Below are 85413 nucleotides of genomic sequence, written 5' to 3' on the forward strand. Positions count from 1 at the left end.
AGCGGTTTGCCCAGCCGATCGGCGAGGAACACGGAGGTGGCCGTGGCCTTGTCGGCGAGATAGCCCGTTTCGGCGAGCCGATCGATCACATCCTCGACCGAGGTGAAGATCGGCTCCTGGGGCGTCTCGGGAATGGGGGCCACGTGCAGTCCTTCCTTCGGAAGCGAGCGGAATGCGGACCGCTCGCCCCTCTACTTATACGGGCCGAATCTGGCCCTCGCCCCACACGATCCACTTGGTGGAGGTCAGCTCCGGTAGTGCCATCGGGCCGCGGGCGTGCAGCTTCTGGGTCGAGATGCCGATTTCGGCGCCGAAGCCGAACTGCTCGCCGTCGGTGAACGCGGTGGACGCGTTCACCATCACAGCGGCGGCGTCGACCCGGCTGGTGAATTCGCGGGCCGCGGCGATCTCGCCGGTGACGATGGCTTCGGTGTGCCCGGTGCCCCAGGTGTTGATGTGGTCGATGGCCGCGTCCAGGCCGTCCACCACCTTGAGCGCGATGTCGAGGGTGAGGTACTCCTCGCCCCAGTCCTTGTCGTTCGCCGGCACCAACCCGGGCAGGTCGCCGTGCACGGTGACACCGTGCCGCTCCAGCGCCTCGATCAGCTTCGGCACCGCCGTGGTGGCGATGGCGTCGTCGATGAGGACGGTCTCGGCGGCATTGCAGACGCTCGGCCGGCGGGTCTTGGCGTTGAGCAGGATCTGCTCGGCCATGTCCAGGTCGGCGCCGGCGTGCACGTAGACGTGGCAGTTGCCGGTGCCGGTCTCGATGGTCGGCACCTGCGCGTCCCGGACCACCGCGTTGATCAGGCCCGCGCCACCGCGCGGGATGACCACGTCGACCAGGCCGCGGGCCTGGATCAGGTGGGTGACGCTGGACCGGTCCGCACTGGGCAGCAGCTGCACGGCGTCGGCCGGAAGGCCCTGTGCGACAAGCGCGTCCCGCAGCACGGTGACCAATGCGGCGTTGGAGTGCGCCGCCGAGGACGAGCCGCGCAGCAGCGCCGCGTTGCCGGACTTGAGGGTGAGGCCGAAGGCGTCCACCGTCACGTTCGGCCTGGCCTCGTAGACCATGCCGACGACGCCGAGCGGCACCCGGACCTGCCTGGTCTCCAGCCCGTTGGGCAGCACCGAGCCGCGCACCACGGTCCCGACCGGGTCGGGCAGCCCCGCCACCTGGCGCAGCCCGGAGGCGATGCCGTCGATCCGGGACTTCGTCAACCGCAACCGGTCCAGCAGCGAATCCTCGGTGCCCGCGGATTTCGCCGCCATCAGATCCTCGGCGTTGGCATCGAGGACGGCGTCGGCCGCCGCGAGCAGTGCGTCGGCGGCCGCGTGCAACGCCTCGTTCTTCTGCGCCGTGGTCAGCTGGGCGAGCACCCGCGACGCGACCCGAGCCTTGCGCGCGGCCTCGTGCACCACCTCGCGGACATCCACTTCGGACGCCGTTTCTACCGTCATGGCTACAGCCTACTGACCCGGTCCAGGGCGAATCCCACCGCTCGGCGCGACAGGCCTAGCCTCGACGGCATGGCCGAAAAGACGGACGTTGCCTCGATCGCGGTGCTCGGCAGCATCAACATGGACCTGGTGACGACGACGCGGCGGCGGCCGGTGCCCGGGGAGACGGTGCTCGGGACGGGGTTCGCGATGGTGCCGGGCGGGAAGGGATCGAACCAGGCCATCGCGGCGCAGCGGGCGGGCGGGTCGGTGCGGTTCGTGGGCGCGGTCGGTGACGACGTGTTCGCGGACGAGCTGCGGCGGGCGCTGACGGATGCGGCGGTGAACGTGGATCGGCTGCGGACCGTGGCCGGGCCGAGCGGGGTCGCCGCGATCGTGGTGGACGACGGCGGCGAGAACAGCATCATCGTGGTCGGCGGGGCGAACGCCCGGCTGACCGAGCTGACCGAAGCAGACCTCGCGGTCATCGCCGATGCCGATATCCTCCTGTGCCAGTTGGAGATCCCGGTCGAGACGGTCGCCGCGGCGGCCCGGCACGCCAGGGCGAACGGCACGACGGTGCTGCTCAACCCCTCCCCGGCGCAACCGCTTCCCGCCGAGCTCTGGGCGAATGTCGATGTGGCAGTGGTCAATTCGGGTGAGGCCGAGCAGCTCGGCGCCGAGCTGGACCCGGTGACGCACGTGGTGATCACCCGCGGCGGCGACGGTGCGGTCTACCGCGGGCCGAACAGCGAGATCGCCGAGCCCAGCCCGCACGTCGAGGTCGTCGACACCACCGGCGCGGGCGACACCTTCACCGGCGCGCTCGCCGCGGCCTGGCATCGCGGCCCCGAATGGGCGCTGAACTGGGCGGTCACCGCGGGCGCCCTGGCCACGACCAAACTCGGCGCCAGCACCTCCATCCCCACCGCCGAAGAGATCACGGGGGCGCTCGTCGCCGAATAGCCGAACGACACCCGGCCGGCGAACGGTGATTCGTTCCGGCCGACCTCCGCACAGTCCGCCTCCATACGCGAATCCCCTGGGCGACACCGGGTTCGACCCGGCGGGTTGTTCCCCCGGCCGGACCCGCGGGCTATCGTTGACGTTCATGCCGACCATGCCGGAGCGCATACCGTCCGAGGACGACCACGAGGCACTGATCGGCAGGTTGGACGCCGATATCGTCGCCCTCACCTTCGTCGACAATGCCGGGATCACCAGGGTGAAAACCGTGCCCATGCGCCGGCTCGCGCAGGCCGCCCGGTTCGGCGTCGGGGTCTCGCCCTGCTTCGAAACCTTCGCGTTCGACGACCTGATGACGGTCGGCAAATACCTGGGCGGCCCGGACGGCGACCTGCGGCTGGTCCCGGACCTGTCCATGCTCACCGAACTCGCCTGCCAACCGGGCTGGGCCTGGGCGCCCGCCGACAAATACACCCAGGACGGCACCCCGTTCGTGGCCTGCCAGCGCGGGTTCGCCACGCGTCAGGCCGCAGCGGCCCGCGCGGCAGGGCTGCGGCTGTCCATGGCGTTCGAGACGGAGTGGTCCGTCGGCCAGGACACCGCCGAGTTCACCCCCGCCATCCACGGGCCCGCCTACGGCCTGGTGCGACTCGGGCAGGTCGCCGACTATGCGCGCGAACTCGTCGCGGTGCTGGAGCGGCAGGACATCCTCGTCGAGCAGTTCCATCCCGAGTACGCACCCGGCCAGCTGGAACTGTCCGTGCAGCCCGCCGACCCGGTCGGCGCCGCCGACGACGCGATCCTGGTGCGGCACACCATCCGGCAGGTGAGCACGCAGTACGGCTGGCGCGCCCAGCTCGCCCCCTGTATCGATCCCGCCGGTGCCGGTTCCGGTGCGCACCTGCACTTTTCGGCACTCGACGACGACGGGCCGCTGTTCGCCACGGGCGAGGGCCCCTACGGCATGCGCGCGACCGGCGAGGCCTTCCTCGCCGGAGTACTTCGGGAACTGCCCGCATTGGTCGCGGTCGGCGCGGGCAATCCGGCCAGTTTCCTGCGCCTGGTGCCGTCGCGCTGGGCGGGCGCCTGGCAGTGCTGGGGCCGGGAAACCCGCGAGGCGGCACTGCGTTTCGTCACCGGGGTGCGCGGCACCGAGGAGTGGGCGGCCAACGCTGAAGTCAAATGCTTCGACGCGACCGGGAATCCGTATCTGATCGTGGGCTCGATCATCGCGGCCGGGCTGGCGGGGATCGCCGAGGGACTGCGGCTGCCCGCCGAGATCAACGGCGACCCGGTGGATTTCGATGCCGAGCGCTTGATGATCGCCGGTGTACGACGGTTGCCGACCACTTCCGGCGAAGCCGCCGAGCGTTTGGCCGATTCCGCGGTGCTCGCCGACGCGATGGGCCCCGAACTGCACGACGCCCTGCTCACCGTGCGCCGCGCCGAAGCGGCGCGCTACCGGGACACCAGCCCGGAAGAGCTTGTCGCACTGACCCGTTGGCGGTTCTGACGTGCTGACCGACGGACTCACCCTGACCGATCATCACTGCCACGGCGTGGTACCCGCCGATCTCGATCGTCCCGGTTTCGAACAGTTGCTCAGCGAAGGGCCCACCGGCACCTTCGACTCCTCGATCGGACTCGCCGTGCGCCGCTGGTGCGCACCGGCCCTCGACCTGCCGCCACATGTCGGCGCGGATGCCTACCTGTCCCATCGAGCCGAGCTGGGCTGGCGCGAGACCGCGGTCCGCCTGCTCCGCGCGACCGGGACGACCAGCTGGTTCCTCGACACCGGATACGGCGGCGGCACAGCGGATTTCGGTGCGCTCGCCGACGGCGAGGTGCGCGAGATCGTGCGCATCGAGCAGGTCGCGGAGCAGGTCATCGCCGAGGTCGGCGCGGGCCGGAAGGTCTTCGAGCAGATCGAGTCGCGGCTGCGAGCGCGGGCGCGCGAGGCGGTGGGCCTCAAGACCATCGTGGCCTATCGGTGTGGCCTGGACTTCCCGCTGCGGGATCGGCCGCCGCGCGCGGTCCTGCCCGAACGCCGGCTCGCCGACCCCGATCTGCTCGGCTGGCTGGTCTGTCTCGGTGCGCGGATCGGCGCCGAATACGGTCTGCCGCTGCAGTTCCACACCGGCTTCGGCGATACCGATCTGCGGCTGCACCGGGCGGATCCGTTGCTGCTCACCGACTTTCTGCGCAAGACCGCGGACACCGGCCTGACGGTGATGCTGTTGCACTGCTGGCCGTTCCATCGCAACGCCGCGTATCTGGCGCACGCGTTCGCGCACGTCCGGATGGATGTCGGACTCACCGTGCCGTACGTGGGCCACCGCGCCCAGGCGGTGCTGGCCGAAACGCTGGAGCTGGCACCGTTCCGGTCGCTGTGCTACTCCTCGGACGGCTACGGGCTGCCGGAACTGCACTATCTCGGCGCGCTCTGGTGGCGGCGCGGCCTCGGGCGGCTCCTGGACGAGTGGATCGCCGACGACGTGATCACCACCACCGACGCCGAACACCTCGCCGCGGGCATCGCCCACAGCAACGCCGAAGCGGCGTATCCGAGCACGCCGGCGCGGTGAACCGGCATTTAATCGAGTGCACTGCGCAGACCTGATCCCTACCGTTGAGCAGTAACGACAACGAGAGGATCGAACCGATGTTTCCCGTCGAGCTGCGCGGTACCCGGGCGCAGACGCTGATGTGGGCCGAGGAGCACGCCGTCGAACAGGCGGCGCTGCAACAGCTGCGGAATATCGCCGCGCTGCGCTGGGTCCACGGCGTCCGCGTGATGCCGGACGTGCACCTCGGCAAAGGCGCGACGGTCGGCTCCGTGATCGCGATGAAGGACGCGGTGTCCCCCGCCGCGGTCGGTGTGGACATCGGCTGCGGCATGGAGAGCGTCAAGACCGACCTCACCGCCGCCGACCTGCCCGACGACCTGCGGTCGCTGCGGTCCCGGATCGAGGCGGCGGTGCCGGTGGGCTTCTCCGCACACGACGACGCGGTCAACGTGGCCAAGCTCGGCGCCGAAGTCACCGCGCTGGGTGCGAGCACCGCGACCCTGCGCACGGGCTGGGATCGCTTCTGGGGTTCGTTCGCCGCGCTGGACGACGGCGTGCGGGCACGAGAGGCCAAGGCGCACAAGCAGATGGGCACGCTGGGCGGCGGCAACCACTTCATCGAGGTCTGCCTCGACCAGGACGACGCGGTGTGGATCCTGCTGCATTCGGGCAGCCGCAACATCGGCAAGGAACTCGCCGAGCGGCACATGGCCGTCGCGCGCACGCTGCCGCACAACGTCGACCTGCCCGATCGCGATCTGGCGGTGTTCCTTTCCGGCACACCGGAAATGACGGCCTACCGGCGCGACCTGACCTGGGCGCAGGAATACGCCGCGCGTAATCGTGCGGTGATGCTCGCCCTGGTCTGCCGGGCCGTACGGGACGAATTCGCCGCGCGCGAAGTGCGTTTCGAGCAGCCGATCTCCTGCCACCACAACTATGTGGCGGAGGAACTCATCGACGGCATCCCGATGCTGGTGACCCGTAAGGGCGCGGTGCGGGCCGGCGCGGGCGATCTCGCGCTGATCCCGGGCTCGATGGGTACCCGCTCATATGTGGTGCGCGGCAAGGGAAACCCCGCCTCGTTCCAGTCGGCCTCGCACGGCGCGGGCCGGCGGATGAGCCGCAACGCGGCGAAGAAGCAGTTCACCGTCGCCGACCTGGTCGCGCAGACCGAAGGCGTCGAGTCCCGCAAGGACGCCGGTGTGGTGGACGAGATCCCGGCCGCCTACAAGGACATCGACGAGGTGATCGCCGCACAGCGGGATCTGGTCGACGTCGTCGCGACGCTCCGGCAGGTGCTGTGCGTCAAGGGCTGAGCCGTTGACTCCGGGCCGCGCGCGCCACACCGTGGGCGCGCGGCCCGGATCTACTTGCGCCGCAGGGTGGCCGCGATCCCGGCGCCGATCAGGAACAGACCGGTGATCAGCGCGAAACCGTTCAGCACCCAATTGTGCAGGGCGAGATGGAAATCGTCGGACAGCTCCGGCAGGTTCTCGATCTGCCGGTAGGTGTCCTCCGGGAACAGGATCTGCAGCACGCCGGGGATCAAACCCCACACCAGCCCCGCGATAGCCGTGCCGACCGGCGAGAACGCGGCCAGCGCGGCGACCAGGAACAGCAGCACCGCGCCGCCGATGATCTGGAAGTTCGAACCCCACCGGTCGGCGGCGGTGCCGAGGAGCACCCACTGCCGGGTGTCCAGCGCACCGTGCGCGGCGAGCCCGATCCCGATCGGCGTCACCACCAGTCCGACCACCGACCCGATCAGCGTCCGCCCGAAGCCGCTGCGGGTCTGGAACTGCGTGCCCGGCGGTGACCAGCCCGCGGGTGGCTGATAGTTGCTCGACATGGTTGCCCTCCTGCGGGTCCCCGGCGCCGGGAATCTTCCCAGTCTTATTCTCCCCCGGCGTCTTATTCTCCCCCGGCGTCGGTCACGCCGAGTCGCGAGTGTCGACGCCGTACAGCGCGGCGATGTTCTCGACCACGACGGTGTTGCCGCCCCGCTGTTTCGCCTGATACATCGCGCTGTCCGCGCAGCGGATCAGATCCTGTACCAGCCGGCGGGTGCGGTGGAAGCCGATCACGTCCGCCTCGCCGATCGACAGGCCGAGGCTGGCGGTCACCGAGATCGATCCCATCGGCGCGGCGAGGGCGGCGCGCAACCGCTCCGCGGCGTCCAGCGCGTCGGGCAGCGACAGGCGGGCGACGATCGCGAATTCCTCACCGCCGAGCCGGGACACGATGCTGTCCGCCGGTGCGTGGTGCAGCAACCGTTCCGCGGTCGTCACCAGTACCTTGTCCCCGGCGTGGTGCCCGAAGGTGTCGTTGACGACCTTGAACCGATCCAGGTCGGCCATCAGGACACAGACCGGAACCGGGCCGGGACGGGCGACCACCAGCGAGGAGTGATATTCGAAACCGCGCCTGCTCAGCAGCGTCGTCAGCGGATCGGACAGCATGTCGGTACGCAGCACCCAGTAACAGAACTGCAGGCCCGGCGCCACCACCGTCGCCGCGACCATGCCGAGGATCATGATGGCCGCCGAGGCCGGGTCGCCCTCTCCGAACAGCGGCACGGCGAGCACCACGGCCGAGGCGAGCGACCACGCGGTGTGCACGGCGAGCAGCCGCGGACTGTGGAAAGCGCTGACATAGATGCCGACGATCAGCAACAGCAGCATGCCGACCGAGCGCACCACGTAGCCGGGGCTCAGCAGACAGACCACCGTCACGCACACGTCACCCGCCGCGATGAGGACCAGCGATTCCAGCACGTTCGGCCAGGGCAGGAACCACCAGCGCGCGACCCACACGACCGACAGCGCCGTGATGCACCAGAGCACCGTCCGGCCGAAGAGCGTGTCCGGGCCCGCCGGCGACGTCACGGTGAGCACGCTGATGAACGGCGTTGCCAGGCCGCACAATCCGATCGCGATCTTCACCACCCCGAGCGCGTTGCGGGACTCCAGGGCGTTCACCACCCAGCGATAGTCGACGCCGTCGCGCCACCAGTCCCGCAGCAGTTGGACGTGGTCGGTCAGCGCCGCACCTCGTTTGCTCCGCTCGTTCATTGCCACAAGTCCTCGGCGTCGACGAATCCTCGTATCTCCACGAAAAGCGCACCTGATGCGGTGAATACCGCCACCTGACGCCGGACTCGACCCGGCGACGTCACAGCAATTCAGGCAGTGTAAGGCACACCACGAGTTCACAACCCCGGATATACCGACCGTTTCGAACGGGATTCGGCGCGTCGCCCTTGCCCGTGGTATCAGACGGCGACTGGCGCGCAGGGGACGGGCGGACGCGACGCGCGCCAGGTGTGTCGGTACCGTCGGGCACGATGGAGCGCATGACCACGGCGACCGATGTCCCGGCGATCGACCTCACCGCACCCGACCTGCGCGAGCGCGCGGAAGCCCTGCTGCGCGAGCTGGCCGGGCCGCAGGCCCGGCTACGGGAGGATCAGTGGACCGCGATCGAGGCGCTGGTGGTGCAGCGGCGCCGGGCCCTGGTGGTGCAACGCACCGGCTGGGGCAAGTCGGCGGTGTACTTCATCGCCGCGAAGCTGCTGCGGGGCGCCGGTCGTGGTCCGACGGTGATCGTGTCCCCGCTGCTGGCGCTGATGCGCAACCAGGTGGCGGCGGCCCAGCGGGCGGGAGTGGTTGCCGCGACCATCAATTCGGGCAATATGACCGAATGGGATGAAATACATACCCAGGTCGCGGCGGGCGCGGTCGACGTGCTGCTGGTCAGCCCGGAACGATTGAACAATCCGGACTTCCGCGATCAGGTGCTGCCCAAGCTCGCCGCCGACGCGGGTCTCGTGGTGATCGACGAGGCGCACTGCGTGTCGGACTGGGGCCACGACTTCCGGCCCGATTACCGCCGCATCCGGACCCTCATCGCCGACCTCGGCTCCGAGGTGCCGGTGCTGGCCACCACCGCGACCGCCAACGATCGCGTGGTCACCGACGTGGCGACGCAGATCGGCACCGACACCCTGGTGTTGCGCGGCACGCTGGACCGCGAATCGCTGCACCTGTCGGTGGTGCGCTTCGACGACGCGGTGGAACGCACCGCCTGGCTCAGCGCGCAGCTGCACCGGCTGCCCGGCTCGGGCATCGTCTACACCCTCACCGTCGCCGCCGCGCACGACCTGGCCGACGTGCTGAACTCGCACGGGCACACGGTCGCCGCGTACACCGGCCAGACCGATCCGGCCGAACGCGAAGCGCTGGAAGCGGCGCTGCTGAACAACGAGGTGAAGGCGCTCATCGCCACCTCGGCGCTCGGCATGGGCTTCGACAAGCCCGATCTCGGCTTCGTCGTGCACGTCGGTGCGCCGTCCTCGCCCATCGCCTACTACCAGCAGGTGGGCCGCGCGGGTCGCGGCACCGCCCGGGCCGAGGTGGTGCTGCTGCCCGGGCCGGAGGACGCGCGGATCTGGAGTTACTTTGCCTCCGTGGCGTTTCCGCGCGAGCACATCGTGCGTGCGGTGCTGGACGCGCTCGACACCGACCGCCCGCTGTCCACCGTCGCGCTGGAACCGATGGTGGAGCTGAACCGGTCCCGCCTGGAGATGGTGCTCAAGGTGCTGGACGTGGACGGGGCGGTGCGCCGGGTGCGCGGCGGCTGGCTCAGCACCGGGCAGCCGTGGACCTACGACACCGAACGCTACGAGCGGTTGTCCGCGGCCAGGGAGGTCGAACAGCAGGCGATGATCGACTACCAGTCGACCGCCGAATGCCGGATGGAGTTCCTGCGCCGCCAGCTCGACGACCCCGGATTGCCTGCGGCGCCGTCGGATTCACCCGGCTGCGGACGGTGCGACAACTGCACCGGCACCCGTCCCGACGTCTCGGTGGACGCCGCGGCGGTCGCCGCGACCCGGGCCCGCCTCGATCGGCCCGGACTCGACCTCAGCCCGCGCAAGCAGTGGCCGACGGGCATGGCGAAACTCGGTGTCCCGTTGTCCGGCAAGATCACCGATGGTGCGGAGACCGGCCGGGTGCTGGGCAGGTTGACCGACCTCGGCTGGGGCCAGCGCCTGCGTGCGCTGCTCGACGGACCCGACGACCCGATCCCCGACGCGGTCTTCGACGCCTGTATCGCCGTACTGCGCGACTGGAATTGGGCGACCCGCCCCACGTCCGTCATGGCCCTCGCCGCCCCGCGCTACCCGGTGCTCACCGCGACCCTCGCCGCCCGTCTCGCCGAGGTGGGCCGCCTCGACGATCTGGGCACGCTGCCGACGCGTCCCGACCGTCCCCCGGTCTCCGCCGCCAACTCCGCGCATCGCGTCGCGGGCCTCTACGATTCCTGGGACGTCCCCGACCTAACCGCCGTCGAAGGCCCGATCCTGTTGGTGGACACCCTTTCCGACACCGGCTGGACCCTCACCCTCGCCGCGCACGCCCTGCGCAAGGCGGGCGCGGACGCCGTCCTCCCCTTCGCCCTCGCCTCGGTGACCTAGCGGCAGCACGTCAACCCGCAGCGCCACACGCCGAGCGCCTGTGCCTCGGCCGAGTGCGGCGCTACCGGCCGAGCACTGCGCCACACGTCGAGCGGCCCGCTACAGGCCGAGCGCTGCACCACACGCCGAGCACTGCGCCACACACCGAGCGCTGCGCCACAGGTTGAGCGCTCCGCAGCACGCCGCGCGCTCCGCTACAGGTTGAGCGCTTCGCAACACGCCGCGCGCTGCGCTACAGGTTGAGCGCTCCGCAACACGCCGAGCGCGGCGCTACAGGCTGAGGGTGGCGCGGAGGCGGGCGTCGAGGGATTCGCATTCGGCGGCGGTGAGTTCGCCGAGGTGCTCGGCGAGCCAGGGGCGGTAGGCGCGGTGTAGTTCGAGGGTGTCGGCCCAACCGTGTTCGGTGTGGGTGGCGAGCACGTGGCCGGGGTCGGCCTCGCGGAGCGGGACGACGTGCAGCCAGCGGTACGGAGAGGTGATCACCGCGGAATCGGAGACCAGCACCACCGTCATGCGTCTGGGCAGCGGGGTGCCGTCGCTGAGCGCGGGAGAGTAACGCCAGATCTGTCCGCGCCTCATGCCGCGCCGCGGGCGTCGGCTTCGGCGGCCTCGGTGACGTGCACGTCGTCGTAGGCGGCGGCGCGTTCGGCTTCCTCGTCGACGGCGAGCTTGGCCAGGCTGTCGTGCACGAGCGCGGACCGCAGCGAGGCGTTGATCACCGAGGACAGGCTGCGTTTCTGCTGGTCGGCCGCCTGTTTCGCCCACTCGGCCACCTGCGGGTCCAGCGTCACCGTGACACGCGTCGCCTTGCTCATACTCACATGCATACCAGATCGATGCACTCGGCGCGGGCGCTCGATCGGCTATCGTCGGACCCGTGGCCAGCAAGTCGGCGGCGTCGGCCATCGAATTGGATGTCGGCGACCGCACAGTCCGCATCAGCAACCCGGACCGGGTCTATTTCCCGGAGTCCGGTGCGACGAAGCTCGACCTGGTGCAGTACTACCTGAGCGTCGGTGACGGCATCGTCCGCGCGCTGCGTGATCGGCCGTGCATGCTGCACCGGTTCCCGAAGGGACTGTCCGGGGACAAGGTGCACCAGAAGCGGTTGCCCGCGGGTGCGCCGGACTGGATTCCCACGGTGCGCGTCTTCTTCCCCCGGTACGGCAGGCATGCCGACGAACTGTGCGTGCACGAATTGGCCGATGTCATCTGGGCGGTGCAGATGTCGACCGTGGAGTTCCATCCGTGGAACTCGCGCGCGGCCGATACCGAGAGCCCGGACGAATGGCGCATCGACCTGGATCCGATGCCGGACTGCCCGTGGTCGCGGGTGCAGCGGGTGGCGGGCGTCGTGCACGAGGTGCTCGACGAACTGGGCGCGGTCGGCTGGCCGAAAACCTCCGGCGGCAAGGGTTTACACGTCTACGTGCGGATCGCGCCGCAGTGGGGTTTCCAGGATGTGCGGCGTGCCGCGCTCGCCTTCGCCCGCGAGGTCGAGCGCCGCGCACCCGACGACGTCACCACCACCTGGTGGCGCAAGGACCGCGATCCCGCGATGCTGTTCGTCGACTACAACCAGAACGCCCGCGACCACACCATCGCCGCCGCCTACTCGGTGCGCGGCGTGCCGGCGGGCACCGTCTCCACCCCGGTCCGCTGGGGCGAGATTCCCGATATCGATCCACGGGACTTCACCATGCAGACCGTCCCCGCTCGTTTCGCCGAACTCGGCGATCTGCACGCGGGCATCGATGACGCGGTCTTCGAGATCGACCGGCTGCTCGAGTGGGCCGACCGCGACGAGGTCGACGCCGACCTGGAGCAGGAAACCGACCTCGACCAGGAGTGACCCGAGCCCGTCTGGCCAGCGGTGATAACGTCGCTGGGGCACTGATCGACGGTGCCGCGCGAATCCGTCGCACTGCTTCGAAGGAGGTCCATTTCCGTGCACCGACCGGCAGCAGCGATAGCGATCGGACCCGCCGACCCACCGCCCGCGCTGTTGGCGAAGGCGGTGGTGGAGGCCGGCGCACAGGTGACCGATCCGGCCGAGGCTCGCGGGTTGATCTGGGCGGGCACGCCGGGACAGTTCCCCGACGAGCTGCCCGCCTCGGTCGAATGGGTGCAGCTGCCCGCGGCGGGTGTCGAGCAATGGTTCGACGCGGGCATCATCGCGAACCATCCGAAGGTTCGATTCACTTCCGCCGCAGGCGCTTTCGCGGCCAGCGTGGCCGAGCACGCGCTGATGCTACTGCTCGCCGGAGTGCGTTACCTGCCCGAGCAACTGCGCGCGGCGAGCTGGCGGCAGCAGGACTTCGTCCCGCATATCGGGTCGCTGCGCGGCAAAACCGTCACCATCGTCGGCGCGGGCGGCATCGGCCGCGCGCTGATCCCGATGCTGATCCCGTTGGGCGCGCACGTGATCGCGGTGAACCGCTCCGGCAAGCCGGTCACCGGCCCCGGCATCCCGGACACGATCGAGACGATCTCCACCGATCAGCTCTCCCGGGTGTGGGCGCGCACCGACCACGTGGTCGTCGCCGCGCCGGCCACGCCCGCGACCACCCACCTCATCGACGCCGACGTGCTGGCTCGACTGAAACCGTCGTCGTGGATCGTCAACATCGCTCGCGGCAGCCTGATCGACACCGACGCGCTGGTCACCGCGCTGGCCTCCGGGGCGATCGCCGGCGCCGGGCTCGACGTCACCGATCCGGAACCCCTGCCGGACGGGCATCCGCTCTGGGTACTGCCGAATGCCATTGTCACACCACATGATTCGAATCCGCCGCAATTGCGGCTAGCTGCCTTCGCCGACCATGTCGGCGCGAACGTGCGCCGGTTCGTCGCGGGCGAGGAACTGCTCGCGCCGATCGATCCGGAACGCGGTTACTAGCCCCCGTACGTATGCCGAGTGGCTCGGCATACGTATAGGAGCGCGAAAAGTACTTATCGATGACTGATTCGGGGCACCCCCCTGCGGCCATAACGTAGTTCCTGTCAGCACAGCGACAGCGAAACCGCAGATCACAGCCCCGAAGGAGCTCATCATGGACACCATCGTCGCCCAGTACCTGGAAGCCTGGAACACCACCGACGCCGCAGCGCGCAAGGCCGCAGTGGCCCGGGTGTTCACCGAGACCGCGGGCTACACCGACCCCCTGATGTCGGTCACCGGCCACGACGCCATCGACGCCGGAATCGCCGCCGCGCAAGCACAATTCCCCGGCTGGACGTTCCGGCTGGCCGGTCCGGTGGACGCGCACCACGACCAGGTCCGGTTCACCTGGGAACTCGGCCCGGCCGACGCGGCCGCCGTCGTCGTCGGCTTCGATGTGGCCGTGCTCGAGCAGGGCAAGATCGCCAACGTGTACGGCTTCCTGGACCGCGTCCCCGCGACTGCCTGATCTAAACCCTCTCTCCCCCAAACTGATTCACCGAAGGATGGCACCGCCATGACCACCACCGCCCCGTCCTACCTGTCCTCCGTGCTCGCCCCCGGCCCGAAGCTGCTCCGTCTCTCGCTCCGCTTGGACGCGGTGGTCACCGGCGTCAACGGCCTGGCTTATCTCGCTCTCGCCAAGCCGCTGGAGTCGCTGCTCGGCCTGAACACCGAGATCGGCATCCCGATCGGCGCCTTCCTCACGCTGTACGGTCTCGCGGTGGCGGTCATCGGCACCCGGTCCACGATCAGCACCGGCGCCACCCGCGCCGTGATCGCGGCCAATTCGGCCTGGGTCGTCGTCAGCCTCGCGGCACTGCTCGAAGGCGCCCTGGACCTGAACACGGTCGGCTCGGTGTGGGCGGTCATGCAGGCGGTGACCGTCGGCGGTTTCGCCGCCCTCCAGTACCTGGGTCTGCGCAAAGCGTCCTGAACCAGCCGAAACCGACCGGGGTACCAGCAGACCTGCTGGTACCCCGGTTGTTTTTGCAGGTCAAGGCCACCTGTAAGCAGCCTGCAACAAATGTGCCATTGACAACTGGCACATTCATGGATGATTCTGGGCACATGACAAGGTCAACGAGGACCTCGGTTCCCGGCGTACCCACGGCACCATCCGTGCAGGCGACGCTCGCCGCGACGGCCACCCGCTTCGGCCTGCGGCAGCTCAACTGCGCGGTGCCGATGAACGCGCCGGGAGTCTGGTTCGCCCGCAAGCTCGTCGCCACGTTCATGGCCGTCGGGGGTCCGGTGCCGAACGGTACGCAGGTCACACCGGTACGGGCCGGCGCGGTGCGCGGGGAATGGGTCCGCGCCGCCGGTGTGTCGTTCGGCCCGCGCGCGCTCTACTACCTGCACGGCAGCGCCTACGTGATCTGCTCCGCCCGCACCCACCGCGCGCTCGCCGCGCACCTGTCCCGCAAGACCGGCCTGCCCGTCTTCGTCGTCGACTATCGGCTCGCCCCCGAGCATCGTTTCCCGGCGGCGGCCGACGACGTCGAGGCAGGCTACAACTGGCTGCTCGAACAAGGCTATGCCCCGGAAAACCTTGTGCTCGCCGGTGATTCGGCGGGCGGGCACCTCGCGCTCGACCTGCTCGTGGAGAACGGCCGTCGCGGCATGGCCACCCCGGCCGGTGTCGCGTTGTTCTCGCCTCTACTCGATCTCACCCTCGGTCTCGCCGCCGAACAGGAACGGCAGCAACCGGATCCGCTCATCACCGCCGCGGCGGCGAGCCGGATGCCCGCCATGTACACCCGCGGCCTGCCCGCCGACGCACCACGGGTGCGGCTGAGCATCCCCGACGGCCTCGCATTGCCGCCGATGCTGGTGCAGGTCGGCGGCGCCGAAATGCTGCGCGCCGACGCACGGGCGCTGTGCGCGATGGTGCGCGCCGCGGGCGGCAGCGCCGATCTAGAGGTCTGGCCGGGCCAGATGCACGTCTTCCAGGCGTTGCCGCTGCTGGTGCCCGAGGCCGACCGAGCCCTGACGCGCGCGGCCGACTTCCTGTCCGCCGCACTGGCCTCCCATCCCGTCTCGGAAAAGGTGAGCTGACATGTTCGGACTGGAAAATCTACTGCCCCTTGGTCATCGACCGCGGCGCAGCTACGGCGCGCGAGCGGTGGTGACCGGCGCGGGCAGCGGCATCGGCCGGGCCTTCGCGGTGGAAATCGCCAATCGCGGCGGCCACGTGATCTGCGCCGATATCGACGAGGGGCGGGCCGACGAGACCGTCGCCCTGATCGAGCGCAAGTTCCCCGGCGCCGCGCACGCGTTCCGCTGCGATGTCGCGCAGCGCGAGGACGTGGAAAACCTTGCGCGCTTTGCCGAATCACTGTTCGAGCGTCCGGTCACCCTGGTGATCAACAACGCCGGCGTCGGCATCGGCGGAACCCGGGTCGGCCAGGTCGGATTCGACGACTGGGAATGGGCCCTCGGCATCAATCTGTGGGGCGTGGTGCACGGCTGTGAGGTGTTCACGCCGAAGCTGCGCGCCGCTCGCCGCGGCGGCATCATCAACGTCGCGTCCGCGGCGGCCTTCACCGCCGCGCCCTCGATGGCCGTGTACAACGTGTCGAAGGCGGGCGTGCTCGCGCTGTCGGAAACGATGGCGGCCGAGCTGAGCGGCACCGGCGTCGCACTCACCGTGCTGTGTCCGACGTTCGTGAAAACCAATGTGGCCAAGGACGGCCGGATCACCCAGCAGTCCGCGCGGCTGGCCGACACCTTGATGCGCTGGACCGGGTTTTCCCCCGAGACGGTCGCCCGCAACACCCTCGACGCGCACGATCGCGGACAGCTCTACGTGCTGCCGCAATTGGACGCGCACGTCATCTGGCGGCTCAAGCGCTACTTCCCCGCCCAGTACACCTATGTTCTCGGCCTCCTGGATCGCGTACTGCCCCAGGACAACTCCCCCGCCACCGACCACGCTTCGGTCACCGACAAGACAGGAGTCTGACATGGCCATCGCAATGGACTTCGACGACATGCTCACCAAGATCAAGAACCGGCAGTGGGCGCTGGCCGATATCGACTGGGACGCACCGGGCGCCGAGACGATCTCGCCCGAACTGCACGCCCGGCTCAAGCCGTTCATGGCCGACCTGATGTGGATCGAGAATGTCGGTGCGCGCGGTTTCGCCGCCATGGCGAAGAAGGCGCCCACCGAGACGCTGCGCGAGATCTACCGGTACTTCCACGCCGAGGAGCAGCGTCACGCCAATGCCGAGCTGGCGCTGATGCGGCGCTGGAACATGCTCGAGGGCGACGAGATCCCGCAGCCGAACGTGAACGTCAAGCTGGTGATCGACTTCCTGGACAAGTACGCCGACGACATGTCGCTGTCGTTCCTCGGCACCGTGATCCCGATGCTCGAGGTCGCACTCGACGGCGCGCTGGTCAAGTTCATCATGGACGAGATCGAGGACCCGGTCTGCCAGGAAGCCTTCAAGAAGATCAACAACGACGAATCCCGGCATCTGGCCGTCGATTTCGCGGTGATGGACCTGCTCGGCCACTCCCAGGCCCGCAAGCTGTTCATCGACCTGGTCGGCGGCTGGATGAAGCCCTCGCTGATCATCGGCGTACTGAGCTACGTGCCGCTGCTGAACAAGATGCGCGACAACATCGTCGAGATGGGCGTCGACGAGGAGAAGCTGTACGCCGCGCTGAAGCGCTACGCCAACGTCGGCGAGCGCAGCGAATTCGCGCGCCGACTGCCGATGTACCAGATCGTGAAGATGCACGGCGGCTGGGTGATCGACCGCGGCCACCCATACCACCTGTTCGCCGACGCACTGGTGAAGATCACCGCGCGGGTGCCCAAGGCCCTGCTGCGCCGCGACCCGACCTGGGTCAAGGAAGTCACCTACGAGCCGGCGGCCTGACGGGATGGCTATGACGAACAAGACCCTGGGGACGAACGAGACCCTGGACGTCGCGATCATCGGTGGCGGATTCGCCGGTATCGGTGCCGCGATTCGGTTGAAGCAGAAGGGCATCGACGACTTCGCCATCTTCGAGCGGGGCGAATCCATCGGTGGCACCTGGCGCGACAACACCTATCCCGGTGCGGCGTGCGATATTCCGTCCCGGCTGTACTCCTACAGCTTCGCGCCGAATCCGAACTGGTCGCACACCTATTCGGGCAGCAACGAGATCCTCGGCTACATCGAGACGATGGTGGCGGAGTTCGGGCTCGCGCCGCATCTGCGGTTCGGCCACAACGTGACCGGCATCGTCTTCGACGAAGCGGCCGGGCGGTGGGAGATCTCGATCGAGGGCCGCGCCGACACCGTGCTCGCCCGCACCGTGGTGCTCGCCTCGGGTCCGCTGGCCAACGCCAGCTTCCCGAACATTCGCGGCATCGAAAACTATGCCGGGCACAAGATCCACAGCGCCCGGTGGGATCACGACTACGACTTCACCGGTAAGAAGGTCGCTGTCGTCGGCACCGGAGCCAGTGCGGTGCAGATCATTCCTGAGCTGGTGGACAAGGCCGCCTCGGTCAAGGTCTTCCAGCGCACGCCGGGATGGGTGCTGCCACGGGTGAACCGGCGGACCAACGCGGTCACCAGGGAGCTCTACCGCCGGGTGCCCGCCGCCGAGCAGCTGGCCCGGCAGGCCTGGTTCTACGGGCACGAATCGGTCGCGCTCGGCGTGGTCTGGAACACCCCGCTCACCCGGGTGGTCGAGCTGGTCGGCAAAGCCCAATTACGCAGGCAGGTCAAGGATCCGTGGCTGCGCAGGCAGCTCACGCCGGATTTCCGGGCGGGCTGCAAGCGGTTGCTGATGACCGACGACTACTACCCCGCGCTGCAACGGGACAACTGCAAGCTGATCACCTGGCCCATCGCCACCCTGTCCGAACGCGGTATCCGCACCGCGGAAGGCATTGAGCACCAGGCGGATTGCATCGTCTTCGCGACCGGCTTCGATGTGTCCAAGACCGGCACGCCGATCCCGGTGGTCGGCCGCGACGGACGGGTGCTCGCCGACGAATGGTCGCGCGGCGCCTACGCGTTCAAGAGCGTCGCGGTGTCCGGGTATCCGAACATGTTCCTCACGTTCGGGCCGAACTCCGGGCCGGGCCACAATTCGGCGCTGGTGTACATGGAGGCCCAGATCGACTACCTGGTGCAGGGCATCGACACCATCCTGAAGCAGGATCTGCGCGTCCTCGATGTCCGCAAGGACCGGCAGGACCGCTACAACGAGGGCATGCAGCGCCGCCTCACCGGCACCACCTGGAACTCGGGCTGCAAGAGCTGGTATCTCACCGAGGACGGTTTCAACGCCACGATGTACCCGGGCTTCGCCTCCCAGTACGTCAACCAGCTGCGCACCGTCGACCTCGCCGACTACACGGTGGTGCCGTCGGCCGGTCAGGTGCGCAAGACGCGGATCGCGGCGGTTTCGTAGGTGATCGGTGCCGGAGGCGGGGGCGATAGACTCGGCTCCGGCACCGTGGCGGGCGAGGAGGTGAAGTCGATGGAGTACCGGATCGATGACCTCGCGCGCGCCGCGGGCACCACCACCCGCAACGTGCGCGCTTATCAGGAGCGTGGCCTGCTGCCCCCGCCGATCGGCAAGGACGGCCGGGCCAGCATCTACGACAACTCACACCTGGAGCGATTGCGGCTGATCGACGCGCTGTTGCAGCGCGGGTTCACCACCGCGCACATCGGTGATTTCATCACCAGCTGGGAGACCGGCAAGGACCTCACCGAGGTGCTCGGCCTGCAACACGCCGTGACCGCCTCGTGGTCGAAGGACGAGACGTTCGAGGTGCCCCGGGAGCTGATCGGCACCATTCTCGGCGCCGAGGCCGATGAGCTGGTGGACCGGCTGCGCGAGATGAAGCTGGTACGGCTCGAGGGCGACACCGTGGTGTTCACCGACACGCAGCTGCTCACCTCGTTCGCCGAACTGCACGAGTACGGGCTGGAACTGCGCACCCTCATCGAGATCTACGCCAAGGTGGCCGACCGGATCGATGACATCACCCACATCATGATCACGGCCGCCAAACAGCACATCATCGATGAGCACGGCCCCGGCTGGCTGCCCGACACCAGCAGCGAGATCGCCGACACCACAACGATGTTGAGCAAGATGCGGGAGCTGGCCGTCGCCTCGGTGCACGCCACGCTCGCCCGCTCGCTGGACGTGACCCTGCGCCGGGAACTCGGCGACTACCTGGCCACCGCGGCCGAACGCGAACGCGCCCGCACCGATCCCGCCTAAGTCGCAGTCTGGCAGCGCCAGTTACCGACGATGCATCAATAATTTCAACCAGGCTGCAATTATTGCAGACCTGAAGATATTATTGACGCATGACCGATCAGCGCCTCGTCGCCCTAGCCGACTTGGCTGAGGAACAATGGGGCCTGCTCACCACCGGTCAGGCCACGACCATCAACGTCAGCCCGCTGATGCTCAAGCGCTACGCCGACCGCAATCTCCTCGTCAGACTGCGCCACGGTGTCTACCGACTCTCCGGGGCTCCTGAAACCCCCTTCGAATCCCTGCGCGCCGAATGGCTCGCCCTCGAACCCAAACGCACCGCCGCCGACCGGCTCCACGACCCCGTACCCGTGGGTGTTGTTTCCCACCGTTCGGCCGCGGTTCTGCAAGACCTTGGCGACGTCGACGCCGATATCCATCAATTCACCGTCCCGAAACGGCGCACGACGCGCAGTCCCGATATCGCCTTCCACGTTGCCGCACTCACCCCCGACGACTGGCACCGCATCGACGGACTCCCCGTAACCCGCCCCCTGCGCACTGTCATCGATCTCGCCGCCACCCACATCGACGGTGGACATCTAGCTCGCGTCGTGCGCGACGCCATCCTCACCGGCGACACCAACACCACCCAGGTGGCCGCGAAATTGCGCCCCTACGCCCACCACTACGGCCTGCCCGCGGGCGACGGCACCAGCCTCGTCCGCGACTTCATTCGCCAGGCCGGCATCCCTGCCTCCGCCATCGACATGGCCGCAATCGCCGCCACGTTGCCCGCGCTCGAACTAGGCCAGGTCGATTTCCGCACCACGACAGGCAAACTCGATCTAGACACAATGGTTCCCGTCGTACTGCGCGAAGCAGCGTTGAGCGTTCTGACCTCCACCCCCGAGTGGGCCGAGCTACTCGCCGACGTCCGAAACATCGTCGCCGAAAACCTCGGACTACCACCGAAGCTCATCGAGAAGCCCGGCCACCAGCGCGTCGACCTCGACGAATCCGTCGACGACGCGACTTCCACTGCCATCGACGAGGAGTGATCATCCCGAATCAGCCACGCCGATCAGTATCGGCCTTCCGCATGTCGATCAACGCCAAGGCGAAACAGCTTGCGCGCGCGACTGGCCGGCCAGTCGCGCAAATCCACCGAGAGTTCTACCTGATCCGGTTCCTCGGCCGCGTCTTCGCCGACCCCGACAGTCCCTGGGTACTCAAAGGCGGCAGTGGCCTGCTGGTACGCCTCGCAGACGATGCCCGATTCAGCCGCGATATCGACATTCTGCGCACCGACATCGACGCCGACCGAGCCGTCACCGAACTCCAGCAACTCTGTTCAGCGCCCAGCGAGCTCGATCCGTTCACCTTCGAAGTGCGTCGCGGCAAGAACGACCCTGCCACCACACACAGCGCACAGCTGGACACCAGGGTCTACTACGGTGCTATCGACCTCCATCACTTCCCCATCGACCTCTCGATCAGACAAACCCTGGCTTCTGATATCGACCACGTCGAGCCCGCCACACTCCTCGATCTCGCCGACTTCGGCCACCTGCCACCGTTCCGCTGCCTGTCGCTGGCGGACCAAATCGCCGACAAGATCGCCGCTATGTACGAAGCCCACGGACCCGAGGCAACACCCTCCACCCGCTGGCACGATCTGGTCGACCTACTGCTCATCATCGGCCGATTCCCCGTTGATGCCACCAAAACTCAGCGGGCACTGCAGATTCAACAACAACGACGTGACACGCTGGAGCTGCCCCCAGCCATCACCCGTCCGGGGCCCGCGTGGGAGATCGGCTATCCGAAGGTCGCTGCCGAGACCTCTCTGCCCCCGCGACTGCATCATCTCGACACCGCGCTGAACAGCCTTTCGCGCTTCGCCGACCCGCTCCTCGATCTCACAGTCACTGTAGGCACCTGGAATCCCACCGCGACACGATGGGACACACCGTAACCCAGCGAAATCGGCGGCGGCATTGGTAACTGCTGTCGAACATGCCTACCGCTTCATCACAGACGAAGTGAGATGACCTTGCGCGGCGGGCCGGGAAATGGCCGAAACCAGCGGCTGATGAGTGCTGAAGCGCGCGCTCGGTCCGTACCGTGGTGGCCATGCACGTCGCGCTGTTCACCGACTTCCATCCCGACACCATGGGCGGAATCCAGACCTCGGTGCACGCCCAGCGGCGGGGGCTCGAACGCCTCGGCCATCGCGTCACCCTGTTCTGCGCGCCGCTGCCCGGCGCCGCGGACACCGACCCCGATGTGGTGGTGCTGTCCGCGCTGGGCGGTGTCGTGGTGAACGGGTTCGCGATGGTGCTGCCGACCAGCGCGAACGCCCGCTTGATCGACGCGGTGTTCGCCGAGCGGGGCCCGGTCGACGTCGTGCACACCCAGACCACCTACGGCGTCGCCATCGCCGGGTTGCGAGCCGCCCGCAGGCACGGCCTTCCGGTGGTGCACACCGTGCACAGCCGCGACGACGTGTTCATCCAGCACACCTCCCCCGCCCCCTACCTGGCCGCGCTGACCATGCGCGCGCTGCACGGCCGTTTCGTCACGCACCCCGAGCGGATGCCGCGCAACGACGAATCCCGGGCGGCCAGGCACGCCTGGCACACCATGGTCGGCCAAGCCCAGGCGGCGGATCGAGTGATCGTGCCGACCAACCATTTCGCCGAGCGTCTGCGCGCGCACGGGTTGGCTCGTCCGCTGCAGGTGATCTCCAACGGCATCGATGACGCGCTGCTCGATCGCGCACAGGCCGCCCGCTCGGCCGAAACATCCACTGCCGCAACCGGATCACTGCGGGTGCTGTGGTGTGCCCGGCTGTCCGCCGAGAAGCGGCTGCCGGCGGCGCTGGACGCGGTGGCCGCGGTGCCGAACTGCGAGTTCGACATCTACGGCTCGGGCGATCTCGCGGACCGGGCACGAGCGGTGATCGACGCGCGCGGACTCGGGGCACGGATCCGGTTGCACGGCGCGGTCGGCCAGGCCGAGTGTCTCGCCGCGATGGCAACCCACGACGTATTACTTTTTCCCTCTTCAGGTTTCGACACACAGGGCATGGCCTTGCTGGAGGCCGCGGCGATGCGGCTACCGGTGGTCTACTGCGATCCCGATCTGGCCGAGACCGTGCCCGAAGGCGGCGGGATCCGCACCGGCGATCCGTCGGTGGCCGCGATCGCGGCGACGCTGCGGGAATTGGCCGATGACCCCGATCTGCTGGCGCCGATGCGCAAGATCCTCACCGAGCACACCGAATCCGCGCGTCAGTCCCGGCTGACCGAGTCGATCCTGGAGGTGTATGCCGCTGCCACACAGCAGGTTCCGGATGTGCCCACCGCGCCGGGACGGCTGCCGCTGCTCGGTCACACCGCGATCGCGCTGCGCGACGGACTGCGCTTCGTCACCTCGCTGGCCGAACTCGGGCCGATCGTGCGGATCTATCTGGGCCCACGCCCGGCCTACCTGCTCACCACCCCGGAGCTGGTGCGCGCGGTGGGTTTCGGCGAGGCAGGGCACTTCCATCGCGAAGAGTTGCGCGAGGCGATCGACGAGGTCATCCGCGAGGCGTCCAATGTGCTCAGCGGCACACCGCACGAGCTGCGCCGCCGGTTGATCGCGCCCGCACTGCGGCAACGGCGTCTGAACGAATACGCCTTGGTCGCAGCGGATCTCGCGAATACCTGGTCGGCGTCGCTGCGTCCCGGTCAGCAACTCGAGCTGACCGACGAGGCGCATCGCGTGGTGCTCGACATCATCTCCTCGACCCTGTTCACCGCGGACTTCAGCGCACGAGCCAAATGCGAAGTGCAGCAGAGCATCCCGTGGCTGCTCGGTCAGGTGATCCAGCGGGCCGCACTGCCGCCGCCGGTGCGCCGGATGCGGGCGCTGGCGAACCGCCGCTTCGCGCGCACGGCGCACCGGCTGCGCACCCAGATCGGTGCGGTGGTCGCCGAATACCGCCGTGCCGACCGTGATTTCCACGATGTGCTCTCGGAGTTGGTCCGCCATCGCGACCCGGAGACCGGCGTCCGGCTCTCCGACGAGGAGATCATCGACGAGTTGCTGCTGATGCTCGCCGCCGGCGTCGGCTCGACCGCGTCGATCCTCGGCTGGGTGTGGCACGAGATCATGCGCCAACCCCGGATCGCCGACGAAATACGCCGGGAGCTGGACGATTTCGTGGGCGCCGGGCCGGTCACCGCCGAGCACGTCACGCGACTGCCCTACCTGCGCTCGGTCATCCAGGAGACGCTGCGCTTCTGGGGCCCGTGGGTCAGCACGCAGACCGCGGACGGTCCCGTCACGTTGGGCGACACGATCCTGCCCGACGGCGCGACGGTGGTGTTCAGCCCGTATCTGATCCACCACAATCCGCACTACTACCCCGACCCGGAAACCTTCGACCCCGACCGCTGGTTCCCCGACCGAGTCGAGGAGATCGACAAGAAGGCGATCCTGCCGTTCGGCGTCGGCAACCGGCACTGCCCCGGCAGCAACTTCGCCCTGATGACCATCACCCTGGCCACCGCCGCCCTCTTCGCTCGCTGGCAGCCGGTCCCAGACCCGCTCTACCAGGTCACCGCGTCGAACCGTGATTTCGTGCCCGCACCGTCCCGGATCCCGGCGGTCTTGCATCTCGCTCCGTAACCGATGAGATCCGCGGCGTCGCGCCGTCAGGACAGGTATGGACACCAAGAATCTCGCAGACCTCTACTCGCTGCCCGCGCTGGAATGGTCGAGCGTGCAGGCGAAGCTCGAACAGAACATCCCGCAGGCACCCGACACCGGCGGTCCGAAACGGCACTCCTACTGGCTGACCACCCTCAATCCTGATGGCAGCCCGCACATGACCGCGCTGGGCGCGCTGTGGCTCGACGGCGCGGTCGTGTTCACGACCGGCGCGCGAAGCCGCAAGGGCCGCAACCTCGCTCGGGATCCGCGCTGCGCGGTCAGCCTCTCGCTGCACGACTTCGATCTGGTCATCGAGGGGACGGCGAGTCAGGTCACCGACCCGGCGGTGGTGGCCGAGGTCGCCGCGAAGTACGCCGCGGACGGGTGGCCCGCCGCCCCCGACGCGACCGGGCAGGCGCTCACCGCCGAGTACAGCGCGCCGTCGGCGGGACCGCCGCCGTGGCACGTCTACCGGATCACCGCGCAGTCGGCGACGGCCCTGTCCACGGTGGAACCCGGCGGCGCGACGCGCTGGACGTTCTGAGCGCATCGACCGGCCGCGCCCGGATCGCCCTGCCGAGCGGATGCGGACCACGTACGCTACGTGGGGCGCGTTGTTCACAGCGCACCAGCGCGGAGCTCGGTGAGCACTGGTGCGGCGACGGCGCCGGCACGGGTACCGCGCTCATTCGGCGGTGCCGACCGTCGAGGGGATGGAGCCACCCATGGCACCCGGGCAATCGAGAGTTCCGCCGCAGGTGGTGGTCCGCGCCGTCGAACTCATCCGCTACGGGGTGGCGGTCGCCTATCGCAAGCTGGTACCCGGCCATATCGCGGTGATGGAACTGCTCGCCGCCGGTTGGCTCACCCAGGCGATCCACGCCGCCGCCGAACTCGGCATCGCCGACGCGCTCGCGGACGGCCCGCGCACCGGGGCCGACCTGGCCGAACAGCTCGGAGCCGACGAGGACGGACTGCACCGGCTGCTGCGCCTGCTCATCGCCTACGGCATCTTCACCCGCCGCCGCGACGGCAGGTACGCACTCACGCCGATGGGCAAGGCATTGCGCCGCGACAGTGCCGTTTCGCTGCGCGACGCGGCGTTGTTCTTCGGCTCCGCACTGCACCGCGACCACTGGTCGCATCTGGTCGACGCGGTGCGTACCGGTAAGCCGGTCGGCCAAGCGCTGCACGGCATGTCGTTCTTCGAACACGTACAGGCCAACCGCGAACTCGGCAGGCTCTTCGACAACGCGATGACCAGCATCGGCACCCTCTCGCTCGGGCCGCTGCTCGCCGCCTACGATTTCACCCGCTTCGGCACCGTCGTCGACGTCGGCGGCGGGGAGGGCACGCTCATCGCCGAAATCTTGCGCAGCACACCGGAATCCACCGGCATCCTGTTCGATCTCCCCGAGGTCGCCGAGGCCGCGGCCGACCATCTCGCCGCGCGCGGCGTGGCCGAGCGGTGCACCATCGAGCGCGGCTCGTTCTTCGACACGGTGCCACAGGGCGGCGACGTCTACATTCTCAAGCACATCCTGCACGACTGGCCGGAAGCGGATGCGGGACGCATCTTGCGCGCGGTCCGCGCGGCGATGAAACCCGATGCGCGCCTGGTGATCGTCGAGCTGGTGCTGCCGGAGAACAATCACCCGCACCCGGGCAAGTTCGTGGATCTGGAGATGCTGGTGAACGTCGGCGGGCGCGAGCGCACGGCCGCCGAGTATCGAGAGTTCTTGGCGCGCTATGGGTTCACCTTGCAACGGGTGATCCCGACGGTGTCGCCGGACAATATTCTCGAGGCCGTGCCGAGCTGAATTCGTGCGCCGGGTAGGCCTGCCGGGCGTCTACGCGGCAGTCAACGCACCACCGATCACCGCGGTCACCACCCGGGTGACGGCGGCGGTATCCGGCGGCGGTCCCGTGCGGTCGGCGAACAGCAGGTGCCCCGTGCCGATCAAAGCGGGTGCGAGCGCGTCGATATCGGCATTCTTCGCGATCCGGCCGTGCACGCGTTCGGCGGCGAGGTAATCCGCCAGCATCGCCGTCGCCTCCGACATCAGCGGTAGCCCGGTCGGCCAGCGGTGACGTAGCCTGGCGCGCAACTCGTCCCGGAACGTGACCAGACCGACGATCGCCACCGCGACCGACTCGAATATCGATGTCAGTGCGTCCGAGAGGTTTTCGACCACGGAGCCAGCACCCGCCGACACATACAGTGCAGCCGAGAGTTGTTCCATTTTGGCGACGCGATCCAGCACCAGCTCGGCCAGGAAGTCGTCGAAGTCGGTGAAATGCCGGTGCAGCACGCCTTTCGCGCACCCGGCCTCCGTGGTGACCGCCCGACTGGTCAGCGCGCTCGGCCCGTCCCGGCGCATGATCCGCTCGGCGGCGTCGAACAACTGCGCGCGCACGTCACGCATGGCGACTCCCGTTGGCACCGTGTACATCTCCCTTCATCGCCGAAACCACCCTTGCCGAGTGGGCACTTGCCCATTTACAGTGGGCGCATGCCCACTATACCGTCGGGGCCATCGCCCTCCCCTCAGCTCGAATCCCATCGAGTCCGCGCGATCGCGGAATCATTCGGTATCGATGCCGCGCGCTACGACCGGTGCCGTCCGCGCTATCCCACAGAACTCGTCGCGGCGGTCGTCGACGCCAGTCCAGGACCGCGCGTCCTCGATATCGGCACCGGCACCGGCATCGTCGCACGCCGATTCCAAGCCGCCGGCTGCACGGTCCTCGGCGTCGAACCCGATTCGCGCATGGCCGAATTCGCCCGCCACCGGGGTGCCGAGGTCGAAGTGTCCACCTTCGAGACCTGGGATCCGGCCGGGCGCAACTTCGATGCCGCCGTCGCCGGGCAGACCTGGCACTGGGTCGATCCCGTCGCGGGCGCGCACAAGGCGGCCCAGGCCCTGCGTCCGGGCGGCACCCTCGCCCTGTTCTGGAATGTGCAGCAGCCACCGCCCGAACTGGAACAGGCCCTCGCCGAGGTCTTCCACCGCGTGGTTCCGGAATCCCCGATCGCCCACCTGCCCAAAGTATCCAGCGTCGAGATCTACACGGCGATGTGCGACAAAGCCGCCGACGGCATTCGCGGAACGGCCGCGTTCGACGAGCCGCAACAGCAACGTTTCCAGTGGACCCAGCGCTACACCCGCGACGAATGGTTGGACTACTCCGCCACCACCGGCGCAACGACCCGCCTGGCGCCGGCCGTACTGGACGAGGTGCTCGCCGATCTCGGCGCGGTCATCGACCGCACCGGGGGCGATTTCGTCTGCCGGTACACGACCGTCATGGTCACCGCGACCAGAGCAGACTGATTGCTCGTATTGTTCGCCGACCGGCTGTCCGATCTCCAGCCCCGACATCCCCGCGCCTGGTTACAGTCTCGGAAAACGCGGTCACACCGTGCGACGAGAGGAACCGATGACCACAACCATCACAGACGAACAGATCCAACAGCTGGCCGCCTCCGCGAAGCCCTACAGCGTCGCCATCCTGCACTGGGGCCCGCAACGACACATGGACGGCGCCGCCGCGACCGAACTCGAACACCAGCGCCGCATGGTGACACTGCGCGCCGACGGCATCATCGCCATCCTCTGCCCGGTCGTCTCCGACACCGTGGCGGGCATCGCCATCATGACCGTAGCCCCCGAGGCAGCCGAAGAGATCATGCACGCAGACCCCTGCGTCCAGGCCCAGATGATGCACTGCGAAGTCCACCCCTGCCTCAGCTTCCCCGGCGACACCCTCCCCGCCTGACCGGCTCGTTCGGGCGGTGTCGGCTAGGGATAGCGTGGCGGGGTGACGCAGGAAGACGATGTTGTCGGGCTGGTTCGGGGAGTGTTCGGGGCGCAGTTGGTCGGGGTCTATCGGCACGGGTCGGCGGTGTTGGGTGGGTTGCGGCGGTATAGCGATATCGATGTGTTGGTGGTGAGTACGGACCCGCTGGACCAGGGGCAGCGGCGGGCGCTGTTGGCGGGGTTGCTCGAGTTGTCGGGTGAGGTGGGGGGAGCCCTGCGGCCGGTGGAGTTGACTTCGGTGGTGCAGGGTGCGGTGCGGCCGTGGCGGTATCCGCCGACGAGTGATTTTCAGTATGGGGAATGGTTGCGGGCGGAGTACGAGGGTGGGGAAATACCCTCGGCCACAGTCAGTCCCGATCTGGCGGTGCTGATAACCATGGTGCTGGACGGGGACTCGACGCTGGTGGGGCCGCCGCCCGCCCAGGTGCTCGATCCGGTCCCCAGGGCCGACCTGACGCACGCGATGGTGGCGGGCGTGCCGGAACTGTTCGGCGAACTCGAAACCGATACGCGCAATGTGCTTCTCACTCTCGCCCGGGTGTGGATGACCGTCGCCACCGGTGTGATCGCCGCGAAAGACGAGGCGGCCGAGTGGGTGCTGGATCGGATCGCGCCGGAGCACCGTCCGGTGCTCGCTCATGCGCGAGCCGTGTACCTGGGTGCGGCCGAAGAGGATTGGGCAGGACAGGCGGCACGGATCGAGCGGGCCGCCCTGACATTGCGTACCGGGATCGAGCAGGCCGCCGCGGGAAACCAGAAGTCCTGAGGCCGATTACCTCGGCGTCACGAACGCCCGCGTGGTGATACCGAGGGTTTTGTCGGAGATGCAGGACGCGCGCATCGGCTGGCCGACCGCGGACGGCACCGATTCGGTGCCCGAGTAGGCGCCGAAGATCGGCCCGTCCGGCGTGCTGGGCGTCATCAGCCCGAGACATTCGACCTCGAGCGCGGACGCGCCGGCACCGTCGTGGCACCGCGCGACGGCGTCGGTGATCCCCGGCTCGACGTAGCACGCGGCGGGATCTCCTTGCGCGGACCCCGAGCCCGCGATCAGTAGCCCGGAGACGAGCGTGACCAGGCAGCCGCCTCCACCGATACGCCGCAGCAGGGTCCTCACAGCAATCCTTTCTTCCGCGTTACCTCGCCCGAATCTTCGATCGTCCCTGGTGTTCCCTCAGAACGGCGGCAGACACGACGAGCCGCACCCGCACGAATTCGCTACGGCAGCATCAACGCCTGCGCGACCAAGGTGAGATACAGCGTCAGGATGAACAGCACGGCGGGCCCGAACGGATAGTCGATCCGCGCCGAGCGCAGGAACTTCCACGCGCCGAGCCCGGGCAGCGCCAGCAAAACCACCGGCACCCACGCGATCAGCGACCCGGGGGCCGCGAAATCCCATGGCCGGACCAGCAAGATATCGCCCAGCACCGCGACCACCGCGCACAACTGCATCGCCGCGACACTCCCGTTGGCGCCCAACGCATTCGAATACAGCATCTCGCCAGGGCGACGTTCCCGCGAAGTCTTCCTGGCGAATTCGAATTGCAGGAACGCGCCCGCGAAGATGACCGCGACTGCCGCGGCCTGCCAGTGCGCCCGCACCTCGCCGGTGTCGATGGCCGAGACCACCACGTAGCCGGTGACGAGCAGTTGCACCGGATAGGTGACGATCAGGTTCACCACGATGGCGTCGCGCACCGTGCGGAACGCGCGTTCCAGGCCCCACAGCGCCAGCCCGTAAGCCATTGCCACCGCAATCATCACGGCCGAGCCGACGGACAGCGCGAGACTGCCCGCGATCGCGCCGACCGCGATGACACCCATCGCGATCCGCAATTCCACGGCGCTCACCGCCCCGGTCACCAGGGGCCGGTCCGGATTGTGCACCCGGTCGTACTCGAGGTCCTTCTGCTCGTCGACCATCCGCAGGTACAGCAGCACGAACGCCACGACGACGATCCGGACCACGGTGGCACCGGTCGGTCGCCACGCCGAATCCGGCTGTGTCACCAGCGAAGCCGTGCCTTCCAAGGCCAGCACCCACAGCACGCCGTACAGCAGATAGTGCGGTTTGTACATCACCGCGGTGAACCGCGCTATCCGCGCGACCGAGACCAGTGGGTTGGTCACGCCCACCGATCCCAGCTGGTCAGCTCGGCGGCGGGCGTACGCCTGCCCGGCCGGTCCCGCCCGGGCAGCAGGTGCGCGACCGGCACCATGGCCACCTGGGTGACCTCGTCGTACGGAATCCCCAGCAGCTCCGCGATTTCCCGCTCGTACGCCAGGTGCGCCGTGGTCAGGCAGGACCCCAGCCCACGTTCCCGCAAGGCCAGCATGAAATTCCACACCGCCGGATAGATCGATCCATAGAAGCTCGCCAGCCGCGGCGGCGAGGCGGGTTCGGGCGGACGGCCGAGCGAGCAGACGAACACCAGCGCGGGCACCTCCGCCAGATGATCGGCGAGGTACTGGCCGGACGCGAGATCGCCGAGCTGGTCGGGCCGCGGCGTCCGGCCGGACATGTTGGCGGCGAAGCTTTTGCGGTAGAACTCCCCGATCCGCCGCTTGGTCTCGCCGTCCTGCACGATGAGGAATCGCCACGGTTGCCGATTACTGCCGCTCGGCGCCTGCACCGCGATGTCCAAGCACGCCAGCAGATCTCCCCGATCGACCGGCCGGGACAGATCGAGGCGGCGGCGGGTGGACCGAGTCATGGTGAGCAGTTCGACACCGGTCAACGGTCGGCCTCCGGTTGCTCGACGCCGAAAGCCAGCTCGTCGTCGGCGAATTCGAGATCGATCTCGGCCGCCACGGCACCGGCCTGCCGGATCTCGCAGTGGATCACGGTGCGATCGGCCTGCTGTCCGGTGATCTCCGCGACACATTCCGCGGGCCGATCCAGCTCGACGAACCGTTCGAAAGAGCTTCCGACGCACTCCAATTGCGGGGCCCGGTGCAACACCATCGCCAACGCGGTCTGCCTGCACGCCTCGATCAGCAGACTGCCTGGCACGTGGTCCAGCTCGTGATCGAACAGGAATGGATGTCCCAGGTCCGGGACGAGCGTCGCACGCGCGGTATTGCCGTCCAGCTGCGGCGGTCCGATCACGACGTTGCGCCAATTCTCCCGGCCGACAACGGCGGCGGCGGCACGATCGCCCAGCGCGGACGCCCCGACGTACGGTCCGAGCTCGAGGCTCGTGCGGAAGGCGGAGCGCAGCGCCGCCCACTGTCGTGGCGTCACCCAGGAGAACGACCCGTCCACGGTCATCATCGACTCACCGCCGCAGTCGATTTCGAGCACCATGTCCAGGCCGTGCAGCGTGTCGCCGCGCACGTGCCTGCGCGGCACCCGCACCCGCATGACGAGGTCGGCGGGCGCGGTGCCCACCGTCCATGCCGCGGTGTCCGCGCCGGTGCCGTTGAACGTGCGCACGATGAACCCCATATCGGCGGGGACGCCGTAGAACTCGTGGCTGAGCGCGATCGCGGCCTGCCTGGCCGCCTCCATCACCAGCAGCGGATCGTGGCGCAACCCCAGCGTCCCGGCGTGGTCGCTGTAATACGCGTGCATCCGCGGTAATTGGGCACCGGCCACGAACTCGTGCTCGGCGACGGTGTCCAGCGAGGTGACGAACACCTCGGACACCGCGCACCGATGCGCGAGCTCGCGCGAGATGGTGCGTAGATGGGTTGCCGTTTTCACCGTTTCCACATTTGCCGTCACGGTCGTCCCTCCTGCCAGTCTTCGGCGGATACCGGTCGCAGCGTCTGCTGCTGGGTGCCGGCCCGCATCGGGAGTACATAGGACCCGAGCACGATCACCGACCACGGATCGAGTTCTCGGCCATCGGCCCACGCGGCGTACAGCAGCCGCGCACACTCGTCGTCCGCCTGTGGGTCGAAGTCGTCGGGGGCCGGCGCACCGGCCCGTGCCAGGTCACGCAGGATCTGCTCGGTCGCGTCCGCGCGATCGAAACTACGTGCGGGGACCTGCGTGTAGAGCCCATTGGTGAGCGCGAGCGCCTCGGCCGAGCGATCCTCGCCCGTGCCCGCCTGCGCGATCACCGCCGCCCGCCGCTGCTCGCCCAGGTAGATGGCGAGCTCCCGCAGCACGTCGGCGGGGTCGTCGGGCGAATGCACCAGGTTGAGTAAATAGTTGTGTCTACCGAGGAGGTATCGCAGCTGACCGGCCTCGCGTTTACGCGGATCCGTCGGCCCTTTGGCCTCGGTGAGGCGCACGGAGACGGGCAATGCCCCGTCCTCGCCCCGGACGACGAGCACCAGCACGTCCGAGATGCCGACCAACAGGTCGGCGAGCGTGCGGCGTTCGGGCGAGGCGATGTTCCAGGCGAAGTACCACAGCGCGCGGGCGAGATGCCGGTCCACCGCGACCCGGAACGCGGAGACGACCTGGAAGTCGTTGTCGGCCAGCCATTTCAGGGTGGGCCCGACTGCCCTGGCGACGATCGCGTCGGGCTTGAGCAACAGCAGCGAATGCTCGCGGGCGAACTTCGCGGCGTCCACGCCGAGTCGATCGAGCTGGTCGACCGTCTCCAACAGGTAGGTATCGGCGGCGTAGGCCGTGACCTTCGCCGGCTGCGGCGTCAGCTCGGTGAGCAGTTGTTCCAGCGACGCGCTCATCGGTCCGCCCCGCCGAAGTCGTTGCCCGCCAGCACTTCTTCGATCGAAGGCAGCGGCACGCCCAGGTAACCGGATTCCAGGCAGTAGTCCAACAGCAAGCGCAGATACTCCTTACCACTCGCGGGCGCGGGTTTACCCAGCAGCACTTCGGCATTCGCGGTGGCGAAGCGCAATTTGCGGCGGAAATAGCTGGTGTAGAGCACACCGATGCGCCGGTAGTACTCGCGCTCGATGCCGTCGAGATCGTGCTCGTCGAACGTGCCGGCGGGCACGAAGGTCGCGACCTCGAAGGAGGGGTACTCGGCCAGCACGTCGGAGACCTCACGCAGCGACAGCGCGTCCCGGCCGACGGCGTGGAAGGTGCGCCCGTGCGCGGAGTCGAAATCCAGTACGGCGGCGGCGATCACGTCGGCGACATGATCGACCGGCGCCAGCGCGAGCGTCGCGTCGTACCGGCCGGGCAGCGAGCGCAGCTTGCCTTCGACCATGAGTTTGACGACGGTGTAGAGGTTCTTGTATTCGCGGATCACGCCGGTGCCGCTCGCGCCGGTGACGATGCCCGGCCGCACGATCGCCCAGCGCAGACCCTGCTCCCCCGCGGCCCGCACCAGCTGCTCGGCCCGGAACTTGCTCTCCTCGTAGCCGTTTCCGAACGACTGGCCCGCGTCGAGGTCGTGCTCACCGATGGTGCCGCTGCGTTCGCCGCACACGTAGGCGGTGCTGACGTGGACGAACGGGACGTCCCACGCGCGCGCGAGTTCGATCGCGTTGGCGGTGCCCTGCACGTTCAGCTCGTCGTAATCGGTCGCCGAGGCGTCGAACGCCGTGGTCGCCGCCGAGTGCACGATGATGCCGACGCGGTCGGCCAGATCGGCCCGATCCGGCTCGGCCAGGCCGAATCCCGGCGCCCGGATATCACCGGCGACCGCACGGCCCGCGCCGAGCACGGTGCCGTCGTTGCGGATGATCCGCGAATTGCTGTGCAGCACCGCGGCAACCGGGCGGCTCGCGGCAGACAGCCGGGCGAGGACCTCCGCACCGACCAGTCCCGAGGCGCCGGTGAGCAATACCGTGTCCCGCCCGGTCATGCGCGTCCCTCCGCGGCCAATGTCCCGGTGACCAGCGTGATGACCTCGCCGACGCGGCGCACGCCGACGAGCTGCTCGGGTCGATAACGGGGCAGCTCGAAGGAGCGCTCCAGCACCACGGTCAGCTCCATCAGACGCAGCGAGTCGAAGCCCAGGTCTTCGATCAGCCGCTGACTGTCCTCGGCAGCTGCCTGCGCGTCCGGGGCCATCCGCTGGATCAGCCCACGGACCCGCTCGGCCACAGCGGCGTCGGCCACGGCGGTCATGCCTGCACCTCCTCGTCGCGTAGATGCGGTTGCTGCCCACCGGAGGCCAGCAGGTCGCGGGCCTCGTCCAAGGGCAGTTCGGTGTTCAGATAGCCGGCGATGCGCAGCCAGTCGTAGCCGATCGCCAGCGTGCGACGCCACTGCTCCCGCGAGTCGAAGGAGGCGGGGAAGCCGGTCGCGGCCGGGTCGGCGGCCACCGAACGTACCAGCGTGACGAACTCGTCCAGCACAGCGAGCCCGGCCAGCGTGTCACCGCCGTCCACGAGCTGCGAGAACCGCACCCGCCGGGCCGATTCCAGCCGAGCGAGCAGCTCGTCGCGGCGGGGGGCAGCCGGCGGCAGCAGCCGGGCCAGCGTCGAGGACGGGGCGACGTCGGCGGGCAATGGGTGAATACCGTAGGCGGACAACACCACCCGCACGGCCATCGCGATCATCCGGTGAGCGGCGATCTCGGCGACCGCGCCCTGCGCGTTCCCGAGCGCGCCCGCCAGGTCCTCTCTGGCGTTCTCCAGCACGATGTTCGACCACACCAGGTTCAGCGCGCACTCGGTGAACCGGCGCGCGGGCAGCGGCGAGAGCGTCGCGATCGCCTGCTCGCGTACCGCACCGGTCACGCCGAGCGCGGGCGATATCGCGGACGGCACGGGCGTGTGCGGTCTGACCCGTTTGCAGAGAGCCAAAGCGGGCGTGAGCACTTCGCCACCGCGCCATTGCAGGCCGACGAAACCGAGACGCAGGAACTCGGCCAGGGCCGCGGTGCTGTCGTGCGGTGCGCGGCCGAGGACCGCGGCGATCGAATGCCGGAACACCACCGAGCGCCACGCCCGCGCCGCGTCGTCGGAGAGCACGAAAACCTCACTGCTGTCCCGCATGACGTGCACGCGCGGACCGATATGCCAGGTGGTGACCTCGGGCATCCGGGCGAACAGGATCTGGTCGGGATCATCGACGACGCCGGTCACGCCGAGTTCCCCGGCCAGCGTGTACAACTGGGCCCAGGTCGCGTCCTCGGACAGTTCTTCCGCCGGGGCATCAGGCCGCACGTCCCCGCCGTCGCGGCTGTCTTCACCTGCCCACGCGGCCGGATCGGCGAGAGCACGGTAACGGTCGACGAGTTCCTCGGCACCGATCCGATCCAGCTGGCGCGGCAGCCATTTGGTCTCGACGTAGCTTTCGCCCCGATGCGCTGCCCAGCCCTTCATCGCCTGGAGCAAACCGTCGCGGGCCCACTCGACCGCTTCGTCGCGGGCATGCAGCGCCCACAATGCGACGGCGTACCGCAGCGCATGCCGGGCACGGTCGTGCCACCATTCGGCGAGCAGGGCGGTGAACGCGGCATGCGGGAGCAGTGCCCGCAATTCGCCGACGTCCTGGGTCCCGGCCCGGACCACGGTGGCCCGCAGGAACCGCTGACATCGATTGAGCAGGTCCTCGTCCAGGTCGGGCACGCTGGTGGCGTGCGCGACCTGTTCGAGCTGCCTGCGCAGTTGGGCGGCCGAGCGGGTCCGCACCTCCACCCGGCGGCCATCGATGAACAGCACCGTCGGCAGGGTGGGCAGTTCGTCGTCGCCGGGCGCGAGCACCAGGAAGTCCACATCGGACCCGTCGTTGCCGAAACCCTCGGCCAGCGACCCCTCGAACAGCACCGTCGAATCCCGCGGCACGGCAACGCTGTCCAGCGCCTTGTCCAGCAGCTGGACCGCCCGGTCGAGGGCCATGGTCGGCACCGGCAGGTCCGGGTCGGCTGACGCGCGGACCGTCCCGGCCTCGGCGCCGATCTGTTCTTCGTGGGCGACCGCGTCGGCCAGCGCACCGCCGCGGAACTGCTCCCACATGTGCCTGCGGCGCGGTTTACCACTGGAGGTGCGGCGGATGATGCCGCGCGGGCCGGTGACGATGATGATCGTTTGCGCCGGGCCGAGCTCGCTACGCATGATCTTGCGGGCCTCGGCGATCCAATCGCCCGGCTTCGACTCGGCGAACAGTGCGATGCCCTGGGCACCGGGCTCGGTGATCGCGACCGCGGCCAGCTTGCCCTTGGTGATGCCGGTTTCCTGTGCGACCCGGGATTCGATGTCCTCCATGAACACCGACCGCCCGCGCACCTTCAGGCTCGACCCCATCCGGCCGAGCACGAAAACCTCACCGCGGTGCAGAAATCCCGCGTCGCCGGAATGCAGTGCGCCGTCGAGGATCCGGGTGGACGCGGACTCGGACTCGTCGGAGTAGCCCAGCGCGACCGAATCGCCGAGCACCACCATCTCGCCGAGCGTGCCGTCCGGCAGCGGACGGCCTTCGTCGTCGACCACCGTGACGGTCGATTCGGGGGTCGAGTAGCCGAGGCCGGTGATCCAGCCCGCGCCCTCGACGCGGTGGGCGTCGTCGAGCAGCCGCTCCTCCAGCACGGTGACCGGCTCGCCGAAACGCAGTGTCGGCGTATCGATCCGCAGCGCGGTGATCGGACGATGGCGCGCCGAGGAGGTCACCATCAGCGTCGACTCCGCCAGCCCGTAGGCGAGGGTATAGGCGCTCATCGAAAAGCCTTGCGGTCCGGCGAGGTCGGCGAAGGACTGGAGATCGGCCACCTCCACCGGTTCGGATCCCACGGCCAGCGTGCGCCAACCGGACAGGTCCAGATCGGCGATCTCGGCGGGCGAAACCCGATGTGCCACATAGCCGAGCGCGAACGACGGCGACGGGGAATGCTGGGCGTGCGCCATCGCACGCAACCAGCGGACCGGATCACGGACGAACTGGTCCGGCCGCATCAGATACAGATCGCCCTGATTGGTGACGGTGGTCAGGAACGCACCGACCAGACCCATATCGTGATAGAGCGGCAGCCACGAGACCATCGCCTCGCCCGGCTCCCACTCGACCAGCGCGGAGATCATCGCGATGTTGTTCGCCAGGTTGTGCCAGCTCACCCGCACCCCGCGCGGGGCGGCGGTGGAGCCCGACGTGAACTGCAGCAGCGCGCATTCGTCGGGTTCACCGAATACCCTTTGCCCGGGCGGGCATTCGGGCAGCGCCGAGGCGTTGATCACCAACGGCTCGTCGGTGCGCCCGGCCGCCGTCGCCGCCTGCCGCACGAGCTGCTCGAACTCGACCGAGGTGACCACCAGTCGCGGCCGCGCCTGGGTCAGGATGCCCGCGATATGCGCGATGATCTGCTCGAGATCGCCGAACATCGGCGGCGCGACCGGCGTGAACACCCCGCCACACGCCCAGACCGCGTAGAACGCGGCGACACAGGGAAATCCGGTCGGCATGATCACGCAGGCGCCGTCGCCACTGGTCATGCCGTGCGCCCGCATCAACGCCGCGATCGACCAGGTCGATTCGGCGAGCTCGGCATAGCTGCGGTATTCCCAGCCGTCCGCCTCGTCGGCCAAATGGATTCCGGCCCCTGTCGCGGGTTCGGCTAGCCAATTACGTACGGCGGCAACATCTTTGTCGTCACGCATCGTGGTCATCTCCTTCGGCCAGCACGGTTACGGTGCCATTGGTGCCATCGACCCGGATCCGCATACCGGTCCGTATCACTCTGGTGACGTCTTTGACCTGGACCACCGTGGGCACACCCAGTTCCCGCGCCACGATCGCCACATGGGTGAGCGGGCTGCCGCGCTCGATGACGAGCGCCGCCGCCGAGGGCAGCGCGGCCACCCAACCGGGATCGGTTCGATAGGCCACCAGGATGCCACCCGCGACGTCGCGCGGCTCGTCCACGACCACCGCGGCCCCCGTCACGATGCCCGAGGCCGACGGCGTGCCGGGCAGCACCGTCCCCGCCGTGGCCGCCGGGGTGTCGGTGACCGGCACCCAACCCTGTTGCGCGAGTTCGGCCCGGCCGAACGCCGAACCGACGGTGACGAAGCGATCCGGCGCCACCAAACCGGCGTCCCTGGCGCGCTGCGCCTTCCGGGCGGCGACGAGCTCACGCATCGGGGCGGTATCGGCACCGTCATAACAACCGCGCAACTCCTGCACGGTCAAGTAGAACACGTCGGCGAACTCGTCGATCACACCGCGGCCGGCCAGATCACGACCCATCGCCCGGATCATCCGCTTGACCATGCCGAACGCACGGGTCCGGCAGAACCGCAACCGTTCCCGATGCGCCGCGCAACGAGACACCTTGCCGCGCAATCGTTCATAGATCCGACGGCGGAAACCGCGCAGATGCGCGTCCAGGTACTCCTCGGCTTCGTCGCGGTGCCCGAGCGGCGCGTCCGGCAGGGCGCTGCGCAGCATGACGAACAGGCTCGCCGGATCTTCGCGCAGGTCCGGCGTTTCCAGTTTCAGCTCGTCCAGGCTCCGGTATCCGTACCGATCGATATAGTCATCGACCTTCGCGCGGAAGTCCGGGTGATCGGCCAGTGCGGGGTAGATCTTTTCCGGCGCAGTCGAATTCACCAGCGCGGTCAATTCCGGGTCGACCCGGGCCGCGTCCGCCAGCGCCTTCATCGCGCGAGCCGGTTCCGCGGACTCTACGTCGGCGCCGGGACCGACCACCGCGTACAGGAACCACTCCGGGGCCTTCGGCAGGAACAGCTTGGTGAGCAGGAACATCAAGCCGGTACAGGTCAACAGGATGGCGTCGAGCACCATCAGCGGTCCCCAGCGCTCGACCAGATCGCGGTCCACCCGCCGGTAGGCCGCATAGGCTTCGGCACCGGAGAGCGCGGTGTAGTCGATCGCGTCGTATTCGTCGTAGACGCGGTAGAAGTCCGTCATGAACTGCTCGACCAGCTCGTCGATGCCGAACAGCCGGCGCAGGTAGGTCACCGTGGTCACGGTCCGCGACCGCAGGCGGGCCAGCGGGTTACCGAAGGTGAACGGCCGCAACGTTTTCGCGACATCATCGGGCAGCGGCTCGGCCACGCCCAGCGCGGCCTCGAGCACCTTGCGGTTCAGCGGATAGCCCGGCGCGATGCCGACCATCCGATACCAGTGCAGCAGGTTGTAGTACACCCGGCCGTGAAAGTAGCCGAGCAGCACCGGAGTCCACTGTTCGGTCTGGCGCACCTGCGCGCTCGGCACGCGCAGCGAACGCGCGTAACCGTGGTACACCCGGCCGTAGATATCGGCGGCGGTGGTGTAGGTGAGCGGCGAGGTGATACCGCTGAAACTCTCGATGATGTTGGAGTTGTCCCAGATTCGGCGTGCACCGTCGGGCACCACCTCGCCCGCGCCGCGCAACACCGCGCCGGGTGGCGCACTCGCCAGCGCCGTCGTGATGGGGCGCGCCTGCAGGAACCAGAGGCCCGCACCGTCGATCGCCCATTCCACATCCTGCGGCGCGCCGAACTCGACCTCCAATTTCGCGCCCAGTTCGGCGATCTCGGCGATTTCGGCGGCGGTGAGCGCGGACTGTGCGCGTCGAGCGGGCTCGACCGGATCGATCGTGTAACCCTGATCGACGGTGACCGTGTAGGACTGGTCCTTCTCGCCCAGCACCGTCTCCAGCACCGCGCCCGAACTCTTGTCGAGCACTACGGAGTCGGCGTCCACCGCACCGGACACCAGCCCCTCGCCGAGGCCGTAGACCGCGCTGAGCATCAACTCGTCCCGGGCGCCGCTGATCGGGTTCGCGGTGAACAGGACGCCGCTGGCCCGCGCGGCGACCAGCCGCTGCAGTACCACCGCGACACCGGCGACGGGCGGGCGCTGGTTCGCGAACGCGTAGCGCAGCGACCGCTCCGAGAAGGCCGACGCCCAGCAGTCACGGACCCGGTCCAGCACCGCGTCCAGGCCGTTGACGTTCAGAAATGAATCGAACTGACCCGCGTACGAGTGATCCGGGCCGTCCTCGGCGACCACCGACGAGCGCACCGCAATCGCCCCGCTACCCAGCTGCCGATAAGCCTCGGCGACCAGCTCACCGATATCCGGCGGCAACGGTTTCGCGACGATTTCGGCTCGAAATGTGGCCGCGACGGTGAGTGCGGCATCGAGATCCTCGAGTGAAACGATTGTGTCCGCTGTCTGGGCCAGCGCGCTCTCGGTGAGGAACCGGGCGAAGACGTCGGTACCGAGCACGGTCCAGTCCGGGACTCGAAACCCGCACTGCCCCAGGCTATGCAGGCCCCGCGCTTTGCCGCCGCCGAGCTCGGCGATCGTCGCGGTATCGGTCCATGGTCCAAGCACGTGCACGGATTCCTCCCGTCACCCCTGGGTCAGCGCATCGCAGCAAGACGCTGCGACACGGGCTAGCCGAGCAAAAACAAATAGGGGTTGTTTGGATATATCCGAGAAATCACCGCATTGTTAGCCCACAATCCTAGGTGCTCGGTGCGCCGACCGCACCGCGACCGCTAGGCTACGAGCAGCGTCGGTGGGTTCGGTGAGGATGTGATTCGGGCGGTGAGTTGGACGTTCACTCCGGACGAGTTCGCCCACGTCTGGCGGGAAACCGAGCTCGATCGGCACCCGTATCCGTTGCGGATCCTGGAGACCCCGCGCACCGAAGACGAGGCCGATCGCCTGCGCGCGACCCTCGACGAGCGGCTGCCGCTGCGCGCCGACCCGGACCTGAGCGCCTGTCTGCGCATCCTGGCGGCGCCGCAGACCAGGATCGTGGCCATCGGCGGTGCGCACACGCCGGGCAGCGAGCTGCGGCTGCTCGCCGCGGCTATCTACGACCGCGCTGTACTCGCTCTCCAGGAGCCGGGCTCGAGCCCGGAGTTCGGTGGCCGGGTCCGCCTCACCATCGGGCACAGTGGCAAGCTGGGGGCCCGGATAGCCGGTCTGCTGCCCACCGCCCCGCCGGGACACGAACCCGCCCGCGTCGCGCCCACCGAGGCGGTACGCGACGAGGAAGTGGTGGTCGCCCAGCGTCCCACCGCGCCGCGCATCCGCAAATTGCTGTTGAAGCCGCACTCCGCGGAGGGCCACATTCGGATCGAGTCCCAGCTCGACCAGCCCACACCCGCGCCGGCCGTCCACTACACCTGGATCGACGTCAAAGGCGACGGGCGGTACCTGATCAGGGCGGGCAAGGAGGTCCACATCACGCCCGCCTCGGCCGAGCAGATCGCCGCACAATTGCAGAAACGCATTCAGCCGTGACGCCCGTCGGCCCGGCCGAGCGCCGACCAGTGCTGACCGGATACTCGGCTTCGGGATAGTCTGGGGCGGACCGACCATCTCAGGGGTGTGCGATGACGATCGAGACCAGCCGAGCCGATATCACCCGGTTCAAGCAGGCGGCCCAGGCAGGAACAGTCCAGTTCGATCCGGCTGCGGCGCGGCAATGCGCGGAGATGTACGAGCGGCAGGCCGAACGGCTGAGCTACCTGCAACAGCGCCTCGAATCCGCCGCTGAACTCGGCGGATTCGGCGGATTCGTCTCCGCCCAGCAATTACAGGCCGGCTTCAATCACAAAGCACGAGATGCCGCGGCGTTGCTCGATCACTACATCGAAGCCGCGTACCGGATGAAAGAAGCGTTCTTGATCAGCGGCGGACTGCTCGAAGAAGCCGACGCCGCCAACGCCGCCGCACTGCGCGCCGTCGCCACCCGGGTGCCGCGATGACCGGCGTCGACCCCGACTACATCAGCTCGATGGAGCACTTCGAGTCGATGCGGCACGAAGAGATCTACGCCAAGGCCCAGCAGATCGACGCCGCCGAGGTGCTGCGCGCGTCGGTTGCGTGGCTGGAGGTGGCGGGCACGCTCAGCACCTCGTTCCCGCTCACCCGCACCAGCACCGACCGGGTGATGAATTCGATGGAGTGGCAAGGCGCCGCGGCCGACGCCGCGTTCGCGAGCACCCGCAGCTTCGCCGCGTCGGTGGACGAACTCGCCGCGATCATGGGCCAGGTCGGGGCTCGCCTCGGCGGGGTCGCCGCGGCCGCCGAGGCGGTCAAGATCGCCGTCGCGCCGCCCGGTGGTTCCGGGCCGATCGGAGCCGTCGCCAAACTCCTGGAAGCCGCGCACGTCATCGACGCGCAAATGGCGGAGGAGGCACTGCGCCAAGAAGCAGTGCTGGCCATGAACATGGTGTACAAACCGGCGTACGGCACAGCGGGCAAAGCTGTTCCGGCGCTTCCTGCTCCGCCGCAGCTGCCCGGCATCCAGTCGGCGCCGCCGCCACCGAAACAACGCCAGGCGCCCCAGTACTTCCCACAGGACGAACAGCCGTCGACGCCGCAGGACAGTTACCCGTCCGCGCCGAACGGACAACCGCAGGTGCCGCCGAACGGACAGCCGCAGGCCCCGTCGTCCCCCGAATCGCAAGCGCCGCAACACCCTTCGACGCCGCCGACCACCCAATCGCCCTCCCCCACACCGGCTCCGCCGACAACGCAGGCCCCGCCGACCCAGGACGCGCCGCCCACCACACCGGCGCCACCTCCGACAACACAGCAAGCACCTCCGCCGCCGCCCACCACACAGGCGCCGCCGCCCCCGCCGCCGACGCACGAGCCGCCGGCCCCGCCGACCCGCGACGCCCCGCCACCCGCACCCCCGAGTCAACAAGCGCCGCCACCCCCGCCCCCGGGCACTCTCCCCGACCCAGGCGGCCAACCAGGAGTCACCGGCCCCATCCCCTCGGAAGACGAACAACAACCCCCGTCGACCACCAACCAGCCCGGCGTGGTCCCGTCCCAGAAGTAGACCCAATCCACCTGGGCCGCCACGTATTCCAGCGGCCCAGGTGCCGCCATCGAGTCGGTGCCGACCCGAATCGGCGAGCGCGCGTCCACGGCGGCCCGGTCGAACAGCCTGCCGACGAGCACCACCGCCCCGCAAGAGTGGGAAAATGGAGCGCCTCGAGGCGGACGTAGTCAGCGCGGTTGTGCAGAGCACGGGCGCCGAATGCACGCGGCGGCGCCGATTCTGCGCGTAGTCCCGCGAGCGCGCGGCCCAAGCGACGCAGCCGTCCTTTCCGGCTCTGCCGCATTCTCCGACGGAGACTACAAGCGAGCACAGTGCGCGATGCACGTCTCGGCAAGACCGGCCGGCGGCCGCCACAATCCTTCGACGTTCTCGCACTCCTTCCAGGTAGTCGCACCCATTACGGCCTGCCACAACAGGTGCGACAGCGCAGAGGGGTGCGACGGCGCACGAAGTGCGGGTGGTGGGCGACGGCGCACGAAGTGCGGGTGGTGGGCGACGCGAGTGCCCGACGCCCTTACAGTGCCTTCGGATCGGCCATCATCGGCCTCGGGATCTGCGGCGGCGGGCGGAGACAGCGAGGTCGACTCGCACCCAGATCTTGTGCGCAGCAACGGTTTTCACGTCAGCAGAGCGCACGTCGGGCCGAGCGGGCGGGTCGTGGTACCGGCGCATGCCGGGCAGGACGCCGAACCGCGGGACCCGCGCACGCCGGACCGTGCACCCGAGTCACAGAACCACGCCGCGCGCAGTCACCCGAAACGTTGCACCAGGCCACGCGGAGTGGGATCGGTTCGCGTCGCGGTGCCGGGTGGCTCAGACCTTTACGAGGTCGTCGGCGTGGATTACGGGGCGCTGCATGGTTTCCGGGAGTTCGGCGGTGGAGTGGCCGAGCATGGTGGTGAGTTCGGTGCTGTCGTAGGCGACGACGCCGCGGGCGACGATGCGATCGCCGGTGGTGACGAGGTCGACCACGTCGCCGCCGTAGAAGCGGCCGCGCAGGCCGGTGACGCCCGCGGCCAGGAGGGAGCGGCGGGCCACGACGGCTCGAGCCGCGCCCTCATCGATGAGCAGCGCGCCGCGGCTGTCGGCGGCGTGCCGGACCCAGAACTTGCGGGCGGACAGGCGAACCGGGCGGGCGGCGAACGCGGTACCGACCGTGCCGCTGGTCAACGCGACGTCCGCGGCGGTGGCGGCGGCGAGCAGCACCGGTACACCCGCGTCCGCGGCCAAACGGGCGGCGGACAGCTTGGACGCCATGCCGCCGGTGCCCAGCGCGCCACCGCTGCCCGCGATCACCCCGTCCAGGTCGGCACTGCTGCGCACCTCGGGGATGAAATTCGCGGCACCCTTGCGCGGGTCGCCGTCGTAGAGGCCCTCGACATCGGAGAGCAGGACCAGCGCGTCGGCGCCGACCAGGTGCGCGACGAGCGCCGCGAGCCGGTCGTTGTCGCCGAAACGGATCTCTTCGGTTGCGACGGTGTCGTTTTCGTTCACCACGGCGATCGCGCCGAGCGATCGCAAGCGGTCCAGGGTGCGCTGCGCGTTGCGGTGGTGCTCGCGGCGCGCGAAATCGTCTGCGCTGAGCAGAACCTGACCGACCGTGCGATCGTAACGCGCGAAAGAGGTGCCCCAGGCGTGCGCGAGCGCGAGCTGGCCGACGCTGGCCGCGGCCTGCTTCGTGGCGAGGTCACGCGGCCTGCTGCTGAGCCCGAGCGGTGCGATGCCGGCGCCGATGGCGCCCGAGGACACCACCACCACATCGGATCCCGCGCGCATCCGCGCCTCCACCGCGTCGGCGAGCCGGTCGAGCCGCGCGAGGTCGATCCCGCCGGCCAGACTGGTGAGCGCGGAAGAACCGATCTTCACGACCACCCGCCGCGCCGATGCGATCGCCTGCCGCGCCTCGCTCAGCTCCGAATCCACCTCGGTCACACCCGAATTCCCCGTCATAGCCCTCGAACTCCCTGCGCCACAATCGAATCCACCGACACCGGACCGGTCGCTACTCTTCGTCGTCCTTGACCAGACCGCGGCGCACCCGGGAGGCGTGTTTGCGTTCGGCGGCGCTGATCCGGTTGTCCTGTTCCAGGCGGATATCCGTGCCGCGGCCGGTCGGCACCATGTCGATGCCCGCCGAGATCTGCGGCTCCCACTCGAAGGTCACGTTGCCGATGGTCACCGGGGCTCCCGGCTCCGCACCCTGCTTGACCAGTTCGTCTTCCACGCCGAGGCGGGCGAGCCGGTCGGCGAGGTAGCCGACGGCTTCGTCGTTGTCGAACTGGGTCTGCTTGACCCAGCGTTCCGGCTGCGGGCCGCGCACGATGAAGCCGCCCGGCTCCTCGGGATCGGCGATGACGCTGAATCCGGTCTCGTTGACCGCGATCGGCCGGATCACCGGACGGGCGGGCGCCGCCTTCGGATGCGCCGCCCGATACTGCAGCACCAGATCGGCGAGCGCGAAGGTCAAGGGACGCAGCCCTTCTCGGCTCACGGCCGAGATCTCGAAGACCGGCCAGCCCCGCGCGGTGAACTCCGGGGTGACCATCTCGGCGAGCTCGGCGGCGTCCGGAACGTCGATCTTGTTCAGGATCACCACGCGCGGCCGATCGGCCAGGTCGCCGAGGTCGGCATCGGCGCTGAGCGCCGGTTTGTAGGCAGCGAGTTCGGCTTCGAGCGCGTCCACGTCGGACACCGGATCGCGACCGGGTTCGAGGGTCGCGCAGTCGACGACGTGCGCGAGTACCGCGCACCGTTCCAGATGCCGCAGGAAGTCGAGGCCGAGCCCGCGGCCTTCGCTCGCACCGGGAATCAGGCCGGGCACGTCGGCGACGGTGAAGGTGGTGTCCCCGCTGAGCACGACGCCGAGGTTCGGCACCAGCGTGGTGAACGGGTAGTCCGCGATCTTCGGCTTGGCCGCCGACAGCACGGACACCAGCGAGGACTTCCCCGCCGACGGGAAGCCGACCAGGCCGACATCGGCCACGGACTTCAATTCGAGAACGAGGTCGCATTCCTCGCCGTCCTCGCCGAGCAGCGCGAAGCCGGGGGCTTTGCGCGCCTTCGAGGCGAGTGCGGCGTTGCCGAGACCCCCGCGGCCGCCGCGGGCCGCGATGTAGCGGTTGCCCGCGCCGACGAGGTCCATCAGGACCTTGCCCTCGTTGTCGAGCACCATGGTGCCGTCCGGCACCTTGAGCAGCAGGTCGGTGCCCTGCTTGCCGTCGCGGTTACCACCCTCGCCCGGCTTGCCGTTGCCGGCTTTGGCGTGCGGGTGGAAGTGGAAGTCCAGCAGGGTGTGCACGTTGGAATCGACCTCGAGGATCACGTTCCCGCCGTGGCCGCCGTTGCCGCCGTTGGGCCCGCCGAGCGGCATGAACTTCTCGCGAAGCACCGAAGCGCATCCGTGGCCGCCCTTGCCTGCGCGCACGTGCAGTACGACACGGTCGATGAACTTGGACATGTGGCGATCATCCTCCTTCAGGACTGGTCGTTGGCTGAGGCTGTGCCGGAAACGCACGGGGCCTGCGAAAACACAAAACGGGCCAGGGTTTGCGACCCTGACCCGCTCGGCTGTTGTCTGGAGAGGTAAGGCCTAGGCCTCGACCGGCTCCGCGACGACGATGTTGACGGTCTTGCGTCCACGCTTGGTGCCGAACTCGACGGCGCCCGCCGCGAGGGCGAACAGGGTGTCGTCACCGCCACGGCCGACGTTCACGCCGGGGTGGAAGTGGGTGCCACGCTGACGCACCAGGATCTCGCCCGCGTTGACCTTCTGGCCGCCGAAGCGCTTCACGCCGAGTCGCTGGGCGTTGGAATCGCGACCGTTCCGGGAGCTGGATGCACCCTTCTTGTGTGCCATAGCTGAATCTCCTCGGGATGTCTTACTTGATGCCGGTGACCTTGATGACCGTCAGCGGCTGACGGTGACCCTGACGCTTGTGGTAGCCGGTCTTGTTCTTGAACTTGTGGATGCGGATCTTCGGGCCCTTGGTCTGCTCGACGACCTCCGCGGCCACGGAGACCTTGGCCAGCTTGGCGGCGTCGGTGGTCAGGTCTGCCCCGTCGACGACGAGAACCGGATCCAGGGAGACGGACGTGCCCGGCTTACCCTCGATCTTCTCGACCTTCACCAGGTCACCGACCGCGACCTTGTACTGCTTTCCGCCGGTCTTGACGATCGCGTACGTTGCCATCGGTCGGCTTCCTCCACTCGAATAAGTACAGTCATGTTTCTTCTCGCGGCGCAAGTTCGCGACGCGAGATGTTCTTGGCTGGCTTGCTGCGCGGGGCGTGGTATAACGCCCATCGCCAGGCAGCGACCGACCAAGGTTACCAGAGCACCCCGGCAACGACACAATCCGGCCTCCGGCAGCCCGCGAGCAACTCGGCGGCCAGCAGTTTCGGTCCCAGGCAGCCGGGTCGGCCGCGGTCTACGCGGCGCGGTGTGCCGCGGCGAAACCGCCCTCCGGCAAACGATTCGGCCGGTCGTACCCCGTGGGTGCGACCGGCCGAATCAGGCTGACGGATCAGCTGCTACGACTCTTCCGGCGGCGGCCCCGCGGGACGCCCGACCGCACGCCGCCGCGGCCTGCGCTCCGGCACCACGACCGGGACATCGGCCGTGTAGTCGACGGTGGGTGCGAGCGCGTGCTCCGCGGTCGGCAGCACGAACACCGCGCCGCTGCTGTCCGCGGCGGGCGCGGCCACCGAACGGGCCACCCGACGCCGCCGGGCGGTGCGTGGCGCCGGCTCCGGCACGCCGTTGGTCACCGCATGATTCTCGGCAGCCTTCGGCTCGGCGACCTTCGGCTCAGCAGCCCGCGGCTCAGTGGTCTTCGGCTCAGCGACCTTTGCCTCGGCAGCCTGCGGCTCAGCGATCTTCGGCTCGGAAACCTTCGGCTCGGCAGCGACCGGCTCCGGTGCGACCGGGGCCTGCGTGCGCGTCTCGACCTCGACGACCTCGGCCGGTTCGGTCTCCTCGTCCTGCGCGGGCACGGCGACCACGGCCTCGGTCGTGACCGCCTCGGTCACCTCGTCGGCCGCGATGGCGTGTTCCGGCTCGGCCACGGGGGTCTCGACCGCCGACGCCTGGCCAGCGGAATCGGCTGCGGCCGCAGCGGAACCCGCTTCGGAATCGACCGCGCCCGACTCGGCCGCCTTCGACTCCTCGTGCGCCGCGTCCTCACCGTGGTGCGCCGCCATCGCCAACGCGACCGGATGGGCCCGCTTGACGGCGATGTCCTCCTCCGACTCCGCGGGTGCGGTGCCGTTGGCGGCGGCCGCGGGTGCGGCCGGAGCGGCGCCCTTGTCGCGACCACGACGACGACGCGACCCGCTCTCCCGCGTGCCGCGGCCCGCGCTGTCCTCGCCGGAGGACGGCTCGACGGGGTAAGCGTGCACCAGGATCCCGCGGCCGTGGCAGTGCTCACACGTGGTGGAGAACGCCTCGACCAGGCCGGTGCCCAGCTTCTTCCTGGTCATCTGCACCAGGCCGAGCGAGGTCACCTCGGACACCTGGTGCCGGGTGCGGTCCCGGCCGAGCGCCTCGGTCAGTCTGCGCAGCACCAGGTCCCGGTTCGACTCGAGCACCATGTCGATGAAGTCGACGACGATCATGCCGCCGATATCGCGCAACCGCATCTGGCGCACGATCTCCTCGGCCGCCTCCAGGTTGTTGCGGGTGACCGTCTCTTCCAGGTTGCTGCCGCCGGCGCCGGTGAACTTGCCGGTGTTCACGTCGACCACGGTCATCGCCTCGGTGCGGTCGATCACCAGGGTGCCGCCCGAGGGCAGCCACACCTTGCGATCGAGCGCCTTGGCGAGCTGCTCATCGATGCGATAGGTCTCGAACACGTCGACGCCGTTGTTCTCGTGCCGGGCGACCCGGGCGAGCATCTCCGGTGCGACGGTGCCGATGTACTTCTCGACGGTGCTCCAGGCCCGGTCACCTTCGATGACGAGCTTGGAGAAGTCCTCGTTGAACAGGTCACGGATGACCTTGACCAACAGGTCCGGCTCTTCGTACAGCGTCTTGGGCGCGCCGTCGTTCTTGCCCGCGGCGGCCTTCTCGATGGTGCGCCAGGTGGCCTGCAGGCGTTCGACGTCGCGGGCCAGTTCCTCTTCGGCCACGCCTTCGGACGCGGTGCGGATGATCACGCCCGCGTCGTTGGGCACGATGTCGCGCAGGATCTCCTTGAGCCGCTTGCGCTCGGTGTCGGGCAGTTTGCGGCTGATCCCGGTGGACGTGCCGCCCGGCACGTACACGAGGAAGCGGCCGGCCAGGCTGATCTGCGTGGTCAGCCGGGCGCCCTTGTGCCCGACCGGATCCTTCGAGACCTGCACGAGCACCTGATCGCCGGGCTTGAGCGCCTGCTCGATCTTGCGTTCCTTGCCGCCGAGTCCGGCGGCCTCCCAGTTCACCTCGCCCGCGTACAGCACGCCGTTGCGGCCGCGGCCGATGTCGACGAACGCCGCCTCCATGCTCGGCAGCACGTTCTGCACCTTGCCGAGGTAGACGTTGCCCACCATGGACGCGGACCCGGTGCTGGTGACGAAGTGCTCGACCAGGATGTTGTCCTCGAGCACCGCGACCTGCGTCGCGGTCGGATGGTCCGGGAACGCCTTCTCGCGCACCACCATCACCCGGTCGACCGCCTCGCGGCGGGCCAGGAACTCCGACTCGGTCAGGATCGGCGGGCGGCGGCGACCGGCCTCGCGGCCGTCGCGCCTGCGCTGCCGCTTGGCCTCCAACCGGGTGGAACCGGTGATGCCCTGCACCTCGTCGACCGTGGTGGCGCGGCTGCGGCTCTTGTTCCGCGGTTCGCGCTCGTGCACCACGGTGTTCGGCGGGTCGTCTTCGGTGACGTCGGCAGCATCGCCGGAATCACCGGCGACCTTGCGCCGGCGCCGCCGACGCCGACGGCGGCTGGAACCGTCGCCCGCGTTCTCGTCGTCGTCGGCATCGGCGTTGTCGTCGGCCGTATCGGTCGACTCCGCGGTGTCGGCGTGCTCGGCGGGCTGCTCGTCGTCGGTATCCGACTCGGCCTCGCCGTCGTTGTCGTTCTCGTCGTCGGCGTCGCTGTGCTGTTCGCCCCGACCGCGGCCCCGGCCCCGCCGGCCACGCCGCCTGCGGCGCGGCTGATCGTCGGCATCGGGCTGCTGGTCGGCCGAGTCCTGCTCGTCCTCGACGGTCTCGGGCTCTTCCTCGACCTGCTCGACCACCGGCTCTTCGCGGCGGGTCTCCCGCTCGGTGCGTCGCTTGCGGCGGGCCTGCTCGGCCGCGGCCGCGTCCGGCGGCAGGAACAGCGGCGCCTGCACCACGGCGGCGGACTCGAAGACCACCGGCGCGGCGACGTGCGGCTCTTCCCGGACCGGATGGGTGAACAGCTGGATCGACGGCTGATGCGCGACCTCGCTCGGCCGCTCGGAACCGGCCGCCCCGACGATCGGGTCCGGTGCGGAGAAGACGAGGCCGCCATGGCCGCGACTCGGCGGCGACTCGACGACCTCGGCCTGCTGCTCGACCGGAGCTGCGGCGGCGGGCGCCGAAGGTTCCGCGGCCGGGACCGCCGGGGTTTCCGCGGCCGGGACCGCCGGAGTCTCGGCGACCGGGGTCGCGGTGGGGGTCTCCCCCTCCGGCGGGCCGAGCGCGTCACGGACGGATTCCGCGATCGCCCGGTCGACGTTGGATTGCGCGCTGCGTGCGTCAGCTCCCAGCTCGGTGAGCTTGGCCAGGATGCGCTTGCTCGTTACTCCCAGGCGCTTGGCGAGTGCATGAACTCGGATCCGCTCCGGCAATTGTTCCGCATCCTGTGGTGTTGTTCCCGATGGCTCTTGTTCGGCCACGAAGTCTCCTCGGACCCCCGGGCGCGTCCCTCCCGGTAAGGAGTGACGCGGCCGACGCGGGGGCACTGTCCGTTCGCCTCACGCCGCTCGGCGCAAGGTCATCTGGTCTCGCCCCGCATGTCCGGTTATCACCATGTCGATCGTCGGTTGGGCTAACTGGTCACGCGGCGCCTGGCTGTTGGCTGAACTCCACGGTGTGAGCGCTCATCCAGCGTGCCGACGCGAACAGCGGGCCCGCGCAACCGGGCCTTTTGTCCGTGGCAGCGATGATCGGCATCGAACCGCGGTGTGTCATCCGGTTGCGATCGTCCCGATCATCCGCGTACCTGCGCGAACAGTCGGCATCAACAGCAACCGCTTCCAAGTATCCCACACCACGCGCGACGAGTACGCCGCGGCGCACGGCTTCGCTGCGCTCCCTCACGGCTTCGCTGCGCTGACGCTCAGCTTCGCCGCACGCCGGGGGCGCTGTTGCCCTCGCTGCGCTCGCGCACGTCGGCGGCACTGCCGCCATTGGTGTCGATGGCCCGGCCGCGGCAGTAGCGCGCGACCGGGCGGGGTCGGCAACTGTCGGTTAAATACGGAACTCGGGGAACCAGAGAGCAATCTCTCGTTTGGCGGATTCGGGCGAGTCGGACCCGTGCACCAGGTTCTCCTGGGTCTCCAGGGCGAAGTCGCCACGCACACTGCCGGGCACGGCCTTCTCGACCGGGTCGGTGCCGCCGGCGATCTGCCGGAACGCCGCGATGGCGCGCGGCCCCTCCAGGATGGCCGCGACGACCGGACCGGAGGTGATGAATTCGATCAGGGAGCCGAAGAACGGCTTCTCGGCGTGCTCGGCGTAGTGGCCCTTGGCCAGGTCCTCGGACACGTGCTTCAGTTCGAGAGCCGCGATCTTCAGGCCCTTGCGCTCGATGCGTACCAGCACCTCGCCGACGAGGCCACGGGCCACACCGTCCGGCTTGATGAGTACCAACGTCTGCTCAGTCACGGCGACACTCTAACCGGCACCCCCACCGGGTACCGAACCCGCGGTTCCGTCGCGACCGCGACGGACCTTTCCCGGACCCGATTCACGAGGAACGCGGGAGCCGCTGGCTCGGCAGCAAACCCTTCTCGATCCGGCCGCGCACGTCCGCGCGCAGCACCAGGATGAAGCCCCACACCACGGCGAAGACGATGCCGATGATGCCGATGGAGAGATGGATGAAGGTGCCGAGCAACACCAGAACCTGCAGGCCCAGATTGAACGGCATCGCCCAGGGGCGGCCCTGCAGTCCGGCGCCGAGGAACATCACGATGGCGAGCACGACGAGGTAGGTCCCCGACCACCAGGTCACCCCGCCGCCGACCGAACCGACGACCGGCAGCGCGAGCAGCACCACGATCGCCTCGAGCACGAGGGTGCCCGCCATGACGCCGCGGAAGCCCTTCCACGGGTCCGTGGCGGGCGGTGGCACCGAACCGGTCTCGTCGGTCATGCCGGGTCCTTTCCGAACAGTGCGCGCGTCGCGCCCGCGGTCACCACCGAGCCGGTCACCACGACGCCCGCGCCGGACACCATCTCCCCGGCCTCACCGACCTCTTCGGCGATGGCGATGGCGGACTCCAGCGCGTCCGGCAGGGTCGAGGCCGTGATCACGCGCTCGTCGCCGAAGCGCTGGACCGCGAGATCGGCGAGCACGTCCACGTCCATCGCGCGCGGGGAACCGTTGTTGGTCACGACGATTTCGTCGAACACCGGCTCCAGCGCGCTGAGGATGCCGTCGGCGTCCTTGTCTGCCAGTACCGCGACCACACCGACCAGCTTACGGAAGTCGAACTCCGCGGTCAGGGTGGCCGCGAGTGCCTGTGCGCCCGCGGGATTGTGCGCGGCGTCGATGAAGATGGTCGGCGCGTTGCGCATCCGCTCCAGCCGGCCAGGACTGGTCACGTTCGCGAAACCCGCACGCACGGCGTCGATATCGAGCTGCCGGTCGGCGCCCGCGCCGAAGAAGGCCTCGACCGCGGCGAGCGCGAGCACCGCGTTGCGCGCCTGGTGCTCGCCGTGCAGCGGCAGGAAGATCTCGTCGTAAACGCCACCGAGACCCTGTAATTCGAGTTGCTGGCCGCCGACCGCGATCTGGCGGGCGAGCACCCGGAATTCGCCGCCCTCGCGGGCCACTGCGGCGTCGACCTCGACGGCACGGCGCAGCAGCACGTCCATCGCCTCCGGGTCCTGCTCCGCGATGATCGCGACGGTGTCGCGCGGAATCAACAGGTCCGGTGCGCGTTTGATGATGCCGGCCTTCTCTCCCGCGATGCTGGTGAGATCGGTGCCGAGAAAATCGGTGTGGTCCATGCCGATCGGGGTGATCACCGCGATCTGCCCATCGATCACGTTGGTGGCGTCCCAGGTGCCGCCCAGGCCGGTCTCCACCACCGCGACATCGATCGGCGCTTCGGCGAACGCGGCGAACGCCATGCCGGTGAGCACCTCGAACTTGCTCATCGGCGGGCCGCCGGCGTCGGCCGACTGCGCATCGATCATCTCGATGAACGGCACCAGCTCGCGGTAGGTCTCCACGTATTTGGCCGGGCTGATCGGCGCGTTGTCGATGCTGATCCGCTCGGTGGCCAGTTGCAGGTGCGGGCTGGTGATCCGGCCCGTGCGCCGGTGCAGCGCGGTGAGCAGGGCGTCGATCATCCTGGTCACCGAGGTCTTGCCGTTGGTGCCCGCCACGTGGATCGCCGGATAGCTGTGCTGCGGCGAGCCGAGCAGATCCATCAGGGTGGCGATCCGGGTGAGCGAGGGCTCGATCTTGGTTTCCGGCCAGCGGGTGTCGAGTTCGGCTTCCACCAACGCCATTTCGGCGAGTTCGACCGGCGACGGACCGGAGCTCAGCCGCGGCCCCGCCGCCGGGTGCCGCAGTTCGTCGCCGTATTGCGGCTCCGGTTCGTGGTTCATTTGCCGCTCAGTTCCGCGAGCCGGGCGCTGATCCGGGCCACCTCGGCGGTGGCGATCTCTTGCCGCGTCTTGATCTTGGCGACCACCGGTTCCGGCGCCTTGGCGAGGAAGGCCTCGTTGCCGAGCTTGGCCGTGGTGGTGGCCACCTCCTTCTCCGCGACGCCCAGATCCTTTTCCAGACGGCGACGTTCGGCATCCAGATCGACCGCACCGGAGGTGTCCAGCTCCACCGTGACGGTGGCCGCGCTCAGCCGGACCTCCAGCGAGGCGGTCGCCGCGAAATCGGCGCCGGGTTCGGTGAGCCGGGCCAGGTTCGCCACCGGTGCGTGCAGGTCGGTCAGTCCGGCCGCGTCGAGACCGTTGAGTTTGGCCGCCACCTTCTGCTTGTCCGCCAGACCCTGGTCGCTGCGGAACCGGCGGATCTCGGTGATGAGCCGTTGGGTGTCCGAAACCCGTTGCGCGGAAACCTGATCGGTCGGCACGCCGGTGGCCTGCGGCCAGGCCGCGACCACCAGGGATTCGCCGCCGGTCAGCGCCTGCCACAGCGATTCGGTGACGAACGGGATGACCGGGTGCAGCAGCCGCAGCACCGCGTCCAGCACGGTGCCGAGCACCACCCTGGTCGATTCGGCGCGGGTCTCCTCGGCCGCGAACTGCACCTTGGTCAATTCCAGGTACCAGTCACACAATTCGTCCCAGGCGAAGTGGTACAGCGCCTCGCAGGCCTTGCTGAACTCGTAGGCGTCGAAGGCCGAATCCACTTCGGCGCGCACCTCTTCGAGCCGGTCCAGGATCCAGCGGTCGGCATCGGTGAGCGTGGCACGATCCGGCAGCGCCCCGGTGTGCGCGCCGTTCATGAGCGCGAACTTGGTGGCGTTGAACAACTTCGTCACGAAACTGCGCGAGGCGAGCGCGTGCTGTTCCCCGACCGCCGCGTCGCTGCCCGGCTGGGCACCGCGCGCCAGCGTGAAACGCACTGTGTCCGCGCCGTATTCGTTGATCCACACCAGCGGATCGATGCCGTTGCCGCGCGACTTGGACATCTTCTTGCCGTACTGATCGCGAATCAGGCCGTGCAGGAACACATCTTTGAACGGCACCTGGCGCGCACCGTTCTTGCCCGCGGTGAGCACCGGGTCGTCGGCCACGAAGGTGCCGAACATCATCATCCGGGCCACCCAGAAGAACAGGATGTCGTAGCCGGTGACGAGCACGTTCGTCGGATAGAACTTTTCCAGTTCCGGTGTGGCGTCCGGCCAGCCCAGCGTGGAGAAGGGCCACAGCCCGGAGGAGAACCAGGTGTCGAGCACGTCCGGGTCCTGCACGTAGCCCTCGGGCGCGGTCTCGTCGGGACCGACGCACAGCACCTCGCCCTCGGGGCCGTACCAGATCGGGATGCGGTGACCCCACCACAGCTGCCGCGAAATGCACCAGTCGTGCATGTTGTCGACCCAGTCGAACCAGCGCGGCTCGGAGCTGGCCGGGTGAATCACGGTGTCGCCGTTGCGCACCGCGTCACCGGCGGCCTTGGCCAGCGTCTCGACCTTGACCCACCACTGCATGGACAGGCGCGGTTCGATCGGCTCACCGCTGCGCTCGGAATGCCCGACGCTGTGCAGGTACGGCCGCTTCTCGGCGACCACTCGGCCCTCGGCCGCGAGCCGCTCGCGCACCGCGACGCGCGCCTCGAAGCGGTCCATGCCGTCGAATTCGGTTCCGGTATCGACGATCCGCCCGCGCTCGTCCATGATGTTCGGCATCGGCAGGCTGTGCCGCACGCCCATCTCGAAGTCGTTCGGATCGTGCGCGGGGGTGATCTTCACTGCGCCGGAACCGAATTCGGGATCGACGTAGTCGTCGGCGATGATCGGGATCTGCCGGCCGGTGATGGGGTGTTCCAGGGTGGTGCCGACCAGCGCCCGGTAGCGCGGGTCGTCCGGATGCACGGCCACCGCGGTGTCGCCGAGCATCGTCTCGACGCGGGTGGTCGCGACGATCACGTGCGGTTCGTTGTCGTCGAGCGAGCCGTACCGCAGCGAGACCAGCTCGCCTTCGACGTCCTCGTACTTGACCTCGATATCGGAGATGGCGGTGCGCAGCGCGGGTGACCAGTTGACCAGTCGCTCGGCGCGGTAGATCAGCCCGGCGTCGTAGAGCCGCTTGAAGATCGTCTGCACGGCGCGGGACAGGCCGTCGTCGAGGGTGAATCGGTCCCGGCTCCAGTCGACGCCGTCGCCGAGCGCGCGCATCTGCCACTGGATGGCGCCACCGGATTCGCGCTTCCAGTCCCACACCTTGTCGATGAACAGCTCGCGGCCGAAGTCTTCCTTGGTCTTGCCGTCGACGGCCAGCTGCTTCTCCACCACTGTCTGGGTGGAGATTCCGGCGTGGTCCATGCCGGGCAGCCACAGCACCTCGTAGCCCTGCATGCGCTTGCGGCGGGTGAGGGTGTCCATCAGGGTGTGGTCGAGGGCATGGCCGATGTGCAGGTTGCCGGTGACGTTCGGCGGGGGTAGCACGATGGAGTACGGCGGCTTGTCGCTGGTGACGTCCGCCTCGAAATAGCCAGCGGCTACCCAGCGCTCGTACATCGAGGCCTCTACCTCGCCGGGGTTCCAGCTCTTGGGAAGGGCATCGGCACGATTACGTGGATTGTCAGGGGCTGCGCTGGTCACCCGACGATTCTAGTAGTCGGGCTCAACGGAATTCCGCAGGGGCGGGGGGTGCGCGCACAAACAAAAAGTAAGGCGGAGTCTTCGGTGGATGAGGGACACCGAAGACTCCGCCTACAACTGATAGCTTACCGTCCCAGCTGGAAGTGTTCCGGAATCCATACGGAATTCTCAGCTTCGGACGATACCGCCCCGGCTAACCCGTCGAAACGGGCATTTGGGCGGCCGCCAGGGCCAGATCACCGTTGATGTCGACCGCGGCGGTATAGCCCGCGCCCGCCGCGACGACCACCTGAGCCGCGGCGTTCGCGACGTTCCCCGCGGCCCAGACTCCGGGCACGCTGGTGCGCCCCGCGGGGTCGGCGAGCACCCATCCCTTGTCATCGAATTCGCAGCCGAGCCCGTGCAGCAGATCGGCTTCCGGCACGAAACGCGGCGCGACGAACAGCGCCGCGCGCGCAATGGTCCGGCCGTCGGTCAGTTCCACTGCGCGCAACGTGCCGTCCACCACCAGCCGGGCGACCGTACCCTCGACGATCCGCACGCCCACCGCGGCGAGCCGCGCACGGTCGGCGTCGGACAGTGCCATGGTGTGCGGGAACAGGACCACGTCGGCGGACCATTGCGGCAGCAGCAACGCGAGGTGCAGCACCCGGGGGTCCGCCCCGCCGAGCAAGCCCAGCGGCTGGTCACGCACCTCGTAGCCGTGGCAGTACGGACAGTGCAGCACCTCGGCGCCCCACCGTTCCCGCACGCCGGGCAGGTCCGGCAGTTCATCGCGCAGACCGGTCGCGATCAGCAACCGGTGCGCCGTCAGTACCCGGCCGCTCGCCAGCCGGACGGTGAAATCCGCACTCCCCTCGATCTTTTCGGCCTTCGTCACGACATCATCGATCAGCTCGCCCCCGTAGCCCGCGACCTCGGCCGCGCCGGCGCTCAGCAGTTCGCCGGGCGGCATGCCGTCCCGCGAGAGGAACCCGTGCATGTGCTCGGCGGGCGCATTGCGCGCCGGTCCCCCGCGCACCACCGCGACCCGGCGTCGCGACCTGGTCAGCACCAGCGCCGCGGACAGTCCCGCCGCGCCCCCGCCGACCACCACTACCTCGTATATCTCGTTCATCCAGTGATCACCTCCGTCGACAGCGTGCCGCTCCGCGTCCTGTTACGGCAACCATTATTGCCAATTCCGGGAAATCGAGGTGCACTGGAGTGATGGAGAACCAGCCGACCATCGCCGCGACGCTCGCCGACATCGGTCCCCGGCTCAAAGCGGCGCGCACCCAGCGCAAAGTCACCTTGACCGCCTTGGCCGAGACGACCGGGATCTCCAAGAGCACACTGTCGCGGCTGGAATCCGGCCAGCGCCGCGCCAGCCTCGAATTGCTGCTGCCGATCGCGCAGGCCCTGCAGGTACCGCTCGACGAACTCGTCGCCGCCCCCCGCAACGCCGATCCGCGGGTGCACGCTCCCGCGCGGAAGATCAACGGTATCACCGTCTTTCCGCTCACCCGGCAGCCCGGACCGTTGCAGGCCTTCAAGATGGTGCTGCCCGCCGATCGCACCGAACCGGAGGCGCGGGTGCACGAGGGCTACGAGTGGCTCTATGTCCTGTCCGGCCAGTTGCGGATGATCCTCGGCGAGCACGATGTCGTGCTCGGCCCCGGTGAAGCCGCCGAATTCGATACCCGGCAACCGCATTGGTTCGGCAGTGCCGGCCGCGGTCCGGTGGAATTGCTCAGCCTCTTCGGCAGTCAGGGCGAGCGGATGCACCTGCGGGCCCGGCCCCGCCGGGGCCGCACGGATTGATCACAATTCAGCTGTGTCCGTATTGTCCGTTCTTGCCAGATCGGCTCGAGATGCGGACGCTGGAGAGTGTGAACGGATCCGGTAGTCGCCTTCAGGGGAATCTCAGTGAAAAACCAGGGTATTCCCCGTTGCGACGCCGAAGACGATTGGGGACGCTGGAAGAGGTGAAGCCCCCGCTCGACACGTACGCCGACGAAGCCGTGCTCCCGCTCGCCGAAGCCGCGCTACCCGCCGAGGCCGACTGGCCGCCCGCGGACCTGCTCGCCACGGAAGTGGTGCCGCCCGTCTTCGCCCCCGACGCCGTGCACGACCTGCGGGGTAGTTCCATCGATGAATTGCAGTACCCCGCAACCGCGGCCCTGGTCGTCGCGGGTTTGCCGGGCGCGGGAAAAAGCACCGTGCTGCGCCGTTTCTTCGGCACCGACACCGACGCCGAGCAGCCGTCCGGCGGACCGGAAGGTTCGGTGGTGCTCGATTCGCTCCAGGTCCGCAATCGGTTGCGGCACCGGCTCGGCTGGCTGCCCTACGCGCTGTGGCGGCCGGTGGTGCACGTCGCACATTTCGCCGGAATCCATGCGGCACTGCGCGATACGGACGGTCCGGTGGTGATCCACGACTGCGCCACCGTCGGGTGGGCGCGACGGGTGATCTCGTTCTGGGCCGCCGGATACGGCCGCGAACTGCACGTGATCCTGCTCGACGTGCCCGCCACCGTGGCCAAGGCCGGTCAGCACGCGCGGGGGCGGCGATCCAACCGAATGACATTCGTGCTGCACTGCTTTCGCTGGCGTCAGCTGATGGAACGGCTGCGCTCCGGGCAGACCATGCGGCCCGCGCCGGAGTCGCTGGTGATCGTCGACCGGCGCACGGTCAACCGGATGCGCCGAGTCACCTTCGCCGCGTAGCGGATTACGCGCTCACGGCACCAGCACGGTGAGCGCGCCGCGCACGGCACGCACCGTGATCGGCAGCGCGCCCGCCGGTTCGCCGTCGGCCGTGGCCGGGGTGTCGGGTGCGGCGAGCGTGATCTCCGCGGCGCGATACTGGGTGACCTTCGGGTGGATCTGCCGCTTGCCCGCCGACAGCGCGGGCAGCAGCCGCAGCATCTCGCGGCGCGACAGCGCGCCGACGACGGTCAGATCGAGCAGCCCGTCGTCCATCTCCGCGTCCGGGCAGATCAGCATGCCCCCGCCGTAGGTGCGGGTGTTGCCGATCGCGACCATCACCGCGTCGATCTCCAGGTTCGAGCCGCCGCCGGGGTTGGTCAGTCCGTCGGTGACCGCGCCGGTCAAAGCCATCCGGTAAGGCACGGGGAACAGGCGCGAGATCTCGGCCAGTGCCGCCACGGTGTAGCGCAGACGGCCTTTCGGCCAGCTCATCCGGTTCGCGCGCAGGCTGACCCTGGCGTCGAACCCGGTGCCGGACACGGTGGCGAACCAGGTCGGCGCCGAACCCGGTACCGGCGCGTCGATCCGGCCGAGATCGATGGCGCGCTCGCGCCCGTCGAGCACGACATCGGCGGCGGCCACCGGATCCTCGGTCGGGATGCCGAGTTCCCTGGCGAGATCGTTGCCGGTGCCCGCCGGAATCATGCCGAGCGGCACGCCCGTTTCGGCGACGGCGGCGAGGATCACGTTCACCAGACCGTCGCCGCCGATGCAGACCACCGCGTCCGGGCGGTCCCGTTCGATCGAATCCCGAACCTGCCGTACCGATTCGGCGGCGGAAGGCGCCCGCACCTCGGTGATCTCGACGCCACGCGCGCGCAGCCGCGCCAAAGCCGCATCCGCGACGTCGTGGCCCTTGCCGTGCCCGGACCGCGGATTGGTCACCACGGTGACCGAACGCGCGCTGCGGGATGAATCCTGTGTCACGGAACCAGCTTTCCAGGATTGAGGATGCCCGCAGGATCCACTTCGGCTTTTACCGCGCGCAGCACGCGCACCCCGAGATCGCCGATCTCGGCGGGTAGCCAAGGCCGATGATCGGTGCCGACCGCGTGGTGATGGGTGATGGTGCCGCCCGCCGCCACGATCGCGTCGCCGACGGCCTGTTTCGCGATGTGCCACTGCGCGATCGGATCGTCGAGCTGTTTGGCGACGATGGTGAAGTACAGCGAGGCGCCCGTCGGGTAGGTGTGCGAGATGTGGCACATGACCAGCGGCGGGGTGCCCTGACCGGCGAGCGAGTCGGTGAGCGCCGCGGTGACCTTCGCCTTGAGCACCGGCACGTTCGACCAGATCGTCGCGGTCTCCAGGGTTTCGCACAGCACGCCGACATCGAGCAGCGCGTCACGCATGTAGGGCGCGCCGAAGCGGCCGTGTTCCCATTCCCGGGCCGGAGTTTCGCCGAGATCGGTGCCGCCCGCCGCGGCCAGCAACCCCCCCGCCTCGGCACTGCGCGCCGCGACGTGCGCCGCGCTGCCCTCGAATGTGGTGATGGCCAGGCAACCGGTGACGGCATTGCCGCCGATATCGCCCGCGCGCGCTAGGTTGATGCCGGTTTCGGCCTCGTCGGACAGGCGCAGCACGGTCGGTGCCGCCCCCGCCTGCACCACCGAACGCAGTGCGGCGGTGCCGGTTTCGAAGTCGGGGAAAGACCACGCTCGGTACGCAACGGTTTCCGGCACCGGGTGCACCCGCACCGTCACCTCGGTGATCACGCCGAGCGCGCCTTCGGAACCGACGAACAACTCACGCAGATCCGGGCCCGCCGCGGACGCCGGCGCGCGGCCGAGTTCCACTGTGCCGCTGGGGGTGGCGATCTTCAGCCGCTGCACCATGTCGTCGAAGCGGCCGTACCCCGCGGACGCCTGACCGGACGATCGGGTTGCCGCGAAACCGCCGATGGTGGCGAACTCGAAGCTCTGCGGAAAGTGGCCGAGCGAAAGCCCTTGCGCGGCAAGTAATTGCTCCGTGCGCGGACCGGTGAGACCGGCGCCGAGGGTTACCAGGCCGCTGATCGGGTCGACGTCGGTGACGGTATCGAGCCTGCGCAGGTCCACCGCGATCACGGCGTCGAAACGACCGCGGACCGGGTCGACGCCGCCCACCACGCTCGTTCCGCCGCCGAACGGCACCACGGCGATCCCCTGCTCGGCGCAGTAGGCCAGCACAGCCAAGGCCTGCGCGTGGTCGGCGGGGGCGACGATGGCGTCGGGCGCGTCCTGCGGCTCTTCGGCACGACGGCGCAGCAGGTCGAAGGTGCTCTTACCGCCCGCGTGGCGCAACCGGTCGCGGTGGTCGGCCGACACATTGTCCGCGCCGACCACCCCGGCCAACCCGTCTCGCTGGTCCGGCGTGAGCGCCGACTCGCGGAGCAGCACATCGCCCTCATCGCGGCGCGCCACCGGGTCGCCGGACACTCCGAACACCTGCGTCAAGAGGTTCCGGATCTGTGCCGACAGCGGCTTGTGTCCGGCGGGAATGCCCCAGGCATCCCAGACCATACCCGCCGCGGCCTCGGTTACGCCCGAGTTCTGCGCGGGAGTCGGTTCCTCGCCGGTGTGCTTCTGCGTCTCGACCATGCGTTACAGTTTGACATAGAATGTCAAGTAGTAACGATGAGCCGCCGACCCGAGGTGACACCTTGACCGCTCCGGACGAGTCCGCCGACACCGCCCCCTCCGCGATCGACCTCGCGATCTTCGAGGCCGCGCGCCGCTGCGTCGAGGAATTCGGCGTGCGGCGCACCACCCTCACCGAGGTGGCCCGGCGGGCCGGCGTCAGCAGGCCGACCGTCTACCGCCGATGGCCGGACACCGGTGCGCTGGTGGCCGAGCTGCTGGTGCGCGAGCTGCGCGCGATCGTCACCGACACCATGCCGCGCGCGGGCACCGGGCGGGCCCGATTGGTCGAGGGCATCGTCGCCGGCGCCGCGACGGTGCGCTCGAACTCGTTGTTCGGCAAAATCTTCCGCACCGACACCGACCTGATGCTCACCTACGTGTTCGGCCGGCTCGGCCGCAACCAACGCGCCCTGATCGAACTGTTCGCGGCCGGAATCCGAGAAGGCCAGCAGGACGGCTCGATTCGCGCAGGCGACCCGGAACACCTGGCCACCATGCTGCTACTGATCGCGCAATCCGCCGTGCAATCCGCGGGCACGGTCGCGCCGATGCTGCGCGGCACCGAACTCGACGCCGAACTGCGCCACGCGATCAACGGCTACCTCGTTCCGGGTGCACCCCGGTGAAGACGGTTCAGGTTGTGCGCCAAGCGGTTCGGGTTGCCCCGGACGCGGTTCGGGCTACGCTCCACGCGGTTCGGGCTACGCCCCACGTGGTTCAGGTTGCCCCCCCACGCCGCTCAGGTTTGCCCCCGGGCGGTTCAGCTTGCCCCACGCCGTTCGGGTTTCCCCCGCGCGGCTCAAGTTGGCCGGCGCGGTTCGGGGGGTGCCCCACCCGGCTCGGGTTACGCCCACGCGGTTCGGTTGCCCCCACGAGGTTCGAGTCACGCCCCACGCTCGGTTCAGGTTTGTTCCCCACGCCGTTCGGGTCGCCCATACGCGGTTCAAGTTGCTCCACGCCGTTCGGGTTTCCCCCCGCGCGGTTCAAGTTGGCCCGGCGCGGTTGCGGGGGTGCCCCACCCGGTTTGGGTTACGCCCACGCGGTTCGGTTGCCCCCACGAGGTTCGGGTCATGCCCCACGCTCGGTTCGGGTTGTGCCCCGCGCGGTTCAGGTTCCCCCACGCGGTTCAAGTTGCCCCCACGCCGTTCGGGTTTCCCCCACGCGATTCAAGGTTGCTCCCCCCGACGCCGTTCAGGTGGCGCCCCACCCGGCTCGGGTTGCGCCCCACGCTCGGTTCGGGTTGTGCCCCGCGCGGTTCAGGTTGCCGCCCGGCGGGGTTCAGGTTGCCGCCCGGCGCGTTTCGGGGGGTGCCCTACTCGGTTCAGGGGCTGCCGCACACGACTGCTGGGCGGCGCGCAGGCGATGCCATCGATATCGGAAAGGTAGTGCGATGACTAGGAATTCGGTGGGCACCGGAGAATCGGCCCTCAACGGGGAACGGCGCGCCCGCGAGCTGCGACAGCTCGGCGATGATCAGCAGATCGATCTGCTGATCATCGGCGGCGGGGTCACGGGCGCAGGCGCAGCGCTGGACGCGGCCGCGCGCGGGCTGCGCACCGTGCTGGTCGAGCGGCACGATCTCGCGTTCGGCACCAGCCGCTGGAGTTCCAAGCTCGTGCACGGGGGGTTGCGTTACCTCGCCAGCGGTCAGGTCGGCATCGCACACGAGAGCGCCGTCGAACGCGGCATCCTGATCCGCACCACCGCACCGCATCTCGTGCGACCGCTCCCCCAGCTCGTCCCGCTGCTGCCCGGTATCGGCGCGGCGCAAAGCGCGCTCGTCCGAGCCGGTTTCGTGGCGGGCGATCTGTTGCGTCGCGGGGCGGGCACCCCTGCGGCGATCCTGCCCCGGTCCCGCCGGGTCGCCGCGGCAGAGGCGCTGCGCCTCGCGCCGACGGTTCGGCGCGCGGGCTTACGCGGCGGGCTCCAAGCCTGGGACGGACAGCTCGTCGACGATGCCCGCCTGGTGGTCGCGCTGGCGCGCACCGCGGCAGCGCAGGGGGCGAGCGTGCTGACGCGCGTGGAAGCCCTTGATGTGACCGGTAATTCGGCCACCCTACGAGACACCCTCAGCGGTGCGAGCCTGACCGTTCGCGCCCGCGCGGTGGTGAACGCGACCGGTGTCTGGGCCGACGAGGTCGACCCGAGTATCGGGCTGCGTCCCAGTCGTGGCACCCATCTGGTGTTCGACGCCGCCGCATTCGGAGGCCTCACCGCGTCGCTGACGGTGCCGGTGCCCGGCAGTACGAGTCGATTCGTCTTCGCCTTCCCCGCCGCGCACGGCCGGGTCTACCTCGGCCTGACCGATGAGGACGCGCCCGGCCCGGTGCCCGACGAACCGAAACCCACCGAGACCGAGATCGACTTCCTGCTCGACACGATCAATACCGCGCTGCGAGAACCGTTGACGCGGGCGGATATCCGCGGCAGCTACGCCGGTCTGCGCCCGCTGTTGAAAACCGCCGACGACAGCACCGCCGACATCTCCCGCAAGCACGCGGTATTGACCTCGCCGACCGGTGTCATCACCATCGTCGGCGGCAAACTGACCACCTACCGCCGCATGGCCGAGGATGCCGTCGACGCCGCGGTTTCGCACGCCGCGCTCACCGCCGGCCCCTGCCGCACCCGGCGACTGCCGTTGGTGGGCGCGGTATCCGGCGCAGAGCGCGATCGCATCGATGCACCACCCACCCTGATCGACCGCTACGGCAGTGAGGCCGCAACCATTCTCGCTGCCGCACAAGCCAACCCGTCCCTCTCCGACCCCGTCGCCCCCGGAATCGACGTCACCGCCGCCGAATTCGCCTTCGCAGTCACCCACGAGGGTGCCCTCACGCCCGACGACCTGCTGGACCGCCGCACCCGCATAGGCCTCGTACCCGCCGACCGCACAGCCGCCACCCCCGCCGCCGTCGCGGCCCTGGCCCCCGCCACCTGACGGTCCGCGGGTTACCGGCGACGGCGCTCCCCCGGCCGGGGATCCCGCGCCCGCCCAGGTCGCACCCCTTCTGCGTTCGCGCACGCGCTATGGCAGGCCACAGCGCGTGCGCGAACACAGAACCCGTGCGAGAGCCACCCCTGTGCCGCTTGGGAGCGGATCGACCCCGGCAGTCGCGGGCGGAAGCCACTACGAGACGCAGGCTCCGAGCATGGGCTCCGGGCATGGGCTCCGGGCGTGATCACCAGCGGCAACACCCGGCGCGATCACCAGCGAGAACACCGGACACGACCACCAGCCGCGACACCAGACACGGCCACCGCCAGGAACGCCAGACACGACCACCAGTGGGAACGCCAGGCACGGCCACCAGCGGGAACGCCAGGCACGGCCACCAGCGGGAACCCCGGACACAGCCACCAGCGAGAACACCAGACACAGCCACCAGCGGGAACGCCAGGCACGACCACCAGTGGGAACCCCGGACACGGCCACCAGTGGGAACGCCAGACACGACCACCGCCGGAACCCCGGACACGACCACCGCCGGAACCCCGGACACGACCACCGCCGGAACCCCGGACACAGCCACTGACGGAACCCCGGACACGGCCACTGATGGGAACGCTGCAGCCGACGACGTCACCTCGTCGGCTGCAGCGTCTGAACATCCGCCCCGCCCAACCGGTTTCGGCTCACACGGTGCGGATGGGGCTCTCCACCCCAGCGACGATGTGCCGACGGCGGGTGGGCATCATCATCGTCGGATGCGAGATGCTCCAGGCGGTGCTCGCGCAGATCAACTCTTTGATGCGGGCGCCGATCCGGCCGGTGAGGACGGTGGAGGTGACCTCGTCGGCAGGTGTCACCCGCTGGACGATCGCGTCGCGGCGGCCGAGGCTGACGCACTGCAACGCGTATCCGATCGTGGTCTCCGGCACTTTGCGTCCGGTCAGCCGCGCGGCGAGGACGTCGGCGGCCAGCCACGCCATGGGAGTTGCTGTGGCGCAAGCCATCCGGAGTGGTTTGCCGCCCACACCGGCGGCGATCGCGGCGTCACCGACCGCGTACACGTCGGGGTGTGAGACCGAGCGCATGCCGGCGTCGACGACGATCCGACCGGTCTCGGACACCTCCAGAGTGGTGGCGGCCGCGATCGGATGCACGGTGAAACCGGCGGTCCACACGGTCACATCGGCCGGAAGCTCCCCGGCGGCAGTGACCACGGCGTTCGCTTCGACGCGCGCGACATCCGCATTCTCGTGCACGGTGATGCCGAGCCGGTCGAACACGCGGTCCAGGTGCCGCTGCGCCTTCTCGCTGAGCCAGTCGCCGGCACCGCCGCGGGCGGCGATCGCCACGGCCAGTTCGGGATACGCCTCGGCGATCTCGGTGGCCGCTTCGATACCGGTCAGGCCACCGCCGACGATCAACACCGTCGCACCGGGCGTCAGTTCGGCCAACCGTGCCCGCAGCCGCGACGCGGCCTGCTTCCCCGCGATGTCGTAGGCATGCTCGGCGACGCCGGGAACGCCGTGATCGGTGGTGGTGCTGCCGAGCGCGTACACGAGGGTGTCGTAGCCGAGGGTGTCGTGGCCGTGCTCGCCGACCAGGTCGACGGTCTTGCGGTCGACGTCCACCGCGGTCACCCAGGCGGTCCGAACCTGCACACCGGTGCCCGCGAAGACCGCGCGCAACGGCCGCGACGGCAGGTCCTGTCCGCTCGCGAGCTGATGCAAGCGGATCCGCTCGACGAATTCGGTGTCGGCGTTGACCAAGGTGATCTCGACGTCGTCACCGTGCAGCCGCTTGGCGAGGCGGCCGGCGGTGTTGGCTCCGGCGTATCCGGCGCCGAGGACGACAATGCGATGCTTCATGGCTCGCTCCTATCTGGGTTGTGCTCACCTCCTGAACCGGACAGCCGCACAATCCCTGACAGGTAAGGGATGAGAGCTGCGTCACCACGTCCAGTCGAGCGGCTGCGGCTGTTCGCTCGCCGTCCACTGCCGCGTCAGGTGGGTCAGCTTCTCGGGGTTGACCTGGATGTGGATTCGGGCGACGCCCGCGGGGGTCGCGTCGAGGCAGAAAACGCCGATCACCTGCGCGTCGACCTCCACGAGCAGCGCGGGCGCACCGTTGGCGACGACGGCATAGAAGGCCGGGGTGCCGCCGATCATCTCGCGTTTGCCCTCGGTCCGCCGGAACAGTCCACGCAGGTAGCGCGCGATCTGCAGCGCACCCAGCACCGGGGTCTTCCGGGCATGCACCCGGCCGCCGCCGTCGGCCACGCTGACCGCGTCGTCGGTGAGTAACCGGATCAGCGAGTCGGTGTCACCGCTGAGCGCGGCGGCAAGGAATTCCTCGACGACCTTGCGGGCCGCGACCGTATCGATCTCGGCGCGGGCCCGCTCATCGCTGAGATGCTGTTTGGCACGTCGATAGATCTGCTGACAGTTCGCTTCGGTGAGGTCGAGCAGCTCGGCGATTTCGCGATGGGAATACCCGAAAGCTTCCCGCAGCACGTACACGACCCGCTCATTGGGCGAGAGCCGTTCCATCAGGGTGAGCATCGCCATCGAGACGGACTCGCGCTGCTCGGCGCTGTCGGCCGGACCCAGGATCCGGTCGCCGGCCAGGACGGGTTCCGGAAGCCACTGTCCCACATAGGTTTCCCGGCGCGCCCGAGCCGAGGTCAGCTGGTTCAAGCAGATGTTCGTGAGCACCTTCGTCAACCAGGCCACGGGCGTCTCGATCAGCGTCCGGTCCGCCGCGTGCCAGCGCAGGTACACGTCCTGCACCGCGTCCTCGGCATCGCCGGCCGACCCGAGGAGCCGGTAGGCGATCGCCTCCAGGCGGCCCCGGTAACCCTCGAACAGATCGGCCTCTTGCATGCTGAGCGACATGACCCCATGGTCGGCCATGCAGGCCTGGCGCGTCCACCCGCCCCCGGCCCGGCCGATCCGCCGATGCGCCCACGAACACCGCAGGTCAGCGACAGCTCAACTGCCCGAGGCGGTTTCGTCGAACGACCAGGCGTCGAGGTCCGCGCGCATGCAGGCCCGGGGCCAGTCGTCCAGACCGTGCGCGGCTTCCGCGTCGCGGATCGCGTGCAGGCCGGGCGTCTGTTCCTCGTCGGGGAGGTAGCGGAACCCGATCCGCTCGTAGTACGGCCCGTTCCAGGCCACCTCGGTGAACGTGGTGAGCGTCATCGCCTGCGTCCCTCGGGCTTTCGCCCAGCGGACGGCATGGTCGATCAACTGTTTGCCGATCCGCCTGCCGCGATGGTCGGGGTGCACCGAGACCTGGTCGATGTGCACGTCGCCGTCGACCAGCTCGGCCATCAGGTAGCCGATCGGCGGGTCGGCGTCGTCGGTCCACACCCAGACGCGCCCGGCCTGCTGGGCCTCGCGCAGTATCTCCAGTGCGGGCGGGTCGTCCTCCGCGACAGCGGTCATCCCGATTTCGGCGAACGGTTTTCCCGCCGCAATCTCGATTTGCTGAAGGGCAGGCAGGTCATCCTCGGTCGCCGGACGGATCACAGACACGCACCCATTATCGGGTCCAGGTGACCGGTGTGCCGAGAATGCCGTCGATGAGCACCTGAAGTGCCCACTGTGCGCGGGCGTCACCGTCGCCGGAGGTCAAGGATTCGCGCATCGACACGACCATCGGATAGCGGTCGGCGGGGAGCGCGGCATAGCGCGCGGTGACCTCCGCGATGTGCTGGTCGGCGCGCATGCCCTTGGTGTTGTAGGCGCTCTGCTCGGCGGCGGCCGCGGTGATGTAGAGGAACAGCAGGTCCACGGCCCAGGAGTTGGTCTGCTCGGCCACCCCGCCCTCGGCGAGCAGCGCGAGCATGCGATCGACCAGCGCCAGCGCGTTCTCGCCGGTGGGGATGGCGCCGAGCGCGACCAGCGCGACCCCCTCGTGCCTGCTCATCACCGCAATCGCCGAGTGCACCAGCTCGACGAGCCGTTCGCGCCAGGTGCCGCCGACCGGTTGCTCGATCATGCCGAGCACATGATCGAGCATGGCCGCCATCAGGTCGTCGCGATTGGCGACGTAGACGTACAGCGAAGCCGCACCGGTGTCGAGATCCTGGGCGACCCGGCGCATGGTCAGGGCGGCGAGGCCGTCCTGGTCCAGGATGCGCAGCCCGGTCTCGATGATCACCTCGCGGCTCAGCGGCGCCTTGGCCGGGCGCGCTCGACGGCTCACAGGCGCTTCTTTCATAGGGCGAGCATACGCCATTACGAACAGTGTTTGACACGAACAGCGTTCGTCTCGTATCGTTTCACTCGAACGAACAACGTTCGTCAACCTTTTCGCTCGGATCCGCCGTCGCGCCGATCGGCGAGCGCTACTCACCAAGGACTTCCCATGTTTCTCATCACCGGCGGCCGCGGCGCGGTCGGCACCCATCTGCTGGATCTGCTGCGCACCGACGGCCATTCCGTCCGTGTCGGCTCGCGGCGACCCGAAGAATTGGCGTTGCCCGCCGATGTCCCCGCCCTCGCCTGCGACCTGACCGACCCGAGCACGTTTCCCGCCGCACTGTCCGGCGTCGACGCGGTGTTCCTCTACGCCGAACCCGCGGCGATCACCGAATTCGTCGCCGCCGCAACCGAAGCCGGCGTCGAGCACATCGTGCTGCTCTCGTCGGCCTCGGTGCTCGGTCCCGATGCGGCGAACAACCCGATCGGAAAAGCACACCTGGACACCGAGATCGGGCTCGCCGACGCACCGATGACCGTCACCGTGCTGCGCCCCGGCACCTTCGCGGGCAACGCGCGATTCTGGGCCGGGCCGATCAAGGCCGGACAGCCCGTCAGCCTCCCCTACCCGAACGCCTACGCCGAGCCGATCCACGAACGCGATATCGCCGCCTGCGCCCACGCGGTGCTCACCGCGCCGAAACACCGTGGCGGCCAACACAGTCTGACCGGTCCCGAAGCGCTGACCTTCCGCGAACAACTCGACCGCGTCGCCTCGGTCCTCGGCCGCCCCGTCCCGATCGCCGAAATCACCGCTGAGGAATGGAAGGAACAGATGGCACCCCATATGCCAGGTTTCGTCGCCGACGGCCTGCTCGAGCACTGGCGCCGCCACGACGGCGTCCCGATCCCACTCACCGACACCGTCACCACCCTCACCAGCCAGCCACCCCGCACCTTCACCACATGGTTGCAGGAGCACGCCGCCGAATTCCAGAACTGACCGGTGCAGGTCTGCGATCCACCCGTATGAAACGTCCGGTGCCTCGAGCCCGGTCACGGTATGCGCCACCATCGAGCGCCCTCGTCGCCGTGGCGGGCCGGGGACAGTCTCGTCGGGCGCAAGCCGATGGACAGTCTCGTCGGCGACCTCGCGGGCCGGGTCGCAATACGCGAAGTCGGCGAGCGCTCTCGCCACCGCGGCAGAGATGTGCCGGCAACGCGCGAGTGCATTGATCGGCCCTACCCGCGGGGTCGAGCCGCCCATGTGCGGCAGTTGGCGTGTTCGGGAAGTGGGCGGGGTGGTTGCGGAGGAGATGGTGGCCACAGTGGGGCGTGTGGGTGAATAGCGTGGATGATCGGGTTGTCGCTGGTCGGGCGGTTGTGCGGGTGGGGGTCAGATGTGTACCCGGGGTGTCGAATTCGGCCGGGGAAGATCAATCCGCGGTGGGTTGGGACGGCGGGAGTTCGGTGGTCACGCACGGTTCAAGGCACCGGTTTGCCTCAGGTTCACGCTCTATGCTGGCTTCGAAAGTCGGTAGTGCGCCGGGAAGGAGGGCGCGGGTGCGCAGCAAACCGTCCACCGTGGGTATCGCGCCGGGCAACGGCCTGGTCGCGCGCTTCGGTGGCATTGTCGTCTATCTGTCGGGTGAAACCGCTTCCACCGAGCGAATTCTCGGCACGATCGAGGCAGTCGCCGAGTTCGACCGCCCCGGCGCGGCCCTGGCCCAACGTCTCGCGGCCGTGGTCTTCGCCGGCACCGCCGAACCGCAACACTTCGGCGTGCTCGCACCCACCGACGACGGCACCCTCATCCTGCTGCGTGGACCGGTGTTCGCCGAGATCAACGGCGCCGAAGGCACCCGGCGCCTCGACGGCACCCGCGCCTTCACCTGGGTCGACGAGATCGTCCGCGAACCGTTCCGCCGCATCACGATCGGCGCGGCCGGCACCGCCGCCCTGAAAGCGTTGCCCCGCACCGACCTCCGCGCCGGCATCGCCCCCGGCGGTGGTTTCGTCCTGAATGCCGCACTCCGCCGCGCCGCAAAAACTCCGCGCCGTCCCGCCGAAACCCCACCCCCCGCCGTAGACCTCACCGCCCACCGCGCTCGCACCCGCCCCGCCTCATCGACCAGCGAACCAGAACCCACCACCGCCTCAGCTGGTCCCCACGCCAACACAAACGATCCGCGCGCCGCCACGCCGACCGACGAACGCGGCCGCACGACCACGTCGGGTGCCTCCGACACCCGCGCCAACGCGAACCGATCTCGCGCCGTCTCGTTGAACAGCGCACGCGAACAGGATGCCGTCCCTGGTGTCTCCAACACCCAACAACTGCACACCGCCACCGCTGACGGTGCGTCCGGCACGTCGGTCCAACGCTCTGACGCAGTAGCCGCCGCAGGACGTTCGTCGGGAAGTTCCGCATCGAGTGCAAGTAGTGGCACGGCGGCGGTCGAGCCGGATTCGGCTGCGGGTATCACCGCCACAGCGGCAGACCCAGCCGCGCAGCAACTGCACACCGCCACTGCGACCACAAACGGTGCGTCCGGCTCATCGGCCCAACGCTCTAACGCGGTGGGGACGGAACGTTCGTCGGCGAAGGGTGCGGGCCGCACCCCGATGGTCGAGCCGGAGCCGACCGCGGCTGCGGGTATCACCGTGGCTTCGGCAACAGGCGCTGCTGGGAAACGCCCTCGCGCCACCTCAGTTCAGGGCGGGTCTTCGAAGCAACCTGCTGCGGCAGAAGGCAATTCAGCGGACATCCCCCTCGACCCGACGGCCGCCGCAGGATTCGCGGCCGCCTCGGACTCCAGCACGGAGGCAGCTGGGGCCGGGCCGAAAGGGACAGCTGCGGCGAAGCGACAGTCGGCCTCGTCGGCGAAGAAGGCGGGGAGCCCCAGCGCGAGCGGCTCAGCCGGGGCACGGCCCACCATTTCCACAGACGAGCTCGAGGCCACAGCCGCTTCGGGTTTCGGCGCGACGCCGGAGCCGACCGGCGAATCCGATGCGGTCGCGCCGTCTGCCGGCACGCGCTCATCTACAAACGTGAATGCCGAGGCGTCCCCGGCGGAAGCCGATCGACCGCGCGTGGGCTCGTCATCGAATATCGCTGGGACGCAGAGTGTTTCGCCGGGCTCGGACGCACCGTCCAAAACAGCTGGTCGGTCGAGCGCGACGCCGGGCGCTTCCGCAGCGGCACAAGGTGGTTCGGCCGCGTATCCGCGACGCCCGGGACGTCCACTGCCGCGCCCACGTCCACCTATCGGGAGCAAGGCTGCGGCGGATCGCCCGCTGGCCTGGTCGCAGGCGCGGCAGCCGGGTGGCCGGCCGGAACCTGTGGCGCTGCATCGTCCTTCGGAGAACCGTGGACTGCGGGTGATGCGACCGGTGCTGGATCGGGCGGTCGGCGCGCTGATCCTGGAGAACGGCACCGCGTATCCGCTCGATCGTCCCTACGTGATCGGGCGCGGTCCCCAAGCCGACGACGCGGTGCGTGCCGCCACCGCTGCGCCGATCGTGATTCAACGTGACCGTCATGTCTCGCGGGTGCACGCCTACGTCTCGGTCGATGACGGCAAAGTCTTCGTCCGCGACGCCACCGCCACCTCCGGCACTTTCATCGCCCCACCCGGCACCGACCAGTGGACCCGAATCACCACCTCCCCCACCGAACTTCGCCCCGGCTGGAGCGTCCGCATCAGCGACCGCGTCCTCACCTACCGCCCCGACGACCGCCCGGCTTCCTGAGCGCGTCCATCCGCGATTCCAGATGGACGCTTGATCACCAGGTAATGGTGGCGGAGAGCACTCGGGCGATGCCGCCAGGATTACCTGGTGATCATGCGTCCGGCTCAGACCAGCCCGCTACCAGGTCACCGGGAGTTGCTGGACACCATAGGTGCCGAGACCTTCGGGCCGCAGGGGGACCTCGTTCGGCGGGACGGCAAGACGCAGGGTCGGGAAGCGCGACAACAGGGCGGGCAGGGCGGTGCGGAGTTCGACTCGGGCCAGCTGCTGACCGAGGCACTGGTGGACGCCGTGGCCGAAACCCAGGTGCCCGGTGGCGTTGCGCCGCAGATCGAGGGTGTCGGGGTCGGGGAAGCGCGCCGGATCGCGGTTGGCAGCGTGCGCCGAAAGGGCGACTGTTTCACCGGCTTTGATGATCTGTCCGGCTACCTCGACATCCTGCAGGGCTGACCGGGTGAGGGTGTGCGCGAGAGTCAGGTATCGCATCAACTCTTCGATCGCACGATCGGCGGAGCCGGGGTCGGCGCGCAACGCGGACAACTGCTCAGGGTGGCGCAGGAGCGCGAAAGTGCCGAGCGCCAACATGTTCGCGGTGGTGTCGAATCCGCCGATGAGCAGCAGCACCGCGACGCCGGTGAGTTCGTCCTCGCCGAGCTCGGTGGCGGTCAGCTCGCTGAGCAGATCGTCAGTGGGTGCGCGGCGTTTGTCGGCGGCCAAACGCCGCATGTAGTGCCGCGCCTCCTCGAAAACGGCCAGTCCTTGTTCGAGGGGAATGTTCGGATCGTTCATCTTGGTGACGAGATCGGCAACCAGATGCTGGAACCGAGGACGGTCATTGTCCGGTACACCGAGCAGTTCGCAGATCACCAGCGCCGGAATCGGATACGCGAACGCGGTCAGCAGATCCAGTGGGCCGCCGCACGTCTCCATAGCGTCCAGGTATTCGGCGCTGACTTGCGCGACGTGCGCGGTGAGCAGTTGCATCCGTCGCACGGTGAACTTGCCGGCCAACAGCTTTCGATAGCGCGTGTGCTCGGGAGCGTCGAGGTTGAGGAAGTCACCGGGCGGCGCCGGTGGGAGCGGGCCGAGGTCCACGATCGGGGAGTGCGTGAGCTCGGCGCGCGCACTGAAACGCGGATCGGCCAGGATGGCGCGCACGGTGGCGTATCCGGTGGCCAACCAGCCGTGGTGGCCGTCCGGAAACACCATGCGGGTCAGCGGATTCCGGGCCCGCAGCGCGCCCAGCTCGACGGGCGGATCGAACGGGCAACCCGCAGGACGGTCGGAGGGTATCGCGAAAACGGTGGTCAGCTCGGTCATCGATTTCCTTCTGGTGCAGGGAGGCAACGATGAACGGAACGTACGTAGCATTCAGGTAATGCTCAACGGAGAACGCACGAATAGTTACCGTCAATGCAGGTAAAGTCACTTTCGGCGATGCAATGACCTTGCCACCGAATGTGCCTGAACCGTCGAATCGTGCAATGAGCTGGCGCTGAATGCACGCCACTGCGACCGAAGGAGAACCGCGCCGATGCCAGGAGGCAGGCTCACCCTGCACGAGCGGGAATGTATCGCGGACGGGCTGTCCGCCGGACTCGGCTACGCCCAGATCGCACGCCGGCTCGAACGACCGTCGTCGACCGTCAGCCGCGAAGTGAACCGCAACGGCGGGCCCGGTCGCTATCGCGCCGAACGGGCACACCGGGCCACCGAGGCGCGTGCCCGGCGTGGTAAAGCGGCGGTGGCCACGCAATCGGATTCGGGCGCAGCGGAATTCGCGGCAGACAGCGCGGCGGTACGCGAGTTCGCGGCGCAGTTCACCGAGTTGTTCGTCTACGATGGCATGCCGCGGATGCAGGCGCGCGTGATGACCTGCCTGCACCTCACCGATTCCGGCAGTCTCACCGCCGCCGAGCTGGCGCGCTGGCTCGAAGTCAGCCCCGCGTCCATCTCCACTGCCGTCGCCGCTCTGGAGCAGCGGGATCTCATTCGCCGGGAACGTGACGCCCGCCGGGACCGCTACTGCATCGACGACGAAACCTGGTACCGCACGACGCTCAACCTGGCGCGCGCTGCCGAGGTGAGGGTCGAGGCGGCGCGCCGCGGTGCCGAAATACTGGGTGCGACAACGGGAGCCGGTGCCCGCCTGACCGAGATCAGCCGATACCTCGATTATCTCGGCAAGCAGATGGTCCAGGTCGTCGAACGCTGGCCTCGCCCGTGAGATCAGCCGTCCTTCACGACGCCCGACGACGGGCGCGACGAAGGTAACGGCGGCGCTTGCCGATTCGGCGCGCCGCAACGGACATCGCAACGCCTGCCGCCGCAGCCGAAGCAGCGCAGCATGCGGCGGTGAAGACGGTCGGCGGCACTGCGAGCAGAACCCATCTCGCGCCGAGCAACGCGACCGCGAGCAGCGCGGCGCTGACCGCCAGTCCGAGGGCATTGGCGAATCCGCCACGGCCACTGCGCAAACGACGCATGTTGGATTCCAGATAGGCGAGCGCGAAGAGTGCCAGCAGCACAACACACCCCGCGGTCACCGTGGTGGTCGAGCGTTGGACGGTGCGGAGTTCGACACGCTGCGTGGCGATTTCCGCGCCATTGCGCAGCAGCACCAACTCACCGGTCAGTGTGCCCGCCATGACGTGCTCGTTGACGGGCGCGGGAAGCGAGGCTTGCCGATCGCCCGGTGCGAAAGGCACGGTCTCCCCGCCGAGCGGCACCCCGAGCAACGTCACCTTCAACGCCGCCGAATCGGCATCAATACCGTTGGCCTGCAACGAAGTCGGCTTCGTCAAATCGATCTCGACCGCACCCGTTGCCGGATCTTCGCCACCGAGCAGCACCGCGCCGGGCGCGAGATCCCCACCGATCGACGGCCCGCTCCCCACCAGACCCAGCACCACCGCCACGACCGCGAGCGCCGAACCGATCACGAGCGGCACCCGCGGCGAAGCAAGGGTGACCACCTGCTGGATCGGCCGCAGATCCCGCCGATCCAGCTCCACCAACCGAGCCCCACGCGCCGGTGCCGCACCCCGCGGCCGGACCCTAGTCGTCGCCGCCCCCGCAACCCGCTGCCCAACAAAAGGCCCCACCCCCGCCGGATACCCGGACCGAGCCCCGCCAACAGGCCGAACCCCGTCCGCCGGTGGCAAGCCGCCCGGAGCACCAGCAACACGCGATCCCCCAGGAACAGCTCCCGGCCTAGGCCCAGCAGGTCGATACCGACGTCCGGGCGGAGCAACCGGCCCCGATCCGGCACCGGATTGCGAGCTCCCGGCCCCTGCCGGATACCACTGAACAGTAGGCGGGGCGGTGCCGCGCGGAGTCCGAGGTGGTGCGCTCGACGGCGGCGCGGTCTCCGCGTCCGACACCGGCGTAGGCGGGAGCGCCGAGCCGCTGCCGGGTGGTGGGGTTCTGGAGGGATGGGGGCGGCTGCTGCCGGTCGCGGCGGCGACTATGGTGTCGGCGCCGATCACCGGGATGCCGACGGGGGCGAGCCAATTCTGGCCCCAGCAGTACACGGCCGGGCGGGCGAGGGCGATACCGAAGGATTCGGCGGTGGCGAAACGCTGGGCGGGATCGGTGGCGAGTCCGCGCATCACCACGGCGGCAATGGGTTCCGGCACATTCGGCGCGACTTCGCCGAGCGGGATCGGCTCGTCGAAGGCGTGCGCGAACAGCATGGCCAGCGGTCCCTCGCCCGGCGGGAACGGCAGCACGCCCGACAAGAGCTGATAGAGCATCGTGGCCAAGGCATACACGTCGGTGGCCGGTGAGAGTGGTTGTCCGCGAGCCTGTTCCGGGGCGATGTAGGAGGGGGTGCCGATGATGTCGCCCGCTTTGGTCACCAAAGTCTCGTCACCACCGACGATCTTGGCGATGCCGAAGTCGGTCAGTTTGATCGCACCACCCGCCGCGAACATCAGATTCGCCGGTTTGACGTCGCGGTGCAGCACCCGATGCCGATGCGCGGCCGTCAATCCGGCCGCGCAGGATAAGGCGATCGCGACGGCGCTGGCGAAATCGTAACCGTCCGTGGCGAACCGCTCGCCCACCGTGCCGCCCGGCAGGTACTCCATCACCAGCAGACACAGCTCCTCGTGCTCCAGGTAGTCGAAAACCCGCACCACATGCGGATGGTCGATGGCGGCGAGCACCCTGGCCTCGGCGACGAACCGGCGCCGGACCCGTTCGTCGTGCACGAACTGCGCCGGAATCTGTTTGATCGCCACCGGTCTGCGCAGCCGGCGATGGGTCCCCGCGAGCACCACCCCGCACCCGCCCCGGCCGAGTTCCGCACCGATGTCGTAGGCGGGCAACGCCTCCCGCAATCGCGCGCCCTGCTCGGTCACAACCTGGGCCTCTCGGGCGGGAATCGTTGCGTGTCTGCCTCCGCGATCTCGTCCGGCGCCGCGAACTCGTCCCCCACCGCGGCCTCGTCCGGCTCGTCGTCTGCTGCCTCATCCGGTTCCGGCGTCGGTGACGCGTAGCCGAGCAGGAACGCGACGGCGGCGGTGACACCGGCGAAGGCCAGCCACAGGCTGGTGTCCGGCACCCACCACCGGGCGACCGACGCGGTGAACGCGAACACCAGCCCGATCCCGAGCCCGGGGGCGAGCAACCGCAACCCGCGCTGCCAGCGATTGACCGAAAGCCGATGGCGCGCAACGGCCAGCGCCGCATCCGCGATCGCCAGGGCGGTGAGGGTCGCGAGCGCGATCCCGAACAACCCGTAGACCGACCACAGCGACCCGCGCACATCGGTGATCAACGGGATGGCCGCCACCTTCGCGCTGTCCGCGCCGTACACCGCCAGCTCGCCGCCGAGGAACCCGACCGCCTGCCCCTCCAGCCCGCGCAACTCCAGCCGATATCGCAGCGATTCGGCCCCGCCCGGCGGGATGGTCAATTCGACGGCGGTGGAATAGGAGAAGAAGCTCAGGCCGAGCACCTGCCCGGCCAGATCCACGTGCCGGATCTCGACCGGCGCACCTGTCTTGTTGGACAGTTCGATCGCGACCCGGACGGTACTGCCCGGCTCGAGCCGCAGGGGGTCATCGACAGATGTGTCCGCGATATCGCGCCCGTCGAAGTTGGCGGACATGTCGACGCCGTCCGGGCGCGCTGTCGCCGGAGCCGCAGGCCCCCACAGCACCGTCAGCAGCAGCATCGGTCCGAGCACAGCTCCGATGCCGCGGTACAGACCGCTCATTCGCCCCTCCGCGCCGGTAGATGCGAAATCAGCCGATGGCCGTAATACCAGCCGCCGAACAGGAGGAAGAACAGGATCACCATCAAAGTGCCGGTGCCGGAACCGATGCTGCTGACCAGCACCACGTCCAGCGGCGCGGTCAGCGTCCGTCCACATTTCGCCGTCACCTCATGCCTGCCCACCTCGACGGCACCGGTGGTCAACGGAACTTCGAACGCCCCGTCCGGTCCCGCCACGGTTTTTCCCACGGCCACATCCCCGATCGCGACCTGAACCGGAGCCTGCGGATCACACCCCTGCCCACTCGCCCGGACCCCGGCACCGGGACCGATCGCCGTCGGCATGAGAGCCAAGGCGGGAGAAGGCAATTCACGCGGCAAGGGTTGCGGCGCGGGCTCCGGCGGAGGCACGCCGGGCACCCGCGCCGGATTCCGCGGTGGGACAACGGCATCCGGCGGGCGCACCGGCGGCGGTGCCGGAACATCAGGTGGCCTGGGATCACCCGGCACGGGCTCACCCGGCTTGGGATCACACGAGCCAGGGCTGCCGGGTCTGGGATCACAGGGCGGCGGATCACACGGCCTAGAACTCCCCGGCTTCGGATCGCACGGCGGCGGATCACACGGCCTAGAACTCCCCGGCTTCGGATCACAGGGCGGCGGATCACACGGCCTAGAACTCCCCGGCTTCGGATCGCACGGCGGCGGATCACATGGCCTGGAACTACCAGGTTTCGGGTCACACGGCTGCGGATCACACGGCCTGGAACTACCAGGTTTCGGGTCACACGGCTGCGGATCACACGGCCTCGAACTACCCGGCTTCGGGTCACACGGCGGCGGATTACACGGCCTCGAGCTACCCGGCTTCGGGTCACACGGCGGCGGATCACACGGCCTCGAACTACCAGGCTTCGGGTCACACGGCTGCGGATCGTTCGGTTTCGGATCCCCCGGCTTGGGATCGCTAGGTGTTCCGGGGTCCGGCCTCGGATGCCCCGGCTTCGGCTCCCCAGGTTTCGGATCGCCGGAGGGCCCAGGACACGTCGGCCCATTCCCCTCCCCGCACGGAACGGGCTGCCGAGGTTGCGGCGCCACCGGCCCATCCCGCGTCCCCTCAGAGGTCCCACTCACCTCCGGCTGAGCAGGCACATCCCGCGCTCCACCATTCGGCGGCGCAGGCCGCTGCTGCGGCGGAGGAGGCTGCGGCGGCGGCTGCGGCGGCGGCGGCGGCGGCGGCGGCGGAACCTGTGCTGGAGCAGGCGCGCCCGTCCCATCCCTGGTCCCACCCCCATCCGACGCCGGCGGCTTGGGCGTCGTCGGCTGCCGCACCAGCACGGGCCCCACCCAACCAACCTGACCACCGGAACCCGCAAGAACCTGAGCAGGAGCAAAGGCCGCCGCCCCGTCCCCACCCGATGCCACCGTCGGACCGGTCAGCAACCCCACCACGCCAGGCCCACCCCCACCAGACCCACCCCCACCAGACCCACCACAGCTCAACGCCACGACGCACAACACCCCCAGCCCAGCGACTTGTCTCGCATGCCGGGTTCGCGCTTGCCGGGACAGTGCACCGACACGCGCAACGACTGGTGCCAACGTCCCCATCGGCCGTGCTCTCGCTAGGCGTACCTCCGCCGTCGCTTCGGTCAAGTGGTGTGCCGGCGGAGTCCGTCCGGCCGCCCCCTGATGCGTGCGGATCACTAGCATCGTAATGCTCTGTGCGCCAACGCGGAGCCAACTCCGGCGCGCCGCTCGCCGGCTGACCGGCGGCTGGGCGCGGCGCCGGGGCGCGGCGCATGTTCCGCCCCCTGGACGTTCCCAGTGCCTACCATCGAGGTAACCGGTCCACTGCCCGACTCAGACACCGCGAAGAGGACAATACGAACTATGCACCGTAACGGGCCGACCCAGGATATCGACGAGTCCGAGCTCACCGTCTCCGCGCCGAAGGAGCAGGCGGCGGGTGTCACCGCGGTCGCGGTGTCGCTGCGCCGCGCGGTGGAGGAGATGGGCGTGATTCGCACTGCCCGCACTTTGGCGCGAGTCAACCAGGTGCACGGCTTCGACTGCCCCGGCTGCGCCTGGCCGGAGCCGACGGGTCATCGCCGTCCGGCCGAGTTCTGTGAGAACGGCGCGAAGGCGGTGGCCGAGGAAGCCACGCTGCGCACGGTCACGCCCGAGTTCTTCGCCGCGCATTCGGTCGAGGAGCTGGCGGGCAAGTCGGGGTATTGGCTCGGCCAGCAGGGCCGGTTGACCCATCCGATGGTGTTGCGCCCCGGCGACACTCACTATTCGCCGATCGGGTGGGACGACGCCTACCGGTTGATCGCGGATCAGCTGGGCACCTTGGCTTCGCCCGACGAGGCCGTCTTCTACACCTCCGGTCGCACCAGCAACGAGGCCGCCTTCCTCTACCAGCTGCTGGTCCGCAGCTTCGGCACGAACAATCTGCCGGACTGTTCGAACATGTGCCACGAGTCCTCGGGTGCCGCGCTGACCAGCTCGATCGGTATCGGCAAGGGTTCGGTGTCGATCGATGATTTCGCCGCAGCAGACCTGATCATCGTCGCCGGGCAGAATCCCGGCACCAACCATCCGCGCATGCTGAGCGCGCTGGCGAACGCGAAATCCGAGGGTGCCAGGATCATCGCGATCAACCCGCTGCCCGAGACCGGCTTGCTCGGCTTCCGGGATCCGCAGACCGTCAAGGGTTTCACCACCGGCGTCGCGATCGCCGACGACTTCCTGCAGATCCGCCTGGGCGGTGACATGGCGCTGTTCCAGGCGCTGGGCCGGTTGTTGTTCGAGGCGGAGGACCGCGCCCCGGGCACCGTCGTCGACCGGGAGTTCGTCGACGCGCACTGTGCTGGTCTGGCCGAGTACGAAAAGCAGGTCCGTGCCGTCGATTTCGATACGGTGCTCGCCGCGACCGGCCTGAGCCGGGCCGAGATCGACCGCACCGCGAAGTATCTGGCCGAGGCGAAGAACGTCATCATCTGCTGGGCGATGGGCCTGACCCAGCAGTCGCACGGTGTCGCGACCATCGAGGAGGCGACGAATCTGCTGTTGCTGCGCGGGATGATCGGCAAACCGGGCGCGGGGGTCTGCCCGGTGCGCGGGCATTCGAACGTGCAGGGCGACCGCACCATGGGCATCTGGGAGAAGATGCCGGACACCTTCCTCGACGCGCTGGACCGGGAGTTCGGTATCACCAGCCCGCGCAAGCACGGGTGGGACACGGTCGACGCGATCCGCGCGATGCGGGACGGTCGCGCCGCGGTGTTCATCGGGATGGGCGGCAATTTCGTCTCGGCCACCCCCGATACCGAGGTGACCGAGACCGCCCTGCGCAATTGCGCACTGACGGTACAGATTTCCACCAAACTCAACCGCAGCCATGTCGTGCACGGCCGGACCGCGTTGATCCTGCCGACGCTCGGCCGCACCGACAAGGATCTGCGAGACGGCGTGAAACAGCAGGTGTCGGTGGAGGATTCGATGTCGATGGTGCATCTGTCCACCGGCCGGCTCGATCCGGTGAGCAAGCACCTGCGCAGCGAGGTCGCGATCGTCTGCGATCTGGCCCTGACCCTGTTCGGCGCGGATCATCCGGTGCCGTGGGCGCGTTTCCGCAGCGACTACGACACCGTCCGCGACGCGATCTCCCGGGTGGTTCCCGGGTGCGCCGACTACAACGCGAAGGTGCGCGCCCGCAACGGGTTCGTCCTACCGCACCCGCCCCGGGACAGCCGCGAATTCCGTACCAGCACCGGCAAAGCCAACTTCGCGGTGAACGAACTCACCTGGACCCCGGTCCCGGAGGGCAGACTGATCCTGCAGACGCTGCGCAGTCACGACCAGTACAACACCACCATCTACGGCTTGGACGACCGCTACCGCGGCGTACACGGCGGGCGCAAGGTGGTGCTGGTGCACCCCGAGGACATCGCGGCGCTCGGCTTCGCCGAAGACGAACTGGTGGACGTGATCTCGGAGTGGACCGACGGAACCGAACGGCGCGTCGAGGGTTTCCGTCTGGTCGGTTATCCGACCCCGCGCGGTAACGCGGCCGCCTACTACCCCGAGACGAATCCGCTTGTGCCACTGGACCATGTCGCGGCGCGGTCGAATACGCCGGTCTCCAAATCGGTCACCATCAGATTGCAGCGTGCCAGTCATGAGTAGAGTCACCGCCCGCCGCCGGACGCGCCGGATCTCGCCGACCGGGGAGATCCAGCGCCCCGACACCCTGGCCGTCGAAGAGCCGCTGGAGATCCGGATCGGCGGCCGGTCGCTGACCGTCACCATGCGCACGCCGGGCAACGATGTGGACCTGGTGCACGGATTCCTGTTGAGCGAGGCCATGATCGGCGTCGCCGAGGACATCACGGCGGCCCGCTACTGCTCGGGCACCGACGACGACGGCCGCAACACCTACAACGTTCTCGATCTCACGCTGCGCACCCCGGTCCCGGTGCAGACCCGCAGCTTTCTGACCACCGGCGCCTGCGGACTCTGCGGGAAGACCGCCCTGGACGAGGTGCGCAAGAACACCCGCTATCCGATCGCCGAGAAGGGCATCGCGGTGGACCCGCACACACTCGGCGCCATGCCGGAGACGTTGCGCGGCAAGCAATCCCTGTTCGAGGCCACCGGCGGGCTGCACGCGGCGGGTCTGTTCGCCGCCGACGGCACCGTGCTCGCCGTGCGCGAGGACATCGGCAGGCACAACGCGGTGGACAAGGTGATCGGCTGGGCGCTGCGGCAGAATCGGGTCCCCGCAGCCGATCTGGTGCTCATCGTGAGCGGACGCGCCTCGTTCGAGCTGGTGCAGAAGGCGGTGATGGCGGGCATTCCGATGCTCGGCGCGGTCTCGGCGCCCAGTTCGCTCGCGGTCGACCTGGCCGCCGAGGCGGGACTCACGCTGGTCGGATTCCTGCGCGGCGACACGATGAACGTCTACACCCACCCGGATCGGGTCGTCGCCTCGAACGCCACGCCGATGCCGGCCTGAGCACCCTTGCCCGACCCGGAGGCCGGCTTTACCGTGACAGCTACGTGATCGGAGCGGTTCGGCGGGAACGGAGAGACCGATGCGGATTTCGGTGGAGGGCACGCAGGAGGGGCTGCGCGTGCGGATGCGGTTCGAGCAGTATCGCCGCCGGCTGCTGGCGACTCGAATCATCTTGGTGGTGTTGGCCGTTCAGGGCGCGATCAGCGGACTGTGGGCCACGGTGGCGCCGCACTCCTGGTACACCAGCTTTCCCGGTTTCGGCATGCGATGGGTCGCGGCGGACGGCCCGTACAACCATCATCTCGCGGCCGACGTCGGCGCGTTCTTCCTCGCCTTGACCGCGGTATCGATTGCCGCGCTGGTGGTCGACGGCACCACCGTGGCACGGATCGCGGGCCTGGGCTGGCTCGTCTTCAGCGTCCCGCACGTCGTTTATCACCTCTTCCACCAACCCGAGGGGATGAGCACCGTGAGTTTCACGCTGAGCGTGCTCGCCTCGGCCCTGCTGGTGGCGCTCGCCGCGGCCTGCGTGCTGCTGCCGCCGCGCGGCGATATTCCGATGTCGGATCCGAGCCCGATCACTGTCCGGTTTCCGCGCCGCAAACGGGGTTAGGAACGACAACGCCCCACAGCCCGTGCCGGCGCTGTGGGGCGTTTGAACTGTCTATGCGGTCGTGCGCGGGCTCAGCCGCGCCACCGAGGTAGAGCTGTTCGGTCCGCTTAGCCCCGTCAGTCCTTCAGGGCGTCGAGCAGGGCCGCACGCTGCCGCGCGCCGAGCCCACCGATACGACGATCCTCCGGGATCTCGGCCTGGTCCATCAGCTTGGCCGCCTTCACCGGTCCGACACCGGGCAGAGCCTTGATCACCGCGGCGACCTTGGTCTTCTTGACCAGCTCATCGGAGTCGGCCTTCTTCAGCAGATCGGCGACCGAAACCTTGCCCGCCTTCACCTTGCCGATCAGTTCGGAGCGCGCCTTGCGGACCGCTGCCGCTTTGGCCAGCGCCTCAGTGCGCTGCTCCGCGGTCATGGTAGGCAGTGCCATGTCTCCTCCGCTTCCACTCGTCACTCGAACATCTGGTTGACCGGACCGAGTAAACAGCACTTCACCGGCAGCGCAAGGTCGACACACCGGGACCATTTCGGCGGAGTTAGCGATGAGTTTCCTGGACCGGGGCCGTTGAGAGCAGTAATCGAGCGGCACACAACGGGCAAATCGGATGAACAATGACTTCCGGTCCGCACATCGAAACGGACGTAACACCGCACCCGATCGATGCGACACAATGGACGAAAGCATCAGCGCGGGATCAAGGTTCAACGGCGAACCACGGGAGATCAACGGCGATTTCCGGCTCCGGGCGCGATCGGTTTCCCCGATCGTCACCGTGTCTCGTCAGCGCCGATGCCGACAAAAGAAGAGCGACTGCGGGGGCAAGCCAAACTTTGGGGGGACTTCGCGACAGGCCGAAGCGCCGTCGCCCGTTCGACGAATGAGCGGATCCATTGCTTGACCGCCCCCGCAGGCGTCGAACGAGGACGAAAGCAGCGGCGTCCACCGTTGGGTTCTGTCCGAATCAAACCATCGTCAGCGCGTGGCCGGTTTCCTACCGTTCACTGCCGTGACCACTCATCTGAGCACTCCGCTCAACGATATCGGCGACGCCACCGCGCAAGCGGTCGCGACCGACCCCGCGAACGCGCTGGTGGTGTTCCGCGCCGCAGGCACCCCGGAAGGCACGGTGGGCAGCACGATCACCGCGCGCCGGCACGTTGTCCGGGTGGACGAACCACCCACGCTCGGCGGCGCGGACAGCGCCGCCAATCCCGTCGAGGTCTACCTCGCCGCGCTGATCTCCTGCCAGGTGGTGACCTACCGCTTCTGGGCCCAGCGACTCGGGATCGCCGTCGACGAACTCGAGGTCCAGGCCGAAGGAGATCTCGACGTCCGCGGCTTCTTCGGCCTGGACGACAGCGTCCGCGCCGGCTTCCAGGCCGTCCGGGTGACCGTCCGGATCTCCGGGCCGGAGACACCGCAGCGGTACGCAGAACTCCAGCGCTCGGTCGACGCGCACTGCCCGGTCCTCGATCTCAGCACCGGCGCCACGCCGGTCGAAACCACCCTGATCACCAACTAGCCACCGCGATAAACCAGGAGCATCGATGACAGAGTCGCTCGACCCGTCCGCGACGTGGAGTTTCGAGACCAAGCAGGTCCATGTCGGCCAGGTCCCCGACGGCACCACCAGCGCCCGCGCGCTGCCGATCTACCAGACCACCTCCTACACCTTCCGCGATACCGACCACGCGGCGGCGCTGTTCGGCCTGGCCGAGCCGGGCAATATCTACACCCGGATCATGAACCCCACCCAGGACGCGGTGGAGCAGCGGATCGCGGCGCTCGAGGGTGGTGTCGCGGCGCTGCTGCTCTCGTCCGGGCAGGCGGCGGAAACGCTGGCGATCCTGAACCTCGCGGGCGCGGGCGATCACCTGGTGTCCAGTCCGCGGTTGTACGGCGGCACCTACAACCTCTTCCACTACACGCTGCCCAAGCTCGGCATCGAGGTGTCCTTCGTCGACGACCCGGACGACCTCGAGCAGTGGCGCGCCGCGATCCGGCCGAACACCAAGGCGTTCTACGGCGAGACC

General features: G+C 68.9%; 75 protein-coding genes (1 of these 75 cut by a window edge). 37 read left to right on the top strand and 38 right to left on the bottom strand.

The features are described from left to right. Positions 1-143: the start of an AAA family ATPase gene (locus NVU01S_RS05495; protein WP_029899776.1), read on the bottom strand. Its footprint begins 742 nt before the window's first position; only the first 143 of its 885 coding nucleotides appear in the window; the start codon lies at positions 141-143; the stop codon falls past the left edge of the window. A 52-nt stretch (positions 144-195) separates the two neighbouring features. Further along, the gene (locus NVU01S_RS05500; RefSeq protein WP_043673022.1) at positions 196-1461 is read right to left on the bottom strand and encodes a glutamate-5-semialdehyde dehydrogenase; all 1266 of its coding nucleotides are present in this window, start codon (positions 1459-1461) and stop codon (positions 196-198) included. Between the two features lie 69 nt (positions 1462-1530). Between NVU01S_RS05500 and NVU01S_RS05505 the strand changes: the two genes are divergently transcribed. The 4 genes from NVU01S_RS05505 to NVU01S_RS05520 all read left to right on the top strand — a co-directional run bounded on the left by NVU01S_RS05505 (position 1531) and on the right by NVU01S_RS05520 (position 6292). Further along, a complete protein-coding gene (locus NVU01S_RS05505) occupies positions 1531-2406 on the top strand; it encodes a ribokinase (protein WP_043673019.1) in 876 nt (291 codons plus the stop codon). Between the two features lie 145 nt (positions 2407-2551). Further along, complete coding sequence (locus NVU01S_RS05510; RefSeq protein WP_052280759.1) at positions 2552-3919, top strand: type I glutamate--ammonia ligase; 1368 nt, start codon at positions 2552-2554, stop codon at positions 3917-3919. 1 nt (position 3920) lies between these two features. Beyond that, positions 3921-4991 (top strand): amidohydrolase family protein, encoded by a 1071-nt coding sequence (locus NVU01S_RS05515; RefSeq protein ID WP_043673016.1) that lies wholly within the window; start codon positions 3921-3923, stop codon positions 4989-4991. Between the two features lie 77 nt (positions 4992-5068). After that, complete coding sequence (locus tag NVU01S_RS05520) at positions 5069-6292, top strand: RtcB family protein (RefSeq protein WP_043673134.1); 1224 nt, start codon at positions 5069-5071, stop codon at positions 6290-6292. 50 nt (positions 6293-6342) lie between these two features. On the opposite strand, the gene NVU01S_RS05525 is transcribed toward NVU01S_RS05520, so the two are convergent. Then, positions 6343-6825 (bottom strand): hypothetical protein, encoded by a 483-nt coding sequence (locus NVU01S_RS05525; RefSeq protein ID WP_043673013.1) that lies wholly within the window; start codon positions 6823-6825, stop codon positions 6343-6345. 82 nt (positions 6826-6907) lie between these two features. After that, a complete protein-coding gene (locus NVU01S_RS05530) occupies positions 6908-8047 on the bottom strand; it encodes a GGDEF domain-containing protein (protein WP_052280758.1) in 1140 nt (379 codons plus the stop codon). Between the two features lie 281 nt (positions 8048-8328). Between NVU01S_RS05530 and NVU01S_RS05535 the strand changes: the two genes are divergently transcribed. Beyond that, entirely contained in the window at positions 8329-10452 is a 2124-nt protein-coding gene (locus NVU01S_RS05535; RefSeq protein WP_043673128.1) for a RecQ family ATP-dependent DNA helicase, read from the top strand. A 270-nt stretch (positions 10453-10722) separates the two neighbouring features. Here the strand turns inward: NVU01S_RS05535 and NVU01S_RS05540 are convergent, their stop codons facing one another. Together NVU01S_RS05540 and NVU01S_RS05545 are read right to left on the bottom strand one after the other, a co-directional pair. Beyond that, positions 10723-11031: a hypothetical protein gene (locus tag NVU01S_RS05540; RefSeq protein ID WP_029899785.1), complete on the bottom strand. Its 309-nt coding sequence runs from the start codon at positions 11029-11031 to the stop codon at positions 10723-10725. Continuing rightward, entirely contained in the window at positions 11028-11267 is a 240-nt protein-coding gene (locus tag NVU01S_RS05545; RefSeq protein ID WP_014982656.1) for a DUF6364 family protein, read from the bottom strand. The genes NVU01S_RS05540 and NVU01S_RS05545 overlap by 4 nt, the downstream gene beginning before the upstream one ends. 62 nt (positions 11268-11329) lie before the next feature. On the opposite strand from NVU01S_RS05545, the gene ligD reads away from it, so the two are divergent. The 14 genes from ligD (at position 11330) to NVU01S_RS05615 (ending at position 26148) form a co-directional block, all read left to right on the top strand. Then, complete coding sequence (gene ligD, locus NVU01S_RS05550) at positions 11330-12304, top strand: non-homologous end-joining DNA ligase (RefSeq protein WP_043673009.1); 975 nt, start codon at positions 11330-11332, stop codon at positions 12302-12304. Positions 12305-12400: 96 nt separating this feature from the next. After that, positions 12401-13351: a D-isomer specific 2-hydroxyacid dehydrogenase family protein gene (locus NVU01S_RS05555; protein WP_043673006.1), complete on the top strand. Its 951-nt coding sequence runs from the start codon at positions 12401-12403 to the stop codon at positions 13349-13351. Between the two features lie 154 nt (positions 13352-13505). Further along, on the top strand, positions 13506-13862 hold the full coding sequence (locus NVU01S_RS05560; RefSeq protein ID WP_043673002.1) for a nuclear transport factor 2 family protein: 357 nt from the start codon (positions 13506-13508) through the stop codon (positions 13860-13862). 48 nt (positions 13863-13910) lie between these two features. Further along, the gene (locus NVU01S_RS05565) at positions 13911-14330 is read left to right on the top strand and encodes a hypothetical protein (protein ID WP_043672999.1); all 420 of its coding nucleotides are present in this window, start codon (positions 13911-13913) and stop codon (positions 14328-14330) included. A gap of 134 nt (positions 14331-14464) precedes the next feature. After that, positions 14465-15451, top strand: coding sequence for an alpha/beta hydrolase (locus NVU01S_RS05570; protein WP_043672996.1), 987 nt, complete (start codon positions 14465-14467; stop codon positions 15449-15451). A gap of 1 nt (position 15452) precedes the next feature. Next, positions 15453-16358, top strand: coding sequence for an SDR family NAD(P)-dependent oxidoreductase (locus NVU01S_RS05575; RefSeq protein WP_043672994.1), 906 nt, complete (start codon positions 15453-15455; stop codon positions 16356-16358). Between the two features lie 7 nt (positions 16359-16365). After that, positions 16366-17286 (top strand): reductase, encoded by a 921-nt coding sequence (locus NVU01S_RS05580; protein ID WP_043673125.1) that lies wholly within the window; start codon positions 16366-16368, stop codon positions 17284-17286. A 10-nt stretch (positions 17287-17296) separates the two neighbouring features. Continuing rightward, the gene (locus NVU01S_RS05585; protein ID WP_043672991.1) at positions 17297-18820 is read left to right on the top strand and encodes a flavin-containing monooxygenase; all 1524 of its coding nucleotides are present in this window, start codon (positions 17297-17299) and stop codon (positions 18818-18820) included. After that, positions 18821-19645, top strand: coding sequence for a MerR family transcriptional regulator (locus tag NVU01S_RS05590; protein WP_244467311.1), 825 nt, complete (start codon positions 18821-18823; stop codon positions 19643-19645). It abuts the gene before it with no gap. Positions 19646-19734: 89 nt separating this feature from the next. Continuing rightward, positions 19735-20685: a type IV toxin-antitoxin system AbiEi family antitoxin domain-containing protein gene (locus tag NVU01S_RS05595; protein ID WP_063775983.1), complete on the top strand. Its 951-nt coding sequence runs from the start codon at positions 19735-19737 to the stop codon at positions 20683-20685. Between the two features lie 41 nt (positions 20686-20726). Continuing rightward, entirely contained in the window at positions 20727-21602 is an 876-nt protein-coding gene (locus NVU01S_RS05600) for a nucleotidyl transferase AbiEii/AbiGii toxin family protein (RefSeq protein ID WP_043672988.1), read from the top strand. A 158-nt stretch (positions 21603-21760) separates the two neighbouring features. Further along, a complete protein-coding gene (locus tag NVU01S_RS05605; protein ID WP_043672985.1) occupies positions 21761-24304 on the top strand; it encodes a cytochrome P450 in 2544 nt (847 codons plus the stop codon). 37 nt (positions 24305-24341) lie between these two features. Further along, positions 24342-24872 carry a pyridoxamine 5'-phosphate oxidase family protein gene (locus tag NVU01S_RS05610; RefSeq protein WP_043672982.1) on the top strand — a complete coding sequence of 177 codons (531 nt, stop codon included), beginning with the start codon at positions 24342-24344 and terminating at the stop codon, positions 24870-24872. Between the two features lie 181 nt (positions 24873-25053). Then, positions 25054-26148, top strand: a complete 1095-nt coding sequence (locus NVU01S_RS05615) for a methyltransferase (RefSeq protein WP_043672979.1) — start codon at positions 25054-25056, stop codon at positions 26146-26148. Positions 26149-26178: 30 nt separating this feature from the next. Here NVU01S_RS05615 and NVU01S_RS05620 read toward each other — a convergent pair whose 3' ends face one another. Next, on the bottom strand, positions 26179-26754 hold the full coding sequence (locus NVU01S_RS05620; protein ID WP_244467310.1) for a TetR/AcrR family transcriptional regulator: 576 nt from the start codon (positions 26752-26754) through the stop codon (positions 26179-26181). Positions 26755-26841: 87 nt separating this feature from the next. On the opposite strand from NVU01S_RS05620, the gene NVU01S_RS05625 reads away from it, so the two are divergent. The 3 genes from NVU01S_RS05625 to NVU01S_RS05635 all read left to right on the top strand — a co-directional run bounded on the left by NVU01S_RS05625 (position 26842) and on the right by NVU01S_RS05635 (position 28915). Further along, complete coding sequence (locus NVU01S_RS05625; RefSeq protein ID WP_043672977.1) at positions 26842-27663, top strand: class I SAM-dependent methyltransferase; 822 nt, start codon at positions 26842-26844, stop codon at positions 27661-27663. 106 nt (positions 27664-27769) lie between these two features. Next, entirely contained in the window at positions 27770-28108 is a 339-nt protein-coding gene (locus tag NVU01S_RS05630) for a YciI family protein (protein ID WP_043672974.1), read from the top strand. A 42-nt stretch (positions 28109-28150) separates the two neighbouring features. Next, positions 28151-28915: an aminoglycoside adenylyltransferase family protein gene (locus tag NVU01S_RS05635; protein ID WP_082032112.1), complete on the top strand. Its 765-nt coding sequence runs from the start codon at positions 28151-28153 to the stop codon at positions 28913-28915. Positions 28916-28921: 6 nt separating this feature from the next. Here the strand turns inward: NVU01S_RS05635 and NVU01S_RS05640 are convergent, their stop codons facing one another. The 9 genes from NVU01S_RS05640 to NVU01S_RS05680 form a co-directional block, all read right to left on the bottom strand. Further along, positions 28922-29266 carry a hypothetical protein gene (locus NVU01S_RS05640; protein WP_043672971.1) on the bottom strand — a complete coding sequence of 115 codons (345 nt, stop codon included), beginning with the start codon at positions 29264-29266 and terminating at the stop codon, positions 28922-28924. 101 nt (positions 29267-29367) lie between these two features. Then, the gene (locus NVU01S_RS05645) at positions 29368-30282 is read right to left on the bottom strand and encodes a UbiA prenyltransferase family protein (RefSeq protein WP_244467309.1); all 915 of its coding nucleotides are present in this window, start codon (positions 30280-30282) and stop codon (positions 29368-29370) included. Then, positions 30279-30890: a nitroreductase family protein gene (locus NVU01S_RS05650; RefSeq protein ID WP_043672968.1), complete on the bottom strand. Its 612-nt coding sequence runs from the start codon at positions 30888-30890 to the stop codon at positions 30279-30281. The genes NVU01S_RS05645 and NVU01S_RS05650 overlap by 4 nt, the downstream gene beginning before the upstream one ends. Continuing rightward, entirely contained in the window at positions 30887-31879 is a 993-nt protein-coding gene (locus tag NVU01S_RS05655; RefSeq protein ID WP_244467308.1) for a ScbA/BarX family gamma-butyrolactone biosynthesis protein, read from the bottom strand. Before NVU01S_RS05655 ends, NVU01S_RS05650 begins: the two co-directional genes overlap by 4 nt. Beyond that, the gene (locus NVU01S_RS05660) at positions 31876-32796 is read right to left on the bottom strand and encodes a nucleoside-diphosphate kinase (protein ID WP_043672963.1); all 921 of its coding nucleotides are present in this window, start codon (positions 32794-32796) and stop codon (positions 31876-31878) included. Before NVU01S_RS05660 ends, NVU01S_RS05655 begins: the two co-directional genes overlap by 4 nt. After that, complete coding sequence (locus NVU01S_RS05665) at positions 32793-33884, bottom strand: SDR family oxidoreductase (protein ID WP_043672960.1); 1092 nt, start codon at positions 33882-33884, stop codon at positions 32793-32795. Before NVU01S_RS05665 ends, NVU01S_RS05660 begins: the two co-directional genes overlap by 4 nt. Continuing rightward, the gene (locus NVU01S_RS05670; RefSeq protein WP_043672957.1) at positions 33881-34150 is read right to left on the bottom strand and encodes an acyl carrier protein; all 270 of its coding nucleotides are present in this window, start codon (positions 34148-34150) and stop codon (positions 33881-33883) included. The genes NVU01S_RS05665 and NVU01S_RS05670 overlap by 4 nt, the downstream gene beginning before the upstream one ends. Beyond that, positions 34147-37617 (bottom strand): AMP-binding protein, encoded by a 3471-nt coding sequence (locus NVU01S_RS05675; RefSeq protein ID WP_043673115.1) that lies wholly within the window; start codon positions 37615-37617, stop codon positions 34147-34149. The genes NVU01S_RS05670 and NVU01S_RS05675 overlap by 4 nt, the downstream gene beginning before the upstream one ends. Then, a complete protein-coding gene (locus NVU01S_RS05680) occupies positions 37610-40303 on the bottom strand; it encodes a phosphoenolpyruvate synthase (RefSeq protein WP_052280755.1) in 2694 nt (897 codons plus the stop codon). The genes NVU01S_RS05675 and NVU01S_RS05680 overlap by 8 nt, the downstream gene beginning before the upstream one ends. 216 nt (positions 40304-40519) lie before the next feature. Between NVU01S_RS05680 and NVU01S_RS05685 the strand changes: the two genes are divergently transcribed. The 3 genes from NVU01S_RS05685 (at position 40520) to NVU01S_RS44115 (ending at position 42776) form a co-directional block, all read left to right on the top strand. Further along, the gene (locus NVU01S_RS05685) at positions 40520-41224 is read left to right on the top strand and encodes an ESX secretion-associated protein EspG (RefSeq protein ID WP_043673111.1); all 705 of its coding nucleotides are present in this window, start codon (positions 40520-40522) and stop codon (positions 41222-41224) included. Between the two features lie 92 nt (positions 41225-41316). Beyond that, complete coding sequence (locus NVU01S_RS05690) at positions 41317-41691, top strand: hypothetical protein (RefSeq protein WP_043672951.1); 375 nt, start codon at positions 41317-41319, stop codon at positions 41689-41691. Continuing rightward, complete coding sequence (locus NVU01S_RS44115; RefSeq protein WP_043672948.1) at positions 41688-42776, top strand: hypothetical protein; 1089 nt, start codon at positions 41688-41690, stop codon at positions 42774-42776. The genes NVU01S_RS05690 and NVU01S_RS44115 overlap by 4 nt, the downstream gene beginning before the upstream one ends. Before the next feature lie 816 nt (positions 42777-43592). Here the strand turns inward: NVU01S_RS44115 and proB are convergent. From proB to NVU01S_RS05745, 10 genes are all read right to left on the bottom strand, one after another. Then, positions 43593-44729, bottom strand: coding sequence for a glutamate 5-kinase (gene proB, locus NVU01S_RS05700; protein WP_373864184.1), 1137 nt, complete (start codon positions 44727-44729; stop codon positions 43593-43595). Positions 44730-44781: 52 nt separating this feature from the next. Then, complete coding sequence (obgE, locus tag NVU01S_RS05705) at positions 44782-46236, bottom strand: GTPase ObgE (RefSeq protein WP_029899813.1); 1455 nt, start codon at positions 46234-46236, stop codon at positions 44782-44784. 132 nt (positions 46237-46368) lie between these two features. Next, positions 46369-46635, bottom strand: a complete 267-nt coding sequence (rpmA, locus tag NVU01S_RS05710; RefSeq protein ID WP_014982626.1) for a 50S ribosomal protein L27 — start codon at positions 46633-46635, stop codon at positions 46369-46371. A 22-nt stretch (positions 46636-46657) separates the two neighbouring features. Further along, on the bottom strand, positions 46658-46969 hold the full coding sequence (gene rplU, locus NVU01S_RS05715) for a 50S ribosomal protein L21 (protein ID WP_014982625.1): 312 nt from the start codon (positions 46967-46969) through the stop codon (positions 46658-46660). A gap of 340 nt (positions 46970-47309) precedes the next feature. Continuing rightward, complete coding sequence (locus NVU01S_RS05720; RefSeq protein ID WP_043672945.1) at positions 47310-50621, bottom strand: translation initiation factor IF-2 N-terminal domain-containing protein; 3312 nt, start codon at positions 50619-50621, stop codon at positions 47310-47312. Positions 50622-51195: 574 nt separating this feature from the next. Then, entirely contained in the window at positions 51196-51612 is a 417-nt protein-coding gene (ndk, locus tag NVU01S_RS05725) for a nucleoside-diphosphate kinase (RefSeq protein WP_042253663.1), read from the bottom strand. 82 nt (positions 51613-51694) lie between these two features. Next, the gene (locus tag NVU01S_RS05730) at positions 51695-52102 is read right to left on the bottom strand and encodes a DUF4233 domain-containing protein (RefSeq protein ID WP_043672942.1); all 408 of its coding nucleotides are present in this window, start codon (positions 52100-52102) and stop codon (positions 51695-51697) included. Continuing rightward, positions 52099-53568: a bifunctional tetrahydrofolate synthase/dihydrofolate synthase gene (folC, locus tag NVU01S_RS05735; protein ID WP_416382766.1), complete on the bottom strand. Its 1470-nt coding sequence runs from the start codon at positions 53566-53568 to the stop codon at positions 52099-52101. Before folC ends, NVU01S_RS05730 begins: the two co-directional genes overlap by 4 nt. Then, on the bottom strand, positions 53565-56243 hold the full coding sequence (locus tag NVU01S_RS05740) for a valine--tRNA ligase (protein WP_082032110.1): 2679 nt from the start codon (positions 56241-56243) through the stop codon (positions 53565-53567). Before NVU01S_RS05740 ends, folC begins: the two co-directional genes overlap by 4 nt. A 193-nt stretch (positions 56244-56436) precedes the next feature. After that, positions 56437-57360 carry an NAD(P)/FAD-dependent oxidoreductase gene (locus tag NVU01S_RS05745; protein WP_043672938.1) on the bottom strand — a complete coding sequence of 308 codons (924 nt, stop codon included), beginning with the start codon at positions 57358-57360 and terminating at the stop codon, positions 56437-56439. A 92-nt stretch (positions 57361-57452) separates the two neighbouring features. Here NVU01S_RS05745 and NVU01S_RS05750 point away from each other — a divergent pair, with 92 nt between their 5' ends. Then, complete coding sequence (locus NVU01S_RS05750; protein ID WP_043672936.1) at positions 57453-58046, top strand: helix-turn-helix domain-containing protein; 594 nt, start codon at positions 57453-57455, stop codon at positions 58044-58046. A gap of 164 nt (positions 58047-58210) precedes the next feature. Then, positions 58211-58951: an AAA family ATPase gene (locus NVU01S_RS05755; protein ID WP_052280754.1), complete on the top strand. Its 741-nt coding sequence runs from the start codon at positions 58211-58213 to the stop codon at positions 58949-58951. Between the two features lie 12 nt (positions 58952-58963). Here NVU01S_RS05755 and NVU01S_RS05760 read toward each other — a convergent pair whose 3' ends face one another. Next, positions 58964-59920: a diacylglycerol kinase gene (locus NVU01S_RS05760; protein WP_043672934.1), complete on the bottom strand. Its 957-nt coding sequence runs from the start codon at positions 59918-59920 to the stop codon at positions 58964-58966. Continuing rightward, the gene (locus NVU01S_RS05765) at positions 59917-61494 is read right to left on the bottom strand and encodes an FAD-binding oxidoreductase (protein ID WP_043673103.1); all 1578 of its coding nucleotides are present in this window, start codon (positions 61492-61494) and stop codon (positions 59917-59919) included. The genes NVU01S_RS05760 and NVU01S_RS05765 overlap by 4 nt, the downstream gene beginning before the upstream one ends. A gap of 98 nt (positions 61495-61592) precedes the next feature. Here NVU01S_RS05765 and NVU01S_RS05770 point away from each other — a divergent pair, with 98 nt between their 5' ends. Both NVU01S_RS05770 and NVU01S_RS05775 read left to right on the top strand, forming a co-directional pair. Continuing rightward, positions 61593-62240 carry a TetR/AcrR family transcriptional regulator gene (locus tag NVU01S_RS05770; protein ID WP_373864185.1) on the top strand — a complete coding sequence of 216 codons (648 nt, stop codon included), beginning with the start codon at positions 61593-61595 and terminating at the stop codon, positions 62238-62240. A gap of 764 nt (positions 62241-63004) precedes the next feature. Then, a complete protein-coding gene (locus tag NVU01S_RS05775; protein WP_043672928.1) occupies positions 63005-64555 on the top strand; it encodes a glycerol-3-phosphate dehydrogenase/oxidase in 1551 nt (516 codons plus the stop codon). A gap of 695 nt (positions 64556-65250) precedes the next feature. Here NVU01S_RS05775 and NVU01S_RS05780 read toward each other — a convergent pair. The 4 genes from NVU01S_RS05780 to NVU01S_RS05795 all read right to left on the bottom strand — a co-directional run bounded on the left by NVU01S_RS05780 (position 65251) and on the right by NVU01S_RS05795 (position 68788). Further along, a complete protein-coding gene (locus tag NVU01S_RS05780; protein WP_043672925.1) occupies positions 65251-66432 on the bottom strand; it encodes an NAD(P)/FAD-dependent oxidoreductase in 1182 nt (393 codons plus the stop codon). A gap of 81 nt (positions 66433-66513) precedes the next feature. Next, positions 66514-67458 (bottom strand): RNA polymerase sigma-70 factor, encoded by a 945-nt coding sequence (locus tag NVU01S_RS05785; protein ID WP_043673100.1) that lies wholly within the window; start codon positions 67456-67458, stop codon positions 66514-66516. Between the two features lie 96 nt (positions 67459-67554). Beyond that, entirely contained in the window at positions 67555-68100 is a 546-nt protein-coding gene (locus tag NVU01S_RS05790; RefSeq protein ID WP_237748273.1) for a GNAT family N-acetyltransferase, read from the bottom strand. Positions 68101-68107: 7 nt separating this feature from the next. Then, the gene (locus NVU01S_RS05795) at positions 68108-68788 is read right to left on the bottom strand and encodes a TetR/AcrR family transcriptional regulator (RefSeq protein ID WP_043672923.1); all 681 of its coding nucleotides are present in this window, start codon (positions 68786-68788) and stop codon (positions 68108-68110) included. A 147-nt stretch (positions 68789-68935) separates the two neighbouring features. Here NVU01S_RS05795 and NVU01S_RS05800 point away from each other — a divergent pair, with 147 nt between their 5' ends. After that, entirely contained in the window at positions 68936-69772 is an 837-nt protein-coding gene (locus NVU01S_RS05800) for an SDR family oxidoreductase (RefSeq protein WP_043672920.1), read from the top strand. A gap of 506 nt (positions 69773-70278) precedes the next feature. Here the strand turns inward: NVU01S_RS05800 and NVU01S_RS44120 are convergent. Next, positions 70279-70872: a hypothetical protein gene (locus NVU01S_RS44120; RefSeq protein ID WP_167829401.1), complete on the bottom strand. Its 594-nt coding sequence runs from the start codon at positions 70870-70872 to the stop codon at positions 70279-70281. Positions 70873-72153: 1281 nt separating this feature from the next. Here NVU01S_RS44120 and NVU01S_RS44125 point away from each other — a divergent pair. Continuing rightward, complete coding sequence (locus NVU01S_RS44125; RefSeq protein ID WP_209444814.1) at positions 72154-72522, top strand: FHA domain-containing protein; 369 nt, start codon at positions 72154-72156, stop codon at positions 72520-72522. Positions 72523-72639: 117 nt separating this feature from the next. On the opposite strand, the gene NVU01S_RS05810 is transcribed toward NVU01S_RS44125, so the two are convergent. Then, positions 72640-73842, bottom strand: coding sequence for a cytochrome P450 (locus tag NVU01S_RS05810; protein WP_043672915.1), 1203 nt, complete (start codon positions 73840-73842; stop codon positions 72640-72642). A gap of 214 nt (positions 73843-74056) precedes the next feature. Between NVU01S_RS05810 and NVU01S_RS05815 the strand changes: the two genes are divergently transcribed. Beyond that, the gene (locus tag NVU01S_RS05815; protein ID WP_043672913.1) at positions 74057-74749 is read left to right on the top strand and encodes a MarR family transcriptional regulator; all 693 of its coding nucleotides are present in this window, start codon (positions 74057-74059) and stop codon (positions 74747-74749) included. 13 nt (positions 74750-74762) lie between these two features. Here NVU01S_RS05815 and NVU01S_RS05820 read toward each other — a convergent pair whose 3' ends face one another. From NVU01S_RS05820 to NVU01S_RS05830, 3 genes are read right to left on the bottom strand one after another with little or no spacing between them, the layout of a single operon-like run. Further along, positions 74763-76886, bottom strand: coding sequence for a serine/threonine-protein kinase (locus tag NVU01S_RS05820; protein WP_043672911.1), 2124 nt, complete (start codon positions 76884-76886; stop codon positions 74763-74765). After that, on the bottom strand, positions 76883-77746 hold the full coding sequence (locus NVU01S_RS05825) for a hypothetical protein (protein WP_052280752.1): 864 nt from the start codon (positions 77744-77746) through the stop codon (positions 76883-76885). Before NVU01S_RS05825 ends, NVU01S_RS05820 begins: the two co-directional genes overlap by 4 nt. Further along, positions 77743-77994, bottom strand: coding sequence for a hypothetical protein (locus NVU01S_RS05830; protein WP_156161641.1), 252 nt, complete (start codon positions 77992-77994; stop codon positions 77743-77745). The genes NVU01S_RS05825 and NVU01S_RS05830 overlap by 4 nt, the downstream gene beginning before the upstream one ends. A gap of 1644 nt (positions 77995-79638) precedes the next feature. Here NVU01S_RS05830 and NVU01S_RS05840 point away from each other — a divergent pair. From NVU01S_RS05840 to NVU01S_RS05850, 3 genes are all read left to right on the top strand, one after another. Further along, positions 79639-81936, top strand: a complete 2298-nt coding sequence (locus NVU01S_RS05840; protein WP_043673461.1) for an FdhF/YdeP family oxidoreductase — start codon at positions 79639-79641, stop codon at positions 81934-81936. Then, entirely contained in the window at positions 81929-82765 is an 837-nt protein-coding gene (gene fdhD / locus NVU01S_RS05845; RefSeq protein ID WP_043673464.1) for a formate dehydrogenase accessory sulfurtransferase FdhD, read from the top strand. Before NVU01S_RS05840 ends, fdhD begins: the two co-directional genes overlap by 8 nt. Before the next feature lie 79 nt (positions 82766-82844). Continuing rightward, on the top strand, positions 82845-83378 hold the full coding sequence (locus NVU01S_RS05850) for a hypothetical protein (RefSeq protein WP_043673467.1): 534 nt from the start codon (positions 82845-82847) through the stop codon (positions 83376-83378). Positions 83379-83494: 116 nt separating this feature from the next. Here the strand turns inward: NVU01S_RS05850 and mihF are convergent, their stop codons facing one another. After that, on the bottom strand, positions 83495-83809 hold the full coding sequence (mihF, locus tag NVU01S_RS05855) for an integration host factor, actinobacterial type (RefSeq protein WP_029895202.1): 315 nt from the start codon (positions 83807-83809) through the stop codon (positions 83495-83497). A gap of 577 nt (positions 83810-84386) precedes the next feature. Here mihF and NVU01S_RS05860 point away from each other — a divergent pair. Both NVU01S_RS05860 and NVU01S_RS05865 read left to right on the top strand, forming a co-directional pair. Next, on the top strand, positions 84387-84902 hold the full coding sequence (locus tag NVU01S_RS05860; RefSeq protein WP_175068866.1) for an OsmC family protein: 516 nt from the start codon (positions 84387-84389) through the stop codon (positions 84900-84902). Between the two features lie 25 nt (positions 84903-84927). Continuing rightward, a partial coding sequence (locus NVU01S_RS05865) for a PLP-dependent transferase (protein ID WP_175068867.1) occupies positions 84928-85413 on the top strand: 486 nt, incomplete at its 3' end.

The sequence above is a fragment of the Nocardia vulneris genome, assembly GCF_001613425.1.
GTDB classification, from domain to species: domain Bacteria; phylum Actinomycetota; class Actinomycetes; order Mycobacteriales; family Mycobacteriaceae; genus Nocardia; species Nocardia vulneris.

Excerpts from the sequence above, each read along its gene's own strand:
- rpmA (WP_014982626.1), bottom strand. The coding sequence starts at position 46,635 with ATGGCACACAAGAAGGGTGCATCCAGCTCCCGGAACGGTCGCGATTCC.
- NVU01S_RS05795 (WP_043672923.1), bottom strand. The coding sequence starts at position 68,788 with ATGAAAGAAGCGCCTGTGAGCCGTCGAGCGCGCCCGGCCAAGGCGCCG.
- NVU01S_RS44125 (WP_209444814.1), top strand. The coding sequence starts at position 72,154 with ATGCGACCGGTGCTGGATCGGGCGGTCGGCGCGCTGATCCTGGAGAAC.
- NVU01S_RS05620 (WP_244467310.1), bottom strand. The coding sequence starts at position 26,754 with ATGCGTGACGTGCGCGCGCAGTTGTTCGACGCCGCCGAGCGGATCATG.
- NVU01S_RS05815 (WP_043672913.1), top strand. The coding sequence starts at position 74,057 with ATGCCAGGAGGCAGGCTCACCCTGCACGAGCGGGAATGTATCGCGGAC.
- NVU01S_RS05765 (WP_043673103.1), bottom strand. The coding sequence starts at position 61,494 with ATGGTCTGGGATGCCTGGGGCATTCCCGCCGGACACAAGCCGCTGTCG.
- NVU01S_RS05565 (WP_043672999.1), top strand. The coding sequence starts at position 13,911 with ATGACCACCACCGCCCCGTCCTACCTGTCCTCCGTGCTCGCCCCCGGC.
- NVU01S_RS05600 (WP_043672988.1), top strand. The coding sequence starts at position 20,727 with ATGTCGATCAACGCCAAGGCGAAACAGCTTGCGCGCGCGACTGGCCGG.
- NVU01S_RS05610 (WP_043672982.1), top strand. The coding sequence starts at position 24,342 with ATGGACACCAAGAATCTCGCAGACCTCTACTCGCTGCCCGCGCTGGAA.
- mihF (WP_029895202.1), bottom strand. The coding sequence starts at position 83,809 with ATGGCACTGCCTACCATGACCGCGGAGCAGCGCACTGAGGCGCTGGCC.
- obgE (WP_029899813.1), bottom strand. The coding sequence starts at position 46,236 with ATGTCCAAGTTCATCGACCGTGTCGTACTGCACGTGCGCGCAGGCAAG.
- NVU01S_RS05545 (WP_014982656.1), bottom strand. The coding sequence starts at position 11,267 with ATGAGCAAGGCGACGCGTGTCACGGTGACGCTGGACCCGCAGGTGGCC.
- NVU01S_RS05785 (WP_043673100.1), bottom strand. The coding sequence starts at position 67,458 with ATGTCGCTCAGCATGCAAGAGGCCGATCTGTTCGAGGGTTACCGGGGC.
- NVU01S_RS05840 (WP_043673461.1), top strand. The coding sequence starts at position 79,639 with ATGCACCGTAACGGGCCGACCCAGGATATCGACGAGTCCGAGCTCACC.
- NVU01S_RS05850 (WP_043673467.1), top strand. The coding sequence starts at position 82,845 with ATGCGGATTTCGGTGGAGGGCACGCAGGAGGGGCTGCGCGTGCGGATG.
- NVU01S_RS05625 (WP_043672977.1), top strand. The coding sequence starts at position 26,842 with ATGCCCACTATACCGTCGGGGCCATCGCCCTCCCCTCAGCTCGAATCC.
- NVU01S_RS05800 (WP_043672920.1), top strand. The coding sequence starts at position 68,936 with ATGTTTCTCATCACCGGCGGCCGCGGCGCGGTCGGCACCCATCTGCTG.
- NVU01S_RS05730 (WP_043672942.1), bottom strand. The coding sequence starts at position 52,102 with ATGACCGACGAGACCGGTTCGGTGCCACCGCCCGCCACGGACCCGTGG.
- folC (WP_416382766.1), bottom strand. The coding sequence starts at position 53,568 with ATGAACCACGAACCGGAGCCGCAATACGGCGACGAACTGCGGCACCCG.
- NVU01S_RS05780 (WP_043672925.1), bottom strand. The coding sequence starts at position 66,432 with ATGAAGCATCGCATTGTCGTCCTCGGCGCCGGATACGCCGGAGCCAAC.
- NVU01S_RS05630 (WP_043672974.1), top strand. The coding sequence starts at position 27,770 with ATGACCACAACCATCACAGACGAACAGATCCAACAGCTGGCCGCCTCC.
- NVU01S_RS05560 (WP_043673002.1), top strand. The coding sequence starts at position 13,506 with ATGGACACCATCGTCGCCCAGTACCTGGAAGCCTGGAACACCACCGAC.
- NVU01S_RS05770 (WP_373864185.1), top strand. The coding sequence starts at position 61,593 with ATGTCAAGTAGTAACGATGAGCCGCCGACCCGAGGTGACACCTTGACC.
- NVU01S_RS05825 (WP_052280752.1), bottom strand. The coding sequence starts at position 77,746 with ATGAGCGGTCTGTACCGCGGCATCGGAGCTGTGCTCGGACCGATGCTG.
- NVU01S_RS05660 (WP_043672963.1), bottom strand. The coding sequence starts at position 32,796 with ATGAGCGCGTCGCTGGAACAACTGCTCACCGAGCTGACGCCGCAGCCG.
- NVU01S_RS05615 (WP_043672979.1), top strand. The coding sequence starts at position 25,054 with ATGGCACCCGGGCAATCGAGAGTTCCGCCGCAGGTGGTGGTCCGCGCC.
- proB (WP_373864184.1), bottom strand. The coding sequence starts at position 44,729 with ATGACGGGGAATTCGGGTGTGACCGAGGTGGATTCGGAGCTGAGCGAG.
- NVU01S_RS05670 (WP_043672957.1), bottom strand. The coding sequence starts at position 34,150 with ATGACCGCCGTGGCCGACGCCGCTGTGGCCGAGCGGGTCCGTGGGCTG.
- NVU01S_RS05570 (WP_043672996.1), top strand. The coding sequence starts at position 14,465 with ATGACAAGGTCAACGAGGACCTCGGTTCCCGGCGTACCCACGGCACCA.
- rplU (WP_014982625.1), bottom strand. The coding sequence starts at position 46,969 with ATGGCAACGTACGCGATCGTCAAGACCGGCGGAAAGCAGTACAAGGTC.
- NVU01S_RS05750 (WP_043672936.1), top strand. The coding sequence starts at position 57,453 with ATGGAGAACCAGCCGACCATCGCCGCGACGCTCGCCGACATCGGTCCC.
- NVU01S_RS05535 (WP_043673128.1), top strand. The coding sequence starts at position 8,329 with ATGACCACGGCGACCGATGTCCCGGCGATCGACCTCACCGCACCCGAC.
- NVU01S_RS05520 (WP_043673134.1), top strand. The coding sequence starts at position 5,069 with ATGTTTCCCGTCGAGCTGCGCGGTACCCGGGCGCAGACGCTGATGTGG.
- NVU01S_RS05530 (WP_052280758.1), bottom strand. The coding sequence starts at position 8,047 with ATGAACGAGCGGAGCAAACGAGGTGCGGCGCTGACCGACCACGTCCAA.
- NVU01S_RS05525 (WP_043673013.1), bottom strand. The coding sequence starts at position 6,825 with ATGTCGAGCAACTATCAGCCACCCGCGGGCTGGTCACCGCCGGGCACG.
- NVU01S_RS05775 (WP_043672928.1), top strand. The coding sequence starts at position 63,005 with ATGACTAGGAATTCGGTGGGCACCGGAGAATCGGCCCTCAACGGGGAA.
- NVU01S_RS44115 (WP_043672948.1), top strand. The coding sequence starts at position 41,688 with ATGACCGGCGTCGACCCCGACTACATCAGCTCGATGGAGCACTTCGAG.
- NVU01S_RS05690 (WP_043672951.1), top strand. The coding sequence starts at position 41,317 with ATGACGATCGAGACCAGCCGAGCCGATATCACCCGGTTCAAGCAGGCG.
- NVU01S_RS05665 (WP_043672960.1), bottom strand. The coding sequence starts at position 33,884 with ATGACCGGGCGGGACACGGTATTGCTCACCGGCGCCTCGGGACTGGTC.
- NVU01S_RS05605 (WP_043672985.1), top strand. The coding sequence starts at position 21,761 with ATGCACGTCGCGCTGTTCACCGACTTCCATCCCGACACCATGGGCGGA.
- fdhD (WP_043673464.1), top strand. The coding sequence starts at position 81,929 with ATGAGTAGAGTCACCGCCCGCCGCCGGACGCGCCGGATCTCGCCGACC.
- NVU01S_RS05675 (WP_043673115.1), bottom strand. The coding sequence starts at position 37,617 with ATGCGTGACGACAAAGATGTTGCCGCCGTACGTAATTGGCTAGCCGAA.
- NVU01S_RS05575 (WP_043672994.1), top strand. The coding sequence starts at position 15,453 with ATGTTCGGACTGGAAAATCTACTGCCCCTTGGTCATCGACCGCGGCGC.
- NVU01S_RS05595 (WP_063775983.1), top strand. The coding sequence starts at position 19,735 with ATGACCGATCAGCGCCTCGTCGCCCTAGCCGACTTGGCTGAGGAACAA.
- NVU01S_RS05500 (WP_043673022.1), bottom strand. The coding sequence starts at position 1,461 with ATGACGGTAGAAACGGCGTCCGAAGTGGATGTCCGCGAGGTGGTGCAC.
- NVU01S_RS05585 (WP_043672991.1), top strand. The coding sequence starts at position 17,297 with ATGACGAACAAGACCCTGGGGACGAACGAGACCCTGGACGTCGCGATC.
- NVU01S_RS05505 (WP_043673019.1), top strand. The coding sequence starts at position 1,531 with ATGGCCGAAAAGACGGACGTTGCCTCGATCGCGGTGCTCGGCAGCATC.
- NVU01S_RS05510 (WP_052280759.1), top strand. The coding sequence starts at position 2,552 with ATGCCGACCATGCCGGAGCGCATACCGTCCGAGGACGACCACGAGGCA.
- NVU01S_RS05745 (WP_043672938.1), bottom strand. The coding sequence starts at position 57,360 with ATGAACGAGATATACGAGGTAGTGGTGGTCGGCGGGGGCGCGGCGGGA.
- NVU01S_RS05540 (WP_029899785.1), bottom strand. The coding sequence starts at position 11,031 with ATGAGGCGCGGACAGATCTGGCGTTACTCTCCCGCGCTCAGCGACGGC.
- NVU01S_RS05810 (WP_043672915.1), bottom strand. The coding sequence starts at position 73,842 with ATGACCGAGCTGACCACCGTTTTCGCGATACCCTCCGACCGTCCTGCG.